Origin of the sequence: Escherichia sp. WS547, assembly GCF_046486065.1 — a bacterium.
GTDB lineage: Bacteria > Pseudomonadota > Gammaproteobacteria > Enterobacterales > Enterobacteriaceae > Escherichia > Escherichia coli.
Genome location: NZ_JBJQMA010000023.1, coordinates 1 through 88441, shown reverse-complemented (window position 1 = coordinate 88441; position 88441 = coordinate 1). Strand labels below are relative to the sequence as shown.

Annotated in this window: 67 protein-coding genes and 7 pseudogenes; 39 read left to right on the top strand and 35 right to left on the bottom strand. The window is 49.2% G+C overall.

Annotation, left to right across the window (positions count from 1 at the left end):
* The 11 genes and pseudogenes from ACJHWK_RS18765 to ACJHWK_RS18715 all read left to right on the top strand — a co-directional run.
* Positions 1-2198 (top strand): annotated as a pseudogene (locus ACJHWK_RS18765) (RHS repeat-associated core domain-containing protein); the annotation flags it as partial.
* The gene (locus tag ACJHWK_RS18760) at positions 2195-2764 is read left to right on the top strand and encodes a hypothetical protein (protein ID WP_000816740.1); all 570 of its coding nucleotides are present in this window, start codon (positions 2195-2197) and stop codon (positions 2762-2764) included. The pseudogene ACJHWK_RS18765 and the gene ACJHWK_RS18760, both read left to right, overlap by 4 nt.
* Positions 2765-2932: 168 nt before the next feature.
* Positions 2933-3280, top strand: coding sequence for an NTF2 fold immunity protein (locus tag ACJHWK_RS18755; RefSeq protein ID WP_001328180.1), 348 nt, complete (start codon positions 2933-2935; stop codon positions 3278-3280).
* 582 nt (positions 3281-3862) lie between these two features.
* Positions 3863-4147 (top strand): DUF6258 family protein, encoded by a 285-nt coding sequence (locus ACJHWK_RS18750; RefSeq protein ID WP_071593670.1) that lies wholly within the window; start codon positions 3863-3865, stop codon positions 4145-4147.
* A gap of 284 nt (positions 4148-4431) precedes the next feature.
* A pseudogene (locus ACJHWK_RS18745) lies at positions 4432-4671 on the top strand (pentapeptide repeat-containing protein); the annotation flags it as partial.
* 39 nt (positions 4672-4710) lie between these two features.
* A pseudogene (locus ACJHWK_RS18740) lies at positions 4711-4797 on the top strand (pentapeptide repeat-containing protein); the annotation flags it as partial.
* Positions 4769-5145 (top strand): annotated as a pseudogene (locus ACJHWK_RS18735) (NTF2 fold immunity protein). The pseudogenes ACJHWK_RS18740 and ACJHWK_RS18735, both read left to right, overlap by 29 nt.
* Positions 5146-5249: 104 nt before the next feature.
* Positions 5250-6092 (top strand): HEAT repeat domain-containing protein, encoded by an 843-nt coding sequence (locus ACJHWK_RS18730; RefSeq protein ID WP_001521516.1) that lies wholly within the window; start codon positions 5250-5252, stop codon positions 6090-6092.
* A 29-nt stretch (positions 6093-6121) separates the two neighbouring features.
* Positions 6122-7099, top strand: a pseudogene (locus ACJHWK_RS18725) (RHS repeat-associated core domain-containing protein); the annotation flags it as partial.
* A gap of 557 nt (positions 7100-7656) precedes the next feature.
* Positions 7657-7785 (top strand): annotated as a pseudogene (locus ACJHWK_RS18720) (IS630 family transposase); the annotation flags it as partial.
* 135 nt (positions 7786-7920) lie between these two features.
* A pseudogene (locus tag ACJHWK_RS18715) lies at positions 7921-8319 on the top strand (ISAs1 family transposase); the annotation flags it as partial.
* 189 nt (positions 8320-8508) lie between these two features.
* Here the strand turns inward: ACJHWK_RS18715 and ACJHWK_RS18710 are convergent.
* The 6 genes from ACJHWK_RS18710 to ACJHWK_RS18685 form a co-directional block, all read right to left on the bottom strand.
* The gene (locus tag ACJHWK_RS18710) at positions 8509-9633 is read right to left on the bottom strand and encodes an ABC transporter permease (protein WP_001216257.1); all 1125 of its coding nucleotides are present in this window, start codon (positions 9631-9633) and stop codon (positions 8509-8511) included.
* Positions 9633-12368 (bottom strand): ribosome-associated ATPase/putative transporter RbbA, encoded by a 2736-nt coding sequence (rbbA, locus tag ACJHWK_RS18705; RefSeq protein WP_170886247.1) that lies wholly within the window; start codon positions 12366-12368, stop codon positions 9633-9635. The genes ACJHWK_RS18710 and rbbA overlap by 1 nt, the downstream gene beginning before the upstream one ends.
* Positions 12365-13432: an HlyD family secretion protein gene (locus ACJHWK_RS18700; protein WP_000361491.1), complete on the bottom strand. Its 1068-nt coding sequence runs from the start codon at positions 13430-13432 to the stop codon at positions 12365-12367. The genes rbbA and ACJHWK_RS18700 overlap by 4 nt, the downstream gene beginning before the upstream one ends.
* A 62-nt stretch (positions 13433-13494) precedes the next feature.
* Positions 13495-13608, bottom strand: coding sequence for a protein YhiY (yhiY, locus tag ACJHWK_RS18695; RefSeq protein WP_001315057.1), 114 nt, complete (start codon positions 13606-13608; stop codon positions 13495-13497).
* Positions 13609-13797: 189 nt separating this feature from the next.
* Complete coding sequence (locus ACJHWK_RS18690) at positions 13798-15420, bottom strand: DUF4049 domain-containing protein (protein WP_001596283.1); 1623 nt, start codon at positions 15418-15420, stop codon at positions 13798-13800.
* 261 nt (positions 15421-15681) lie between these two features.
* Positions 15682-17271, bottom strand: a complete 1590-nt coding sequence (locus ACJHWK_RS18685; RefSeq protein WP_001521525.1) for a DUF4049 domain-containing protein — start codon at positions 17269-17271, stop codon at positions 15682-15684.
* 382 nt (positions 17272-17653) lie between these two features.
* Between ACJHWK_RS18685 and ACJHWK_RS18680 the strand changes: the two genes are divergently transcribed.
* Complete coding sequence (locus ACJHWK_RS18680) at positions 17654-18706, top strand: DUF2776 domain-containing protein (protein ID WP_001028895.1); 1053 nt, start codon at positions 17654-17656, stop codon at positions 18704-18706.
* 314 nt (positions 18707-19020) lie between these two features.
* On the opposite strand, the gene ACJHWK_RS18675 is transcribed toward ACJHWK_RS18680, so the two are convergent.
* Entirely contained in the window at positions 19021-20223 is a 1203-nt protein-coding gene (locus tag ACJHWK_RS18675) for an NAD(P)/FAD-dependent oxidoreductase (RefSeq protein WP_000439196.1), read from the bottom strand.
* 231 nt (positions 20224-20454) lie between these two features.
* Between ACJHWK_RS18675 and pitA the strand changes: the two genes are divergently transcribed.
* Positions 20455-21954: an inorganic phosphate transporter PitA gene (gene pitA / locus ACJHWK_RS18670; RefSeq protein WP_000902780.1), complete on the top strand. Its 1500-nt coding sequence runs from the start codon at positions 20455-20457 to the stop codon at positions 21952-21954.
* A gap of 70 nt (positions 21955-22024) precedes the next feature.
* On the opposite strand, the gene uspB is transcribed toward pitA, so the two are convergent.
* Complete coding sequence (gene uspB / locus ACJHWK_RS18665) at positions 22025-22360, bottom strand: universal stress protein UspB (RefSeq protein WP_000626187.1); 336 nt, start codon at positions 22358-22360, stop codon at positions 22025-22027.
* 390 nt (positions 22361-22750) lie between these two features.
* Between uspB and uspA the strand changes: the two genes are divergently transcribed.
* Positions 22751-23185: a universal stress protein UspA gene (gene uspA, locus ACJHWK_RS18660; protein ID WP_000323571.1), complete on the top strand. Its 435-nt coding sequence runs from the start codon at positions 22751-22753 to the stop codon at positions 23183-23185.
* 96 nt (positions 23186-23281) lie between these two features.
* Here the strand turns inward: uspA and ACJHWK_RS18655 are convergent, their stop codons facing one another.
* The gene (locus ACJHWK_RS18655; RefSeq protein WP_211180512.1) at positions 23282-23335 is read right to left on the bottom strand and encodes a protein YriB; all 54 of its coding nucleotides are present in this window, start codon (positions 23333-23335) and stop codon (positions 23282-23284) included.
* 165 nt (positions 23336-23500) lie between these two features.
* On the opposite strand from ACJHWK_RS18655, the gene dtpB reads away from it, so the two are divergent.
* On the top strand, positions 23501-24970 hold the full coding sequence (dtpB, locus tag ACJHWK_RS18650; RefSeq protein WP_001098629.1) for a dipeptide/tripeptide permease DtpB: 1470 nt from the start codon (positions 23501-23503) through the stop codon (positions 24968-24970).
* A 48-nt stretch (positions 24971-25018) separates the two neighbouring features.
* On the opposite strand, the gene rsmJ is transcribed toward dtpB, so the two are convergent.
* Together rsmJ and prlC are read right to left on the bottom strand one after the other, a co-directional pair.
* Entirely contained in the window at positions 25019-25771 is a 753-nt protein-coding gene (gene rsmJ / locus ACJHWK_RS18645) for a 16S rRNA (guanine(1516)-N(2))-methyltransferase RsmJ (protein ID WP_000686620.1), read from the bottom strand.
* Between the two features lie 7 nt (positions 25772-25778).
* On the bottom strand, positions 25779-27821 hold the full coding sequence (gene prlC, locus ACJHWK_RS18640; protein WP_001298719.1) for an oligopeptidase A: 2043 nt from the start codon (positions 27819-27821) through the stop codon (positions 25779-25781).
* A 202-nt stretch (positions 27822-28023) separates the two neighbouring features.
* Here prlC and rlmJ point away from each other — a divergent pair, with 202 nt between their 5' ends.
* Positions 28024-28866, top strand: coding sequence for a 23S rRNA (adenine(2030)-N(6))-methyltransferase (rlmJ, locus tag ACJHWK_RS18635; RefSeq protein WP_001296497.1), 843 nt, complete (start codon positions 28024-28026; stop codon positions 28864-28866).
* Positions 28867-28937: 71 nt separating this feature from the next.
* On the top strand, positions 28938-30290 hold the full coding sequence (gene gorA, locus ACJHWK_RS18630) for a glutathione-disulfide reductase (protein ID WP_000160811.1): 1353 nt from the start codon (positions 28938-28940) through the stop codon (positions 30288-30290).
* 53 nt (positions 30291-30343) lie between these two features.
* Here the strand turns inward: gorA and dinQ are convergent, their stop codons facing one another.
* Complete coding sequence (dinQ, locus tag ACJHWK_RS18625; RefSeq protein WP_001295215.1) at positions 30344-30427, bottom strand: damage-inducible type I toxin DinQ; 84 nt, start codon at positions 30425-30427, stop codon at positions 30344-30346.
* Positions 30428-31169: 742 nt separating this feature from the next.
* Between dinQ and arsR the strand changes: the two genes are divergently transcribed.
* From arsR to arsC, 3 genes are read left to right on the top strand one after another with little or no spacing between them, the layout of a single operon-like run.
* Positions 31170-31523: an As(III)-sensing metalloregulatory transcriptional repressor ArsR gene (arsR, locus tag ACJHWK_RS18620; protein ID WP_000008965.1), complete on the top strand. Its 354-nt coding sequence runs from the start codon at positions 31170-31172 to the stop codon at positions 31521-31523.
* Between the two features lie 54 nt (positions 31524-31577).
* Positions 31578-32867, top strand: a complete 1290-nt coding sequence (gene arsB / locus ACJHWK_RS18615; RefSeq protein WP_001328189.1) for an arsenite/antimonite:H(+) antiporter ArsB — start codon at positions 31578-31580, stop codon at positions 32865-32867.
* Positions 32868-32879: 12 nt separating this feature from the next.
* Positions 32880-33305, top strand: a complete 426-nt coding sequence (gene arsC, locus ACJHWK_RS18610) for a glutaredoxin-dependent arsenate reductase (RefSeq protein WP_000065800.1) — start codon at positions 32880-32882, stop codon at positions 33303-33305.
* 122 nt (positions 33306-33427) lie between these two features.
* Here the strand turns inward: arsC and ACJHWK_RS18605 are convergent, their stop codons facing one another.
* Positions 33428-33724, bottom strand: coding sequence for an ArsR/SmtB family transcription factor (locus ACJHWK_RS18605; protein WP_001175589.1), 297 nt, complete (start codon positions 33722-33724; stop codon positions 33428-33430).
* Between the two features lie 107 nt (positions 33725-33831).
* On the opposite strand from ACJHWK_RS18605, the gene ACJHWK_RS18600 reads away from it, so the two are divergent.
* From ACJHWK_RS18600 to ACJHWK_RS18585, 4 genes are all read left to right on the top strand, one after another.
* On the top strand, positions 33832-34833 hold the full coding sequence (locus ACJHWK_RS18600) for a permease (protein ID WP_001521528.1): 1002 nt from the start codon (positions 33832-33834) through the stop codon (positions 34831-34833).
* 580 nt (positions 34834-35413) lie between these two features.
* Positions 35414-36637 carry a hypothetical protein gene (locus ACJHWK_RS18595; RefSeq protein WP_001521529.1) on the top strand — a complete coding sequence of 408 codons (1224 nt, stop codon included), beginning with the start codon at positions 35414-35416 and terminating at the stop codon, positions 36635-36637.
* A 244-nt stretch (positions 36638-36881) separates the two neighbouring features.
* Complete coding sequence (slp, locus tag ACJHWK_RS18590; protein WP_001057453.1) at positions 36882-37448, top strand: outer membrane lipoprotein Slp; 567 nt, start codon at positions 36882-36884, stop codon at positions 37446-37448.
* A 152-nt stretch (positions 37449-37600) separates the two neighbouring features.
* Positions 37601-38131: a helix-turn-helix transcriptional regulator gene (locus ACJHWK_RS18585; RefSeq protein WP_000478615.1), complete on the top strand. Its 531-nt coding sequence runs from the start codon at positions 37601-37603 to the stop codon at positions 38129-38131.
* Positions 38132-38191: 60 nt separating this feature from the next.
* Here the strand turns inward: ACJHWK_RS18585 and chuS are convergent, their stop codons facing one another.
* Positions 38192-39220, bottom strand: coding sequence for a hematinate-forming heme oxygenase ChuS (gene chuS / locus ACJHWK_RS18580; protein WP_001521531.1), 1029 nt, complete (start codon positions 39218-39220; stop codon positions 38192-38194).
* 48 nt (positions 39221-39268) lie between these two features.
* The gene (gene chuA / locus ACJHWK_RS18575) at positions 39269-41251 is read right to left on the bottom strand and encodes a TonB-dependent heme/hemoglobin receptor ChuA/ShuA (protein ID WP_001521535.1); all 1983 of its coding nucleotides are present in this window, start codon (positions 41249-41251) and stop codon (positions 39269-39271) included.
* A 683-nt stretch (positions 41252-41934) separates the two neighbouring features.
* On the opposite strand from chuA, the gene shuT reads away from it, so the two are divergent.
* From shuT to ACJHWK_RS18545, 6 genes are read left to right on the top strand one after another with little or no spacing between them, the layout of a single operon-like run.
* Positions 41935-42849, top strand: a complete 915-nt coding sequence (gene shuT / locus ACJHWK_RS18570; protein ID WP_001521536.1) for a heme ABC transporter substrate-binding protein ShuT — start codon at positions 41935-41937, stop codon at positions 42847-42849.
* Between the two features lie 19 nt (positions 42850-42868).
* Positions 42869-44206, top strand: a complete 1338-nt coding sequence (gene hutW, locus ACJHWK_RS18565) for a heme anaerobic degradation radical SAM methyltransferase ChuW/HutW (protein ID WP_021517335.1) — start codon at positions 42869-42871, stop codon at positions 44204-44206.
* A 12-nt stretch (positions 44207-44218) separates the two neighbouring features.
* Positions 44219-44713, top strand: coding sequence for a heme utilization cystosolic carrier protein HutX (gene hutX / locus ACJHWK_RS18560; RefSeq protein ID WP_001521538.1), 495 nt, complete (start codon positions 44219-44221; stop codon positions 44711-44713).
* Positions 44713-45336, top strand: coding sequence for an anaerobilin reductase (gene chuY, locus ACJHWK_RS18555; protein ID WP_001521539.1), 624 nt, complete (start codon positions 44713-44715; stop codon positions 45334-45336). Before hutX ends, chuY begins: the two co-directional genes overlap by 1 nt.
* Before the next feature lie 48 nt (positions 45337-45384).
* Complete coding sequence (gene shuU, locus ACJHWK_RS18550; protein ID WP_000910402.1) at positions 45385-46377, top strand: heme ABC transporter permease ShuU/ChuU; 993 nt, start codon at positions 45385-45387, stop codon at positions 46375-46377.
* Positions 46374-47144, top strand: a complete 771-nt coding sequence (locus ACJHWK_RS18545; protein WP_001521540.1) for a heme ABC transporter ATP-binding protein — start codon at positions 46374-46376, stop codon at positions 47142-47144. Before shuU ends, ACJHWK_RS18545 begins: the two co-directional genes overlap by 4 nt.
* A 51-nt stretch (positions 47145-47195) precedes the next feature.
* Here ACJHWK_RS18545 and ACJHWK_RS18540 read toward each other — a convergent pair whose 3' ends face one another.
* From ACJHWK_RS18540 to hdeA, 3 genes are all read right to left on the bottom strand, one after another.
* Entirely contained in the window at positions 47196-47843 is a 648-nt protein-coding gene (locus ACJHWK_RS18540) for an MgtC/SapB family protein (protein WP_001296814.1), read from the bottom strand.
* Positions 47844-47906: 63 nt separating this feature from the next.
* Positions 47907-48233, bottom strand: coding sequence for an acid-activated periplasmic chaperone HdeB (gene hdeB / locus ACJHWK_RS18535; protein ID WP_001298717.1), 327 nt, complete (start codon positions 48231-48233; stop codon positions 47907-47909).
* Between the two features lie 115 nt (positions 48234-48348).
* On the bottom strand, positions 48349-48681 hold the full coding sequence (hdeA, locus tag ACJHWK_RS18530; protein ID WP_000756550.1) for an acid-activated periplasmic chaperone HdeA: 333 nt from the start codon (positions 48679-48681) through the stop codon (positions 48349-48351).
* Between the two features lie 254 nt (positions 48682-48935).
* Between hdeA and hdeD the strand changes: the two genes are divergently transcribed.
* Together hdeD and gadE are read left to right on the top strand one after the other, a co-directional pair.
* A complete protein-coding gene (gene hdeD / locus ACJHWK_RS18525) occupies positions 48936-49508 on the top strand; it encodes an acid-resistance protein HdeD (protein WP_000965681.1) in 573 nt (190 codons plus the stop codon).
* A gap of 798 nt (positions 49509-50306) precedes the next feature.
* On the top strand, positions 50307-50834 hold the full coding sequence (gene gadE, locus ACJHWK_RS18520; protein ID WP_000576690.1) for an acid resistance transcriptional activator GadE: 528 nt from the start codon (positions 50307-50309) through the stop codon (positions 50832-50834).
* Here the strand turns inward: gadE and ACJHWK_RS18515 are convergent, their stop codons facing one another.
* Positions 50835-51113 (bottom strand): hypothetical protein, encoded by a 279-nt coding sequence (locus ACJHWK_RS18515; protein ID WP_001205324.1) that lies wholly within the window; start codon positions 51111-51113, stop codon positions 50835-50837.
* A gap of 107 nt (positions 51114-51220) precedes the next feature.
* Between ACJHWK_RS18515 and mdtE the strand changes: the two genes are divergently transcribed.
* Together mdtE and mdtF are read left to right on the top strand one after the other, a co-directional pair.
* Positions 51221-52330, top strand: coding sequence for a multidrug transporter subunit MdtE (gene mdtE, locus ACJHWK_RS18510; RefSeq protein WP_306304917.1), 1110 nt, complete (start codon positions 51221-51223; stop codon positions 52328-52330).
* 24 nt (positions 52331-52354) lie between these two features.
* Positions 52355-55468: a multidrug efflux pump RND permease MdtF gene (mdtF, locus tag ACJHWK_RS18505; RefSeq protein WP_000024897.1), complete on the top strand. Its 3114-nt coding sequence runs from the start codon at positions 52355-52357 to the stop codon at positions 55466-55468.
* 362 nt (positions 55469-55830) lie between these two features.
* Here mdtF and gadW read toward each other — a convergent pair whose 3' ends face one another.
* From gadW to ccp, 4 genes are all read right to left on the bottom strand, one after another.
* Entirely contained in the window at positions 55831-56559 is a 729-nt protein-coding gene (gene gadW / locus ACJHWK_RS18500; protein WP_001521544.1) for an acid resistance transcriptional activator GadW, read from the bottom strand.
* 368 nt (positions 56560-56927) lie between these two features.
* A complete protein-coding gene (gadX, locus tag ACJHWK_RS18495; protein ID WP_001182736.1) occupies positions 56928-57752 on the bottom strand; it encodes an acid resistance transcriptional activator GadX in 825 nt (274 codons plus the stop codon).
* A gap of 359 nt (positions 57753-58111) precedes the next feature.
* Entirely contained in the window at positions 58112-59512 is a 1401-nt protein-coding gene (locus tag ACJHWK_RS18490; protein ID WP_001521545.1) for a glutamate decarboxylase, read from the bottom strand.
* Between the two features lie 210 nt (positions 59513-59722).
* The gene (ccp, locus tag ACJHWK_RS18485) at positions 59723-61120 is read right to left on the bottom strand and encodes a cytochrome c peroxidase (RefSeq protein WP_000784812.1); all 1398 of its coding nucleotides are present in this window, start codon (positions 61118-61120) and stop codon (positions 59723-59725) included.
* Positions 61121-61524: 404 nt separating this feature from the next.
* Here ccp and ACJHWK_RS18480 point away from each other — a divergent pair, with 404 nt between their 5' ends.
* Positions 61525-63174, top strand: a complete 1650-nt coding sequence (locus tag ACJHWK_RS18480; RefSeq protein WP_170886324.1) for an alpha,alpha-trehalase — start codon at positions 61525-61527, stop codon at positions 63172-63174.
* A 50-nt stretch (positions 63175-63224) separates the two neighbouring features.
* On the opposite strand, the gene ACJHWK_RS18475 is transcribed toward ACJHWK_RS18480, so the two are convergent.
* Positions 63225-63827 carry a helix-turn-helix transcriptional regulator gene (locus ACJHWK_RS18475; protein ID WP_001167666.1) on the bottom strand — a complete coding sequence of 201 codons (603 nt, stop codon included), beginning with the start codon at positions 63825-63827 and terminating at the stop codon, positions 63225-63227.
* Between the two features lie 520 nt (positions 63828-64347).
* Here ACJHWK_RS18475 and ACJHWK_RS18470 point away from each other — a divergent pair.
* The 3 genes from ACJHWK_RS18470 to ACJHWK_RS18460 all read left to right on the top strand — a co-directional run bounded on the left by ACJHWK_RS18470 (position 64348) and on the right by ACJHWK_RS18460 (position 68023).
* Complete coding sequence (locus tag ACJHWK_RS18470) at positions 64348-65247, top strand: LysR family transcriptional regulator (protein ID WP_032142989.1); 900 nt, start codon at positions 64348-64350, stop codon at positions 65245-65247.
* Positions 65248-65295: 48 nt separating this feature from the next.
* Complete coding sequence (gene yhjD, locus ACJHWK_RS18465; RefSeq protein ID WP_000191259.1) at positions 65296-66309, top strand: inner membrane protein YhjD; 1014 nt, start codon at positions 65296-65298, stop codon at positions 66307-66309.
* 391 nt (positions 66310-66700) lie between these two features.
* Positions 66701-68023: an MFS transporter gene (locus ACJHWK_RS18460; protein WP_001149003.1), complete on the top strand. Its 1323-nt coding sequence runs from the start codon at positions 66701-66703 to the stop codon at positions 68021-68023.
* A 172-nt stretch (positions 68024-68195) separates the two neighbouring features.
* Here ACJHWK_RS18460 and ACJHWK_RS18455 read toward each other — a convergent pair whose 3' ends face one another.
* Both ACJHWK_RS18455 and pdeH read right to left on the bottom strand, forming a co-directional pair.
* Complete coding sequence (locus tag ACJHWK_RS18455; protein ID WP_001521551.1) at positions 68196-70256, bottom strand: AsmA family protein; 2061 nt, start codon at positions 70254-70256, stop codon at positions 68196-68198.
* A 69-nt stretch (positions 70257-70325) separates the two neighbouring features.
* Positions 70326-71093, bottom strand: coding sequence for a cyclic-guanylate-specific phosphodiesterase (pdeH, locus tag ACJHWK_RS18450; protein WP_001521552.1), 768 nt, complete (start codon positions 71091-71093; stop codon positions 70326-70328).
* 231 nt (positions 71094-71324) lie between these two features.
* Between pdeH and kdgK the strand changes: the two genes are divergently transcribed.
* Positions 71325-72254, top strand: coding sequence for a 2-dehydro-3-deoxygluconokinase (gene kdgK / locus ACJHWK_RS18445; RefSeq protein ID WP_001296796.1), 930 nt, complete (start codon positions 71325-71327; stop codon positions 72252-72254).
* A gap of 95 nt (positions 72255-72349) precedes the next feature.
* On the opposite strand, the gene ACJHWK_RS18440 is transcribed toward kdgK, so the two are convergent.
* From ACJHWK_RS18440 to bcsR, 9 genes are all read right to left on the bottom strand, one after another.
* Entirely contained in the window at positions 72350-73846 is a 1497-nt protein-coding gene (locus ACJHWK_RS18440) for a M16 family metallopeptidase (protein WP_410234890.1), read from the bottom strand.
* A 219-nt stretch (positions 73847-74065) separates the two neighbouring features.
* A complete protein-coding gene (dctA, locus tag ACJHWK_RS18435) occupies positions 74066-75352 on the bottom strand; it encodes a C4-dicarboxylate transporter DctC (protein WP_000858214.1) in 1287 nt (428 codons plus the stop codon).
* A 182-nt stretch (positions 75353-75534) separates the two neighbouring features.
* Positions 75535-77523, bottom strand: coding sequence for a biofilm formation regulator HmsP (gene hmsP, locus ACJHWK_RS18430; protein ID WP_001266310.1), 1989 nt, complete (start codon positions 77521-77523; stop codon positions 75535-75537).
* 81 nt (positions 77524-77604) lie between these two features.
* Positions 77605-81078, bottom strand: coding sequence for a cellulose synthase complex outer membrane protein BcsC (bcsC, locus tag ACJHWK_RS18425; RefSeq protein WP_170886326.1), 3474 nt, complete (start codon positions 81076-81078; stop codon positions 77605-77607).
* A complete protein-coding gene (bcsZ, locus tag ACJHWK_RS18420) occupies positions 81060-82166 on the bottom strand; it encodes a cellulose synthase complex periplasmic endoglucanase BcsZ (RefSeq protein WP_001521557.1) in 1107 nt (368 codons plus the stop codon). The genes bcsC and bcsZ overlap by 19 nt, the downstream gene beginning before the upstream one ends.
* 6 nt (positions 82167-82172) lie before the next feature.
* Positions 82173-84512, bottom strand: a complete 2340-nt coding sequence (gene bcsB, locus ACJHWK_RS18415; RefSeq protein WP_001309034.1) for a cellulose biosynthesis cyclic di-GMP-binding regulatory protein BcsB — start codon at positions 84510-84512, stop codon at positions 82173-82175.
* 10 nt (positions 84513-84522) lie between these two features.
* Positions 84523-87141: a UDP-forming cellulose synthase catalytic subunit gene (gene bcsA / locus ACJHWK_RS18410; RefSeq protein WP_000025849.1), complete on the bottom strand. Its 2619-nt coding sequence runs from the start codon at positions 87139-87141 to the stop codon at positions 84523-84525.
* Positions 87138-87890 carry a cellulose biosynthesis protein BcsQ gene (bcsQ, locus tag ACJHWK_RS18405; RefSeq protein WP_170886327.1) on the bottom strand — a complete coding sequence of 251 codons (753 nt, stop codon included), beginning with the start codon at positions 87888-87890 and terminating at the stop codon, positions 87138-87140. Before bcsQ ends, bcsA begins: the two co-directional genes overlap by 4 nt.
* Positions 87891-87901: 11 nt before the next feature.
* Complete coding sequence (gene bcsR, locus ACJHWK_RS18400; protein WP_001063314.1) at positions 87902-88090, bottom strand: cellulose biosynthesis protein BcsR; 189 nt, start codon at positions 88088-88090, stop codon at positions 87902-87904.
* Positions 88091-88441: the final 351 nt, after the last annotated feature.

The following is an 88441-nucleotide window of genomic DNA, read 5'->3' as shown; positions in this document are numbered from 1 at the left end:
ACCGGCTTTGACGGCCGCACACAGCGTTATCACCACGACCTGACCGGCAAACTTATCCGCAGCGAGGATGAGGGGCTGGTCACCCACTGGCACTATGACGAAGCAGACCGCATCACACAGCGAACGGTGAATGGTGAAACCGCAGAACAGTGGCGGTACGACGAACGCGGCTGGCTGACACAAATCAGCCATCTCAGCGAAGGCCACCGGGTGACGGTGCATTACGGGTATGATGAGAAAGGCCGCCTGACCGGTGAGCGCCAGACGGTGCATCACCCGCAGACGGAAGCCTGCTCTGGCAGCATGAAACCAGACACGCTTACAACGCGCAGGGACTGGCGAACCGCTGTATACCGGACAGCCTGCCCGCCGTGGAATGGCTGACTTACGGCAGCGGCTGGCTGGCAGGCATGAAACTCGGCGACACACCGCTGGTGGATTTCACCCGCGACCGCCTGCACCGGGAAACGCTGCGCAGCTTCGGCCGTTATGAACTCACCACCGCTTATACCTCTGCCGGGCAGTTACAGAGCCAGCACCTGAACAGCCTGCAGTATGACCGCGATTACACCTGGAACGACAACGGCGAACTCATCCGCATCAGCAGCCCGCGACAGACCCGGAGTTACAGCTACAGCGACTCCGGCAGGCTGACCGGCGTCCACACCACCACCTCAAATCTGGATATCCGCATCCCGTATGCCACGGACCCGGCAGGCAACCGCCTGCCCGACCCGGAGCTGCACCCGGACATCACCCTCAGCATGTGGCCGGATAACCGTATCGCCCGTGACGCGCACTATCTTTACCGGTATGACCGTCACGGCAGACTGACGGAGAAAACCGACCTCATCCCGGAAGGGGTTATCCGCACGGATGATGAGCGGACTCACCGGTACCATTACGACAGTCAGCACCGGCTGGTGCACTACACGCGGACACAATATGCAGAGCCGCTGGTCGAAAGTCGCTATCTTTACGACCCGCTGGGCCGCAGGGTGGCAAAACGGGTGTGGCGGCGTGAACGGGACCTGACGGGCTGGATGTCGCTGTCACGGAAACCGGAAGTGACCTGGTACGGCTGGGACGGCGACCGGCTGACCACGATACAGAACGACAGAACCCGCATCCAGACGGTTTATCAGCCGGGGAGCTTCACGCCACTCATCAGGGTCGAAACCGCCACCGGTGAGCTGGCGAAAACGCAGCGCCGCAGCCTGGCGGATGCGCTTCAGCAGTCCGGCGGCGAAGACGGTGGCAGTGTGGTGTTCCCGCCGGTGCTGGTGCAGATGCTCGACCGGCTGGAAAGTGAAACCCTGGCTGACCGGGTGAGTGAGGAAAGCCGCCGCTGGCTGGCATCGTGCGGCCTGACGGTGGAGCAGATGCAAAACCAGATGGACCCGGTGTACACGCCGGCGCGAAAAATCCACCTGTACCACTGCGACCATCGCGGCCTGCCGCTGGCGCTTGTCAGCACGGAAGGGGCAACAGAATGGTACGCAGAATACGATGAATGGGGTAACCAGCTGAGTGAGGATAACCCGCACCAGCTGCAGCAGCTCATCCGCCTGCCGGGTCAGCAGTATGATGAGGAGTCAGGCCTGTATTACAACCGCCACCGCTATTATGACCCGCTGCAGGGGCGGTATATCACTCAGGATCCGATTGGACTGAAGGGGGGATGGAATTTTTATCAGTATCCGTTAAATCCGGTTCAGTATATAGATTCAATGGGACTGGCATCTAAATATGGACACTTAAATAATGGCGGATATGGAGCGAGACCCAACAAACCGCCTACGCCCGATCCAAGTAAGTTGCCAGACATAGCGAAACAATTAAGACTGCCATATCCTATTGACCAGGCCAGTAGTGCGCCTAATGTTTTCAAAACATTCTTCAGAGCATTAAGTCCTTACGATTACACACTGTATTGCAGGAAGTGGGTAAAACCCAATCTGACTTGTACGCCGCAGGATGATCCCCAGTATCCAGGGATGGAGACAAAGACAGCAAGTGATTACCTGCCACAGACAACTTGGCCAACAACTCAATTACCACCAGGATATACTTGTGCAGAACCCTATTTATTCCCAGACATTAATAAACCCGATGGGCCAGCAACAGCAGGGATAGATGATTTGGGTGAAATTTTAGCTAAAATGAAACAGAGAACATCGAGAGGAATAAGAAAATGAAAAGAGCTTTGTTCTTTTTGCTGATGATATTCGTTAGTTTTGGTGTTATAGCTAATTGCGAAACACAAGCTAAAGATCAAGATTGCTTTACCATTTTCACTAAGGGTACTATTTTTTCCGCGTTTCCTGTCTTAAATAATAAAACCATGTGGAGATGGTATCAGAATGAGGACATAGGTGAGTATTATTGGCAAACAGAACTTGGTATATGTAAAAATAACAAATTCACACCAAGCGGGGCGAGACTCTTAATTCGCGTCGGATCACTACGCCTTAATGAAAATCATGCAACCAAAGGAACGTTGCAGGAGTTGCTAAATACAGCAGAAAAAACGGCGTTTCTCGGCGATCGGTTTAGAAGTTATATAAGAGCGGGTATCTATCAAAAAAAGAGCAGTGATCCAGCTCAGTTGTTGGCAGTCCTTGATAATTCAATCATGGTTAAATATTTTAAAGATGAGAAGCCAACTTATGCTCGAATGACAGCACATCTCCCGAACAAAGATGAGTCTTACGAATGTTTAACAAAAGTACAGCATGAACTGCTTCGTAGTGAAGAAAAATAAAATCTCTTCCTGAGAAAATAAATTAACTATTCGAAAAAATATGTTCTTAATGGGTATCCAGGAACACCAGAAGGTCGATTTGGAAAAATGGATTCCGATGGTAAGAATATCATATATTCTGAATGTAATGTTTTACCCACAACTTTTGAGATTCGATAGGTGTAGAGCATGAGAAACTCACTAATATTACTTATTATGATATTGTTTACAATATCACACTCAGTATTTGGAAAAGAAAATTCAGTGGAAATTTTAGTAAATAGTCGTGAAATGGCTTTGGAATTATCATATGTTTATATTAAATATATATACGGGAAAGAAAAAGCAGAATTTCAGAAACCATATAGTATTACAGATGACAATAATTGTTGGAAAATCGAGGGAAAACAACCGAAGACGTTAGGAGGAAATTTTACAATACTAATAGCGAAAAAAGATGGGCAAGCGTTGGATGTAATACACAAAATAATCCACTGTTCAGACGATTCAAATATTTTACCAAGGTGTGTTTCATAACTATTTTGTGTACAATATGACTCTACATATCGACGAAAAAACCACTTGATTTGACAGGAACACATTCAAAAAAATTTCTTTTTCATTTCAGGAGCGATTTTCATCTGTTACTTGAAGTATCTGTGAGATTAAGTGACTCCCCCTAACGTCGTACTAAATAGTAATTACTGGCCATACCGGGAGCAGTATTCGGCGCTTCCCACATGCAGCAGAATAACCGCATCAGCGAAGATGTATTGTATTTTTACTATCACAATGTGTACGGACGGTTTATGGAAAAGAATGAACATTAGATACGCGATGCGGCGGCAGATTACACGGTTATCACTACGATAGCCAATACTGGCTGGTGCATTACCGCCGTGAACAATAGGACGCCGTACTGCTGGAAATTTCTTACCTTTATGACTCCCCGCACCGCCGTATCGGGAAACGGGAAGCAGTCAAGATGAGGCTGATATAATGTGTGGAATGCCTGAGTATTTTTAGAATAGAGGGTAATATGTTTGATAGAATATATCTTGGTGATCGACCAATAAAAAAATTGAATTTGATTTATGGAGCAAACAAATTAGAATTCAGGTGAATTTAATCTCAAGGATAGCCTATGGTACAACAGAATGGAATTTTTATAATAATGAAGACTTAGAAAATGGTTATTTAGTATTTACCGATGTTACTTTCTTTAATATAATACCTAATGGCTCCATTCCAGATGATTATATAGTTTCAATAATAACAGATAAAGTCAATGTTGAATGTTTTGAATCAACTATAGTTGCTGTTGGTCAAATTCGAAACACAAATGTTGGTGACATTGATAATATTGGTGAATGTCAAATTCTCATCAGGTATAAAGACCGCTAGATTGAGAATAAACTCAAAGAAAAAATAATTGAATAACCATGTCAGTTATAGACATTTTAGATGGAACGAACCAGAGAAGGTCATGCCTCCGAGCTGGGTTATGTGGACACGGAGCTTTAGCGTAGTGAACTCAACGAAGCAAGCCGGAAACCTGCCAGCCCTTATCAGCACGTAAGGGACAACAGCGTAGTACGCAGAATAATCCTACCCACGTAGTATGGACACAGGCCTAAGCGAGGTTCTGGTTTTCAAATTTTTCAGGAGTTAGATGATTGGAGGAACAGATGATAAGAATCGCATTTTTAATAACCAATAAATTTCTTGAGATAGATAGTACCACTCTTGCTGGATATGATTTTAGCGGGATGAATCTACATCGTGCCACCCTCAATGGTTATTGTCTTGATGGGGCGAAATTTGAAAAAACTCATTTAAGAAATGTAATGATTCAACATACATCAACTAGAAATGCTGTCTTTCACAATGCGGCTCTGATGAATGCTATTCTGAATAACTCAGATTTCACTGGAAGTGATTGTAGTAATTCAAGGTCAATAGGTGAAAATTTTAAAGCAATAGATAATCATGGGAAAGATATAATAAATGGAAAAGGATTGTCTAATGTTTGCAAAATACATGACAACGTATAAGAAAATATTATTCAGAACCTATGTGATTGTATCTTTGTTTTTACATACAACACATGGGCGCAGTGTAATAATATTATTATAATGCGCAAGTATGAATGTGAGGGGAAATACACCGTTAGAAATTTGGTAAAAAATAAAGCTATAGCATTGGAATTAGCTGAGATGTATGTTAAAAATCGTTATGGGCATGATGCCGCAGAAGAAGAAAAACCATACAAAATCATGGAATTACCAACAAGTTGGATTGTTGAAGGCACCATTGAATCAGACCAAATTGCTGGTAGGGTTTTTATTATAGAAATAGGCAAAAATGACGGGAGAATTCTAAATTTTGGCCACGGAAAATAAGTATGTAAGGATAAACAAACATCGTGTGTGCTGATGGCAGAGTAGGTGGAGGACTCCAGACAGTCAAACGATAGAAAAAGATAGTCTTTATGGAGGTTCCTGCAATGTCAAATACATACCAGAAAAGAAAGGCAAGTAAAGAGTATGGTTTATATAATCAATGTAAGAAACTAAATGATGATGAATTATTTCGCTTACTTGATGATCACAATTCCTTGAAAAGGATTTCATCTGCCAGAGTATTACAGTTAAGAGGTGGTCAAGACGCTGTTAGATTGGCAATTGAGTTCTGCTCTGATAAAAATTATATCCGTAGAGATATCGGAGCATTTATACTCGGGCAAATAAAAATTTGCAAAAAATGCAAAGATAATGTGTTTAATATTTTGAACAATATGGCATTGAATGATAAGAGCGCTTGCGTTCGAGCTACGGCAATCGAGTCAACGGCTCAGCGATGCAAGAAAAACCCAATTTATTCACCTAAAATAGTAGAACAATCTCAAATTACTGCTTTTGATAAATCGACTAATGTCAGACGTGCTACAGCATTTGCTATTTCTGTTATCAATGATAAAGCAACAATTCCACTATTGATTAATCTGTTAAAAGATCCAAATGGAGATGTCAGAAACTGGGCCGCATTTGCAATAAATATCAATAAATATGATAATAGTGATATTAGGGATTGTTTTGTGGAGATGCTTCAGGATAAAAATGAGGAAGTCCGTATTGAAGCAATAATCGGACTTTCCTACAGAAAAGATAAAAGGGTTTTATCTGTTTTATGCGATGAGTTAAAAAAAAATACTGTTTATGATGATATCATTGAAGCTGCGGGTGAATTAGGTGATAAAACGCTACTTCCTGTTTTAGATACTATGTTGTACAAGTTTGATGACAATGAAATTATAACTTCCGCTATTGATAAGCTGAAGCGTTCATAGCGTGAGTTGCCTATGCACAGTGGGGGATTCCCGCCGGCACGGTGCAGATGCTCGACCGGCTGGAAAGTGAAATCCTGGCTGACCGGGTGAGTGAGGAAAGCCGCCGCTGGCTGGCATCGTGCGGCCTGACGGTGAAGCAGATGCAAAACCAGATGGACCCGGTGTACACGCCGGCGCGAAAAATCCACCTGTACCACTGCGACCATCGCGGCCTGCCGCTGGTGCTTATCAGCACGGAAGGGGCAACAGAATGGTGCGCAGAATACGATGAATGGGGCAACCTGCTGAATGAAGAGAACCCGCAACAGCTGCAGCAACTCATCCGCCTGCCGGGTCAGCAGTATGATGAGGAGTCCGGCCTGTATTACAACCGCCACCGCTATTATGATCCGCTGCAGGGGAGGTATATCACTCAGGATTCGATTGGGCTGAAGGGGGGATGGAATTTTTATGAGTATCCGTTGAATCCGGTTCAGTATATAGACCCTTTTGGATTAGCTGATATGAATTTCTATGATGAGGGGATACGCAGAAATGTATCACTGCATGCTGCAACAGATAAAATAAATATTCCTGGCGTTTTTACTATTGGAGGACATGGATATCCTGGTTTTATTACAGATGAAAATGGAAACTATGAAACTGCTGAGGGATTAGCCAAGAGAATCAGAGCTAATCCACGCTATAAAAAGGGAATGTCTGTTTGATTATTCTCATGTGGTACAGCCAGAGAGGGAGATAAATCTTTTGCCAGCAAGTTAGCCAGAGCACTTCATGCAAATGTCACTGGAGCTGATACACAATGGCAAGTATGGATGGCGTGGGATAATAATACTCCTCTTTTTAATACGATCCAAACAGGACTTACGGATAATATCTCGGCAATTGACACAAGTAATAATGTCATAACTGGTAATAATATGGGCCGCTGGATAACGTTTGGACCTTCAGGTCAACCCATTTCTTCCACTCCTGGCAAAGTTATGAGACCAAGTGATATAAAATAACAAAGGTGGCAACATGAAGTGCTTTTTATTTATTCTGATTGCAAATGTTTTCTTTTTCTCTTGTTGTTCATATGGAGGTGAAATCCCCCCCCTATTAAGCTCCATAACATTGAAATAAGCTCAACATCTGAATCGTTTAATTTAAGTGAAAATCAAAGATATGAACTTGATATTAAATCTGAGGGCGGGGATGGTGATGCGTCATATCGATTACATCAATATTATACATATGTTTGCTTTAATATACCCAAGCAAATTAAATATCTGGCAAGGTCTGCATCTCAAGGAAATATCATAGCGCAATATAATTATGCTATGATTCTATCCTCAGAGGAGGATGATTCCTATTTAAAATATTATAATTTAGATAATGCAATTAATTGGCTGAAAATGGCTGCCTCACATGGCTATATTAAAGCCGAGGTTGAATTGCTAAGGCTTGAAAGGCTAAAAGAAACTATAAGGTTAGGGAAAGATCATCCAATGCCGTAGGCACAAAGATGCAAGGCAAGATATTTTTCATATTATAAGCATAATGTTGTGAAAAGCGGGGCTGCGATTGTATTAAAGCCATTTTTCTGGCTTCTGAAGGCTGAAATTCAGTCATGATTACTCAGGCTCTGCGCCTCCATCAGACCACCGTTGATCACCATATCCATGTGTTTATGAATAAAGGGCAGGGAAAGATCACGCAACGCTGCTTTTTTGTACTAAATAATTCGCACTAAATATTCAATAATTGAGATATTCCTTATTACCTAAAGCTGTTTTCCATTGCTTATACATGATCAAATACTCCTTACATAATTAAGGAGAACAAAATGAAACTTAAAAAATTGATGGAACATATTTCTATTATCCCCGATTACAGACAAGCCTGGAAAGTGGAGCATAAATTGTCAGATATTCTACTTTTGACTATTTGTGCCGTTATTTCTGGTGCAGAAGGTTGGGAAGATATAGAGGATTTTGGGGAAACTCATCTCGATTTTTTGAAGCAATATGGTGATTTTGAAAATGGTATTCCTGTTCACGATACCATTGCCAGAGTTGTATCCTGTATCAGTCCTGAAAAATTTCACGAGTGCTTTATTAACTGGATGCGTGACTGCCATTCTTCAGATGATAAAGACGTCATTGTAATTGATGGAAAAACGCTCCGGCACTCTTATGACAAGAGTCGCCGCAGGGGAGCGATTCATGTCATTTCTCGCGTCAGTCCTTGCGGGGAGCAGGCTTTCGTAATCTTGCCCTGAATACCGGACTGAGTATCAAAAAGCCGGTTAACTGAAACTGTCCAGGTTTTGGTGGTCAGTTCATAAACGCCTTATCCGGCCTAAAAAAAACTAAAATTCAATAAATTGCACCAATGCGTAGACCCTATAAGCTTACGCATCGGGCAACTGTAATTACGCCATTGTCCCAATCGTCTTCCTAAATCGCAGCAGTGCGATGGTGAAAAACGCGCCGCCAATTGCCATCAGCGTCAGGAACTGCGGCCAGACGATTTCGAATCCGGCACCCCGGTAGAGGATGGCCTGCGCGAGGCTAACAAAGTGTGTCGTCGGCATGGTCAGCATAATGTCCTGCACCATCTGCGGCATACTTTCGCGCGGCGTGGATCCACCGGAAAGCATTTGCAGCGGCAGCAGCACCAGAATCACCAGCAGCCCCAGTTGCGGCATTGAACGCGCTATCGTCCCCATAAAAATGCCGATTGACGTGGTGGCAAACAGACTGAGCGCCACGCCCAGCATAAACAGCGGGATCGAGCCTTCAATCGGTACGCCCAGCACGCCTTTTACCATCAGCACCAGCGATAATCCCGATACCACCAGCACCACCAGCCCCATCGACCAGATCTTCGCCATCATGATCTCAAACGGCGTTATCGGCATCACCAGTAAGTGTTCCACCGTGCCGTGTTCACGCTCGCGGATCAGCGCCGATCCGGTCAATACAATCGCCAGCATAGTAATGTTGTTGATGATCGCCATCACCCCGCCAAACCACGCGGGATCGAGGTTCGGGTTAAAGCGCATCCGGGTTTCCAGCGATACCAACGGTTCGCTATTATCACGGTAGCGCGCGACAAAGCTGTTCACTTCACCGTTGATAATATTCTGGATATACCCATTGCCGGTAAATGCCTGGCTCATGCGCGTGGCATCGACGTTCACCTGAATATCTGGCTGGCGTCCGGCGAGGACATCACGCTGAAAATTAGGCGGAATATTTATCGCGAAGGTATAGCGTCCGGCGTCCAGCCCGGCATCCATCTCATCGGCGGTGATCATCTCCGGTGGCAAAAACCACGGGCGATAGAAGCTGTTAACGATCCTGTTCGATAACTGCGATTGATCCATATCGGCAATGGCGATCGGCGCGAGGTTCAACGATCCTGGCGTAACGGTCGCTGACGAATACACCGACACCGTAAACGAGAAGACAATCAGCGTCAGCATCGCTTTATCACCGAGCAAACTGCGCAACTCTTTGATACCCAGATTAAAAATATTGCGTAAATGGCGCATCATCCCTCCTGTTTTTTCAGCAGCAGGATGCTTAAGCCCATCACCAGCGGGATGGCTATCAGCAACGGGATAAAAAGTTGCCACAAATCAGTCAAATCCAGCGCCTTCGAGAACGTCCCGCGGGCAATAGTCAGAAAATGACTGGTCGGGTAAACCTCGCCGATCCAGCGTCCTGGACCTTCCAGCGAAGCTACCGGATCAATCATCCCGGAAAACTGTGTCGCCGGGATCAACGTGATAATCGCCGTACCGAAAATAGCGGCAATCTGGCTTTTCATAAAGGTGGAGATCAGCAGCCCCATTCCGGTGGCGATGATGATATACAGCAGCGCCGCCAGGGTGAGCGTCAGGAAACTGCCTTTATGCGGTACGCCAAACACAAACACCGACAGGCCGCAGAGCAGGAAAAAGTTCAGCATCCCCAGCGCGATGTACGGTAGCTGTTTGCCAAGCAAAAATTCGCTACGGGTGGTGGGAGTCACGTAAAGGTTGATAATCGACCCCAACTCTTTTTCCCGCACCACGCTAAGGGCGCTTAGCATTGACGGGATCATCATCAGCAGAAGCGGGATCACCGCCGGAACAATCGCTGGCAGGCTTTTTACGTCCGGGTTATAGCGATAGCGCGTCTCAATGTTCATCAGCCCGCTTTGGCTGGAGGGTGTGGATTGTCGGCTCGCCACATCCTGTAGCCAGCTCTGGTGCATAGCCTGCACGTAACCTTTTACCGTTTCGGCACGACTGGGCATCGCACCGTCGATCCAGACACCGAGTTCCACAGGCGTACCACGCGCGATATCGCGCCCGAAATTGGGTGGGATCTCAATCGCCACCGTGATATCGCCCGCACGCATCCGGCGATCCAGTTCGTCATAACTGGTGAGCGGTGGTTGTTCGATAAAGTAACGGGAACCGGAGAGATTGAGCGTCCACGCCTGGCTACTGACGGTCTGGTCGCGGTCAAGCACCGCAAAGCGCAGGTTTTCCACATCCATACTGATGCCGTAACCCATTATCAGCATCAGGATCACCGTTCCCATCAGCGCCAGCGTCGAACGTACCGGATCGCGTCGCAGTTCCAGTGCTTCGCGACGGCTGTAGCTAAACAGACGGCGCAGACTAAATCCCTGACGCGGCGCGTGGGTGGCGTCGTGTACCACGGGCGGCGCTTCGGCTTCGCTGCTCTGCCCTGCCGCTTCCTGCAAATAGGCGATAAATGCCTCTTCCAGACTGGCGGCTCCGCGTTTCTCAACCAACTCCTGCGGTGTACCGCTGGCGAGCACTTTTCCGGCGTGCATCAGTGAGATACGGTCGCAACGTTCCGCTTCGTTCATAAAGTGGGTGGAGATGAAGATAGTCACTTTGTCCTGACGCGAGAGATCGACCATCAACTGCCAGAACATATCCCTCGCCACCGGATCGACACCAGAAGTAGGCTCATCGAGGATTAACATCTCCGGGCGATGAATCACCGCCACCGCCAGCGAAAGCCGCTGGCGAATGCCGAGCGGTAATGACTCCGGCAGAACATCTTCAACGTCGTTGAGCTTAAAACGCTCGCTCATTTCAGCCACTCGCGCGGGAATTTCCGCTTCCGGGATGTGAAACAAACGGGCATGTAACTCAAGGTTTTGCCGCACGGTGAGTTCGTTATAGAGCGAAAACGCCTGCGACATATAGCCTACCCGACGGCGAGTATCGATATCTTTTGGATCAACCGGTTGCCCGAACAGCCACGCCTCACCTTCGCTGGCGGGCAGCAATCCGGTAAGCATTTTCATGGTGGTGGATTTACCGCAGCCGTTCGAACCAAGAAAACCAAAAATCTCCCCGCGTGGAATGCGGAAATTGACGTGATCAACGGCAACGAAGGAACCAAAACGCATGGTCAGATCGCGCGCTTCGATGGCAATCTCTGCGTTTTCAGGTTGATATGGTGGGATCACTACCGCCTGATGCGCCTGGCGTTGCGCTTGCGGTAACAGATTTATAAATGCTTCTTCCAGCGTGGCGCTTTGCGTTTGCTGCCGCAGCTCTTCGGCGCTGCCGGTTGCCAGCACTTCTCCGGCATTCATCGCTACCAGCCAGTCGAAGCGTTCGGCCTCTTCCATGTAGGCGGTGGCGACCAGCACGCTCATATTGCTCTGCCGCTGGCGAATACTGTCGATCAGATCCCAGAACTGGGCGCGGGAGAGCGGGTCAACCCCCGTTGTTGGCTCATCAAGAATCAACAGTTCCGGGTCGTGGATTAACGCACAGCACAGCCCCAGTTTTTGCTTCATCCCGCCGGAGAGTTTCCCTGCCGGACGATCACGAAACGGTGCTAACCCGGTGCTGGTCAGCAGCTCATTAATTCGCACTTCTCGCTCCGCTTTGTCGTGACCGAACAGGCGGGCGAAAAAATCGACGTTTTCATACACCGACAAGGTGTGGTAGAGGTTTTTACCCAGCCCCTGCGGCATCCAGGCGATGCGCGGGCAAACGTCGCGTCGATGCTTCGGGTCGCGCATATCGCCGCCCAGCACGATCACATTGCCCTGCTCAATGACACGAGCACCGGAAATCAATGACAATAAACTCGACTTCCCGACGCCATCCGGACCAATCAGCCCAACCATGCAGTGGGTCGGAATATCGAGAGTGATATTGTTCAGCGCAACGGTTTTTCCATAATGCTGGCTCACGCCCGCCAGTTGCGCGACAGGCGGGACGGGAACCAGTTCCAGATGCGTCATTGCGGCAACCTCACCACCAGGTCGTCAGGCCACGGAAGTTCTTCATTCACCCGCACCCACGCTACGCCCGGCAAACCGGTTTTGACATATTCCAGATGCTGCTGGAGTAATTCCGGTGGGATACGCGCTTTGACGCGGAACATCAGTTTCAGCCGCTCATCGCTGGTTTCGACGGTTTTTGGCGTGAACTGGGCGACGCTGGCGACAAAACTGATGGTTGCAGGAATACGCAGATCTGGCGCGGCATCGAGGATCAGCCGGGCTTCACCGCCCAGTTTCAGCGTGCCCGCCTGTTCGGTTGGCAGGAAGAAGGTCATATAGACGTCGCTCAGATCGACCATATTCAGCACCCGACCGCCTGCCGCCAGCACTTCCCCTGGCTCGGCAACCCGATACTGCACGCGTCCGTCACGCGGGGCTTTCAGTTCGCTGTCATCGATATCTGCGGCAATGCGCCGTTCAGTGGCTTGTGCGGCTTCGACGCGTGTTTGCGCCTGAATGATATTGGTGCGTGCCGCTTCTATAGCGGCTTTAGAAGCCGAAACCTGGGCTTTTGCTGATTCCAGCGCAGCTCGGGCGCTCTCAGCGGCGGCGCGATCGTCATCCAGCTGTTGCGCAGAAATAGCCCCTCGTTGGGCGAGCGAACGGGAACGCGTATGACGTTTGGCAACGGAGTCCAGTTCGGCCTGGCGTTGATTGACCAGCGACTGTGCGGCACGAGTTTCGCTTTGGCGTTGCTCCAGCAAAGCCTGCGCGGCGGCAACGGCGCTTTGTGCTTCTTTGATTTGCGCGATGGCTTCCAGTCGCTGTTCCTGCAACACGCGAGTATCCATCTTCGCCAGCACTTCACCTTCGCGAACAAACTGGCCTTCTTTCACCAGAATGGTGTCGATACGCCCGGCAATTTTGCTGGCGATATCCACTTCCGTCGCTTCAATGCGCCCATTGCTGACGGCAAAGCCTTCCGGCACACCCGCTGGGCGCAACAGCCACCACGCCACGATAGCGGCCACCGCCAGTAACCCGACAACCCACCACGCCAGATGGCGCTTACTCTTATCCATAATCGACCCGCCATAATCCCTGTAAGCAAACGACGCGTGTTACAACTGCCGCCGAACGACGTTCAGCGGATTCTTCCATCCGGGATAAGAAGGAAACGGCAAATACGACCAGCGCGCAGAGCATTGAGCGCCAACGTGGAAGGCTTAGTGAAAACGGGTAGTAATGTTGTCATCATCAGCATTCCTGGCCGTAAATGAAACACGCATACTCATAAGTGTGATCTATAAAACTGGCTGACAAAACGGTATCCATCCTGTTGGATAGCGTTTCACGCCTGTTCAGTTGCAGGAACAGAGCATTCCTTATTACGTTTTATCAACAGTCTCAACCAGATAGTAACATTAATATTCATGTTGTCTATGGTTCAGAGCTGTAACATTGTGCGCCTTCTAATCAAAGGCATAAGTCCATTTTTGTTTTTTTCATGCTGGTAAGACTTCCAGGGAGTGGTTATCTCAGGCCCCGCACCAGGGTTAATTTGGCAATTATGCATGCTGAACATTCTTCCAGCATGTTTACTGTCACGGGCGTTAAGACCTAAAACTGTCCCCGTTTCACCTATGCGTTCTCTCCCACCATTTCCGTTATGTGCAACAACTTGATTTATACCTAACATTTGTGAGCATGCTAATAGTGCTTCAAGTTTAGGTCTGTAATCTGTCGAAACAGAAAAATAACGATTAAAGGATCGACAAGAGATAGCCCGGCTAGTTTTAAACTTTTTACCATTAATTATAGTATGATGCTTTTTATTAATAATTGCCGCTAATTCGACCGGATCGAGAGCATTGGTCATTTCATCAATAGAGACTGTTATCGGTCCTATAATGTAACGTTTTCGCTGATCATCAAAAGTTATCCCATGATGATTTGCCATTATTTTGTATTTGGGGTCATAGAAACATACAGGATAATCTTTTATCCCAGCGTAGGTATCCTCACCAAGTGGTTTCATACGCGTGAAGTTCTGCATATAGTTACCATTGCAATTCGTTTCATGATTACCAGCTAATACATGAACATTTTTATTAATACTCATTATGCGTTTTAACAAATCGATGATAAATTGATCGCCACAGATATTACTAAATCGATCGCCGGTTTGATCGCCAAGAAACGTACATGGCGTCACAGCGTCTTTATTAATAACTAAATAAGGCTGAAGACTTTCTAAAACTATATCTCTTCTGTTCAGAATACTGATTATTGTATTAACATTAGTGTCAAGTTGCTCATTAAAGTTCTCCCTTAGCAATACGTTGAGAACTTCATCTTCTATATTAAGCAACTGGCCAAGGAAATTTTCTCCTTCAGCCATGATTCCCAAATGTCCCGTTGCGAAAAGCGCGTACAAAACTGCACCAACTGAGCCATCGGTATCGCCAAAATAGGTTGGTCTGGTACTTGTGGGATCAACAGGTGAACAATTGGAGAAATAGGTTCTGTCAGCGAACTGGGGTTTTATCATTGTTTCGAATTTAATATCAGATACATTGTATTGCGATATTTTCCAGTTCCAGATGGGTTTGTACGACTCAGTAACTGCAACATCATTAGCATTATCATTTACTGTCATATTATTAAGTAAATAAACAATGCTGCACCAATTAATATCGGTATCATCAAGAGGGCAACCGTAATTTTTACTATTAATTGTCACAATAAACTGATAACTATTATTCCTACGTAGAATATGGGCACGCATGCCCGATAGCATACTATATTTTTCTGAATGATTCGTTTCTATGGTAAATGAAATTTTGTCATCTTGAAAAGATTGTTGGAAACGTTCTATTTGCCAATCATCAATTTTTTCCACAACTTCACCGAGCATTGTCCTGGCAATACTTGATATATCATCACCTATACCATTTGCAATATACCCAAACAGTTCTTTAGTGAAGTTAGTAACATGCTCTTGCACCATATCATTTGTTGCGATTGTCGTTGTACTGTCGTTAGTGCCTGCCACAGTTCCAAGTTTCATCTTTTACCTCATATAATTCACCGCAAGGAATACATAGTTATCATTTAATCTTATGACATACACCTCATGTTCGACGGGAAAATAATTATATTTTGCACAAATCATTCAGCCTTAAAGCATAATATGAAATTTCTTATCTCATAGTAGAGAAAGTCCCTAAAGATTGTAGAGGCGTCATCAGTACATGCCTCTACAATCGATTAAGAAAAACTATGAAATACTGGCAGGATTAAAAAAATATACCACCGTATTCATGGAGTTTTAATGAGATTGAAAACAACTAAGCCCTGGGACACCTTTTTTATCACCACGTTCGTTAGGTGCTATCTTCCAGGAATTTAGCCCCATGGTATAATTATCAATTTTTTGATGCTGATCTACCCCTAATCCATAATGGCCATATTTCTGTTTACTTTTTTTGAGCGTCTGTCCACATTTGAAGATATCTTCAGGTTTTGGTCTGAAAGCAGTAGTGTTATTAAAATAATTGTCATATACAGGTGTGGATGCTATAGCATTGCTTCTAATTAGATGGATAAGACGATCATCCATGTGTTGTTTATGTTTTTTATTAAATATATTTGCTAATTCCTCAGGATCAATTGGGTCTTTCATCTGATTAAATGGAATCTGCAAAGCACCTAGACAATAACATTCATTTTCTTCATTTCTTATTATTCCGTGATGACTGGTTAAAACTTTCGTTTCTGAGTCATAATTACAAACATCGAGCGTTTTAATTAAGTCATATGTATCACCGGAAGAGAGTTTATGATTTGCTAGTCGTGCACTATAGTTACCATTAAAATTGATTTCATGATTTCCAGCCAGAACGACGACATTTTTATTTATACGACTATCTTTATTACCCTCCATATTTCGCATAGAATTTAGCAAAGTAAGGATATATTTATCACCAAAAATAGTACTAAATCTATCGCCTGTATGATCCCCAAGGAAGATACAAGGGGTAATCGCATCGCCTTTTAAAAAAACATGTTGATGCAACTCATTCAAGATCATGTCTCTCGTATCTAATAAAGTGAAGAGTTTTTTCAATTTTTTATTTTCATATGCGAATGAAGCCATGTCTTCGTGTTTTAATAAATCACATAATAAACTCCACCCCTCTCCCCTGATGCCTATATGCCCTGAAACGAGCAATGCATAAAGTACAGCGCCTACTCTTCCATCTGTATCGCCAAAATAAGCCGTGTTGGCATTTTGTGGATTAATCACACCACACTGTTTATAAAAGTCTATTTTTGAAAAAACAGATTCAACATAGCTATCAAACTTTTCCTTAGTAAACGTCTCTTTAGAGACAGCCCAACGCCAGTCAGGTTTGAAATTACCACTAAGAAGAGTAAAGAAATTTCTCTCTATGATAGAAAACCCATCAACTTTATAAATTATGTCTGATTTATCTCCGGAGAAATTAATAAAATAATAACCGTCCTTACGCTCAATCGTAACGGTAATGGGAGACGATAATTTTATCACATGGTTATTGTCTGGTATAATTGTAAAGATAAACGTGTCAGTAGTATTATCGGCGAAACTATTATATTCTTTAATATCTATAGATGGCTCACTATTGTAAAACCATAGTTTTTCTATCTGAGGACTATGTTCAGTTACGTTCCAGCAGCCATGTTGCAGGAAATAGATGATATGCAGGCCAAAATCGTTATCTATTTGCGAATGTTTATCCAGCTTATCAATTTCAACTATCTTTGAACGATGTTTTTTATCAACCTTGCCATGGTGTTGATGACTGTTAACTTTATCTGAATGCTTATCTTGATGGTTTGAAGAGAAGTGCTTAAATATATTGTGAAATACTTTCATAAATAACCCGTGATATTTTTGACTTGTTAGTAACAAAATAAATGACACATGTCTGAAAGACATATTTACGATGATACAAAGCAATAATACTTATATGTTCGATGATTTTAAGCACCGATACCATCCGGTCTTTTACCAAATAATGAAAAAGAATCCCTCCCTGGAAGATAATTGTAAAAAACAACAGAATAAGAATTAATCTTAGGATAAATATTTATTTACCATGGCCTTTTGAACGCTGAAAAGTAGCGCTCTGTAAAGTAAATCCCGCTATAGTTATGCTATGCATTTGTCTTTAATGATATCTCGTCATTATATTAACAGGCTGAAATTATCATTAATGCACATTTCAATATTAGCAGGGATACCTGAGGAGTTTAAAGTGAACATATATATCGGGTGGCTTTTCAAATTAATCCCTTTAATTATGGGCTTAATTTGTATCGCGTTAGGTGGCTTTGTGCTGGAAAGTTCTGGGCAAAGTGAGTATTTCGTCGCGGGTCATGTGCTGATTTCTCTGGCAGCCATATGCCTGGCATTATTCACTACCGCATTTATTATCATTTCGCAGCTCACGCGCGGCGTTAATACGTTTTACAATACATTGTTCCCCATTATTGGCTATGCGGGGTCAATTATCACCATGATATGGGGTTGGGCACTGTTAGCAGGCAATGATGTGATGGCAGACGAGTTTGTTGCCGGCCATGTTATTTTTGGCGTTGGTATGATTGCCGCCTGTGTATCGACAGTGGCAGCGTCATCCGGTCACTTTCTGCTCATTCCCAAAAACGCAGCAGGGAGCAAGAGCGATGGAATACCGGTACAGGCTTATTCGTCATTAATCGGTAATTGCCTCATTGCCGTTCCCGTGTTACTCACCCTGCTCGGTTTCATTTGGTCTATTACGCTGTTACGTAGTGCCGACATAACTCCGCATTATGTCGCCGGTCACGTATTGCTTGGGTTAACCGCAATCTGTGCCTGTCTAATTGGCCTTGTTGCCACAATCGTCCATCAAACACGTAATACGTTCTCATCCAAAGAACACTGGCTGTGGTGTTATTGGGTTATTATTCTCGGCTCAATCACGGTGCTGCAGGGCATATACGTGTTAGTCAGCTCCGATGCAAGCGCCCGACTGGCTCCCGGCATTATCCTCATTTGCCTCGGAATGATCTGTTACAGCATATTCTCAAAAGTCTGGCTACTGGCACTGGTCTGGAGACGTACCTGTTCGTTAGCCAACAGAATACCGATGATTCCCGTCTTCACCTGCCTGTTTTGCCTTTTCCTGGCATCGTTTCTTGCGGAAATGGCGCAGACCGATATGGGATATTTTATTCCTTCGCGGGTTCTGGTCGGTTTGGGAGCGGTATGCTTTACGTTGTTCTCAATCGTTTCAATATTAGAAGCGGGTTCTGCTAAAAAATAATTGCAACGTACCGGATAAAACCAGCGTTGATTATTTGCGTAACGCTGGTTTTTCTTAGGTATCATGAAATAACGCAGCATTAATGCATAGTGGTTAAGTATAAATAAACAGCTAAGTTGCTGATTTTTTCAACCTGTTCATATTTTATAAAGATCTGGCCACTGGGGGAGTTTTAATCACCTTTCCCTCCACCTTATATTAAGCATGGAGGGTCTCAGTTCACAGGCTCATTAGAAAATAATCACAAGATAACCACTATCAAAATTAGCTCATTTTTAATGCGACTCTAATAATTTTCATCTTTAGGAAATAGCTCAGGACGACTTCGCTGCAATCAAATCCTGCGCACAAGCCCACGCACTCGACCACGCCCACTGGAAGTTATAGCCCCCCAGCCAACCGGTGACGTCCATCACTTCGCCGATGAAGTACAGCCCAGGCACTTTGCGCGCTTCCATCGTCCGTGAAGAGAGTTCGTTGGTGTCCACGCCGCCGAGCGTCACTTCGGCAGTGCGATAGCCTTCAGTGCCGTTGGGTTGTACGCGCCAGTCGGTCAATGTGCTAATCAGTGCCTGTTGGTCACGCACGTTGAGCTGTTTTAGCGAAACATCCGGGATTTGCCCGAGTTGTTGTAAACGTTCAACCAACCGCTTCGGTAGATGAACCGCCAGTGTGTTTTTCAGGCTCTGATTCGGATGTGCATTACGCTGCTCATTCAGGAAGGTTTCGAGGTCCACATCCGGTAGCAGATTGATACTGACAAATTCACCCGGTTGCCAGTAGCTGGAAATTTGCAACACCGCCGGTCCAGATAAGCCGCGGTGGGTGAAGAGTAAGTTCTCACGGAAAACGGTGCCGTTTTCAGCGGTAATCACGGAAGGCACCGCCACGCCCGCCAGCACCTGTAACTCTTCGAGCAACGGTTTATGCAGAGTGAATGGCACCAGGCCCGCGCGGGTCGGCAGCACGTTGAGGCCAAATTGTTCGGCAATCTTATAACCAAACGGCGACGCGCCCAGCCCCGGCATTGACAGTCCACCGGTCGCGATGACCAGCTTTTCGCAACCGACAGTCATGCCGTTCAGTTCAAGCGTGAAGCCTGTTTCATCCTTCGCCACGCTCAGCACTTCGCTACGCAATCTGACGGTCACATTGCCCTTCTCGCACTCATCCACCAGCATGTCGACAATCTGCTGCGCGGAGTCATCGCAGAAGAGTTGTCCTAACGTTTTCTCGTGCCAGGCGATGCCGTGTTTATTGACCAGATCAATGAAATCCCACTGGGTAAAACGCGCGAGTGCAGACTTACAAAAATGCGGATTCTGGCTCAGATAAGCGCCCGGTTCGACATAAAGATTGGTAAAGTTGCAGCGCCCACCGCCAGACATGAGGATTTTGCGCCCTGGTTTTTTACCATTATCGATCAGCAGAACCCGGCGTCCTGCCTGACCTGCCAGCGCAGAACAGAACATACCCGCCGCACCAGCGCCTATAATAATGGCATCAAACCTTTCCACGTTGCGCTCCTCTAAGAAAAAACGGGCGTGAATTGTAAAGATTCCTCAGTGGTCGCACCAGCATCAATATTACTAAAAGGAAGTATTTGCCTGAATTATATAAGATAATTATTTTTTGAGTGAAATCCATACAGGAGGCAAATCAAAAAAAGTCTATATTTCACTTTGCCCGCGCCGCGAAAGTCACTGATAATGCGCCGCGTTCATGTCCTCAAAATGGCGTAACGTCCTATGCTACATTTGTTTGCTGGCCTGGATTTGCATACCGGGCTGTTATTATTGCTTGCACTGGCTTTTGTGCTGTTCTACGAAGCCATCAATGGTTTCCATGACACAGCCAACGCCGTGGCAACCGTTATCTATACCCGCGCGATGCGTTCTCAGCTCGCCGTGGTTATGGCGGCGGTGTTCAACTTTTTGGGTGTTTTGCTGGGTGGTCTGAGTGTTGCCTATGCCATTGTGCATATGCTGCCGACGGATCTGCTGCTTAATATGGGATCGTCTCATGGCCTTGCCATGGTGTTCTCTATGTTGCTGGCGGCGATTATCTGGAACCTGGGTACCTGGTACTTTGGTTTACCTGCATCCAGCTCTCATACGCTGATTGGCGCGATCATCGGGATTGGTTTAACCAATGCGTTGATGACCGGGACGTCAGTGGTGGATGCACTCAATATCCCGAAAGTATTAAGTATTTTCGGTTCTCTGATCGTTTCCCCTATTGTCGGCCTGGTGTTTGCTGGCGGTCTGATTTTCTTGCTGCGTCGCTACTGGAGCGGCACCAAGAAACGCGCCCGTATCCACCTGACCCCAGCGGAGCGTGAAAAGAAAGACGGCAAGAAAAAGCCGCCGTTCTGGACGCGTATTGCGCTGATCCTTTCCGCTATCGGCGTGGCGTTTTCGCACGGCGCGAACGATGGTCAGAAAGGCATTGGTCTGGTTATGTTGGTATTGATTGGCGTCGCACCAGCAGGCTTCGTGGTGAACATGAATGCCACTGGCTACGAAATCACCCGTACCCGTGATGCCATCAACAACGTGGAAGCTTACTTTGAGCAGCACCCTGCGCTGCTGAAACAGGCTACCGGTGCTGATCAGTTAGTACCGGCTCCGGAAGCTGGCGCAACGCAACCTGCGGAGTTCCATTGCCATCCGTCGAATACCATTAACGCGCTCAACCGCCTGAAAGGCATGTTGACTACCGATGTGGAAAGCTACGACAAGCTGTCGCTTGATCAACGTAGCCAGATGCGCCGCATTATGCTGTGCGTTTCTGACACTATCGACAAAGTGGTGAAGATGCCTGGCGTGAGTGCTGACGATCAGCGCCTGTTGAAGAAACTGAAATCCGATATGCTTAGCACCATCGAGTATGCGCCGGTGTGGATCATCATGGCGGTCGCGCTGGCGTTAGGTATCGGTACGATGATTGGCTGGCGTCGTGTGGCAACGACTATCGGTGAGAAAATCGGTAAGAAAGGCATGACCTACGCTCAGGGGATGTCTGCCCAGATGACTGCGGCAGTGTCTATCGGCCTGGCGAGTTATACCGGGATGCCGGTTTCCACTACCCACGTACTCTCCTCTTCTGTCGCGGGGACGATGGTGGTAGATGGCGGCGGCTTACAGCGTAAAACCGTGACCAGTATTCTGATGGCCTGGGTGTTTACCCTTCCGGCTGCGGTACTGCTTTCCGGCGGGCTTTACTGGCTCTCCTTGCAGTTCCTGTAATCGCACGCACCAAAACGAGCGGGTCAGTTTACTGGCCCGCTTTTTTTATGCGTTATTTTTGCTGAAGTGCTTAATGCCAAATCATCAATGCAATCAGACTGACCACCACCAGACCACACAATGCGCTGGTCAGAATAAACTGCCGACGCACCCGCTCACAGCGGCGAATAAACTCATCATCGTGATGATCGCGATAACGTTGGGCATAGATATACCAAACGAGACGCACCTGTTTGTTGGGTTGGCCATGTGAGGTAAAAAAGCCCCCTCCATCAACATATTGATAGAGCAATGGATCGCAGTTACGCAGTACCACTAACAACGCGCGTAGTGATGAGAAATAGCGCGCCATGTTAACAATGCAAACGACACATAAAGCCCAAAATAATGCGACGGTGCTTATCATACCTCCTCCCCGGCGACCTGCCCGCGGAGTTCCACCCCGGGGCTACCGCTCCCGATACGCTGCCAATCAGTTAACACCAGGTCCTGGAGAAACCGCTTTTGTGGTGACCAACATCCGAGCGGCTCTATAGATAGTGTAGGAGATCAGGTTGTTTTTTTTCCAGAAGGTTAACCACTATCAATATATTCATGTCGAAAATTTGTTTATCTAACGGGTAAGCAAGGCGGATTGACGGATCATCCGGGTCGCTATAAGGTAAGGATGGTCTTAACACTGAATCTTTACGGCTGGGTTAGCCCCGCGCACGTAGTTCGCAGGACGCGGGTGACGTAACGGCACAAGAAACGCTAGCTGGCCAGTCATCGACAACTTTATGGAAGGAGTAACACTATGGCTTATAAACACATTCTCATCGCGGTCGATCTCTCCCCGGAAAGCAAAGTTCTGGTAGAGAAAGCAGTCTCTATGGCTCGCCCCTACAATGCGAAAGTTTCTCTGATCCACGTAGATGTAAACTACTCTGACCTATACACCGGGCTTATTGATGTGAATCTGGGTGATATGCAGAAACGCATCTCTGAAGAGACACATCATGCGCTGACCGAGCTTTCCACTAATGCAGGCTACCCAATCACTGAAACCCTGAGCGGCAGCGGCGATCTGGGCCAGGTTCTGGTCGATGCAATCAAGAAATACGATATGGATCTGGTGGTTTGTGGTCACCACCAGGACTTCTGGAGCAAACTGATGTCTTCCGCACGTCAGCTGATCAACACCGTTCACGTTGATATGCTGATTGTTCCGCTGCGCGACGAAGAAGAATAATCTTCCCTCTACGACGTGTTCCTGAACGCCCGCATATGCGGGCGTTTTGCTTTTTGGCGCGCCTTGTTACCTTGCAGCGTAAACACCTTATCTGGCCTACGGTCTGCGTACGCAATCAAAATCCCCTGCCAATACAACATTTAACACCATCATATTTTCCATCATTAGTGTGATCAGCTGGTTATTTTCTGTTGTAATAGTGTATTAATCTATTCACCGCATCAATATTAAGAATCTCTGACAGATGAAAACTTTTTCGCGCGTTATCCCTTACGCGTTCATACTTTTCAGGATGGTATTGGAAGGTTAATAAATATGAATACAACAACACCCATGGGGATGCTGCAGCAACCTCGCCCATTTTTCATGATCTTTTTTGTCGAGTTATGGGAGCGATTCGGCTACTACGGCGTGCAGGGCGTACTGGCGGTTTTCTTCGTTAAGCAGCTTGGATTCTCGCAAGAACAGGCTTTTGTCACTTTTGGTGCTTTTGCTGCGCTGGTCTATGGCCTCATTTCCATTGGCGGCTATGTCGGCGACCACCTGCTGGGGACCAAACGCACCATTGTTCTCGGAGCACTTGTGCTGGCGATTGGCTACTTCATGACCGGCCTGTCGCTACTTAAGCCTGACCTGATTTTCATCGCCCTGGGGACTATCGCTGTCGGTAACGGCCTGTTTAAAGCTAACCCAGCCAGCTTGCTTTCGAAGTGCTATCCGCCGAAAGATCCGCGGCTTGATGGCGCATTTACCCTGTTCTATATGTCGATCAACATCGGCTCGTTGATAGCGTTATCGCTGGCCCCCGTGATCGCTGATAGATTCGGTTATTCAGTCACCTACAACCTGTGCGGTGCGGGGTTAATTATCGCGCTATTGGTTTACATCGCCTGTCGCGGAATGGTGAAAGACATTGGTTCTGAACCCGACTTCCGGCCGATGAGCTTCAGCAAACTGTTGTACGTGTTACTTGGCAGCGTGGTGATGATCTTCGTCTGTGCATGGCTGATGCACAACGTAGAAGTCGCCAATCTGGTGCTGATTGTTCTCTCTATCGTCGTCACCATCATTTTCTTTCGTCAGGCATTCAAGCTGGATAAAACCGGGCGCAATAAAATGTTTGTCGCCTTTGTCCTGATGCTCGAAGCGGTGGTGTTTTACATTCTCTACGCCCAGATGCCAACGTCGCTGAACTTCTTTGCCATCAACAACGTGCATCATGAAATTCTCGGCTTTTCCATCAACCCGGTCAGCTTCCAGGCGCTTAACCCGTTCTGGGTGGTACTCGCCAGCCCAATACTGGCAGGCATTTACACGCATCTGGGTAACAAAGGCAAAGACCTCTCTATGCCGATGAAATTTACTCTCGGCATGTTTATGTGCTCACTGGGCTTTTTGACGGCTGCAGCTGCGGGAATGTGGTTTGCGGATGCCCAAGGACTGACATCGCCGTGGTTTATTGTGCTGGTTTACTTATTCCAGAGCCTGGGTGAATTGTTTATTAGCGCCCTGGGTCTGGCGATGATTGCTGCCCTGGTGCCGCAGCATTTGATGGGCTTTATTCTCGGGATGTGGTTCCTGACGCAGGCTGCCGCGTTCTTGCTGGGCGGCTATGTGGCAACATTTACCGCAGTACCAGACAACATTACCGATCCGCTTGAGACGTTGCCCGTCTATACCAACGTGTTTGGTAAGATTGGCCTGGTTACGCTGGGCGTTGCGGTGGTGATGCTGCTGATGGTGCCGTGGCTGAAACGAATGATTGCGACGCCCGAAAGCCATTAATTATTCTTGCAGAAAGCAGGGTAGCGATAACGCTACCCTGCTTTACTTTTACACCGGCGTTCCGGCATAAATATCAAAGCGATGCCCTTTGGTCACTACCGCGTTTGGCGTGGCGACATTCGCCAGCGGCGGCGCGTAGTCCGGGCGCTTTACCACCACGCGTTTGGTCGCCAGCAAGCGTGCAGGCTCTAGTAATCCATCGGCATCAAGATCCGGCCCCACCAGCGACTGAAAGACACGCATCTCTTTTTTCACCAGCGCGCTTTTCTGCTTATGCGGGAACATCGGATCGAGATAGACCACCTGCGGGCGTGGGGTAATATCGGTCAGCGCCGTCAGGCTGGAGGCGTGAATTAACTGCAACCGCTCCTGCAACCAGCCGCCGATTTCCGCATCCGCATAACCACGCGCCAGGCCGTCGTCGAGCAATGCAGCAACCACCGGATTACGCTCCAGCATCCGCACGCGGCAGCCGACTGAAGCCAGCACAAAGGCATCGCGCCCCAGCCCTGCGGTAGCATCGACGACATCCGGCAAATAATCGCCTTTAATGCCCACCGCTTTCGCCACCGCCTCACCGCGACCACCACCGAATTTGCGTCGGTGCGCCATCGCTCCGCCAACAAAATCAACGAAGATGCCGCCAAGTTTTGGCTCATCACGCTTGCGCAGTTCCAGATGCTCCGGCGTTAATACCAGCGCCATCAGGTTGTCTTCATCGTGCTCCAGCCCCCAGCGGGCCGCCAGAACAGATAAGGCACCGTCTCCGGTGCCTGTTTCATCAATTAAGCAGATTTTCACTGAATGATCAGCCCTTAATGCCGTAATGCTCCAGCATCGCATCCAGCTGCGGTTCACGACCACGGAAGCGTTTGAACAGATCCATCGGCTCTTCTGAACCGCCACGGCTCAGAATGTTGTCGAGGAACGACTGTCCGGTTTCACGGTTGAAAATGCCCTCTTCCTCAAAGCGCGAGAAGGCATCTGCCGCCAGCACGTCGGCCCACAGGTAGCTGTAGTAACCTGCGGCATAACCACCGGCGAAAATATGGCTGAAAGCGTGCGGGAAACGGCCCCAGGATGGAGACGGTACTACGGCAACCAGTTTCTTGATTTCTGCCAGAGTTTCGAGGATTTTCGCTCCCTGATCCGGGCGGAACTCGGCATGGAGGCGGAAATCAAACAGGCCGAACTCCAGCTGGCGCAGAATAAACAGCGCCGCCTGGTAGTTCTTAGCCGCCAGCATTTTATCCAGCAGCTCCTTCGGCAGCGGTTCGCCGGTTTCATAGTGACCGGAGATAAACGCCAGCGCCTCAGGCTCCCAGCACCAGTTTTCCATAAACTGGCTCGGCAGTTCGACCGCATCCCACGGCACCCCGCTGATACCAGATACACCAGCAGTTTCAATGCGGGTCAGCATATGGTGCAGGCCGTGACCGAACTCGTGGAACAGGGTGATCACTTCGTCATGGGTAAACAGCGCCGGTTTACCATTTACCGGGCGGTTGAAGTTACAGGTCAGATACGCGACCGGTTTTTGCAGCGAACCGTCGGCTTTACGCATCTGGCCTACACAGTCATCCATCCACGCCCCGCCGCGCTTGTTTTCACGGGCATACAGGTCGAGGTAGAAGCTGCCGCGCAGTTCGTTGTTCTCGTCATACAGTTCGAAGAAACGTACATCCGGATGCCAGACATCAACATCTTTACGCTCTTTAGCGGTGATGCCGTAAATACGTTTCACCACTTCAAACAAGCCGTTAACCGCTTTGTTTTCCGGGAAGTACGGACGCAGCTGTTCGTCACTGATGCTGTAGAGGTGCTGTTTTTGTTTTTCGCTGTAGTACGCGATATCCCACGGCTGCAACTCATCCACGCCAAATTCGGCTTTAGCGAAGGCACGCAGTTGCGCCAGCTCTTTTTCGCCTTGTGGACGCGCGCGTTTTGCCAGATCGGTTAAGAAATCCAGCACCTGCTGCGGGTTTTCTGCCATTTTAGTAGCAAGGGATTTAAAGGCGTAGTTTTCAAAGCCCAGCAGTTGCGCCAGTTCGTGACGCAGCGCGAGGATCTCTTCCATCACCTTGCTGTTGTCCCACTTACCGGCGTTCGGACCTTGATCGGAGGCGCGGGTGCTGTAAGCGCGATACATCTCTTCGCGCAGAGCCTGGTTGTCGCAGTAGGTCATTACCGGCAGGTAGCTTGGGATATCCAGCGTCAGCAGGTAGCCTTCAAGTTCTTTCGCTTCAGCCTGGGCTTTTGCCGCAGCCAGCGCGCTTTCTGGCATCCCCGCCAGCTCCGCTTCGTCGGTAACGAGTTTGGTCCAGCCCATTGTCGCATCGAGGACGTTGTTGCTGTACTGGTTGCCCAGCTCGGAAAGACGAGTGGCAATCTCACCATAACGCTGCTGTTTCTCTTTCGGCAGACCGATGCCAGAGAGTTCAAAGTCGCGCAGTGCGTTATCAACCGCTTTCTTCTGCGCCGTGTTCAGCGTGGCGTAATGATCGCCATCGCGCAGGTCGCGATATGCTTTATACAGCCCTTCATGTTGTCCTACCCAGGTGCTGTATTCTGACAGCAGCGGCAGGGTTTGTTCGTACGCTTCACGCAGTTCCGGGCTATTTTTCACCGAGTTCAGGTGGCTGACCGGGGAGAAGATACGCCCCAGCACATCGTCCACTTCCGCCAACGGCTGGCAGAGATTTTCCCAGGTGTACGGTGCCCCTTGCGCTACTACGCGCTCCACATTTTCGCGGCAGTCGTTCAGCGCCTTAGTCACGGCTGGAACGACATGTTCCGGGAGAATTTTAGAAAACGGAGGCAATTCAAAGGGAGTCAGTAACGGATTCGTCATTAGCGCAGTCCTGGTTAAAGAGGTTAAGGAAGCGCTCAACAGGCGCTTTACATAATGTTTGTAGCATGGGGTTAAGTGTAGTGAATTTCAATGAGAAACGTTACGCTTTCGCGGCGGCGGCCTCTTTTCGGTATACTGTCCTGATAGGCTTTTGTGCGCCCCGAATACGGGCCGATTTTTACTTACCGGAACACCTTTACCCATGCTCAGTTATCGCCACAGCTTTCACGCTGGCAACCACGCCGACGTCCTTAAACATACCGTTCAGAGCCTGATCATCGAGTCGCTGAAAGAGAAAGATAAACCGTTTCTCTATCTCGATACCCACGCAGGGGCCGGGCGTTATCAGTTAGGCAGCGAACATGCCGAGCGTACCGGCGAATATCTCGAAGGTATCGCCCGTATCTGGCAGCAGGACGATTTGCCTGCAGAGCTGGAGGCGTACATCAATGTGGTAAAACACTTCAACCGTAGCGGTCAGTTGCGTTACTACCCCGGTTCGCCGTTGATTGCTCGTCAGTTACTGCGTGAACAGGACAGCCTGCAACTGACCGAACTGCACCCGAGCGATTACCCGTTGCTACGTTCTGAATTTCAGAAAGACAATCGTGCGCGCGTCGAAAAAGCCGATGGTTTCCAGCAGCTTAAGGCCAAACTGCCGCCGGTTTCCCGCCGTGGTTTAATCCTTATCGACCCGCCGTATGAAATGAAAACCGACTATCAGGCGGTGGTCAGCGGGATAGCAGAAGGCTATAAACGTTTCGCCACTGGCACTTACGCACTGTGGTATCCAGTGGTGTTGCGCCAGCAAATTAAGCGCATGATCCACGACCTGGAAGCGACCGGCATTCGCAAAATTCTGCAAATTGAACTGGCGGTACTGCCAGACAGCGATCGCCGTGGCATGACCGCTTCCGGCATGATTGTGATTAACCCGCCGTGGAAGCTGGAACAGCAGATGAATAACGTGCTGCCGTGGCTGCACAGCAAACTGGTTCCGGCAGGCACCGGGCACGCCACCGTAAGCTGGATCGTGCCGGAGTAATTGCAGCCATTGCTGGCACCTATTACGTCTCGCGCTACAATCGCGGTAATCAACGATAAGGACACTCTGTCATGACTAAACACTATGATTACATCGCCATCGGCGGCGGCAGCGGCGGTATCGCCTCCATCAACCGCGCGGCTATGTACGGTCAGAAATGCGCGCTGATTGAAGCCAAAGAACTGGGCGGCACCTGCGTGAACGTCGGCTGCGTACCGAAGAAAGTGATGTGGCACGCGGCGCAAATCCGTGAAGCGATCCACATGTACGGTCCGGATTATGGTTTCGATACCACTATAAATAAATTCAACTGGGAAACGTTGATCGCCAGCCGTACCGCCTATATCGACCGTATTCATACTTCCTATGAAAACGTGCTCGGTAAAAATAACGTTGATGTAATCAAAGGCTTTGCCCGCTTCGTTGATGCCAAAACGCTGGAGGTAAACGGCGAAACCATCACGGCCGATCATATTCTGATCGCCACCGGCGGTCGTCCGAGCCACCCGGATATTCCAGGCGTGGAATACGGTATTGATTCTGATGGCTTCTTCGCCCTTCCTGCTTTGCCAGAGCGCGTGGCGGTTGTTGGCGCGGGTTACATCGCCGTTGAGCTGGCGGGCGTGATTAACGGCCTCGGCGCGAAAACGCATCTGTTTGTGCGTAAACATGCGCCGCTGCGCAGCTTCGACCCGATGATCTCTGAAACGCTGGTCGAAGTGATGAACGCCGAAGGCCCGCAGTTGCACACCAACGCCATCCCGAAAGCAGTAGTGAAAAATGCTGATGGTAGCCTGACGCTGGAGCTGGAAGATGGGCGCAGTGAAACGGTGGATTGCCTGATTTGGGCGATTGGTCGCGAGCCTGCCAATGACAACATCAACCTGGAAGCCGCTGGCGTTAAAACTAACGAAAAAGGCTATATCGTCGTCGATAAATATCAAAATACCAACGTTGAAGGTATTTACGCGGTGGGCGATAACACGGGTGCAGTGGAACTGACACCGGTAGCAGTTGCAGCGGGTCGCCGTCTCTCTGAACGCCTGTTTAATAACAAGCCGGATGAGCATCTCGATTACAGCAACATTCCGACCGTGGTCTTCAGCCATCCGCCGATTGGGACTGTTGGTTTAACGGAACCGCAGGCGCGCGAGCAGTACGGCGACGATCAGGTGAAAGTGTATAAATCCTCTTTCACCGCGATGTATACCGCCGTCACCACTCACCGCCAGCCGTGCCGCATGAAACTGGTATGCGTTGGACCGGAAGAGAAGATTGTCGGAATTCACGGCATTGGTTTTGGTATGGATGAAATGTTGCAGGGCTTCGCGGTGGCGCTGAAGATGGGGGCGACCAAAAAAGACTTCGACAATACCGTCGCCATTCACCCGACGGCGGCAGAAGAGTTCGTGACCATGCGTTAAATGTTAAAGGGCAAAGAGTGGTGTGCTCTTTGCCCTTAGCTACGTTTCCGCTATCAGTTCAGAAGCTGAAGCAGGAAGCGGATCAGTTCCAGCAGCGCAATTAACGCCCCAAGAACGATGATTGCTTTATCAATCACCCGTTTTCTCCATGCTATGGAGTGAGAATGCATCCGCTTACTCATCCACTGCCTGTCACGGCGCATGTCTCATTGTTAGATAAGAACTCTCTCACTCCGGCCAGAGCATCAGTTAACGGCACCACCCGTACTTCTGACCAGGACTTTGAAAGCGTTTATGCGCATTACCAGAGTGAAAATGCCTCAGAGCTAACTGGATAATCATACAGTACATGCAGGTTATAAAACCAGCACGTCCTTGCAATAGTTTCAGTATGGTATTAGCATTGATGCGTTAGATGATGGCATTCTCACTCCAACCAGAGCCACCAACTCAGGGCTGGAAAGTAAAAAACCGACGCGAAGTCGGTTTTTTTACGTCCGGATTCGGACAAGGCTTGGTACGGCAGCGACCCGATGAAAGTATATAAATCCTCTTTCACCAACATGTATAGCAAACTGTCCCTTCTCCAGCTGAAGAAATCGCTAATTCTTGCAATGTTAGCCACTGGCTAATAGTATTGAACTGTTAGATAAGAGCTCTCTCACTCCAGCCAGAGCCACCAACTCAGGGCTGGAAAGTAAAAAACCGACGCAAAGTCGGTTTTTTTACGTCCTGATTCAGACCTCCTTTCAAATGAATAGCCAACTCAAAATTCACACCTATTACCTTCCTCTGCACATACACATTCGTTAAACCATATATGTTTTTGACTTATCCGCTTCGAAGAGAGACACTACCTGCAACAATCAGGAGCGCAATATGTCATTTCTGTTACCCATCCAACTGTTCAAAATTCTTGCTGATGAAACCCGTCTGGGCATCGTTTTACTGCTCAGCGAGCTGGGAGAATTATGCGTCTGCGATCTCTGTACTGCCCTCGATCAGTCGCAGCCCAAGATATCCCGCCACCTGGCATTGCTGCGTGAAAGTGGGCTATTGCTGGATCGCAAGCAGGGTAAGTGGGTTCATTACCGCTTATCACCGCATATTCCATCATGGGCCGCGAAAATTATTGAGCAGGCCTGGCGATGCGAACAGGAAAAGGTTCAGGTGATTGTCCGCAACCTGGCTCGACAAAATTGTTCCGAAGACAGTAAGAACATTTGTAGTTAAAAAATTTATCTAAACACATATGGATTTGCACATGTGTTTTTTCCGGGAGGCATTATGTTACTGGCAGGCGCTATCTTTGTCCTGACCATCGTATTGGTTATCTGGCAGCCGAAAGGTTTAGGCATCGGCTGGAGTGCAACACTCGGCGCAGTACTGGCGTTAGTTACGGGCGTGGTACATCCGGGTGATATTCCGGTGGTGTGGAATATCGTCTGGAACGCGACGGCTGCGTTTATTGCCGTTATTATCATCAGCCTGCTGCTGGATGAGTCCGGCTTTTTTGAATGGGCAGCGCTGCACGTCTCACGCTGGGGCAATGGACGCGGTCGCTTGCTGTTTACCTGGATTGTCCTGCTCGGTGCTGCCGTTGCAGCTCTGTTTGCCAATGATGGCGCGGCGCTTATTTTGACACCGATTGTCATCGCCATGCTGCTGGCTTTAGGGTTCAGTAAAGGCACGACGCTTGCGTTCGTGATGGCGGCCGGGTTCATTGCCGATACCGCCAGCCTGCCGCTTATTGTCTCCAACCTGGTGAATATCGTTTCCGCAGATTTCTTTGGCCTCGGCTTTCGCGAATATGCCTCGGTGATGGTGCCGGTGGATATCGCCGCGATTGTTGCCACGCTGGTGATGTTGCATCTCTATTTCCGCAAAGATATTCCGCAGAACTACGACATGGCGCTGCTGAAATCTCCCGCAGAAGCGATTAAAGATCCTGCTACGTTCAAAACTGGCTGGGTTGTTTTACTGCTTCTGCTGGTGGGATTTTTCGTTCTGGAACCGCTCGGCATTCCGGTCAGCGCCATTGCGGCAGTGGGCGCGCTGATATTATTTGCCGTCGCTAAACGCGGTCATGCAATTAATACGGGTAAGGTGCTACGCGGTGCGCCCTGGCAGATTGTCATCTTCTCGCTCGGCATGTATCTGGTGGTTTATGGCCTGCGCAATGCCGGACTAACGGAATATCTTTCTGGCGTACTCAACGTGCTGGCGGAAAACGGCCTGTGGGCCGCGACGCTCGGCACCGGATTCCTCACCGCCTTCCTCTCTTCTATTATGAACAATATGCCGACGGTACTGGTTGGCGCGTTGTCCATTGATGGCAGCACGGCATCTGGCGTTATCAAAGAAGCGATGGTTTATGCCAACGTGATTGGCTGCGATTTGGGGCCGAAAATTACCCCAATTGGTAGCCTGGCTACGCTACTCTGGCTGCACGTTCTTTCGCAGAAGAATATGACTATCAGCTGGGGATATTACTTCCGTACAGGGATTATCATGACCCTGCCGGTGCTTTTTGTGACGCTGGCTGCGCTGGCGCTACGTCTCTCTTTCACTTTGTAATGAGATATTGATATGAGCAACATTACCATTTATCACAACCCGGCCTGCGGTACGTCGCGTAATACGCTGGAGATGATCCGCAACAGCGGTACAGAACCGACCATCGTCTATTATCTGGAAACCCCACCGACGCGTGATGAACTGGTCAAACTCATTGCCGATATGGGGATTTCCGTACGCGCGCTGCTGCGTAAAAACGTCGAGCCGTATGAGGAACTGGGCCTTGCAGAAGATAAATTTACTGACGATCGGTTAATCGACTTTATGCTTCAGCACCCGATTCTGATTAATCGCCCGATTGTGGTGACGCCGCTGGGAACTCGCCTGTGTCGCCCTTCAGAAGTGGTGCTGGAAATTCTGCCAGATGCGCAACAAGGCGCGTTCACCAAGGAAGATGGCGAGAAAGTGGTTGATGAAGCGGGTAAACGCTTGAAATAAAGCGGCGATATCCACTGCCCATAGTTGGTAAAGTGCGCTTTGTTTATGTCGGATGCGACGCTAACGCGTCTTATCCGACCTACAAAACCGTGCATGGCATGAAATCTGTAGCGCGTAGCGCATCAGGCAATTTTGCTATTTACGCAGCACTCCTCGCGTAAGAATTCAATTATCGCTTCCAGCATTGCGTATTGCGAAACACACATCAGCGTTCGACTCTCACGGTTTTGTTTGACCAGCCCTACCGATACCAGTGCTGAAATATGGTGACTGAGTGTAGAGCCGGGTATCCCAAGCTGCTTTTGCAACTCACCGACCGGCAAACCTTGTTCCCCCGCTTTGACCAGGTGTTTGAATATGAACAAACGGGTCGGGTGACCTAGCTCTTTCAGCGCTTTAGCAACTTCTTCCAACTGCATATGACACCCCCTTTGTCTGGTTGATATTTCGATAATACCAGAAATATCTTGATCTGAATTTCATTTCGATTATTCTGGAAATATAGATTTATTCAATGAGGTTACGTATGAGTAGTTGGCTTGCGATGCTGCAAGATGCCGCAGAGATGTTTGTGTTTCTCGCCGTTGAGCTTTCTTTGCTGTTTATAGTGATTAGTGCCGGTGTGAGCCTGATAAGACAAAAGGTGCCAGACCATAAAATCCAGCAGATGATGGGGGCCAGAAAAGGGAGAGGTTATCTCCTGGCTGCTCTGTTGGGAGCCGTTACCCCGTTCTGTAGTTGCTCGACAATACCCATGTTACGTGGATTGTTGTCAGCGAAAGCCGGGTTTGGTCCAACCCTTACTTTTTTATTTGTTTCACCGCTACTTAATCCCATTATCGTCGGACTAATGTGGGTGACCTTTGGCTGGAAAGTGACCTTGTTGTACGCGATTATCGCCGCCGGCGTCTCCGTACTTGCCAGTATTATCCTGGATTCTCTGGGATTTGAACGTCATATTATTGCCAGTAAAAGCTCATCAGCAAATTGTTGTGCTCCAGCCAAAACTTCGCCGGGGACGACATATACGCCAATAAAAGTGAGTTGCTGTAGTCCAGCGGCTAAAGCCATTGAGAAACCTGTAGTAAACTGTTGCAGTACCAAAGCTGTGGTAAGTATTAATCCCATAAAACTAGCCACCAAAGATGCGTTGCAACAGTTTAAAGATGTACTGCCATATCTTTTGTTAGGGGTATTAATAGGCTCTTTTATTTATGGCTTTATTCCCTCAGAGTGGATTGCCGCTCATGCAGGGGCAGATAATCCCTTCGCCATCCCATTGAGCGCCGTTGTCGGTATTCCGCTATATATCCGGGCAGAGGCGGTTATCCCTCTGGCATCTGTTCTGATGACAAAAGGAATGGCTCTGGGAGCATTAATGGCATTAATCATCGGCAGTGCCGGCGCAAGCCTGACGGAAGTGATATTACTTAAATCAATGTTCAGAATACCGATGATAGTTGCATTCCTGACGGTTATATTAGGTATGGCTATCTTGATGGGCTATTTGACTCAAATGCTATTTTAAATAGATGCCAGCAGTAAACTATAAGGAGCATTGTGAGTGCCTTATCCTTCTGAGTAGAAAATCATAGATAGGATAATCTTTAAAAATCACAAATAACTTAACTAATGCTTTGAGAATGATGACGGATCCGTCAGTAAGTCATCAATCGACAATCACCACGCAATCATGCTTCTCTGACATTTTATCGGAGAAGCAATGTCTCTTTGTTTCAGTGCTATCCCCCCTTTTAAAGGGCAGATTTCAGTCGCCAATACAACACATTTTTAAATACACTTTAACCTGGTTCATTATTACACATCTAAAACATCACAAAAATATCACTTCACACACTATCGGTGAACATCATAACTTTTTAAAATGAGCGCTTTTTGATAGTTGTTAACGTTTTCCTTTACGATACTATCACTGCCCTTTTTTTATACACAAATATTACCGGGTGGAGATAAAAGGGAAATCAAAGGTAATTATATCAGGAAGAGATAACGCATTACATTTATTGTGTGTAGAAGAAAATCCATTCCTGTTCTAATTATCCAATTTAAACATCTTAGCATAAAACAAATGATGAATAAGGAATTTTATGTCAATTGACTTTACCCCAGGTATAATAAATACATATCACGGCGATATTTATAACTGCACAACAAATACCGATAATGCTAAAACGCCAGACACACCGAAGTGGCCTTGCGATAATTTGGAAGAACAACAACCCATTAATTCCACATTCTCTGGAGAAGGATATACCTCTGATCAATATGATTTAGCGCAACACCAACTTCAACAAATTAATGCGTGCCACACGAACACTACATATACAAATGCAGAATACTCAAAAGTTGTGACTCAACTTGTAAGTCTTATTACTAACATTGAAACGATAAGTTCGACACCACTTACGCAACAGACACAATCAATACTTAATCAGATTAATAACATTAGATACGAAAAAAACAAAAGTGCTGAATGTCGAATCATTGTTGTCGCTAATCCTAAACCCGACAAGGCAATCATAACTAAAATTAGCGTAGAAGAGGGAATACCAGTAAGATTCAGTGTCCAAACCATGTTTTCAGATACTAATTTTATTGCTGAACAACGAGCTGACTTACCGACTAATATAAAAGATATTCAAAACCTGTATCAAAAAATGACGAAGTTATATATTGAGCACAGTGAAAATAAAAACAGGATGAAAGTCTTTGCCGGAACCAACTTTATTGATTTCAATATGACAGGACAGAACCTGTCCGGGTTCGTTCTAACCTTGTCAAGGTTTTATTTCGAAGATCTACTTAATATAAATTTCACTGACGCAAATTTAGGTGACACTATTTTTTCACATAAAGAACACCCTGCCCCAAAATTATATAAAGACGAACAATATCTTGACAAACAAATCGAAGGTTTATTTTCAACATTATTAACCATTAATGACAACTTTTTACGAGCAAAAGCGGAAATTGCTTCGACAATAATTAAATTCTTAGAGGCCAGGATAACCAATATTTCATACAATGACATATTAAAATATCAGCAAGAATTCAAAAAACAATGTTATAAGCAAGTTAAAGCCTTTACGACACTCTCCCGATACAATAAAATTCAAACATGGGCAGAAATGTCTGAATATCAATTCGAAGTATTTCAACGCGAGACGCTTAACCCAAAAAAAATGTCATGCGCACCTTATTTAAAGAGATCGCTACCTGATGAAAAAACTATAAATTATGGGGTGGAAATAGAAACACCAACTGGCAAAAGAATTCGCTTATCAAATCATTACCAGAATATAATCCCATAATATGAACATTAGCACTTTATAATCATTGAATAAAAATAGATTTTATGTACCTTTAAAAAAAGGCTATTTTATGGGGCGATGGATACTCATGTCACGCCCCAAAATTAACAGAATTAAACTAAACAGAAGGGATATAAACATCAGACAGGTTTACGTTACTATCAGGCATATCGCCTCAGAATCAGATGAAAACTATAAAGAAATATCTATTATGGTTTTAATATTTGTTGATAAGGATAGTAACATGAACATGACAAAAGGTGCACTCATCCTCAGCCTTTCATTTTTGCTTGCCGCATGTAGTTCAATTCCGCAAAATATCAAAGGCAATAACCAACCTGATATTCAAAAAAGTTTTGTTGCTGTTCATAACCAGCCGGGGTTATATGTTGGTCAACAAGCGCGCTTTGGTGGGAAGGTTATCAACGTTATCAATGGCAAAACGGATACGTTGTTAGAAATCGCTGTATTACCGTTGGATAGCTATGCGAAGCCTGATATTGAAGCCAACTATCAGGGCCGACTGCTCGCCAGACAAAGCGGCTTCCTTGATCCAGTGAACTATCGTAATCACTTTGTTACCATCCTCGGTACCATTCAGGGTGAACAACCTGGCTTTATCAATAAAGTCCCGTATAACTTCCTCGAAGTGAATATGCAGGGCATCCAGGTGTGGCATTTGAGAGAAGTGGTTAATACCACCTATAACCTGTGGGATTACGGCTATGGTGCATTCTGGCCGGAACCGGGCTGGGGTGCGCCTTACTACACCAACGCGGTGAGTCAGGTAACACCTGAGCTGGTCAAATAACACCACCGAAAGATGCAGATGCTTTCTCAGCATCTGCATCATGCATTACATCAAATTAATACACAGCCAGCTAACTATTATTATAAGCCCTGTCCTGTTAATTACCTTTGGCAAACTGATTATAAAGTTAATGTCCGCACCAGGAGTCGGTTATGTTTCTTATAATTACCAGGGATACGATGTTCTTCACTGCGATGAAAAACATTCTGAGTAAAGGTAATGTCGTTCATATACAGAACGAAGAAGAGATCGACGTAATGTTGCATCAGCATGCCTTCGTCATTATTGATACATTAATGAATAATGTATTTCATTCTAATTTGCTCACTCAGATTGAACGATTAAAACCTGTCCATGTGATTATTTTCTCTCCCTTTAATATTAAACGCTGCCTGGGGAAAGTACCGGTGACCTTTGTTCCGCGAACTATCACCATCATCGACTTTGTCGCACTCATCAATGGCAGTTACTGCTCTGTGCCTGAAGCGGATGTGTCCCTTTCGCGCAAGCAGCATCAGGTTCTGAGCTGCATTGCGAATCAAATGACAACGGAAGATATTCTGGAGAAACTGAAAATATCGCTAAAAACGTTCTACTGCCATAAACACAATATCATGATGATCCTCAATCTTAAGCGGATCAATGAGTTGGTACGCCATCAGCATATTGATTATCTGGTGTGATCGATTGATTAATATAAAGAGGCCCAGCAATAAATAGCCAGACCTCCCTTTAATTATACGTTATGCAGTAACGCCTTCCGGTATCAGCGAAGCAATTTGCTTACGCCATTGCGCTTGCTCCTGTTCGCCTTCTGTACGTTGACCATAAAGTTGCGCTATCTGCGTACCATCATGGGCAAACAATTCCAGACTGGTCACATAACCGTCACTAGCAGGTTTACGGGTTACCCAGGTTTCAGCAATGCTCTCTTCTAATAGATGAAGAGTAAACGTCGGGTTAAAAATATTCAGCCAACCTTTCATTGGCACCACTTTTTCTACCACGCCAGTGAAAATCTGTACGCAGCCACGGTTGCCAACAAACACCATGATTTCATTGCCATCCTGCTGTGCAGATTCAAGAATTTGCGCCAACGCACTGTTGGATACTTTGCAGGCCAAATCGTCTGCCACCAGATTGAACGCCTGTTGGCGCGTCAGGTTGTGGCGCTTGAGCAACGTAAAAAACTGATGAACGTCGGTCATCGCCCGCCACTCTTGCTCGACCACACTGGCATCGGCTCGCATTTGAACGACTGGCGCATCAACGGCTTTTAACTCAAGCGGCGTATTCTCATCGGTGATAAACCGTGCCAGAAGCTCACTCCATGCCGCCATATCGGTATTGTCGGTGGCATAAACTTTTAGTAATGCATCGCCCTGATGATCAAAGAACTGAATACTCTGGCGTTCGCCACGAGTCGTATTTTCTTTAATGTGAAAAACACTGGCCCATTGATTGAGAAACAGACGCAAATCCAGCGCGCGTGGATTGAGGATCAATCCGGCATGTCCGTTCAAATGCTGGTTTGTGAACGCACCAACTTGCTCATGGACTGCATATTCATTACGGCAAATACATTTGGTCTCGCCAACACTTTCGAGCGCCGCCAGAATTTCACGGATATCGCCGCGCATCCGCCACGCATCGTGCGTGACGCGTGCAAATGCCAGTTCTGCTTCGCTAATATTCATTAAACCTGCGATGTCACGCGCGTACTTTCCGGGATTTTGTTCTTTTAACTCAAGCCAGCGTGTGTAGTGGTTCATTGTCTCTCTTCCTTCCAGATAAATGCCCCGAAATATCGGGGCAGATGATTACCATTGATAACTCACGAAAATTTTTCCATTACGACCATCCTGTGGGATGCCTTGTGGCGACCAGTACTCTTTGTCGAAAGCGTTACCCAACACCAAAGTAGTGGTCATACCTTTGAGCGCCTGTTGTCCTTGATAACTGACGTAGAAATCATTCACGCCATAGCCTGGTTGTTTGCTGTAACTGCTGCTGATATGTGTTGAGCGATCGGCAAACGTACCAACCCACCCAACAGAGAAGCCACTGTGAGCGATCGGAATATTCAGGGTACTGGTAACGGTATCCGGGTTAATGCTGGAGATATATTCCCCAGTATCGGTGTCTTTGCCGCGGGTACGGTTATAGGCCACATCAAGGCTAAACAGATCAGTGGTATATTTCGTCATTACATCCCAGCCCCAGATTTTGGCGTTCGGGACGTTATACGACATAGTTGTCGCCGCCGCGAAATCGACGGTCGTGGAGATGTAATCCTTCGCTTTGGTATCAAAGTAGCTGGCTTTAAATTCCAGGGTATCATTGGACAACATCAGGTCATCAAAACGCAGCCCAAAACCGTACTCCTGAGTTTCGTTAGTTTCCGGACGTAAGTTCGGGTTTGGCACCCAATAGTTGGTATAGAAGCGACCAATCGAGAAGTGCTTAGAATCGTTATACATTTCGCCCATCGTCGGGGCGCGGAATGCCTGGGCATATGAGCCAAATAACATCAGCCAGTTAGTCGGATTGATAGTCATCCCCGCACGAGATGACCATTTGTCGGCATCAACATCTTTGTAACCGTCACTGCTACCGCGATAACTGTCATAGCGGGTTCCGCCAAGCAGGGTAATCGGCAGATCGCGTAAGGTGATCTCATCCTGTAGCCAGCCGGAGCTAAAATCGATTTTTGCTTGCGGGAAGCCCGTCGTCGCGCCGCCCGGATGTTGTTCCTGACGATAATACTCACCGCCATATGTCAGTAAGTGAGAAGCGAAACTGTCGGCAAAGAGAGTGGAACGGTTCTCCAGCCTGGCTCCTTTTGTTATCTGTTCACGATACTCGCCGGAACTCCCCGTGTTTTGCGCATTAATACGGACTTCCGACCAGTAAATTTTTGCATCTGCATTTAACCAGTCGTTGCCCTGCGGGGCGAGTTTATAAGAAAGCTGCGCATCGCGTTGAATTGTTGAACGATCAACCATCGGGTTGCTGCTATCAGAAGCCTCAACAGTCTGCGGATTTTTTGGTTCACGCGCGTCGTTGTTGTAGTAACGCACTAAACCGCTCAGAGACTGGGCTGAATCAATTTGCCAGGTCCCTTTCGCCAGCATGTTATTAATGGACTCGTCATTCGGCGCGGTTTCACCATTGCTCTGGCGTAAATCACCCCGACCGCGACTGGACCAGGCCACAATACCATCCAGATTTTCAGTTCGCCCAAACGCGCTCGCGCCTAATCCCAGGCTATGGTCCCCCGTGCCGCCAGTACCAAAGACACGAAAACCACTGCTTTGTCCTTCCTGCAATAAATCTTTTGCATCGACCGTATCGTAGGAGATCACTCCACCCAGCGCACCACTGCCATACAGTAATGCTGAAGGTCCGCGAACAATCTCAACACGCTTGATCAGCGCCGGATCGAGAAAAGTGCCATTCAGGTGTCCGGTATCCGTTCCCTGGCGAACACCATCGACAAGAACCAGCACGCCGCGATGATCATAGCCACGCATATTTACATCCTGACCGTTGGTTCGTCCGGTACCATCAAGAGTAATTCCAGGAACATGACGCAGCAAATCAGTGGCTGAAGTAGCCGTTTGATTTTCAGGAGCGGAAGTGTCGATGACGCTGACCATCATAGGCGCTTCGAAGGAACTACGGGCATTCCCCGTTGCCGTAACGGTCATGGTTTCAGTAGCAAAAGCAAACGTTGGCAAGGTGGCAGAAACAGCCAAAGCCAACAAACTCAAACGCAACGAGGTAAATTGCGGACGTGACATAGCGATTCTCCATGAGGAAAATAAAAAATGCTGGCTGCCTGGGTTAATACCGGGGTGGCTGGCGAAAAATAAATTTATTTAAAATTCAGAGCGATAATATTCGCCGGGTGAGTTTACAGGCGTTTATATCCCATGAAATTGCCTGGTATCTCGGCAAATACGCAAAAGCACGCCCTCTTTGTCAGGCAAAACGATATGCCCCATCAGGAGTGAAGAGCGCTGTGCGTTATCCCTTGCAAATGCTATGGTTTTGTTATCCATATGGTCGTGTTTTGTTAAGCGCGAACGTGATAATGAGAATTATTATCGATCAATTTTTTATGATCAAGCTTTTTTTTAACCGCCATTAACACAATAAACAGGTGGTTATGAAACTTATCCTGCGCCCTGTAAACCACTTTGTTTTTATGGTTATTCCCCCATGACCTCATTACTAAACTTTGTCGTTAGCAGTGATAATTTTCTCTTCGCTTTGCTCTGCAAGCCTCGATATCTGTGGGTTCTCAGCTTTTTCCCGCGCTGAAATTTAGTCGGTAACAAGAACGTTAGCTGACGAAGCATCTTGATAAAAATCAAAAATAAATACGCTTGTAACGCCTTGCGTATTGAATCGACGGTTGTATTTCATATATAACTCAAATGATAATAATGATCATTCTCAATTTGATAAGAGTTCTCATATTATGCCAAGGATCATCACCAGGCCGTTTCTTTTTTCCCCACTAACGTTATGTATTTCAGCCGTGGCCTCTGCCGCGAAGACCGCGGTAAAACGAAAAAAAATGTTTACGGCAGTACTGGCTCTTAGCTGGGCTTTTAGCGTAACGGCTGCCGAACGTATCGTGGTCGCAGGAGGATCGCTGACGGAGCTAATCTACGCGATGGGCGCTGGCGAACGCGTGGTTGGTGTCGATGAAACGACATCTTATCCACCAGAAACCGCCAAACTGCCGCATATTGGCTACTGGAAACAACTCAACAGCGAAGGCATTTTGTCACTTCGCCCGGATAGCGTAATTACCTGGCAGGATGCCGGGCCACAAATTGTGCTCGACCAACTACGAGCGCAGAAAGTCAACGTCGTTACCCTGCCGCGTGTGCCTGCCACCCTTGAGCAGATGTACGCCAACATTCGCCAACTGGCAAAAACGCTACAGGTTCCTGAACAAGGCGAGGCGCTGGTGACACAGATCAACCAACGCCTGGAGCGAGTACAGCAAAACGTGGCGGCCAAAAAAGCCCCGGTTAAAGCCATGTTTATTCTCTCCGCAGGCGGAAGTGCGCCACAGGTTGCCGGTAAAGGCAGCGTCGCGGACGCCATTCTTTCGCTTGCCGGAGCAGAAAACGTCGCAACCCACCAGCAGTACAAAAGCTACAGTGCAGAATCACTGATTGCGGCCAATCCAGAAGTGATTGTCGTAACCTCACAAATGGTCGATGGCGATATTAATCGGCTACGTTCTATTGCCGGAATTACCCACACTGCCGCATGGAAAAACCAGCGCATTATCACCGTTGATCAAAACCTGATTCTGGGAATGGGTCCGCGTATTGCTGATGTCGTTGAGTCTTTACACCAGCAGCTTTGGCCGCAATAAATGGATTTAAATCAGACGAATGAACGCAAATAACACCCTGGATCTCACGCCACATTTTGCTTTAGACGGTGATCAGCCATTTAAAGACAGGCGCGCCATGATGCCGTTTCGTGGAGCCATTCCGGTTGCCAAAGAGCAACTGGCACAGACCTGGCAAGAGATGATCAATCAAACGGTATCACCACGTAAGCGACTGGTTTATCTACACATTCCTTTTTGTGCGACACACTGCACGTTTTGTGGTTTTTATCAGAACCGTTTTAATGAAGATGCGTGTGCTCATTATACCGACGCCCTGATTCGTGAAATAGAAATGGAAGCGGACAGCGTATTGCATCATTCTGCCCCCATCCACGCGGTCTATTTCGGTGGCGGTACGCCTTCCGCGCTTTCGGCACACGATTTGGCCAGAATCATCACCACATTACGAGAAAAGCTGCCACTGGCCCCTGATTGTGAAATCACTATCGAAGGCCGGGTACTGAATTTTGACGCTGAGCGAATCGATGCTTGCCTTGATGCAGGAGCAAACCGCTTCTCAATTGGTATTCAGTCGTTTAACAGCAAAATCCGTAAGAAAATGGCCCGCACCTCGGATGGCCCAACCGCCATTGCGTTTATGGAAAGCCTGGTCAAACGCGACCGTGCTGCGGTGGTCTGTGATCTGCTGTTTGGCCTGCCGGGTCAGGATGCGCAAACCTGGGGAGAAGATCTGGCTATTGCTCGCGATATCGGTCTCGACGGCGTCGATCTCTATGCGCTCAATGTCCTGCCCAATACACCGCTGGGCAAAGCCGTGGAAAATGGGCGCACTACCGTGCCCTCTCCGGCAGAACGTCGCGATCTTTATCTGCAAGGGTGTGATTTTATGGACGATGACGGTTGGCGCTGCATCAGTAACAGCCACTGGGGCCGTACCACACGCGAACGCAATCTCTATAACCTGCTGATAAAACAAGGTGCCGATTGTCTGGCCTTTGGTTCCGGAGCCGGCGGTTCGATTAATGGTTACTCCTGGATGAACGAACGCAATCTTCAGACCTGGCATGAATCCGTCGCGGCAGGCAAAAAACCGCTGATGATGATCATGCGTAACGCCGAACGTGATGCGCAATGGCGTCATACCTTGCAGTCAGGTGTTGAAACAGCGCGTGTACCGCTGGATGAACTTACGCCACATGCCGAAAAACTCGCGCCGTTACTGGCTCAATGGCACCAAAAAGGCTTAAGCCGCGATGCGTCAACTTGCCTGCGGCTGACTAATGAAGGTCGTTTCTGGGCAAGCAATATTTTGCAGTCTCTTAATGAACTAATTCAGGTACTTAATGCGCCAGCGATTGTGCGTGAAAAACCATAACAGGAGTGATTTATGAGCCATGTCTCGTTACAAGAATTTTTGAAAACGGAGCCGGACGGTACGCTGGAGGTGGTAGCCGAACAATACAACACCACACTGCTGGAAGTAGTGAAAAACCTGCCCTCCTCAACCATAGTGTCAGGCGATAAATTCGATACTGTCTGGGATACCGTCTGCGAATGGGGCAACGTCACCACGTTAGTACATACTGCCGATGTTATCCTCGAATTTAGCGGCGAACTGCCTTCGGGTTTCCACCGCCACGGCTATTTCAACCTACGCGGAAAGCACGGCATGTCCGGGCATATCAAAGCAGAAAACTGCACGCATATTGCCTTGATCGAACGTAAATTTATGGGCATGGACACCGCCTCTATTCTCTTTTTCAATAAGAAAGGCAGCGCCATGCTGAAAATCTTCCTCGGCAGGGATGACCATCGTCAGCTCCTGAGCGAACAAGTCAGCGCCTTCCATGCTCTGGCAGCATCGTTAAAGGAACACGCCTGATGACACCGTGGCTACTCTTTGGCGCAGGCGGAAAAGGTGTGGGTGCCAGAACGCTTGAACTGGCGCTGGCAGAGCAACGTCCGGTCGTTGCTGTCGTTCGTCATGCCGATGCCGCCACGAAACTGGCGCAACAAGGCGTACAGTTTTTTACAGGCGACGCCTGTGATGCCAGCGTAGTCGCGGATGCTTGCCGCGCAGCTGGCCCGGATGCGCTTATCATCTCAACAATGGGCGGAGCTCAGGATTATCTGGCGCACAGAACAGTGATTGATGAGGCCGAAAAGGCCGGCATTAGTCGCATGATTCTGGTGACCTCTTTGGGATGCGGCGATAGCTGGCCGTTTTTATCGGAGCGAGCAAAGGCTGCGTTTGGTCAGGCGGTACGGGAAAAAACGCTGGCGGAAAGCTGGTTGCAAACCAGCCAGCTTGATTACGCCATTCTCCGCCCTGGCGGTCTGCTTGATGGGGCGGCAACGGGCAAAGCACAACGGATACAAAATCAGGAGTGTCATGGTTTTGTTAACCGTGCCGATGTCGCCGCACATATCCATGAACTGGCAAATGCGCCAGCACTTAACCAGCAGGTCTACAGTCTGATTGAACCGGACCTGAAACCGGCGTGATCCCCCGGCGCGGAATCTCCGCGCCGTAATGTCGTAACGGAGTTTTGCGTGCTCAAGGATTCACTCTCTTCCGCCAGGGTCTTTATGGGGCTATCACTATTATTGCTCGCTCTGGTGCTGTTCGGTGCCAGTCAGGGAGCGTTAAAGATCAGTTTTGATGCTCTTTTTGATGAGGAATACCGCGATATCTGGCTCAATATTCGTCTACCACGGGTTTTGCTGGCGGTGCTGGTAGGTGCAGCGTTGGCAACCGCAGGGGTAATTATGCAGGGGCTTTTTCGCAACCCAATGGCTGACCCAGGATTACTTGGCGTCAGTAGCGGTTCTGCATTAATGGTTGGCGTTGCTATTGTGCTACCGTTCTCCTTCCCAGTGGTGCTGGTGCTCTATGAGCAAATGGTGTTTGCCATTGCCGGAAGTTTAGTGGTCTGCACCATCATTTTTCTCATCACGCAGCGCCATCGCGATGGCAGCATGATGCAATTATTACTCGCCGGTATCGCCATCAATGCCCTGTGCGGCGCAGCGATCGGCATCCTGAGCTATATCGGCGATGAGCAGCAGCTACGACAACTCACATTGTGGATGATGGGCAATCTTGGACAGGCGCAATGGCCGACGTTATTGGTTGCCAGTTCATTCATCCTACCGGCCATTATCGCAACAACTTGTCTCGCCGGAACGCTGAATTTACTGCAGCTCGGTGATGAAGAAGCCCACTACCTCGGCGTGAACGTTAAGCGTAAACGCCAGCAATTACTGTTAGTGAGCTCACTGCTCGTTGGTGCCGCCGTATCGGTAAGCGGCATTATCGGCTTTATTGGCCTGGTGATCCCGCATCTGATTCGTATGACTACCGGGGCAAATCACCGCTGGCTAATCCCTTGCTCCGCCCTCGCCGGAGCCTGTTTATTGCTGATGGCAGACACGCTTGCCCGCACGCTGGTACAGCCAGCAGAAATGCCCGTGGGATTATTAACCAGCCTGCTTGGTGGCCCTTATTTTATGTGGTTGATTCTGCGCAACCGGAGGATCACATGATCAGCGCCCAGAATCTGGTTTATAGCCTTCAGGGGCGGCGTCTGACTGATAATGTCTCGCTGACTTTTCCCGGTGGGGAAATCGTTGCCATTCTCGGCCCTAATGGTGCGGGAAAATCTACGCTGCTTCGCCAGTTAACCGGCTATCTTCAACCTGATAGCGGCGAATGTCGGTTGTTTAATAAGCCATTAAATGAATGGTCGATTACTGAACTGGCGAAACACCGGGCCGTGATGCGTCAAAATAGCCACATGGCGTTTCCATTCAGCGTACAAGAAGTTATCCAGATGGGGCGGCATCCGCATCGCACTGGTAATCAGGATAATGAAACAGCACAAATAATGGCGTTATGTGACTGTCAGGCGTTAGCAAACCGCGACTATCGGCAATTATCCGGTGGTGAACAACAGCGCGTGCAATTAGCGCGCCTGCTGGTGCAACTCTGGGAACCTACTCCCTCACCGAAATGGTTATTTCTTGATGAACCAACTTCGGCGCTGGATATTCACCATCAGCAGCACTTGTTTCGTTTATTACGCCAGCTAGTTCACGAACGGCAGTTCAATGTTTGCTGCGTATTGCACGATCTAAATCTTGCCGCGCGTTATGCAGACCGTGTTGTATTAATGCAAAAAGGAAAGGTTATCGCAAATGGTAAACCACAGGACGTATTGACACAGCAGGCGCTGACCATGCTTTACGGCGCGGATATTACCGTACTTAAAGATCCTGCCAGCCATTCCCCCCTGATCGTCCTCGATCATTAAAACCAACAGGAGTACCGCTCTGGTACTCCTGTGAATAAATAACTATAAAGATTAGCTAATTGAAACGCCTTTCACCCCTGCCATACCTTTTAATAATCGCAACAGGTCTTCTATCGACGTTGTGGCATGAAGCTGGATATCAATGGCGACCACTTCATGATCTTCATTTTCCTGCAACGAAACTAAATCAGTTTTTATTTTTTGCTGCTTAAACCAGTCGAGCATTGATACCGTATTACCGTTCACTAATGTCAGCTGTAAATGGTAATTTTTGTTCATCAGGCGGAAGGTTAATTGATGGAAGACTTCCAGCACCAGCAAGGTCATCACTGAACCATAAATGCCCAGTTCGTACATACCACTGCCAATAACCATACCTATAGCGGCGGTCACCCAGATATCCGCTGCCGTCGTCAGACCTACAATATTTTGGTTACGAACGAGAATGTTACCTGCGCCGATAAACCCGACGCCCGTCACCACCTGAGCAGCAATACGGCTGGGGTCCAGTCCGACGTGATCTAAAGACAGCACGTCAGCAAAACCATATTTCGAAACAATCATAAACAGGGCGCTTCCCATGCCAATTAATACATGTGTGCGTAACCCTGCTCCTTTGCCGCGCATTTGCCTTTCCATGCCAATAGCGCCACAGGCAATTGCTGCGAGTATAAGACGTATAATAAATTCTGCTGTCATATAAAAATGCAAAAAGGAGCAGCAAGATGGCTCAACTTGCTACTCCTTTTTACTTGTACCTCATTAATTCGGCAAGTCATTAGATGCTTGATTTTTGAAGGTATACAAATTTTTCTGCGGGTTTTTCTTGCAGTATTCGATCACTTTAGGAATTTGAGTGAGATCGGTTTCATTTAAAGTAACGGTATCGCCACCTTTATATACTGTCTCTTCATGCAGCATCCACCATGCAACCGGTGTCATTGCTTTTGGATTCAGATCAATAAATTCCTGGCAGGTCATATCTTTAGCGGATTCATTGGCTGCCAGCGCAGATTGTGCGTTCACCAGTGACAAAGCCGCTACAGCGCCCATAAAAATAAACGCTTTACGGAGAGATGAAATATTCATTTTGTAACCCATTCAATATAGAGATTATATATGAACAGGAGGAATAGCTGCTTTTAAAGAAGATATTCCGGCCTGTTCAATATGCAAGGAAGTACGATGTAACGCATTCCCGGAATTACATATCTTTCTTAATTTTGTCCCATTCGCCTTTAACTTTATCTTTAAAGTTGGCTTGTTTATCCTGAGTACAAGCCTGAACGATAGCTGGGGTTACGGTTGCAATACCCTGAACATCTAAAACCGCATCTTCTGGTTTATCTTTGTTGTTCAGCGCTTCAGCAAAACCAACTGCAGTTGGCTGGAAGGATTCGTCCACAGCCAGGAAATCTTCACAGGTCCAGGAGTTGACCGGTTTTTTGTTATCAGCTGCTTTTTGCGCATCCGCTGCATTGCTCACAACTGGCAGAAGAAGCAGACCACCAAGAATAACGCCTAATACTTTTTTCATCGTAATATCCTCAACTATAAAGTGAAAGAGCCGTCACGAATCAATTTCGACACTGAGGTTATAACCTGGTTTTCTGTATATGTCATGTTGATGGAAAATATCAAAATCAGATATTTTTATTTCAATACAATGAGTTACAGATGCATCAGATACTGTAATTAGGAAATTTTTATTAAATCGACTGCATTCTTAGACGCGTTTTTGGCATAGATTGATAGCAGGGGATTTTCTTCTTAATTTTATAGGGTGGTTCTATGTTATATATAGATAAGGCAACAATTTTGAAGTTTGATCTGGAGATGCTGAAAAAGCATCGCAGAGCAATCCAGTTTATTGCCGTGTTGCTGTTTATCGTCGGGTTGCTGTGTATCAGTTTCCCGTTCGTCTCTGGCGATATTTTAAGCACGGTAGTGGGTGCATTATTAATCTGCTCGGGCGTTGCGCTTATTGTCGGGTTATTCAGCAACCGCAGTCATAATTTCTGGCCGGTATTATCCGGTTTCCTCGTCGCAGTCGCCTATTTATTGATCGGCTATTTCTTCATCCGCGCACCGGAGCTGGGCATTTTTGCCATTGCGGCATTTATTGCCGGTTTGTTCTGTGTTGCAGGGGTTATTCGCCTGATGAGTTGGTATCGTCAGCGTTCAATGAAAGGCAGCTGGCTACAGCTCGTTATTGGTGTGCTGGATATCGTCATTGCATGGATATTCCTTGGTGCAACGCCGATGGTGTCTGTAACTTTGGTTTCCACACTGGTGGGTATTGAACTGATATTTAGCGCCGCCAGCCTGTTCAGCTTCGCCAGTTTGTTCGTTAAGCAGCAATAATTATTCCTGTTGTCACCCGGATCATAGTCACTTGATGTGACTATGATCCGATTAATACTCTCTCCGCTACACAGCGTTGTAGATCAATTGCGCACTATCATTGAAATAATTACCTGCTGATGATTATTTCAACCTACTGAATTTCATCTAATTTTTTTCATTCCATGGCAAATTAGCCATTTCAAACATTATCATGGCTGATATTTTCCGTAGTCAGGTTTAATGTTTTAAAAGTGCTGTGGGAAAGTGAACAAAGAGTTCCGTAAGCGTTGATGCTATGGGCGGTTAAATAAGTAATCCGGGTTCATTTTTTTGCAACAGGCGTTGATTACATTGCATAAATATCCGTGTCTCCAGACGCTATATAAAAACCTGAAGACATGAATGCGTTATTTACTCAGGTAATTTCAATGCGTTAAAAGAAAGCTGGCAATCCAATTGCCAGCTTAAGTCGAAACAAGGAGACTCGATATTTAAATCGGATTACATTTTAACTTTAGTAATATTCTTCAGAGATCACAAACTGGTTATTGATAACTTATTCTTGGGCAGTAATCCGCAAACGTTAACTTTTTGTTTACCATTTACAAATTGATAACAACCAGGAATCTTACTTAGGATCAATATATGGAGTGCGTGATGGATAAATCTGAAGTATTGATTAGTGTTAATAGACGTATTAGTTCACGAAGGGCAAAGTTCTTATAGGCGTTTACTATATTGAACAACGATTCGGACAAGGATGTAAATAATGAAAAGGATGACATGTTCGAAACGATAACGGCTAAGGAGCAAGTTATGATTTTTCTCATGACGAAAGATTCTTTTCTTTTACAGGGCTTTTGGCAGTTGAAAGATAATCACGAAATGATAAAAATCAATTCCCTGTCAGAGATCAAAAAAGTAGGCAATAAACCCTTCAAGGTTATCATTGATACCTATCACAATCATATCCTTGATGAAGAAGCGATTAAATTTCTGGAGAAATTAGATGCCGAGAGAATTATTGTTTTGGCACCTTATCACATCAGTAAACTAAAAGCTAAAGCGCCTATTTATTTTGTTAGCCGCAAAGAAAGTATCAAAAATCTTCTTGAGATTACTTATGGTAAACACTTGCCCCATAAGAATTCACAATTATGTTTTTCACATAATCAGTTCAAAATTATGCAACTGATTCTGAAAAATAAAAATGAAAGCAATATCACGTCGACGCTCAATATTTCGCAACAAACATTAAAGATTCAGAAATTCAACATTATGTACAAGCTGAAACTAAGACGTATGAGCGACATCGTCACCCTGGGTATCACATCTTATTTTTAGTCAGGACATAAGCAACTGAAATTGATGGCTGGCATGACGAGGGATGCAGATGCTGATTTCATTACCCCCGGTGATTACTAAAGGAGAGGCGAAAACGACTTTATTCCCCTGGTATATGTATCCACCAGTAGAACCCTTCGTTGCCCGAATGCTGGCAGGAACTGTTGGCAGAACGGCAACATTTTTTTTGTCGTTGACCTCACCATGTCGATCACTATGCCTGTATCCCACCTTACTGGCTGACAACCCCACTATGCCGCTGGTCTGTAAATCCCTCATATCTCTCCTCGCGCGCAATTTAAAGAACCGTTATTTCTCAAGAATTTTCAGGGACTAAAATGAACAGAAGAAGAAAGCTGTTAATACCGTTGTTATTCTGCGGCGCGATGCTCACCGCCTGCGATGACAAATCGGCGGAAAACGCCGCCGCCATGACGCCTGAGGTCGGTGTCGTCACGCTCTCCCCCGGTTCGGTCAATGTGTTGAGCGAATTACCCGGTAGAACCGTTCCTTATGAAGTTGCCGAGATACGTCCCCAGGTGGGCGGTATTATCATTAAACGCAACTTTATCGAAGGCGATAAAGTGAACCAGGGCGATTCGCTGTATCAGATTGATCCTGCACCTTTACAGGCCGAGCTGAACTCCGCCAAAGGCACGCTGGCGAAAGCGCTCTCTACCGCCAGCAATGCCCGCATCACCTTTAACCGCCAGGCATCGTTGCTGAAGACCAACTACGTTAGCCGTCAGGATTACGACACCGCGCGCACCCAGTTGAATGAAGCAGAAGCCAATGTCACCGTCGCCAAAGCGGCTGTTGAACAGGCGACTATCAACCTGCAATACGCGAATGTCACCTCGCCGATTACGGGCGTCAGCGGGAAATCGTCGGTGACCGTCGGCGCACTCGTTACCGCTAATCAGGCAGATTCGCTGGTTACCGTACAACGTCTGGACCCGATTTATGTCGATCTCACGCAGTCGGTGCAGGATTTCTTGCGCATGAAAGAAGAGGTCGCCAGTGGGCAAATCAAACAGGTTCAGGGCAGTACGCCAGTACAGCTCAATCTGGAAAATGGTAAACGTTACAGCCAGACCGGCACGCTGAAATTCTCCGACCCGACGGTGGATGAAACCACGGACTCCGTGACGTTACGGGCGATTTTCCCCAACCCAAATGGTGACTTGCTGCCTGGCATGTATGTCACGGCATTAGTGGATGAAGGTAGCCGCCAGAATGTATTACTGGTGCCGCAGGAAGGCGTCACCCACAACGCCCAGGGTAAAGCAGCGGCGCTCATTCTGGATAAAGACGATGTCGTGCAGCTACGCGAAATTGAAGCCAGCAAAGCCATCGGCGACCAGTGGGTTGTCACCTCTGGCTTGCAGGCTGGCGATCGGGTGATCGTTTCCGGTTTGCAACGCATTCGTCCGGGTATCAAAGCACGAGCAATTTCCTCCAGCCAGGAAAACGTCAGCACCGAATCGAAACAATAACGTTGCAGGCTTAAGGGGACTTTCATGGCTAACTATTTTATTGATCGCCCGGTTTTTGCCTGGGTACTTGCCATTATTATGATGCTTGCAGGCGGTCTGGCGATCATGAACTTACCGGTTGCGCAGTATCCGCAGATTGCGCCACCGACCATTACCGTCAGCGCTACCTATCCAGGTGCCGATGCGCAAACGGTAGAAGACTCGGTCACTCAGGTGATTGAGCAAAATATGAATGGGCTTGATGGCCTGATGTACATGTCTTCAACCAGTGATGCGGCGGGTAATGCCTCTATTACTCTGACCTTCGAGACTGGGACATCTCCTGATATCGCACAGGTTCAGGTGCAAAATAAACTGCAACTCGCTATGCCTTCATTACCTGAAGCGGTGCAGCAGCAGGGGATTAGCGTCGATAAGTCGAGCAGTAATATCCTGATGGTAGCGGCGTTTATTTCTGATAACGGCAGCCTCAACCAGTACGATATCGCGGACTATGTAGCGTCTAATATCAAAGACCCGCTAAGCCGTACCGCGGGCGTTGGTAGCGTACAGCTCTTTGGTTCCGAGTACGCCATGCGTATCTGGCTGGACCCGCAAAAACTCAATAAATACAATCTGGTACCTTCCGATGTTATTTCCCAGATTAAGGTGCAGAACAACCAGATTTCTGGTGGTCAACTGGGTGGCATGCCACAGGCGGCAGACCAGCAACTAAACGCCTCGATCATTGTGCAGACGCGTCTGCAAACGCCGGAAGAATTTGGCAAAATCCTGTTGAAAGTTCAGCAAGATGGTTCGCAAGTGCTGCTGCGTGATGTCGCCCGCGTCGAACTTGGAGCGGAAGATTATTCCACCGTGGCGCGCTATAACGGCAAACCTGCTGCCGGGATCGCCATCAAACTGGCTACCGGAGCAAACGCCCTAGATACCTCGCGGGCAGTCAAAGAGGAGCTGAACCGCTTATCAGCCTATTTCCCCGCAAGTCTGAAGACGGTTTATCCTTACGACACCACGCCGTTTATCGAAATTTCTATTCAGGAAGTTTTTAAAACACTGGTTGAGGCTATCATCCTCGTCTTCCTGGTCATGTATCTGTTTTTGCAGAATTTCCGTGCCACAATCATCCCGACGATTGCCGTACCGGTGGTTATTCTCGGGACGTTTGCGATCTTGTCGGCGGTCGGTTTCACCATCAACACGTTAACTATGTTCGGGATGGTGCTGGCGATAGGGTTACTGGTGGATGACGCCATCGTGGTGGTGGAGAACGTCGAGCGTGTCATTGCGGAAGATAAGCTACCGCCGAAGGAAGCGACGCATAAATCGATGGGGCAGATCCAACGTGCGCTGGTCGGGATTGCCGTTGTTCTTTCCGCAGTGTTTATGCCGATGGCCTTTATGAGCGGTGCAACCGGGGAGATCTACCGCCAGTTCTCCATCACGCTGATCTCCTCCATGCTGCTTTCAGTATTTGTGGCAATGAGCCTGACCCCTGCCCTGTGCGCCACCATTCTGAAAGCCGCGCCGGAAGGTGGTCACAAACCTAACGCCCTGTTCGCACGCTTCAACACGCTGTTTGAAAAATCAACTCAGCACTATACCGACAGTACCCGCTCGCTGTTGCGTTGTACCGGTCGCTACATGGTGGTCTACCTGCTGATTTGCGCCGGGATGGCGGTGCTGTTCCTGCGCACGCCGACCTCTTTCTTACCAGAAGAGGATCAGGGGGTATTTATGACCACCGCGCAGTTACCTTCCGGTGCCACCATGGTTAACACCACGAAAGTGCTGCAACAGGTGACGGATTATTATCTGACTAAAGAGAAAGATAATGTTCAGTCGGTGTTTACCGTTGGCGGCTTTGGCTTCAGCGGCCAGGGGCAAAACAACGGTCTGGCGTTTATCAGCCTCAAACCGTGGTCTGAACGTGTCGGCGAGGAAAACTCGGTTACCGCGATCATTCAGCGGGCAATGATTGCGTTAAGCAGTATCAATAAAGCCGTCGTCTTCCCGTTCAACTTACCCGCGGTGGCTGAACTGGGTACCGCGTCAGGTTTTGATATGGAACTGCTGGACAACGGCAACCTGGGGCACGAAAAACTGACCCAGGCGCGAAACGAGCTATTATCACTGGCAGCGCAATCACCGAACCAAGTCACCGGGGTACGTCCGAACGGACTGGAAGATACGCCGATGTTCAAAGTGAACGTCAACGCCGCGAAAGCTGAGGCAATGGGTGTGGCGCTGTCTGATATCAACCAGACAATTTCCACCGCCTTCGGCAGCAGCTACGTGAACGACTTCCTCAACCAGGGGCGGGTGAAAAAAGTGTATGTCCAGGCAGGCACGCCGTTCCGTATGTTGCCGGATAACATCAACCAATGGTATGTACGCAACGCCTCTGGCACGATGGCACCGCTTTCTGCCTATTCGTCTACCGAATGGACCTATGGTTCACCGCGACTGGAACGCTACAACGGCATCCCGTCAATGGAGATTTTAGGTGAAGCGGCGGCCGGGAAAAGTACCGGTGACGCCATGAAATTTATGGCAGACCTGGTCGCTAAACTTCCGGCAGGCGTCGGCTACTCATGGACCGGACTGTCGTATCAGGAAGCGTTATCCTCAAATCAGGCTCCCGCGCTGTATGCCATTTCACTGGTCGTGGTGTTCCTCGCCCTCGCCGCACTTTATGAGAGCTGGTCAATTCCGTTCTCGGTGATGTTGGTTGTACCGTTAGGCGTCGTTGGCGCATTACTGGCCACCGATCTACGCGGCTTAAGTAATGACGTCTACTTCCAGGTTGGTTTGCTGACCACCATCGGGCTTTCCGCCAAGAACGCCATCCTGATTGTCGAATTTGCCGTTGAGATGATGCAGAAAGAAGGGAAAACGCCGATAGAGGCAATCATCGAAGCGGCGCGGATGCGTTTACGCCCAATCCTGATGACCTCTCTGGCCTTTATTCTCGGCGTGCTGCCGCTGGTTATCAGTCATGGTGCCGGTTCTGGCGCGCAAAACGCGGTAGGTACCGGCGTGATGGGCGGGATGTTTGCCGCAACAGTGCTGGCAATTTACTTCGTTCCGGTCTTTTTCGTTGTAGTGGAACATCTCTTTGCCCGCTTTAAAAAAGCGTAACGTGTAAATGAGAGTAAGGTTGAACGTGAGGGTTCAGCCTTACTCTTTCCTGCCAACCATTCACCACTCAACAACCAGCTAACCGTCAGGAATACCAGGCTTAGTACACAGCACTGAAAGTAGAAACCACTCCAGCCATTCGTCATCAATTTGAATAACACAATACTGACCCACATTCCCGTAATCGTATGAATTGTCAGCTTAATAATCCCAAACATGCCGAGTCTTTTCCTCCTGAAAATACCTATACCGCCTGGCAAACTGCGAAAGAGAACTAGCCGGTAGCCCGGCAGAAATCATCAGGGAAGAGTTTCACATGAAGCAGGTGTGAGATCCTGACCAATATTCAAATGCAAAATATGTCAGGAAAAGGTACCTGGCGAATGTTGCGCAAACTGATGTGGCGTTACACCATAATATTGTCGAAATGTGTTTATAAAGTACGACGTACTGCTATAGCCACATTTTTCCGCAATAGTATGCAGAGGAATTTGACGTAACTCGAGTAATCGTCTGGCCATCGACATCCTGGAGGCGAGTAATATTTTACTGAAACAGGTATTTTCATCCTGCAACTTTTTTTTGATGAGACTCTCGCTGGTATACATTCTTTCCGCAATATCGCGCAGATACCAACGTTTGGCGATATCAAAGCTAATAAGGCGTTCAACTTTTCCTGAAACAGTACTGATACTATTGAAAAGTAAGGGGATCAGTTCTTTCTTATGAGAAAACATCGATAAACAGGAAAGATAGAGCATTTTGCTCAGTATCGGTGAATTTACCCCTGATTCATTGAAACTATCAAAAATCGCCGTCACCAGCGGCATGGGGGGTGACTGGTTAATTAACAGACGGTCTTTGCTATGTAACCCTAAATTGCGTGGTATCTGACGAATATTTTGTAAGTAATGGCAAACTGTCAGCTCATCGATATCCAGTCGTCGCGTATCCGGTGAACAAAACGCAAAATCGTCTGCCAAATTTTTATCCAGTAACAGGATACTCTCGTTGTGCAACGATATTTTTTGCTGTTCATGATAAATATCGAATGAACGACGAACGAGGATCACCGAGCAGACATGAGTCATGACTATCCCTTATATTTCATTACTGCGATTATTTCAATTTCAGTATACTAATGAAATGATGCCAGACTGTTTCTTAGCGCAAAAACTGCCAGATTTGGTAGGACCAAAATTTATCCACAAAGTAGTTTTGCATAACAGTTAATTGATAATAAGTAAATGCAGCACGAATATATTTTCGCACAGCGTATAGCTTATGTTTATAAAAAAATGGCTGATCTTATTTCCAGTAAAAGTTATATTTAACTTACTGAGAGCACAAAGTTTCCCGTGCCAACAGGGAGTGTTATAACGGTTTATTAGTCTGGAGACGGCAGACTATCCTCTTCCCGGTCCCCTATGCCGGGTTTTTTTTATGTCTGAGTAAAACTCTATAATCTTATTCCTTCCGCAGAACGGTCAGTGCCGTAAAAATTCCCTTGTGCAACAATACTTGCCGCCGGGTCACGGTTCGGCAATCCCTGCGCCGATCGCTCCTGATACTCTGTGGGCGTCATCCCATAATAATTTCGAAAAACGTAAATAAAATACGACACGCTGTGATATCCACAGGATACTGCAACTCGCTTAATTGAAACACCATATATAACAATAAGTTGTAAAGCACGCTGCATCCTACACTCAGTAAGCAACTGTGAATATGACGTACCTTCTTCGCGCAATTTTTTCTTTAACAGGCTTGGACTCATCAACAGCTCGCTGGCGATTCGGGCTAATGTCCACTCATGGGCGATATTATTATTGATGACCGTACAAACTCGTGTTCGCATATTCGGTTGCAACACGTTCAGTAGTAACGGTATAAACTGCATATCCTCAAGAAAAACAGATAACAACGCAAAGATTAATGCCCTTTTACGTAGCATTTCTGCATAGCGAAGATTCTTATTCTGCGATAGTTGCGCAACTTCCTGAAAAACAGGAATATCTCTGGTACAGTGATGAACGAGTAATGCAGGAACTTTTTTATGTGCATGAAGTTTTAATGCCTCCTCCTTGAGCATCGGGAGAAATAATGAAAGCGTGTCTCTTGAAACTAATACGAAATTCTCAACACACTTATCCACTTGAATTTGGCTTGCATCCGCAAAAACCAGATCACCGCCATTAAAATAGCGATATTCACCATTAACCATGGTGAGAATATATTTATGTCTTGCGTACGCAATTAGACAATTACCATGTAGTGGTTGCATAGTTGACTTAATATTACATAAACATATTACTGTTTATTAATGTAGCACGCCGCCCTCTTAAGTCAAATTGATTGATAAATAAATTTAAACGAAGCGGGAAAACAGGATGATAATCTACGGGCAGGATGACTGGATTTATAATACAAAAGGCGTGCTTAAGAACGCAGTGAAATTAATAGTAAGCAAATAATCCCTTGTAGTGACATTAAAAACACCCGTTACATTGAATAAACATTCATATAACATATATCTTATCAACACGATGAATAGACAGCCAATATATTATTGCGATTAATAAGCAACCGAATGCCCAACTGTTTTTTAAAGGTTGGGCATTCGGTTTTTACAACGTTATGTTATCAGGTGTGTTTAAAGCTGTTCTGCTGGGCAATACCCTGCAGTTTCGGGTGATCGCTGAGATATTTCAGGGAGGCTTTGTAGTCTTCCAGCAACAGTTCAGCAAAGTCCATTTCGAAGCCGCGACGACACATAATGCGCATCACCACGATGTCGGTGGCTTCACCGCCGAGAGTGAAGGCCGGAACCTGCCAGCCGCGCAGACGCAGACGTTCAGAGAGGTCGTACAGGGTGTATCCCGGATCTTCACCCTCTTTCAGTTTGAAGCAAACCGCCGGGATGCCTTCGTCCGGGCGACCGGTACAGATGAACTCATACGGCCCCAGTTTGGCGATTTCATCCGCCAGATAAGCGGCAACCTGGTAAGAGGCGTTCTGTACTTTGGTATAGCCTTCACGACCGAGGCGCAGGAATTCATAGTACTGTGCAATTACCTGACCCGCCGGGCGGGAGAAGTTGATGGCGAAAGTCCCAATCTGACCACCGAGGTAGTCAACGTTGAACACCAGTTCCTGCGGCAGCGCTTCTTCATCACGCCAGATAACCCAGCCGCAGCCCAGCGGAGCCAGACCGAATTTATGGCCTGAAGCACTGATCGATTTCACACGCGGCAGGCGGAAGTCCCAGACGATATCCGGGGCAACGAACGGTGCCAGGAAGCCACCGCTGGCGGCGTCGATGTGCATGTCGATGTCGATACCGGTGTCGGCCTGGAATTTATCCAGCGCATCGTGCAGCGGTTGCGGGAACTCATAGTTACCGGTGTAGGTCACGCCGAAAGTCGGCACCACGCCGATGGTGTTTTCGTCGCAGGCTTCAATCATGCGTTTCGGGTCCATAAACAACTGACCGGGGCGCATAGGGATCTCACGCAGCTCCACATCCCAGTAGCGGGCAAATTTATGCCAGCAGATTTGTACCGGACCGCACACCAGGTTTGGTTTGTTGGTCGGCTTACCTGCGGCTTCCATACGCTTGCGCCAACGCCATTTCATCGCCATCCCGCCGAGCATACAGGCCTCGGAAGAACCAATGGTGTTGGTGCCAACGGCCTGACCATTTTTCGGCGCAGGCGCATGCCACAGATCGGCAACCATGTTTACGCAACGCAGGTCGATGGCTGCAGATTGCGGATATTCTTCTTTGTCGATCCAGTTTTTATTGATCGACAAATCCATCAATTTATGGACGTTTTCGTCGTCCCAGGTCTGGCAAAAAGTGGCCAGGTTCTGACGAGCGTTGCCATCAAGATATAATTCGTCATTGATAATCTGGAATGCGACATCATCGCGCATTTCGTGCAGCGGAAATCGTTTTGACTCCGCGATAGTAGAAATGGCCTTTGCGCCAAAACGTGAATCGAGTAGTTCTGAGCGGAAATCCGTTAACAGCTTCTGGTCCATTTCGAACTCCTTAAATTTATTTGAAGGCAATAAAAAAGTAGGATTTATCCGCAATGGAAGCAAGGCATTACAGGCTTAATTTAAATAACAAAATCCTAAGCAGAAAAACGACTTTTTATAATATAAACATTTAACATGATAATATTAAAAACAGACTTTATTATCGCAATAAAAATCACCCGAACATTCCTGTTCGGGCGATTAAATTAATTATTGTTTATCCTGCATATACGGCGTATAAACCCCGTTCAGACTGTGCAGGAAAGCTACGATATCATCCACATCCTCCTGCGGCAGCTCTTTGCCTACCTGATAGCGCAACATCAGTTTCACCGCCCCGTCCAGCGTCGGCACATCACCGCGATGGAAGTACGGTGCCGTTAGTGCAACGTTACGTAAACCGGGTACTTTCTGACGCAATTTATCGCGCTCTTCTTTAGTCACATTCATACGACCAATATCCGCCGCCGTAATTTCACCAAAGTTAAAGTCTTTTTTCAGCCCCAACGGTTCGAAGGAACGTCCGCCGAGAATAATACCACCATGACAAGTTGCACATTTATTATCTTTAAATAATTGATAGCCTTTTTTCTGTTGTGCCGTCAGCGCATTCTCATCTCCACGCAACCATTTATCAAATGGGGAATCTGGCGTAATTAATGTTTTCTCAAATTCAGCAATGGCATCAGTAATATTTTCGCCACTGAAACCTTGCGGATAGACTTCGAGGAACTGCGCTTTAAGCTGCGGATCTTTTTCCAGCTTAGCAATAATTTCGTCCCAGGATTTCGACGCCATTTCAATCGGATTCAACGGCGGTCCACCAGCCTGATCCTGCAATGTTGCCGCACGACCATCCCAGAACTGCTCAACGTTAAATACTGAGTTAAATACCGTCGGCGCGTTAATCGGCCCCACTGCGCCACCAACACCAATCGATGTTTTTCTGCCATCGACGCCCCCCGCATTCAACGCATGGCAATGAGCGCATGAAATGGTGCTATCCGCCGATAAACGGGGATCGTGATACAGCGCAAAACCCAACGCCACTTTTTGCGCATCGGTAGGCAGTTTTTGCGGGATGGGCTGCACCGGTTCATTGCGATGCTCCGGAGCAATGTCATTGCTGGCGTAATATTCCGCGCGCTGTTTTGCAATCCAGGCGAGTATTTCCGCCCGCTCTTCATCACTCACCTTACCCGCCCAGTGTAGCGCGGTATAACGTGTTGGTGGCATGGTTTCATACTGCATCACCCATTCAATCTTATTCAGATCGCTTTGCGAAACGGGTTTATCAGCCAGCAGAGCCGCACGCACGGCCTCGAGGTTAAAAGATTTATATCCAAGCTTAATGTCGTAATCCATCAACTGTTTCGCGCCAGGAATATAATAATAGGCGGGTAATTCTGCCGAAGGCGTGTGGCAATAGTCGCATCCTTTTTCGCGGAGAAAGCCTAAAACCTTATTATTTTCACTGACAGCAGATGCCTGAACATCGGCCTGTTTACTGCGTTTATTATCGTGGTACCACACATAACCAGATAACCCTAAATAGCAAATCGCGACGCCAGCCAGGCCGATCGCGGTAATACGTGAGACCATTTTCATTATTCTTCCCTCACGGTGGTGAGTTATTGTGACCCAGAAAATTTTCCAGAATGCTGCAAACGTCTCTGCGAGACAAAGCCATCATAAAAAACAGGGAGATACACTTTTTGATAGGAATCAATCAATTACATGAATATAAACTATCAATAAGATAGCCTGTGCCTATTATCCAGATCAGGAATGGCATATCATGATTGCGGCGAGAGCAGGATTGAATGTTCTGAAAATGAAAAACAACACGAAATCTGTATTTTTATAAATTCCATGGATATTAGTGCGTTATATTTTTTGACAGGTTAATAAACGTGATCCACCGCACGCTTTGTCGCCCACCAGGCGGAGCGAATGACTACCCTTAAAGAAAAGCCCGATAATTAGCGACGAATTTCGGAGGTTGGATCCTTATGCTCAATCAGAAAATTCAAAACCCTAATCCAGATGAACTGATGATCGAGGTCGATCTCTGCTATGAACTGGACCCATATGAATTAAAACTGGATGAGATGATCGAGGCAGAACCGGAACCCGAGATGATTGAAGGGCTGCCCGCCTCTGATGCGCTGACGCCTGCCGATCGCTATCTCGAACTGTTCGAGCATGTTCAGTCGGCGAAAATTTTCCCCGACAGTAAAACCTTTCCCGACTGCGCACCTAAAATGGACCCGCTGGATATTTTAATCCGCTACCGTAAAGTGCGCCGTCATCGTGATTTTGACTTGCGCAAGTTTGTTGAAAACCACTTCTGGCTGCCGGAGGTCTACTCCAGCGAGTATGTATCGGACCCGCAAAATTCCCTGAAAGAGCATATCGACCAGCTGTGGCCGGTGCTAACCCGCGAACCGCAGGATCACATTCCGTGGTCTTCTCTGCTGGCGCTGCCGCAGTCATATATTGTCCCGGGCGGCCGTTTTAGCGAAACCTACTATTGGGATTCCTATTTCACCATGCTGGGGCTGGCGGAAAGTGGTCGGGAAGATTTGCTGAAATGCATGGCCGATAACTTCGCCTGGATGATCGAAAACTACGGTCACATCCCCAACGGCAACCGCACCTATTATTTGAGCCGCTCGCAACCACCGGTTTTTGCGCTGATGGTGGAGTTGTTTGAAGAAGATGGTGTACGCGGTGCACGCCGCTATCTCGACCACCTGAAAATGGAATATGCCTTCTGGATGGACGGTGCAGAATCGTTGATCCCTAATCAGGCCTATCGCCATGTTGTGCGGATGCCGGACGGATCGCTGCTCAACCGTTACTGGGACGATCGCGACACACCGCGTGACGAATCCTGGCTTGAGGACGTTGAAACCACGAAACATTCTGGTCGCCCGCCCAACGAGGTGTACCGCGATTTACGCGCGGGGGCGGCCTCCGGTTGGGATTACTCTTCCCGCTGGCTGCGTGATACTGGTCGTCTGGCGAGCATTCGTACCACCCAGTTCATCCCCATCGATCTGAATGCCTTCCTGTTTAAACTGGAGAGCGCCATCGCCAACATCTCGGCGCTGAAAGGCGAGAAAGAGACAGAAGCACTGTTCCGCCAGAAGGCCTGTGCCCGTCGCGATGCGGTAAACCGTTACCTCTGGGATGATGAAAACGGTATCTACCGCGATTACGACTGGCGACGCGAACAACTGGCGCTGTTTTCCGCTGCCGCCATTGTGCCGCTCTATGTCGGTATGGCGAACCATGAACAGGCCGATCGTCTGGCAAACGCCGTGCGCAGCCGGTTACTGACACCTGGCGGGATTCTGGCAAGCGAGTACGAAACCGGTGAACAGTGGGATAAACCCAACGGCTGGGCACCGTTACAATGGATGGCGATTCAGGGATTTAAAATGTATGGCGATGACCTTCTGGGTGATGAAATCGCGCGCAGCTGGCTGAAGACGGTGAATCAGTTCTATCTGGAACAGCACAAACTGATCGAGAAATACCATATTGCCGATGGTGTTCCCCGCGAAGGCGGCGGTGGCGAGTATCCGTTGCAGGATGGGTTTGGCTGGACTAACGGTGTGGTACGCCGTTTAATTGGTTTGTACGGCGAACCATAATATTTTTACAGCCAGCCGCTAACTTCCTGCTGGCTGTAAAATTATCCTCTTCAGGAGGAGATATTTAACATCATTGCCGCCTGGGTGCGATTTTTCACTTCCAGACGGCGATACAGGGATTCCAGATGCGCTTTTACCGTTCCGGTACTGATATTCAGCGCCCTGCCGATCTCCTTATTTGATTCGCCCGCCGCTAACATGGTTAAAATCTCCCGCTGGCGGGCGCTTAACGATTTGAGATCTTTAATGTCCTTTTCCGGCGTCGTCCGCCAGTCTCCAGGCAGAAACATCATCCCCATCGCCGCACTATTTACCGCCAACGCAAATGTCTCGACGGTTGAATCACGAGGCACAATGGCCAGCACATTAAAATGGATAACTTCCTGTAACCACCGTTTATTGCAATCCGTCGCCGTAATTAACACCTTAACCTCAGGAAATTGCACCACGGTTTTTTGCAGCAACCAGTAACAAAACTCACCATCCTGATCGCCATCGAGCATCACTAAGGCTTCAGGGTAACTTTCCAGCTTCTGCCATAACTCGTCTGCCTGACCGGCCCCCTGAATACTCACTCCTGGAATACGCTGCTGTAAACTGATTTTCATTCCATGAATAAATATTGACTGCCTGTCAAACATGACTATTTGCATAACTGAATCTCCACCTGAATACGTTAAAAAGACTTAAGTAGTGGAAGGGTATTACCCGCGAGAAAAAATAAGAATTCGCCATTTGGCGGTGGCCATTCTACAGAGATGACGCGTAGAAAATAGTTGCCGATATAAATCGTTACAGCTAAACGCCTGAAATTACATGTCGAGGGCACTATTTAAAACAATTTTGAGGATTTCCTTATATTGATGGTTAGTACGCATGCAATTAAAAATGAAACTCCGCGACCACAAGCAAAAATAACAAATGGCAATGAGACAAAAATAAGCACAAATAGCCAACACGTCCTCTGTTCACTTTAAAGGGAATCGCTGAAAAAAAACGCTCTGTTTAGGGAAATTCACCTTTCTCATAAAGCTATTCCGCCCTTTTCCTGCTGAGAAATCGCCACATTCGTCATGACAACATTGTGAAACCCGGCATTAGATGTTAGAAAAAACAATAAACAATGCGATATGCGCGTTACTGTTTCGCTGTGAACAACAATCGGTCAAAGAAATGGATAAAATTCACGCAATGCAGTTGTTCATCAAAGTCGCGGAGCTGGAAAGTTTTTCCCGCGCGGCGGATTTCTTTGCTTTGCCAAAGGGAAGTGTTTCGCGCCAGATACAGGCACTGGAACATCAACTTGGCACCCAGCTTCTCCAGCGCACTACGCGACGGGTCAAACTCACGCCAGAAGGCATGACCTATTATCAACGGGCAAAAGATGTGTTGAGTAATCTCAGCGAACTGGACGGTCTGTTTCAACAGGATGCCACCAGTATCAGCGGTAAATTACGCATCGACATCCCGCCAGGAATCGCGAAAAGCCTGTTACTGCCGCGCCTGTCGGAATTTATCTATCTGCATCCGGGAATTGAGCTGGAGCTGAGTAGCCATGACCGTCCGGTAGATATTCTTCACGATGGTTTTGATTGCGTGATACGCACTGGCGCGTTACCGGAAAATGGCGTTATCGCCCGTCCCCTCGGCAAACTGACCATGGTCAACTGTGCCAGTCCGCACTATCTGACGCGCTTTGGTTATCCTCAAAGCCCCGACGATCTGACTTCGCACGCAATAGTGCGCTACACACCGCACCTGGGTGTACATCCGTTAGGTTTTGAGGTTGCCAGCGTTAATGGCGTCCAGTGGTTTAAGTCTGGCGGCATGTTGACGGTAAACAGTCGCGAAAACTATCTCGCCGCCGGTCTTGCCGGTCTGGGGATTATTCAGATCCCGCGCATTGCCGTGCGCGAAGCCCTGCGTGCCGGGAGGCTTATTGAAGTATTACCTGGCTACCGTGCCGAGCCGCTCTCCCTTTCGCTGGTTTATCCGCAGCGTCGGGAGCTTTCCCGGCGTGTAAACCTGTTTATGCAGTGGCTGGCTGGCGTAATGAAAGAGCACCTGGACTGACCGACTATACTTTTTAAGAATGACCACGACAGAAGGACAAAAGAGCGGATGACGCAGGAAAACGAGATCAAACGTCCCACCCAGGATCTGGAGCACGAGCCGATTAAGCAGTTGGATAATAGCGAGAAAGGCGGCAAAGTTAGCCAGGCGCTGGAAACCGTCACCACCACTGCCGAAAAAGTCCAACGCCAACCGGTTATTGCGCACCTGATTCGCGCAACAGAGCGCTTTAACGATCGGCTGGGTAACCAGTTTGGTGCGGCTATCACCTATTTCTCATTTTTGTCGATGATCCCGATTTTGATGGTGTCGTTTGCCGCAGGGGGCTTTGTGCTGGCCTCCCATCCGATGTTGCTACAGGATATCTTCGACAAAATTCTGCAAAACATCAGCGATCCGACGCTAGCCGCCACGTTGAAAAACACCATCAACACCGCCGTTCAGCAGCGTACTACCGTAGGGCTTGTCGGCCTGGCGGTGGCGCTTTATTCCGGCATCAACTGGATGGGTAACCTGCGTGAAGCGATTCGCGCCCAGTCACGCGATGTCTGGGAACGCTCGCCGCAAGATCAGGAGAAGTTCTGGGTAAAATATCTGCGTGATTTTATTTCACTGATTGGTTTGTTGATTGCACTGATTGTGACGCTTTCGATCACCTCGGTTGCCGGTTCGGCGCAGCAAATGATTATTAGCGCCCTGCACCTGAACAGCATTGAGTGGCTGAAACCGACGTGGCGGTTGATTGGCCTGGCGATTTCCATCTTCGCCAACTATCTGCTTTTCTTCTGGATCTTCTGGCGCTTGCCGCGCCACCGTCCGCGCAAAAAAGCCCTGATTCGCGGAACATTTCTGGCTGCGATTGGTTTTGAAGTGATTAAAATCGTGATGACCTACACCCTGCCATCGCTGATGAAATCCCCCTCTGGCGCAGCATTTGGTTCCGTGCTGGGACTGATGGCATTTTTCTACTTCTTCGCCCGTTTGACGCTGTTTTGCGCGGCGTGGATTGCCACCGCCGAATATAAAGACGACCCGCGAATGCCGGGGAAAACGCAGCGGTAATTCATTGGTTTATAATGCCTGATAAACGCACGGTCGATCCCCTCGCCCCTTCGGGGAGAGGGTTAGGGTGAGGGGGTACAAGCCAGCCAGAGACCAGGCAATGACATGCACATAACCACCTGAAACTACATCTCTTCAGGAGCAAACAATTTCATTCCAACTCACAACCCCAGCATATAAATCCAGTTGGTAACTTTTATTTAACCTGAAACCAGTTTTATCCACTATTTATAAAATTATGTGAAGCATTTCATAGAAGAAAAATCACTGGCTTAAACATTATCCCCTTTTTGCCTGGCTTTTGACCATTTCCGCGATTTGTTACACATTGAAATATCACTTTTGCTGTGCGTAATATGGCTATTCGTTAGCCAAAAAATAAGAAAAGATTATGCAAGCAACAGCCACAACACTCGACCACGAGCAAGAATACACGCCGATCAACTCGCGTAATAAAGTCCTTGTCGCCTCTCTCATTGGCACGGCCATTGAGTTTTTCGACTTTTACATTTACGCCACTGCGGCCGTTATTGTGTTTCCGCATATCTTCTTCCCGCAGGGCGATCCTACGGCAGCAACGCTCCAGTCGCTCGCCACCTTCGCCATCGCCTTCGTCGCGCGCCCTATTGGCTCTGCCGTCTTTGGTCATTTTGGCGATCGCGTTGGGCGTAAAGCGACGCTGGTCGCCTCGTTGCTAACGATGGGGATTTCGACCGTGGTGATTGGTCTGCTGCCGGGCTATGCCACGATTGGTATTTTCGCCCCGCTGCTGCTGGCGCTGGCTCGATTTGGTCAGGGTCTGGGCTTAGGCGGTGAATGGGGCGGCGCGGCGCTGCTGGCGACTGAAAACGCCCCACCGCGCAAACGTGCACTGTATGGCTCCTTCCCACAGCTGGGCGCACCGATTGGCTTCTTCTTTGCCAACGGCACTTTCTTGCTGCTTTCCTGGCTACTGACCGACGAGCAGTTTATGAGCTGGGGCTGGCGGGTGCCATTTATCTTCTCGGCGGTACTGGTCATTATCGGCCTGTATGTTCGCGTGTCGCTGCATGAGTCGCCGGTGTTTGAGAAAGTCGCTAAAGCGAAAAAACAGGTGAAGATCCCGCTGGGTACGCTGCTGACCAAACATGTTCGCGTAACCGTACTGGGTACGTTCATTATGCTGGCAACCTATACGCTGTTTTACATCATGACGGTCTACTCTATGACCTTCAGTACCGCCGCCGCGCCAGTTGGGCTTGGCCTGCCGCGTAACGAAGTGTTGTGGATGCTGATGATGGCAGTTATTGGTTTTGGCGTGATGGTACCTGTCGCCGGATTACTGGCTGATGCCTTTGGTCGCCGTAAAAGCATGGTAATCATCACCACGCTGATCATCCTGTTCGCGCTGTTCGCCTTTAACCCGCTACTCGGTTCTGGCAACCCGATTCTGGTTTTTGCCTTCCTGCTGCTGGGGTTAAGTCTGATGGGACTGACCTTCGGGCCGATGGGCGCGCTGTTACCAGAGCTGTTCCCGACAGAAGTGCGTTACACCGGAGCATCGTTCTCTTACAACGTAGCGTCGATTCTCGGGGCTTCCGTTGCGCCGTATATCGCAGCCTGGTTGCAGACTAACTACGGGTTAGGTGCGGTGGGGTTATATCTGGCGGCGATGGCTGGCTTGACGTTAATCGCCCTGCTGCTGACCCATGAGACACGACATCAGTCGTTGTAAGTATCGTGCGGGCTGCCACCCTCACCCCGGCCCTCCCCCCAGAAAGTGAACGGAAAAGCGGTACTCGTTGTTTCAACACGCACAAAACAGTCCCCTCGCCCCTTTTGGGAGAGGGTTAGGGTGAGGGGAACACGCTGCTCCCGAACTCACCAGCAAACACAATCCAACCTCATCACTTCTTCATCTGCGACAAAATCGTCCGGCACTGATTAGCCTCCCCTTCGGAAGGTGAGATCAGCGCCAGTAACGCCGCCGCTGGCGTAACCAGCGTTGCCAGTGCCGCCGCAACGGCTCCTCGGGCAATCAACGGCCCGGCTTTCACCCCAGCCTGCGGATTTTTAAATGTCCCACGCACATACAGCGGCGAACGCAGCGTGATAATCCGAATTCCTTTACTCTCCGGATCAATAGTCAAATCCAGCTGTTCCGAAGCAAAACTTGCCGTGCCGGTAACGTTAATCAACGCGTTCTCAGTATCGAAAGCAAAAATCTGCGGGCGCGCCACGCCGTTGGCAATATCCAGATTCGCCGCCGCACAGTTCACCCGCACCTCATCGTCACCAAATATCGCACCGACAATGTAGTTACCGACATTCAGCCCGACAATCTCCATCAGGTTGCGGCTCACCAGCCCGTCATTCATCAACAGTTTCAGGTTGCCGTTACTGTTGCCTAAAAGCGCCGCCACCGAGTTACCGCTACCGCGTAGTTCCGCGTCACCGTTCATTTCCCCCAGCGTCTTCTGCATCAGTTCCACATCGGGCATCAGTTCTTTCAGTTTCAGCCGACGAGCCTGAATATCTGCCCGCCCTTGCATCGGTTTTTTATCACCTTCCAGATGAATATTCGCCGCAATGCTGCCGCCTGCCATGCCAAATTTCAGCGGTTGCAGGCGCAGGTCAGCATTTTTGAGGATGATATGAGTAGAAAGATCGCTAATCGGCAGGCTACTGCCATGCTCAATGCGCCGCCCTTTGAAGCGAACATCGGCATCCATGACGTCCCATTTATCGGTTTCGAAGCGGTCATAAGGCAGCACTTTACCCGCAGGCTGAACGCTTTTTTCGCCCTTCTTCTGTTCAGACCGTTTCGACTTTTCAGCTCCTTTCCCGGAATCAACGCCAATCAACGGTCCCAAGTCCGCCAGCCGCAATTGCCGCGACTCGACATCACCTTCCAGTTTTGGCCGTGGCTTGCCGGTGGTATAGACCAGAGAACCGTGGATATCGCTATCGCCAATGCGCCCATTAAAGCCGCGATAATCAAAGACCGACGATTTTTCAGTGTCGATTTTCGCTACCAGCCGACCATCCGTTTCAAACGGCGGGGTATCGGGCAGCAGAACGCCCGTCAGTTCATAGAGATCACCCAGCGAATCGCCAGAAAATTTAAGCCGTAAATCGACACCACCCATCTTCATTGGGTCATTCACAACGCCATCAAAAGCAACACGGGTGTTACCAGAGCGGAAATCAGCCTGTACCGGAAACGGCGTCCCTTCGCCACGCAGCGCCAGCATACCGCCTATTTTTCCCGTACCAGTGAGCGGTTCACCGTTATAACGTCCCTGCGCCTTCAGGCCAAAAACGTAATCGCCCACCTTTTCTTTATCCGCTTTACCTTTCGATCCAGTAACTTCGCTGAACGGCAGCGGCTTGCCTAACGGATCGACAAAAATTTCCAGATCCGCTTTGCTTACTTTGTCATCAATGGCGATCCGCCCTTGATCGAAAAGAATATTATCCAGCCGAAACGACCATGCCGACGGCTTTGCATTCGCGTCTTTGTTGTCATCGCTGGCGAGATTAAATGTCCAGTTGTTGTTCTTTTCTGAGAGGCGAATCAGGCGTGCGTCGGGCTTTTCCAGTTTGATCCACGGTAGCCAGACCGTTTTGGTCAGCAGCGCCAACGGTGCCAGCGTTGCCTCTACGCGTGGCAAATGCACCATTGTGACTTCGGGAATATCCGGTGGATTGCCGAGAATGATGTCTTCTGCATGCACATGAGGCCACGGCACCCAGCTGCGCCAGCCAGTTTCTTGCTTTTGCCGCTCCCACACCACGCCCAGATCGCCACGGATAGCGAACGGACGATTCAACTCCGCAGAGACTTTCTGGTTGATGGTCGGTTTGAGTCGATTCCAGTCAAAAGTTGCAATCAAAATGATCGCCACGACAATCAACAACAAGAAAGCCCCTGAAATCGCAGCGGTTATTTTGCCTGCCTTGCTCATCGTTCGCTTCCTCATATTCTTCCTGTGCCAGTCCTAAAGATAGTCCAGCCAGGCGGAAAATGAGGCAGCTTATAGCGCCAAAACCGCCGTATTCAGCGTTTCTATCGGTGCCGGGCGTGAAAGAAACCAGCCTTGTGCGGCGAATGCGGGCGAGCTCTGAACATCACGCCACTCTTCCGGCGTTTCTACGCCCTCGACGATCACCCCGCGACAATAGCGATTCATGAGATGTAAAAGCTGAGAAAAGAGTGTGCGTCCTTCCGGCGACTGACGCAGCATCACAAACAGCTCTCGCGCGATTTTGATGTAGTCATAACGCACTTCACTTAGCGCAGAGAAATTTGCCATCCCGGTGCCAAAATCATCCAGCCACAGCGGGCCAAATTCACACATCGAGGCAAAGGTTGAATCTTTCGGCAGACGGATGTGTTCCACCAGTTCGAAACGCAGCCAGGGAAGACGCTCAATCTGGCGCAGGATTTTTGGTTGCTGACGCAGGGCGATGAGCGTAGGGCCATCAATATTGACCGATGCCAGCAGGTCGTGCTCTATAAAGAAGTCGGCTTTTTGCGCCAGTAAATCAATCTGCTCTTTCACAACCTCCATCCGATGGCTGACGGTGATTTCAGTAAAATAGCGATCCGGCGGCAGGCGTTGCGAAGGGTTCAAGGGATGCGTGACCACCGTTAATAGCTCCACGGCCATTAACCGCCCGCATGTTTGATAGATCGGCTGCCAGGTGTAAGCACGCTCACACTGCAACCAAAAACGCCGTTCCTGCAAGCTCTCGATGCTTGCTTCAGGGTTGCTTATTCGCTGGATAACCTGCCTTATCATCAAAGATGTCCTGTGTTTAAAAGTGATGCTGCCCGGACTCGACAAAGATTATCGGCGCGCAAGGGCATAACTTTACCGCCTGGCCGGGTTAAATTTTCCCACTCCACAACGGAATCTTTCAGGAATACGTTCTGGCTCAAAAAAATAATGGAACACTGTTTTAATATGGTTGACCAGCAAACCACCACAGCGCAAACTAACGCTAATTTTTTACAGATCAGGTTCACGACTATGTCCAAAAAGATTGCCGTGATTGGCGAATGCATGATTGAGCTTTCCGAGAAAGGCGCGGACGTTAAGCGCGGTTTCGGCGGCGATACCCTGAACACTTCCGTCTATATCGCCCGTCAGGTCGATCCTGCGGCATTAACCGTTCATTACGTAACGGCGCTGGGAACGGACAGTTTTAGCCAGCAAATGCTGGACGCCTGGCACGGCGAGAACGTTGATACTTCCCTGACCCAACGGATGGAAAACCGTCTGCCGGGCCTTTACTACATTGAAACCGACAGCACCGGCGAACGTACGTTCTACTACTGGCGTAACGAAGCCGCCGCCAAATTCTGGCTGGAGAGCGAGCAGTCTGCGGCGATTTGCGAAGAGCTGGCGAATTTCGATTATCTCTACCTGAGCGGGATTAGCCTGGCGATCTTAAGCCCGACCAGCCGCGAGAAACTGCTTTCTTTGTTGCGCGAATGCCGCGCCAACGGCGGAAAAGTAATTTTCGACAATAACTATCGTCCGCGCCTGTGGGCCAGCAAAGAAGAGACACAGCAGGTGTACCAGCAAATGCTGGAATGCACGGATATCGCCTTCCTGACGCTGGACGACGAAGACGCGCTGTGGGGTCAACAGCCGGTGGAAGACGTCATTGCGCGCACCCATAACGCGGGCGTGAAAGAAGTGGTGGTGAAACGCGGGGCGGATTCTTGCCTGGTGTCCATTGCTGGCGAAGGGTTAGTGGATGTTCCGGCGGTGAAACTGCCGAAAGAAAAAGTGATCGATACCACCGCAGCTGGCGACTCTTTCAGTGCCGGTTATCTGGCGGTACGTTTGACGGGCGGCAGTGCGGAAAACGCGGCGAAACGCGGGCACCTGACCGCAAGTACCGTTATTCAGTATCGCGGCGCGATTATCCCGCGTGAGGCGATGCCGGCGTAAAAGCAGCATATGCAAAAGGCTGGATAAAGTGTTACCCCTCTATCCAGCTCATCCATAAATACCTGATGGTTGTGCTAACTCATCACCATCAGGCATTACTGTGCAGGTGGAATATCCGTCACTTCAGGATGAACGTCATCCGTGGCGACAGAGGTGGTCGCAGCGGCAGTAGATGGGGTCATGATTTGATCCCAGGCCGCCTGCAACGCTTTCATGTTAAATTCCAGCTCGCCTTTCGGCTGCAGCAGTATTAACGCCATATCGTTCGACAACTGCTGACGCAGATCCTGATTTAACATCTCCACCGTCAGGCTGTTAAGGAAGTCCTGGCGCAGTTTCTGATATTGCTCCGGCGCGATATCGACAACCTGATTTTGCAACGAACGCATCCGCTGCCCCATCAGAATATCGGTATCAGCTCGCGCATAGGCGGCAAACAGTTTCTGCAGCTCCAGTTTCTTTTGCGCCACTAACGCATTGAACTCCTCTTCCGGCAGACCTTTATCGCGAACCTTCGCCAGCTCACGCGCCACCAGATTAAGGTTGCTGTTCAGCTTGTCGTTTGGTGATTCGATGTTGATGGCACACTGCGCACGCAGATACAGCACACGGCAGTCAAATCCAAGACCGATGTCTTTGCTGTTATTGGCGCTTAACGCTTGCTGAACATGCCAGAACAGCGCCTCACGGGCCAGGTCCGCACGCCAGTAGCGCAGCAGTGCGGCTGATTCACGAATCGGCTGCCACGGCGTATCCCACATGATGGATAACCGGTCCTGACGCACCGCGTCAGTCATAATACTCACCGCTTCCGCACGCAGCGGAGAAAGCGTCGGCACCGGAGCCGGTGTTTCACGTTTGCCTTTCAGTTCGCCAAACGTTTTATTGATTTGGTCGACGACCGAGCGCGCATCCACGTTTCCCACCACCAGCAGCGTCATTGCATCCGGGGTGTACCATTTCTGATAGAAATCTTTAATCTTTTCCGCTTCAACGGGTTGTTTCAGCGGATCGGCAGGATCGTGACCTAACAAGGTTGATCCTTTCAGACGATAGCGCCACCAGCCCTCTTTAGTATCGGCAGGCCAGGTTGCCACCATGTCCTGACTTTGCAGCGCGTGGTTGATGGTTTCTGGCGTGATAGTCAGTTTGCCAGTGGCATTTGCCAGATAAGAGAGCGCTTCTTTCAGCAAGTCGTTACGGTTATTGGGCAAACTCAGATTAAACAGCGTGGTGTCATAAGAGACAATTACCGGCGGCATCGGGCGTTTAGGGTCGATCCCCTGCTGCCACAATGAACGCGCCTGTACTGCTTCAAGGCCACCGCTTTGCGTTAACGCAATACGAGGGATGGCGTGGCTGTAACCGCTCTGTTGTGTACTTTCGGCGAGCGAACCGGTATTAACCAGCAGGCGAATTTCAACACGATCGCTGGGACGCTGGGGCGTGGTCAGCACTTGCCACTGTAAACCGTTGGAAAGCGTCCCCTGTTGCCATGCTGGATCAGGCTGGAGCGCATCTGCCTGCACATAGCCAGCAGTGGCCATCATCAGCAAACCGCCCGCTAAAAGTCGAATTTTTGTGCCCTGCATGTGAACCCCTGATCAACTATCCTGGTAATAAAAAACTGCCCGTTGTCGGTCAGTCTAAATGACGTTAAAAACACTTCGTGTTAGACCGCAAGAACATGAAAATGTCACGGAAGAAGTGAAATAAACCTGAACTCACCCAGGTGGTAAGTTCAGGCACAGGGGTCAATTATGCGCAAACACCCGCACTCGGGGAAGGGAGTGCGGGCATAAGTGGTGAGATTAAGAGGATAATTCGTGCGTTTTGCCATCCGGCGCACGATTATTCAGCACATCGTCCAGTTTTTTGTGGTCCAGTTCTTTCACCCACTTAGCAACGACAATGGTCGCTACGCCGTTACCGACCAGGTTAGTCAGCGCACGAGCTTCTGACATAAAGCGGTCAATACCGAGGATCAGCGCCAGACCCGCTACCGGCAAATGGCCCACCGCAGAGAGCGTTGCCGCCAGCACGATAAAACCACTACCCGTTACCCCTGCCGCCCCTTTAGAAGAAAGCAGCAACACGATTAACAGCGTGATTTGGTGGACGATATCCATCTGACTGTTAGTGGCCTGGGCGATAAACACCGCCGCCATTGTCAGGTATATCGATGTACCATCAAGGTTAAACGAGTAGCCTGTCGGGATGACCAGCCCCACCACCGATTTGCGGCAGCCGAGTTTCTCCATCTTGTCGAGCATACGCGGCAGCGCCGACTCGGAAGATGAAGTCCCCAGTACAATCAGCAGTTCTTCACGGATGTAGCGGATAAATTTGAAGATACTGAAACCAGTCGCTTTAGCGATTGAACCCAGTACCAGCACCACAAACAGGATACAGGTGATGTAGAAGCAGATAATCAGCTGCCCCAGTTGCACCAGTGTGCCGACGCCGTATTTACCGATGGTAAACGCCATTGCCCCGAACGCACCAATAGGTGCCAGACGCATGATCATATTGATGATGCCGAAGATGACCTGCGAGAAACTTTCGATCACGTTAAAAATCAGTTGGCCTTTGCTGCCCAGACGGTGGAGCGCAAAACCAAACAGTACGGCAAACAGCAGCACCTGCAGAATGTTACCGCTGGCAAATGCGCCAATGACGCTCGCCGGGATGACATCCATAATGAAGGCGACAATGCCCTGGTCTTTCGCCTGATCGGCGTAAACCGCTACCGCTTTCGCATCAAGCGTTGCCGGATCGACGTTCATTCCGGCACCAGGCTGCACGACGTTAACGATGATAAGACCAATAATCAGCGCGATGGTACTGACAATTTCAAAGTAAAGCAGTGCGACTGCGCCGGTACGACCGACCGCCTTCATGCTTTCCATGCCCGCAATGCCCGTTACGACGGTACAAAAGATGACAGGAGCGATGATCATCTTAATGAGCTTAACGAACCCGTCGCCAAGCGGTTTCATTTGCTCGCCTATTTCAGGGTAGAAATGGCCAAGGAGAATACCAATGGCTATCGCTGTCAGGACCTGAAAGTAAAGGCTTTTAAACAGAGAGGTTTTCATAGGGTGTCCTTTAGTAAAACCACAGGTCTTGTAAGGTTATGGGGTACCTGCGGCCTTAAAATAACACCCAGACAACATCACAGAAATGTACCTGGATCATAATTGAAACAAAAAGGTTAAAAAGTTTGAGCTGGCTCGCACAAACCAGCACTTTTTAAAGTTTTGTAATCAGTTTGGGGTAGCTACTTTTCTTCCAGGTAACTCTCTTCGAAGATTTCAATAGGGAGTGGGCGAGCAAAAAGGAAGCCCTGGGCAATACCAACGCCCGCTTTTGCCAGCCAGTCGCGTTGTGCTTCAGTCTCCACGCCTTCGGCAATCATTTGTAAGTTCAGGCTTTGCGCCAACATGATAATTGCAGCAATCATGCTGCTATCTTCCGGCAAGCCTTCAACAAACATTTTGTCGATTTTCAGTACGTCGATTGGCAACGATTTCATATGCTGCAGCTGACGCAGCCCCGCATAGCCCATGCCGAAATCATCCAGCGCCACCCGAACTCCGGCATTGCGCAGCGGACGGAGGATTGCCACCGCAGCATGAGGGTCGTCAATACGTCGGCTTTCTGTCACTTCCAGAATCAGTGTTCCCGGCTGAATGCGATAGCGGGTTAACAGTTCCAGCATATCCGCCACCATATTCGGGTGCATCAGTTGCAGCGCTGAGAGGTTTACCGACAAGGGCAGCATAATGCCGCGCTCTTGCCAGGCAGCAAGCAGTCGACAGGACTCTTCCAGCACCCAGTGACCAACGGTAACCATCAGCCCACAGCATTCAATGCGATCGATTAAGCCATCCGGCAGATCCCAACTGCCATCCGGTTGCTGGATACGCAGTAACACTTCCGCACTGACCAGTTTACCGCTGGTCATCTCGACCTGTGGCTGTAACCAAATCGCAAACTGATGATTTTCCAGTGCATTAAGGATATCGCTCTCTTCCGTCAACCGCTGTTGGGCGGCTTCCATCTGCTGCGGATCAAAGAACTGAATCTGATTCTTGCCTTTATGGCGAGCGGTAAATGCCGCAGAAATAGCACGACTGTAAAGCTGTTCGGCGGTGAGATCGCCGTAGAACATCGCCACGCCAATGCTACAGTGCGGACGGAGTTGAATACGTTCAATCGGCAGGCGCTCGCTCATGATAGTGAGCACTTGCTGACCTAAAGTGATTGCGTGCCACGGTTCCTGTACACCATTGGCAATGACAGCAAAGTCATAACCACTAATCTGCGCGAGGATCATACGTGGCGACAGTACCGATTTGAGTTTTTCCACCAGCGTCAGCAGCAGAATTTCTCGTTGCGCCTCTTTCAGCACGCCCGCAGTATCACGCAGGGTTTCACAGGTGATGATCATCAGCGCGGTGGTTTGTTTACGCGCGACAACCTGCTCCAGCATCTCCATCAGCAAGGCTTTGTTCGGCAAATCCGACACCGGGAAGCGCATCGCGTTTTCGTTCTGTTCTTCATAATGGCGCTGCAGCAATTGCTGGTTGAGGTTGTAACTGCGCACCAGCATACCGATTTCATCGTCCTGATGCAGACGTGGTAATGCCAGTTGGTGACCAACAAGCTCCTGGGCAGGGATGGCGTTAAGTTCGCGAGCAATATTGCGTAACGGATGCAAAATCAGGCGGTTAATGCACCAGCTAATCGCCACCGTCAATATTAACGACAAAAGTAAGTAAATGGTCACTAACGTTGAGAGGGTGCTCATCACGAACTTATACATGCGGAAGGAATCCGCCTGTAGCACCAGATAGGCAATTGGCTGCGGATTTGCCGGACGTTCGAGCGAGTAGACACCCAGCGAGATTTGAACCGGTAGCTCAAACAGGCGAGTAACCATTACCGGCACTGGCCGCTCTGGAATAAAACTTTTACGCAGCGCCTGGAACTGGTTAGGCAGCACTACATCGGCACGGCTGACCACGCCTGCCGGTTTAATGCTGGCAAGAATAGCTTCCGCTTCGGGAATATCGCCTTTCAAAATAGCTGAAGATAAGGGTTCGCGGACAGAGCGAGCAATGCTTTCCAGTTGCGTAGCCGTGTTATAGCGATTCTGCTGGACCAGATGGAACAGCAAAACGGTGCAAAAAATAAAAACGAACACCAGGACAACGGCTGCCACCATTGCCATCTGCTTGATTGTTAACGAGCGACTTACGCGCAAATTGTCTCCCCCCGGAAATCCCAGATTGCCGCCCGAGTATACCCGATCGCAGCGGCATTAAGAGAGGCGCTATCTGAAAACTTACCAGTCGGCGTAAGGTATCAGCGGCTGCGGCGGTAAATCCATGTCACCCTGCCATCCGGCGGCGGAATAACGTACGTAGAGCAGGAAATGGCTGGGTGCGTAATCTTTCGCCTGCTGGATATCAATTGCCGTGCCGACAAACCAGTTGGAAGTAACACGTCGTTCAAGTAATGCCCGCGCCGTGTAGCCAAAGCCCTGACTGCTGCCGCCATCGTTCGATTGCCGCGCAGCTTCTTCCTGCCAGTCGGTCGGGATCAGATTCATCAGCGGATAACGCGGCATGGTTTTGGTGCGTGAATGCGACCACGAGCCAGACGCCCCCAGCTCCCACGACCAGTTTTCCGTCCGCTCACGCCACATCACCGGTATGGCAAACGACAGGTATTCCTGCGGGCTGTAGTAACCGCCCTGACCGAGTGAGTAGCCACTCAGGTCTTTGTCGTAATGCCAGATCATGTTGTTCAGGCCGATTGTGACGCGGCGATTGTTCTGGTTAATGACCTTATAGTAATAGCCCGTCATCCAGCGCACACGCCAGTTATCTTCGACATTTTTACCGGTTAACTGGTCACCGCTAAGCGATGCCCAGACGCCGTTTGCTTCACCTTTATCGTAGCTCAGGCTTAGCCCCACGCCGTCGGCACGCACGCCACCCCATTTTTTCCCGGTATTGCTCGGGGAGTCTTTTTGCCCGCCAAAGGCCAGCAAAGAACTGGAAATGGGCCGACGATGGGCGTTAACGGTGTAACCCAGCGGCCCGATATCATCGCTGTAACTGATGCCGCCGACCACATCCACCACGTTGAAGCCCATCGGCGTGGTACCGATATCCCAGCTCCAGACGTCATTTCGCCAGCCGACCGCCACGCTGGCACCGGAATCCGACTGGCTGCGGTTGCCGCTACAGTCCTGTAATGTACAGGTGCCCCAGTTGTCATCCCATTTGCCATCGGCATTCGTGGAGAAACTGCCAACGTTCATATTGACGAAATCACTGCGAAAGAACATCCGCCCGTCAGAATACGGCGCATCCACCTGCAACATGGTAGTGTGCGCTTTCAGATCGGAGTAACCACCGGTGCCGCTCGAACCCCAGTAATCGTGCTCGAGGGTGACGTTAAGATCCTGCTGGCGATAGAGGTCAGCCGCATCGCTGCGCACGCCGCGTTTCAGCCAGTCATCTTTCTCGTCGTTACGGGTCAGCCGGGTAAAGGTGTCGTTATCCTGCGGACGCGTCGTGGTCACACCGGATGCAACCATGGCGTCTTTGTAGGTTTCCAGCGCCTGCGTTGGATCGCCCGCCAGCGCTTCAAACTTCGCACCATCACGCAGTACCATCGCGCTTTCCATCGACGGTGGCTGAGATTTTGCCTGCGGGATCAACTTATTAAATGTCTGCTGCGCCGCTGCGGTATCGCCAAGCTGCGCCTGTGCCAGCGCCACGCGCCGCTGTGTGTTCAGCGAGGCGTTATCGGTAGCGGGCAGTTTCGCCAGCTGGCTACGTGCCGCCGCTTTGTCACCGGCAGCAATATCCACTTCCGTCAGACCAAGAATGGCATCGGCGTTAGTTGGCTCCCGCGTCAGGACATTCTTATATGCAGCGCGAGCGGCGGTGTAATCACGTCGTTGTTGCGCCCAGCCAGCCAGCGTGAGGTCTATGCGCGTGGAAGGTGGTTGCTGGCGCAGCATCGCTTCCGCTTCAGCTTCTTTGCCGCTTTCTCGCAGGCGATTAGCGGTTTCCAGTACCTGATTGCTTTGCAGTCGATTAACCAGCTCCTGAATATTGCTGCTCCACTGCGCGCGCGGCAGGCTGTTGATATGCGCCAGCGCCGCTCTGTCCTGGTCATGACCAGAGAGATACAGCCCGTAAGCGTAAACCTGCTCCGGGTCGTTCGGCTTCTGCTGCGCCAGATTACGCATTAACGTATCGGCCTGGCTGCGTTGTCCGGCCTGCCAGAGATCCTGCGAAAGTCGGTAAGTAATCCATACGCTGCCGGGGTCCAGCGCCAGTCGTTGCCGCTGAAGTGCTGCCGCCTGCGCCCATTTGCCCTGGTTTTCCAGTGCCTCTGCCTGCTGTGCCAGACGGTCGTTTTGCAGGCTGCGTTCGATATCATCAATGCTTCGCCGCTGACTGGCAGAGAGCGAGGCGATAAACGCTTCAGCTTTTTCTGGCGATTGCTGGCGGTATATATTCGCCAGCCCGCGCACGGCGTTAGTGTTGCCGCTGTCCATACGCAAGGTCTGCTGATAATAACGTTCGGCGACGGGATAATCTTTTCGCGCCATCGCCACATCGCCCAGCCCCAGCACTGCATAGCTGTCGGTGTTATCGACATTACGCGCCTGCTGGAACAGGCGTTCTGCCCGGTCAGGATTATTGGCTTTCAGCGCAGCATCGCCCTGCTGGATCGCCAGCCAGTAGCGGTTTACTTTCAGGAGACTGTTCCATTTGTCGTTGTTGCTGCTGTGCGGATCCAGGGCGAGGGCTTTTTCCAGATTCGCCACCGCATTGGCGCGATCGCCTTTCTGAGAATACGCCTGGCCCAGCGCCCCCAGAGCCTCACTGTCTTTCGGGTTCGCCCGCACTGCCTGTTGTAGTTCGGGAATGGCTTTACCCGCCATACCAGAGTCCACCGCCGCTAAACCTTGCGCACGAGCGCGGAAAGCAGGGTCGGCCAGCTGTTTTTGCTGTTCTGCCAGTTGCGATTGCGCCGCAGCTACGCTATCGCCATCACTAAAGATCGAGAGATATTTTTTCAGCGCCGACACACTGGCATCGCTGACGGGCATGTCTTTAATCTGCCCGTACCAGATTTTAGAGGCCCCTTCGCGCCCGGCGTTTGATTTCGCCATCTGTTCCAGGACGGCAAAACCTTCGTCACGGCGATCGCTACTAAACAGCAATAGCGCCAGATTGTTTTGCAGGCCCGTATTGCCCGGCGTATCCGCATTAATGCGTTTTAGCTGATTAATCGCTTCGCCACGGCGAGCCGGAATTTTCGCCACCGTACTCCAGTACTCGACGGCAATGTCACCTTCCGGCGGCGCACCGTTGAACAGTTTGTTGTAACTCGCCACAGCTTCTTCTGCATGACCAGTAGTCGCCTGCAATCTTGCCTGTTGCAGTGCCTGACGACCATCCGGCGTGGAAAGCAACATTGTGGTCCGCGACGATTTATACGCATTTGAACTCGGCGCTAACTGCGACAGCCGATCGAGCTGTTTTTGCGCGCCATCAATATCGCCCTGACGTAACAGAGAACGGAAACGGGCGGCAACGACGTCCGGGTTATTCGGATCAATAAGTTCCAGACGATACAACGACTGTTGCACCAGGTCTTCACGATGGGTCGCTTCGCCTAACCGAACTTGCTCCAGCAACTGTTGCTGAGCGGTTGGTGCTGCCTCGACCATCGGCATGACGGCCAGACCGAGGGAAAGCGTGAATATGTTTAGTGTGAATTTGCGCATTCCTGGCCCCAGTCAGGTAATAACTCACCTTTTGTCGAGAAGCGGAAACGGTGTTGATCCCAGCCTTGTCCAAACAGGGTCAGCACATAGTTGTAATAGGCATCGCTGCCGGGAAAGTTATCGGCCACGCGCTGGCGCTGAACGGCCTGCGCATCGCGGTTTTGTAAAAAGGGCAGCATGGCGGCAGAAAAACCGACCGGTCCTTTACCCTGCGCTTTCCCCGAAGCTACATCGACTTTTTCCGGCGGATAACCGTTTTTCTCGGTGAATGTCGCCATCGGTTTAAACCGGTTGAGCATCCGCGCTTTTTGCGGATCGCTGTCAGGCATCATGCCTACCCACATGTAAACGCGGATCGCGTCGTAGCTGCTGATCAATGTTTTTTCGGCTTTTAGCTGCCAGCCTTTGTCTTTCTCATAGCGCACCCAGTCTGGCGAAAAGCCTTTCGGGGCGGTTTCCAGCAATAAACGTTGATTGGTTTCGCGCAGCGTGGTCCACGGCGCGCCAAAGCGGGTGAAATACTGCGCCAGCGTCGGCGGCAGGTAGCTGGGGTTAAAACGCCAGCTGTTATCCTCTGCAAATCCCACTTTGCCCGGCAACAACATGGAACCCAGTCCAGGCACCGTCACCACTTCCTCCCGCGCAATACGTTTTAACAACGCGCTGCCGATGTCGGTATAACGCTGCTCTTTCCACAAACGCCCCGCCTCCAGCAACGACCAGGCCATCCAGACATCACCATCGGAGGCCGAATTGCTGTCCAGCACTTCCCACTTACTGTTCTCTTTCTTGCCCCACAGCCATGCGGGCAAGCGTTCTTTTAAAGAACCCTGAGCGAGATTGTTCTGCGTCCAGTCGAGAATATTATCGAAAGCTGCACGGTCGTTAGCCGCCAGGGCAAAGAACATGCCGTAACTTTGTCCTTCGGAGGTGGTGATTTTGCGCGCGTCGCTGGGGTCGATGACGCGCCCTTCCTGACTGATGTAATCCTTTTTAAACTGCTCCCAGGCAGGCCAGGTACAGGCTGCCTGAACACTAAAGGCAGCCAGCAGCAGCATCGTCACGAGTCCACTACGCAACACATTCATCTTCAATTACTCGTTATCCGGGTTAAGACGACGACGGCTGATAATACGCAGCAGACGCCACAGTACCCAGGCCAGCAGCACGACGCTGATTGCCGCCAGCACCGCCAGCAGAATCGGATGGTTTGCCAGGGCATACCATAAGCGTTCGAACCACGGCAGATGGCCAACGTAATAGACGTCGCCAACACGCAGGCTATTGATACCGGACTCGCGGATCACCGCGACCGAACCGAACATGGTGGCGCGTTTGCCGCTATCGTTCACCGCATCGTTAAGCATTTCATAACCGCGCGGGCTATCTGCCAGCAGCGCAATCACGCTACGCTGGTCGTTATACGGCGACTGGAAGCCAATCACCGCCGCCATCGCACCGGAAGAGGTCAGCGTTGATTGAGTTTCTGCCGCGCGATCGCTCTCATCCGGTACAATGCCGGGGAACGGGGTCTGGCGCATCGGCGTTTTCACCCAGCTTTCGGTCGCCTGCACCAACAGGTCGATCTGCTTATCGTCTTTCAGTTTGTCCGGGATACCACCGACGATCATGATGTCGGCATCTTTGCCCTGAATGGTGCTGCCATCATCGGTCACCGTCAGGTTAATCGCCGGGAAGCCCGTCTGCGCACCGATAAAGCCAACGGTATTCAGCAAGGTTTCCATCTGTGCTTCGTTAGGCGCTTTCGGCATCACGGTGATGGTTTGTGACAGATCCGCCATCCGGCTGAACGGGAAGCCCGCGTTAGCAAAGGCGCGTAGATCCGGCATCGGGATGAAGTGGTAATACTTCGAGAAGTCGATGGTGGAGTCGTCACCAATCACCACATGATTCTGCACCGGCTGGAAGGTAATACAGTTATCCACCGAACCGCCCGGCATCGGGTTCATATACTCAAAGTCGAACCGCAGCTGGTTGGTCGCGCCCAGTTTCAGCGCCGGAATAGAGACATCCGTTTTGCCATCCAGCAAACCTTGTAATACCGGAATACGCAGCAGCAGGCGGTTCGCCTCCTGTTTACTGCTCAGGTTGAAGGATTGCAGGAACTGGTTATTCAGGCTGATATCCATCCGCGAACTGTCTTTCACCGGCGGCATGGTGTAGCGATAGTTGATATCCATATCAATGCCGGTACTGCGCATCAGGTAGAGATCCGGCGGCAGGTTTAGCGAAACGTTAATCGCTGCTGGCTCAAGACCGCTGGATTGTAACTGTTCTTCATAGGTTTTCAGTTCACCAAAGGTAACCGGACGATCGGTACGCACCCAGTTCGGCGCATCGTACGGCTTACGCGGTAGCAGCGGTTTCACTTCATTCACTACCACGCTTTCACCACGGAACAGAATGTTACCCTGAGCGATACCTTTCGCTGCCTGCAACAGGTCTTTGTCGTCACGACCAAACACCACCAGCAGTTTGACGTAAGGATTCTGTGGATGGTTGATCATCTCAATCACCGGGGCTTTTACCGCCGGATGATCGCGCAGGAAGTCCGGGCGTTTGTCATTGGTGGCAAAAACGATGGCATTGCGATCCGGCAGTTGGTTATAGAGCACCGGGAAGTTCTGCCCACGCCAGCCAGAACGCGAACCAAACCACGAGGCAACAATGGCAGATGCTTGTTGCAGCCCGACATCCGGCGCACCCGCAAAGACCATCGGCAAGGTGTTGGTGCGGTTATCACGCGGGTCAAAGAATGGTACCGGGAAGTGTGACAGGTCATTCTTCACATTCAGGGTCTGATAGGTCAAATCCAGTCCACTGCTCCGCCCAACATCCAGCCAAAGCGTGGTGCTGGCCGGGTTTTCGCACACGTCCTGATAATGGCCGACAAACTCCAGCCGCACACGGTTGAAGTCGGTAATAAACAGTGGGTTAATGGGCATTTGCGCCAGCGTTTTTTTACCCAACTGTTCTTTGGTCACTGGCAGCACGCCCATCAGTTCATCATTGAGATAAACCTTTAACTGCGACTGGACAGGCAGTAACGATGGCGATGGCGTGTATTCGAGATTGAGCATCGCCTTCGTTACCACTTCATCGCTGCGCATACCAAACTCAATGCTGCCGTTCGGGTTAATGCCACGTAGCACCATGCTGCCCGGCGGCGGCGCAATTTGCGCAAAGGTCAGCTTCACATCACGCGAAGGACCGTTCTGCGCCACGACTGGCGCATCAGCGCCCTGCACGCCCGGCATCACTTGCCCAACCTGCGGATTTTGTTCCGTCTGGGCGGCTACAGCTGGCTCAGCATTGATCAGTGGTTGCGTTGCTGGCGTCGCCTGCGTCATGAAAGAGGGGAACGCACTCATCCCCATAGCCACTGCACAAATCCAGAATAGTTTTCTTTTCATCGCGTTATCATCATTGTTGAGCCAAAGCCTGATCCGATGGTTGTGCCGTTTCGCTCCGCTCCGGGCGGCGCGGAATAAACGATACAACCCAGGAAACCAGAGAAGTCAGCACACGGAATATGCCCTTCACCGAAGAAGGCGCAAACTCCGCCAGATGGCGGTAGCCACGGAAGCCGAGCTTCAGAATATCCAGCAGACTTTCCAGCGGCTTATCTTCCGGATAGCTGTCCTGCCAGAGCGCCCATGTATCCGCACGGGCAAACGTACACTGCACAAAATCGATATGTTGCTGGGTGGTGAGCGGCATTAATTTCAACCCAACTTCATTACCCATCACGCGCGCCACCTGGGTCGGGAAGACGTATTCCTGCTGACCACGTTTAAGCAACAGATTCACTTTCTGCCCTTCCAGAATCTGCGCCTGACCGTTGATCTTGATCCCCAAACCACCGTCGGAGAAATCCTGAACGGTACACGAGAAGAGGTGACCATCTTCGCGGGCAATTGCCGCGGGCATCGTCATCTCCACGCGGTGCGATCGGCGTACCTGTTTGCTTTCTACCGATACCGCAACTGCGCCGCCAAGAACAATCAGGTTGTAGAATACCCACACCATACTGACGACCACGGTGAGCATCTCGGTTGGCGGGCCATAGAAGTAGCGCCAGATGCCTACCGCAACGCCCACCAGGTTGAGCAGAACAAGGAAGATGTAGGGCCGCGAGATCACCCAGTCGACGTACTCTTCTTCCACCAGTCCACCTTTGGCGGTGACGTTAAATTTGCCTTTGTGCGGGTTAATCAGCGCCACCAGCGTCGGTGGTGCGATATACCACGCCAGCACCGTTTCGTAGATTTCACTCCAGAAAGAGTGGCGATATTTGCCCTGGATCTTGGAGTTGGTCAGGCTGGCATGAATCATATGCGGCAGCACGAACAGGGCAATCATCAACGCTGGCGCATAGATGATGTAGGCATGCAGCAGCAGGAACGCCAGCGGCGCAGTCAGGAAGATCAGTCGTGGAATGCCCGACAAGAAGTGGAACATGGCGTTGACGTAACATAGCCGCTGAGCAAACTTCAGCCCTTTACCGGTGAGCGGGTTATCGAGACGAAAGATTTGCACCATCCCGCGCGCCCAGCGAATACGCTGACCGATATGCGCCGACAGACTTTCGGTCGCCAGCCCCGCCGCCTGCGGAATACGCATATATGCAGAGGTGTAGCCACGACGGTGCAGGCGCAAAGAGGTATGCGCATCTTCAGTCACAGTTTCGACAGCAATGCCGCCAATTTCATCCAGCGGCTTACGGCGAATCACCGCACAGGAACCGCAGAAGAAAGTGGCGTCCCACATATCGTTGCCATCCTGCACCAGACCATAGAACAGCGTGCCTTCGTTAGGTGTTTTACGGAAACGCCCCAGGTTGCGTTCAAACGGGTCCGGTGAGAAGAAGTGGTGCGGCGTCTGCATCATCGCCAGTTGTTTTTCTTTCAGGAACCAGCCCATGGTCATTTGCAGGAACGATCGCGTTGGTACGTGGTCGCAGTCGAAAATCGACACGAACTCGCCTTTGGCATATTTCAGCGCATTGTTGATGTTGCCCGCTTTCGCATGTTCATGAGTGGTACGGGCGATATATTTCACCCCCACGTTTTGCGCAAACTGGCGAAACTCTTCCCTGCCGCCGTCATCAAGGATCCAGATGTTCAGCTTGTCTTTCGGCCAGTCGATACCCAGCGAGGCGTAAATGGTATTTTTCACCACGTTGAGATCTTCGTTGTAAGTCGGGACAAAGATATCCACCGACGGCCACAACGACATATCTTTCGGCAATGGCACCGGCTGACGATTCAGCGGCCATACTACCTGGAAGTAGCCGAGCACCAGCACAATCCACGCGTACGTTTCGGCGAACAGCAGAATAAGCCCGCACACCAGGCTGACCGGATCGTCCCAGTTCAGCGTAGAGGTGTAGCGCCACCAGATATAACGGCAAGAAACGGTCAGCGACAGCACAATCAACATTAGCGCCGAGAAGCGCCCCGGCATCCGCCGTACGATCAGCGCTACCCCCCACAGCAGCATCAGGAAGATAAACTGCGCCAGCGGGTTAAACGGCTGAGTAACGCAGATTAACGCCAGAATCAGCGAGAAGGTGACGATGATACCGAGGATCAACCGCCGCGCCCCGGCACTCAAATGGCCGAGCTCTTTTTTCTCATCAAGATGCTGTGTTTTATGGCTAACGCGCTCAGGCAGCTCGTTCATCCATTGATGGTAACGTCCACGAATATTCTGCAGACCTGAAAATGCCCGCCTGCGCGGTTTCGGCGTTTCTTTGCGCGATGCACCGATCAGTAACCAGCATGTTTGAATGAGATAACGGACCGGGTCCAGCGGACGCGGACGCGAGGCGTTGATATGCGGATACAGGTTTTTATGTTCTGCGCGAATACGCTGCCAGCGCGGGTGCTCCAGCGGAATAAAAATCCAGGCCAGGATCAACCAAAAACAGCCGAGCGTCGCGCTGAAAGCCGACGCGCCGTGACGACGATAATCGCGATAACGCCCGATAAGCCGCGCGTTGACCGGCGGGATAAGCAACCACCGGGTCAGGATACTCATGATTTACTCCCGACTGGCGTTTTCAGCCCGGAATAGTTCAACAGGCACCAGTTAGCCAGCGTCAGTATCTCTTCAGCCGCCAGCGCATCACTGCGATATTCACCGACTGGTTGCTTAGCCGCCAGGCATTCAGCCATCGCTTCATCACGATGAATGAGCATCGGCAGTAATCGGCGCTGGCTTTGCAACCAAAGCTGGTAAATATCGTCCTGAACTTGACTGCCGATACGGAAGTCATTAATCAAAATATGCGCGCCATCCGGCAGCGCCTGCTGATGCAGCCGGATATGGCAGTTGGCATCCACATTGACGATTGCCAGCGAGTGATCGCACAAACTCAGCAGCTGGTGGGTTATCTGCGAGGAATCACGCGGTAAGTCGATTAAAATCCACTGGTAACGCCCGCTGGCTTTTAGTTGCTGTAAGCCGGAGCAAATATCGCTCAGCCGGGTTTGCCAGTGCTGTGGATTTTCTTGTTCTTCAATGGATAACTGACCAAAAGGCAGCAAATCGAGCTGCGAGGTATAGCGCAACCCGGCGTCACGCCAGTTCTGGTCATCCAGCATAGCTCTGGCCCAGCCCTGACGGTGGGTAAAATCAACGTTAAATGACAGGCGCAACAAGTTGTCCGGGCAGGCATCGACCACCAGGACATTTTCTCCCAACATTTGTAATGACCAGGCTAATGCGGCGGTGATGGTTGTTGTCCCCACGCCTCCCCGCACCCCCTGCAATCCCAGTACGGCCATTCACCAATCCCCTACTTTTGTTGCGCAAACTCTGCCAGCAACGGCCAGCGTTTTAATGCCGCGGCCAACTGTTCGCGTTGGGAAATATCGGCATAATCAATATCAGGCAGTGAAAATGCCTGCTTTAACGCCAAAATATCATTCTGGAAGATATAGCCTATCGCGGGATCAGGCAGAGTATCTGGTTCATTGTTATTCATTTGCTTGATCCCTATGAAATAACCGTACCGTTCATGAGACAATTCTAACCGTGAGCATTTCGCCGGTTTATTGTTTACGGCGAGACGGGAATTTGCTCACTTTTTGACTTTCCGTTACGCAACAAAAAAAGTTAAAAACGAAAAGACTAAAATCACACGTCTTGTGACCTGCTAAATTGATTCACATGCTAAATCTGATAAGTTTTAATTTCAATGGTAGGTTTATTTCTTAGCTTTCGCTAGGGAAGGTGCGAATAAGCGGGGAAATACTTCTCGGCTGACTCAGTCATTTCATTTCTTCATGTTTGAGCCGATTTTTTCTCCCGTAAATGCCTTGAATCAGCCTATTTA

What these genes read in the sequence shown, in the direction of transcription:
- slp (WP_001057453.1), top strand. Translation starts at nt 36,882, where the DNA reads ATGAACATGACAAAAGGTGCACTCATCCTCAGCCTTTCATTTTTGCTT.
- ACJHWK_RS18440 (WP_410234890.1), bottom strand. Translation starts at nt 73,846, where the DNA reads ATGCAGGGCACAAAAATTCGACTTTTAGCGGGCGGTTTGCTGATGATG.
- ACJHWK_RS18540 (WP_001296814.1), bottom strand. Translation starts at nt 47,843, where the DNA reads ATGACAGCAGAATTTATTATACGTCTTATACTCGCAGCAATTGCCTGT.
- hutX (WP_001521538.1), top strand. Translation starts at nt 44,219, where the DNA reads ATGAGCCATGTCTCGTTACAAGAATTTTTGAAAACGGAGCCGGACGGT.
- gorA (WP_000160811.1), top strand. Translation starts at nt 28,938, where the DNA reads ATGACTAAACACTATGATTACATCGCCATCGGCGGCGGCAGCGGCGGT.
- ACJHWK_RS18710 (WP_001216257.1), bottom strand. Translation starts at nt 9,633, where the DNA reads ATGCGCCATTTACGCAATATTTTTAATCTGGGTATCAAAGAGTTGCGC.
- hdeD (WP_000965681.1), top strand. Translation starts at nt 48,936, where the DNA reads ATGTTATATATAGATAAGGCAACAATTTTGAAGTTTGATCTGGAGATG.
- ACJHWK_RS18475 (WP_001167666.1), bottom strand. Translation starts at nt 63,827, where the DNA reads ATGCAAATAGTCATGTTTGACAGGCAGTCAATATTTATTCATGGAATG.
- kdgK (WP_001296796.1), top strand. Translation starts at nt 71,325, where the DNA reads ATGTCCAAAAAGATTGCCGTGATTGGCGAATGCATGATTGAGCTTTCC.
- shuT (WP_001521536.1), top strand. Translation starts at nt 41,935, where the DNA reads ATGCCAAGGATCATCACCAGGCCGTTTCTTTTTTCCCCACTAACGTTA.
- pdeH (WP_001521552.1), bottom strand. Translation starts at nt 71,093, where the DNA reads ATGATAAGGCAGGTTATCCAGCGAATAAGCAACCCTGAAGCAAGCATC.
- uspB (WP_000626187.1), bottom strand. Translation starts at nt 22,360, where the DNA reads ATGATAAGCACCGTCGCATTATTTTGGGCTTTATGTGTCGTTTGCATT.
- gadW (WP_001521544.1), bottom strand. Translation starts at nt 56,559, where the DNA reads ATGACTCATGTCTGCTCGGTGATCCTCGTTCGTCGTTCATTCGATATT.
- hdeB (WP_001298717.1), bottom strand. Translation starts at nt 48,233, where the DNA reads ATGAATATTTCATCTCTCCGTAAAGCGTTTATTTTTATGGGCGCTGTA.
- gadE (WP_000576690.1), top strand. Translation starts at nt 50,307, where the DNA reads ATGATTTTTCTCATGACGAAAGATTCTTTTCTTTTACAGGGCTTTTGG.
- ACJHWK_RS18690 (WP_001596283.1), bottom strand. Translation starts at nt 15,420, where the DNA reads ATGAAACTTGGAACTGTGGCAGGCACTAACGACAGTACAACGACAATC.
- bcsZ (WP_001521557.1), bottom strand. Translation starts at nt 82,166, where the DNA reads ATGAATGTGTTGCGTAGTGGACTCGTGACGATGCTGCTGCTGGCTGCC.
- ACJHWK_RS18600 (WP_001521528.1), top strand. Translation starts at nt 33,832, where the DNA reads ATGAGTAGTTGGCTTGCGATGCTGCAAGATGCCGCAGAGATGTTTGTG.
- ACJHWK_RS18585 (WP_000478615.1), top strand. Translation starts at nt 37,601, where the DNA reads ATGTTTCTTATAATTACCAGGGATACGATGTTCTTCACTGCGATGAAA.
- arsR (WP_000008965.1), top strand. Translation starts at nt 31,170, where the DNA reads ATGTCATTTCTGTTACCCATCCAACTGTTCAAAATTCTTGCTGATGAA.
- ACJHWK_RS18760 (WP_000816740.1), top strand. Translation starts at nt 2,195, where the DNA reads ATGAAAAGAGCTTTGTTCTTTTTGCTGATGATATTCGTTAGTTTTGGT.
- ACJHWK_RS18490 (WP_001521545.1), bottom strand. Translation starts at nt 59,512, where the DNA reads ATGGACCAGAAGCTGTTAACGGATTTCCGCTCAGAACTACTCGATTCA.
- ACJHWK_RS18595 (WP_001521529.1), top strand. Translation starts at nt 35,414, where the DNA reads ATGTCAATTGACTTTACCCCAGGTATAATAAATACATATCACGGCGAT.
- yhjD (WP_000191259.1), top strand. Translation starts at nt 65,296, where the DNA reads ATGACGCAGGAAAACGAGATCAAACGTCCCACCCAGGATCTGGAGCAC.
- ACJHWK_RS18455 (WP_001521551.1), bottom strand. Translation starts at nt 70,256, where the DNA reads ATGAGCAAGGCAGGCAAAATAACCGCTGCGATTTCAGGGGCTTTCTTG.
- hutW (WP_021517335.1), top strand. Translation starts at nt 42,869, where the DNA reads ATGAACGCAAATAACACCCTGGATCTCACGCCACATTTTGCTTTAGAC.
- uspA (WP_000323571.1), top strand. Translation starts at nt 22,751, where the DNA reads ATGGCTTATAAACACATTCTCATCGCGGTCGATCTCTCCCCGGAAAGC.
- arsC (WP_000065800.1), top strand. Translation starts at nt 32,880, where the DNA reads ATGAGCAACATTACCATTTATCACAACCCGGCCTGCGGTACGTCGCGT.
- ACJHWK_RS18460 (WP_001149003.1), top strand. Translation starts at nt 66,701, where the DNA reads ATGCAAGCAACAGCCACAACACTCGACCACGAGCAAGAATACACGCCG.
- ccp (WP_000784812.1), bottom strand. Translation starts at nt 61,120, where the DNA reads ATGAAAATGGTCTCACGTATTACCGCGATCGGCCTGGCTGGCGTCGCG.
- chuY (WP_001521539.1), top strand. Translation starts at nt 44,713, where the DNA reads ATGACACCGTGGCTACTCTTTGGCGCAGGCGGAAAAGGTGTGGGTGCC.
- bcsB (WP_001309034.1), bottom strand. Translation starts at nt 84,512, where the DNA reads ATGAAAAGAAAACTATTCTGGATTTGTGCAGTGGCTATGGGGATGAGT.
- ACJHWK_RS18730 (WP_001521516.1), top strand. Translation starts at nt 5,250, where the DNA reads ATGTCAAATACATACCAGAAAAGAAAGGCAAGTAAAGAGTATGGTTTA.
- bcsR (WP_001063314.1), bottom strand. Translation starts at nt 88,090, where the DNA reads ATGAATAACAATGAACCAGATACTCTGCCTGATCCCGCGATAGGCTAT.
- ACJHWK_RS18685 (WP_001521525.1), bottom strand. Translation starts at nt 17,271, where the DNA reads ATGAAAGTATTTCACAATATATTTAAGCACTTCTCTTCAAACCATCAA.
- ACJHWK_RS18545 (WP_001521540.1), top strand. Translation starts at nt 46,374, where the DNA reads ATGATCAGCGCCCAGAATCTGGTTTATAGCCTTCAGGGGCGGCGTCTG.
- prlC (WP_001298719.1), bottom strand. Translation starts at nt 27,821, where the DNA reads ATGACGAATCCGTTACTGACTCCCTTTGAATTGCCTCCGTTTTCTAAA.
- mdtF (WP_000024897.1), top strand. Translation starts at nt 52,355, where the DNA reads ATGGCTAACTATTTTATTGATCGCCCGGTTTTTGCCTGGGTACTTGCC.
- pitA (WP_000902780.1), top strand. Translation starts at nt 20,455, where the DNA reads ATGCTACATTTGTTTGCTGGCCTGGATTTGCATACCGGGCTGTTATTA.
- bcsQ (WP_170886327.1), bottom strand. Translation starts at nt 87,890, where the DNA reads ATGGCCGTACTGGGATTGCAGGGGGTGCGGGGAGGCGTGGGGACAACA.
- bcsC (WP_170886326.1), bottom strand. Translation starts at nt 81,078, where the DNA reads ATGCGCAAATTCACACTAAACATATTCACGCTTTCCCTCGGTCTGGCC.
- rlmJ (WP_001296497.1), top strand. Translation starts at nt 28,024, where the DNA reads ATGCTCAGTTATCGCCACAGCTTTCACGCTGGCAACCACGCCGACGTC.
- hdeA (WP_000756550.1), bottom strand. Translation starts at nt 48,681, where the DNA reads ATGAAAAAAGTATTAGGCGTTATTCTTGGTGGTCTGCTTCTTCTGCCA.
- yhiY (WP_001315057.1), bottom strand. Translation starts at nt 13,608, where the DNA reads ATGATGACAACATTACTACCCGTTTTCACTAAGCCTTCCACGTTGGCG.
- ACJHWK_RS18480 (WP_170886324.1), top strand. Translation starts at nt 61,525, where the DNA reads ATGCTCAATCAGAAAATTCAAAACCCTAATCCAGATGAACTGATGATC.
- dctA (WP_000858214.1), bottom strand. Translation starts at nt 75,352, where the DNA reads ATGAAAACCTCTCTGTTTAAAAGCCTTTACTTTCAGGTCCTGACAGCG.
- gadX (WP_001182736.1), bottom strand. Translation starts at nt 57,752, where the DNA reads ATGCAACCACTACATGGTAATTGTCTAATTGCGTACGCAAGACATAAA.
- ACJHWK_RS18605 (WP_001175589.1), bottom strand. Translation starts at nt 33,724, where the DNA reads ATGCAGTTGGAAGAAGTTGCTAAAGCGCTGAAAGAGCTAGGTCACCCG.
- ACJHWK_RS18755 (WP_001328180.1), top strand. Translation starts at nt 2,933, where the DNA reads ATGAGAAACTCACTAATATTACTTATTATGATATTGTTTACAATATCA.
- ACJHWK_RS18470 (WP_032142989.1), top strand. Translation starts at nt 64,348, where the DNA reads ATGGATAAAATTCACGCAATGCAGTTGTTCATCAAAGTCGCGGAGCTG.
- rbbA (WP_170886247.1), bottom strand. Translation starts at nt 12,368, where the DNA reads ATGACGCATCTGGAACTGGTTCCCGTCCCGCCTGTCGCGCAACTGGCG.
- arsB (WP_001328189.1), top strand. Translation starts at nt 31,578, where the DNA reads ATGTTACTGGCAGGCGCTATCTTTGTCCTGACCATCGTATTGGTTATC.
- dtpB (WP_001098629.1), top strand. Translation starts at nt 23,501, where the DNA reads ATGAATACAACAACACCCATGGGGATGCTGCAGCAACCTCGCCCATTT.
- mdtE (WP_306304917.1), top strand. Translation starts at nt 51,221, where the DNA reads ATGCTCACCGCCTGCGATGACAAATCGGCGGAAAACGCCGCCGCCATG.
- bcsA (WP_000025849.1), bottom strand. Translation starts at nt 87,141, where the DNA reads ATGAGTATCCTGACCCGGTGGTTGCTTATCCCGCCGGTCAACGCGCGG.
- chuA (WP_001521535.1), bottom strand. Translation starts at nt 41,251, where the DNA reads ATGTCACGTCCGCAATTTACCTCGTTGCGTTTGAGTTTGTTGGCTTTG.
- chuS (WP_001521531.1), bottom strand. Translation starts at nt 39,220, where the DNA reads ATGAACCACTACACACGCTGGCTTGAGTTAAAAGAACAAAATCCCGGA.
- ACJHWK_RS18515 (WP_001205324.1), bottom strand. Translation starts at nt 51,113, where the DNA reads ATGAGGGATTTACAGACCAGCGGCATAGTGGGGTTGTCAGCCAGTAAG.
- ACJHWK_RS18700 (WP_000361491.1), bottom strand. Translation starts at nt 13,432, where the DNA reads ATGGATAAGAGTAAGCGCCATCTGGCGTGGTGGGTTGTCGGGTTACTG.